113 protein-coding genes, 1 tRNA gene and 1 riboswitch (2 of these 115 running past the window's edge) are annotated in these 111,503 nt (G+C 63.9%); of the genes, 73 read left to right on the forward strand and 41 right to left on the reverse strand.

Annotation, left to right across the window (positions count from 1 at the left end; all coding sequences use genetic code 11):
- The 5 genes from glmM to folP all read left to right on the forward strand — a co-directional run.
- Window positions 1-1,272, forward strand: the 3' portion of a protein-coding gene (gene glmM / locus I6A82_RS07650; RefSeq protein WP_198094386.1) for a phosphoglucosamine mutase. 72 nt of this gene lie to the left of the window's left edge; the window shows 1,272 of its 1,344 coding nt (coding positions 73-1,344); its start codon lies off the left edge, out of view; it ends in the stop codon at window positions 1,270-1,272.
- A complete protein-coding gene (gene thiD, locus I6A82_RS07655; protein ID WP_332310945.1) occupies window positions 1,269-2,054 on the forward strand; it encodes a bifunctional hydroxymethylpyrimidine kinase/phosphomethylpyrimidine kinase in 786 nt (261 codons plus the stop codon). Before glmM ends, thiD begins: the two co-directional genes overlap by 4 nt.
- Window positions 2,051-2,662 (forward strand): ribonuclease HII, encoded by a 612-nt coding sequence (locus tag I6A82_RS07660; protein WP_232343346.1) that lies wholly within the window; start codon window positions 2,051-2,053, stop codon window positions 2,660-2,662. The genes thiD and I6A82_RS07660 overlap by 4 nt, the downstream gene beginning before the upstream one ends.
- 373 nt (window positions 2,663-3,035) lie before the next feature.
- Entirely contained in the window at window positions 3,036-4,175 is a 1,140-nt protein-coding gene (locus I6A82_RS07665) for a site-specific DNA-methyltransferase (protein WP_187335777.1), read from the forward strand.
- Between the two features lie 181 nt (window positions 4,176-4,356).
- Window positions 4,357-5,436: a dihydropteroate synthase gene (gene folP / locus I6A82_RS07670; RefSeq protein WP_198094387.1), complete on the forward strand. Its 1,080-nt coding sequence runs from the start codon at window positions 4,357-4,359 to the stop codon at window positions 5,434-5,436.
- A gap of 6 nt (window positions 5,437-5,442) precedes the next feature.
- Here folP and I6A82_RS07675 read toward each other — a convergent pair whose 3' ends face one another.
- The 5 genes from I6A82_RS07675 to I6A82_RS07695 all read right to left on the reverse strand — a co-directional run bounded on the left by I6A82_RS07675 (window position 5,443) and on the right by I6A82_RS07695 (window position 10,179).
- Window positions 5,443-6,096, reverse strand: coding sequence for a YceI family protein (locus I6A82_RS07675; protein ID WP_198094388.1), 654 nt, complete (start codon window positions 6,094-6,096; stop codon window positions 5,443-5,445).
- A gap of 112 nt (window positions 6,097-6,208) precedes the next feature.
- Window positions 6,209-7,123 (reverse strand): hypothetical protein, encoded by a 915-nt coding sequence (locus I6A82_RS07680; RefSeq protein WP_232343347.1) that lies wholly within the window; start codon window positions 7,121-7,123, stop codon window positions 6,209-6,211.
- A 276-nt stretch (window positions 7,124-7,399) separates the two neighbouring features.
- Entirely contained in the window at window positions 7,400-8,320 is a 921-nt protein-coding gene (locus I6A82_RS07685; protein WP_198094389.1) for a DUF4435 domain-containing protein, read from the reverse strand.
- Window position 8,321: 1 nt separating this feature from the next.
- Window positions 8,322-9,911, reverse strand: a complete 1,590-nt coding sequence (locus I6A82_RS07690) for an AAA family ATPase (RefSeq protein WP_232343354.1) — start codon at window positions 9,909-9,911, stop codon at window positions 8,322-8,324.
- Between the two features lie 97 nt (window positions 9,912-10,008).
- Entirely contained in the window at window positions 10,009-10,179 is a 171-nt protein-coding gene (locus tag I6A82_RS07695; RefSeq protein ID WP_198094391.1) for a hypothetical protein, read from the reverse strand.
- Window positions 10,180-10,320: 141 nt separating this feature from the next.
- On the opposite strand from I6A82_RS07695, the gene I6A82_RS07700 reads away from it, so the two are divergent.
- Window positions 10,321-10,917 carry a hypothetical protein gene (locus I6A82_RS07700; RefSeq protein WP_198094392.1) on the forward strand — a complete coding sequence of 199 codons (597 nt, stop codon included), beginning with the start codon at window positions 10,321-10,323 and terminating at the stop codon, window positions 10,915-10,917.
- Window positions 10,918-11,052: 135 nt separating this feature from the next.
- Here the strand turns inward: I6A82_RS07700 and I6A82_RS07705 are convergent, their stop codons facing one another.
- Window positions 11,053-12,516 (reverse strand): sigma-54-dependent transcriptional regulator, encoded by a 1,464-nt coding sequence (locus tag I6A82_RS07705; protein WP_198094393.1) that lies wholly within the window; start codon window positions 12,514-12,516, stop codon window positions 11,053-11,055.
- A 139-nt stretch (window positions 12,517-12,655) separates the two neighbouring features.
- Between I6A82_RS07705 and I6A82_RS07710 the strand changes: the two genes are divergently transcribed.
- The 6 genes from I6A82_RS07710 to I6A82_RS07735 all read left to right on the forward strand — a co-directional run bounded on the left by I6A82_RS07710 (window position 12,656) and on the right by I6A82_RS07735 (window position 17,362).
- Window positions 12,656-12,793, forward strand: a complete 138-nt coding sequence (locus I6A82_RS07710) for a hypothetical protein (RefSeq protein ID WP_187335784.1) — start codon at window positions 12,656-12,658, stop codon at window positions 12,791-12,793.
- Window positions 12,794-12,802: 9 nt separating this feature from the next.
- Complete coding sequence (locus tag I6A82_RS07715) at window positions 12,803-13,939, forward strand: Re/Si-specific NAD(P)(+) transhydrogenase subunit alpha (RefSeq protein ID WP_198094394.1); 1,137 nt, start codon at window positions 12,803-12,805, stop codon at window positions 13,937-13,939.
- Window positions 13,940-14,077: 138 nt separating this feature from the next.
- Window positions 14,078-14,677 (forward strand): fasciclin domain-containing protein, encoded by a 600-nt coding sequence (locus I6A82_RS07720; RefSeq protein ID WP_198094395.1) that lies wholly within the window; start codon window positions 14,078-14,080, stop codon window positions 14,675-14,677.
- 213 nt (window positions 14,678-14,890) lie between these two features.
- Window positions 14,891-15,175, forward strand: a complete 285-nt coding sequence (locus tag I6A82_RS07725) for an NAD(P) transhydrogenase subunit alpha (protein WP_187335787.1) — start codon at window positions 14,891-14,893, stop codon at window positions 15,173-15,175.
- Complete coding sequence (locus tag I6A82_RS07730; RefSeq protein WP_198094396.1) at window positions 15,175-16,629, forward strand: NAD(P)(+) transhydrogenase (Re/Si-specific) subunit beta; 1,455 nt, start codon at window positions 15,175-15,177, stop codon at window positions 16,627-16,629. Before I6A82_RS07725 ends, I6A82_RS07730 begins: the two co-directional genes overlap by 1 nt.
- 37 nt (window positions 16,630-16,666) lie before the next feature.
- The gene (locus I6A82_RS07735) at window positions 16,667-17,362 is read left to right on the forward strand and encodes an aspartate/glutamate racemase family protein (RefSeq protein ID WP_198094397.1); all 696 of its coding nucleotides are present in this window, start codon (window positions 16,667-16,669) and stop codon (window positions 17,360-17,362) included.
- 65 nt (window positions 17,363-17,427) lie between these two features.
- On the opposite strand, the gene I6A82_RS07740 is transcribed toward I6A82_RS07735, so the two are convergent.
- The 8 genes from I6A82_RS07740 to I6A82_RS07775 form a co-directional block, all read right to left on the reverse strand.
- Entirely contained in the window at window positions 17,428-17,847 is a 420-nt protein-coding gene (locus I6A82_RS07740; RefSeq protein WP_198094398.1) for a DUF2147 domain-containing protein, read from the reverse strand.
- Between the two features lie 135 nt (window positions 17,848-17,982).
- A complete protein-coding gene (locus I6A82_RS07745; RefSeq protein ID WP_187335791.1) occupies window positions 17,983-18,975 on the reverse strand; it encodes a type II secretion system F family protein in 993 nt (330 codons plus the stop codon).
- A 15-nt stretch (window positions 18,976-18,990) separates the two neighbouring features.
- Window positions 18,991-19,950: a type II secretion system F family protein gene (locus tag I6A82_RS07750; RefSeq protein ID WP_198094399.1), complete on the reverse strand. Its 960-nt coding sequence runs from the start codon at window positions 19,948-19,950 to the stop codon at window positions 18,991-18,993.
- A gap of 61 nt (window positions 19,951-20,011) precedes the next feature.
- Window positions 20,012-21,286 (reverse strand): AAA family ATPase, encoded by a 1,275-nt coding sequence (locus I6A82_RS07755; protein ID WP_198094400.1) that lies wholly within the window; start codon window positions 21,284-21,286, stop codon window positions 20,012-20,014.
- Entirely contained in the window at window positions 21,286-21,864 is a 579-nt protein-coding gene (locus tag I6A82_RS07760; protein WP_198094401.1) for a CpaD family pilus assembly protein, read from the reverse strand. Before I6A82_RS07760 ends, I6A82_RS07755 begins: the two co-directional genes overlap by 1 nt.
- Window positions 21,865-21,916: 52 nt before the next feature.
- Window positions 21,917-23,506: a type II and III secretion system protein family protein gene (locus I6A82_RS07765; RefSeq protein ID WP_198094402.1), complete on the reverse strand. Its 1,590-nt coding sequence runs from the start codon at window positions 23,504-23,506 to the stop codon at window positions 21,917-21,919.
- Window positions 23,507-23,510: 4 nt separating this feature from the next.
- Window positions 23,511-24,524, reverse strand: coding sequence for a Flp pilus assembly protein CpaB (gene cpaB / locus I6A82_RS07770; RefSeq protein ID WP_198094403.1), 1,014 nt, complete (start codon window positions 24,522-24,524; stop codon window positions 23,511-23,513).
- Window positions 24,525-24,571: 47 nt separating this feature from the next.
- Window positions 24,572-25,045 carry an A24 family peptidase gene (locus I6A82_RS07775; protein WP_198094404.1) on the reverse strand — a complete coding sequence of 158 codons (474 nt, stop codon included), beginning with the start codon at window positions 25,043-25,045 and terminating at the stop codon, window positions 24,572-24,574.
- Window positions 25,046-25,076: 31 nt separating this feature from the next.
- Here I6A82_RS07775 and I6A82_RS07780 point away from each other — a divergent pair, with 31 nt between their 5' ends.
- Window positions 25,077-26,012 (forward strand): alpha/beta fold hydrolase, encoded by a 936-nt coding sequence (locus I6A82_RS07780; RefSeq protein WP_198094405.1) that lies wholly within the window; start codon window positions 25,077-25,079, stop codon window positions 26,010-26,012.
- A complete protein-coding gene (locus I6A82_RS07785; protein WP_198094406.1) occupies window positions 26,009-27,097 on the forward strand; it encodes an NAD(P)/FAD-dependent oxidoreductase in 1,089 nt (362 codons plus the stop codon). Before I6A82_RS07780 ends, I6A82_RS07785 begins: the two co-directional genes overlap by 4 nt.
- Here I6A82_RS07785 and rnhA read toward each other — a convergent pair whose 3' ends face one another.
- The 3 genes from rnhA to ispH are packed head-to-tail and all read right to left on the reverse strand — an operon-like array spanning window position 27,098 to window position 29,524.
- Window positions 27,098-27,565 (reverse strand): ribonuclease HI, encoded by a 468-nt coding sequence (rnhA, locus tag I6A82_RS07790; RefSeq protein ID WP_187335800.1) that lies wholly within the window; start codon window positions 27,563-27,565, stop codon window positions 27,098-27,100.
- Window positions 27,562-28,563 (reverse strand): homoserine kinase, encoded by a 1,002-nt coding sequence (thrB, locus tag I6A82_RS07795; RefSeq protein ID WP_198094407.1) that lies wholly within the window; start codon window positions 28,561-28,563, stop codon window positions 27,562-27,564. The genes rnhA and thrB overlap by 4 nt, the downstream gene beginning before the upstream one ends.
- Before the next feature lie 4 nt (window positions 28,564-28,567).
- A complete protein-coding gene (gene ispH, locus I6A82_RS07800) occupies window positions 28,568-29,524 on the reverse strand; it encodes a 4-hydroxy-3-methylbut-2-enyl diphosphate reductase (protein WP_198094408.1) in 957 nt (318 codons plus the stop codon).
- 138 nt (window positions 29,525-29,662) lie between these two features.
- Between ispH and I6A82_RS07805 the strand changes: the two genes are divergently transcribed.
- The 10 genes from I6A82_RS07805 to tatC all read left to right on the forward strand — a co-directional run bounded on the left by I6A82_RS07805 (window position 29,663) and on the right by tatC (window position 38,274).
- Complete coding sequence (locus I6A82_RS07805) at window positions 29,663-30,307, forward strand: hypothetical protein (protein WP_198094409.1); 645 nt, start codon at window positions 29,663-29,665, stop codon at window positions 30,305-30,307.
- A gap of 33 nt (window positions 30,308-30,340) precedes the next feature.
- Complete coding sequence (locus I6A82_RS07810; protein WP_198094410.1) at window positions 30,341-31,804, forward strand: hypothetical protein; 1,464 nt, start codon at window positions 30,341-30,343, stop codon at window positions 31,802-31,804.
- Between the two features lie 20 nt (window positions 31,805-31,824).
- Window positions 31,825-33,552, forward strand: coding sequence for an arginine--tRNA ligase (gene argS / locus I6A82_RS07815; RefSeq protein WP_198094411.1), 1,728 nt, complete (start codon window positions 31,825-31,827; stop codon window positions 33,550-33,552).
- A gap of 40 nt (window positions 33,553-33,592) precedes the next feature.
- On the forward strand, window positions 33,593-34,252 hold the full coding sequence (locus tag I6A82_RS07820) for an SPOR domain-containing protein (protein WP_198094412.1): 660 nt from the start codon (window positions 33,593-33,595) through the stop codon (window positions 34,250-34,252).
- Between the two features lie 123 nt (window positions 34,253-34,375).
- Window positions 34,376-35,383: a beta-N-acetylhexosaminidase gene (gene nagZ, locus I6A82_RS07825; RefSeq protein ID WP_198094413.1), complete on the forward strand. Its 1,008-nt coding sequence runs from the start codon at window positions 34,376-34,378 to the stop codon at window positions 35,381-35,383.
- Window positions 35,380-36,147 (forward strand): segregation and condensation protein A, encoded by a 768-nt coding sequence (locus I6A82_RS07830; protein ID WP_198094414.1) that lies wholly within the window; start codon window positions 35,380-35,382, stop codon window positions 36,145-36,147. Before nagZ ends, I6A82_RS07830 begins: the two co-directional genes overlap by 4 nt.
- Complete coding sequence (gene scpB, locus I6A82_RS07835) at window positions 36,144-36,782, forward strand: SMC-Scp complex subunit ScpB (protein ID WP_198094415.1); 639 nt, start codon at window positions 36,144-36,146, stop codon at window positions 36,780-36,782. Before I6A82_RS07830 ends, scpB begins: the two co-directional genes overlap by 4 nt.
- 34 nt (window positions 36,783-36,816) lie before the next feature.
- Window positions 36,817-37,086: a twin-arginine translocase TatA/TatE family subunit gene (locus tag I6A82_RS07840; protein ID WP_198094416.1), complete on the forward strand. Its 270-nt coding sequence runs from the start codon at window positions 36,817-36,819 to the stop codon at window positions 37,084-37,086.
- Between the two features lie 25 nt (window positions 37,087-37,111).
- Window positions 37,112-37,495 carry a Sec-independent protein translocase protein TatB gene (gene tatB / locus I6A82_RS07845; protein ID WP_187335809.1) on the forward strand — a complete coding sequence of 128 codons (384 nt, stop codon included), beginning with the start codon at window positions 37,112-37,114 and terminating at the stop codon, window positions 37,493-37,495.
- A complete protein-coding gene (gene tatC, locus I6A82_RS07850; RefSeq protein ID WP_246449556.1) occupies window positions 37,492-38,274 on the forward strand; it encodes a twin-arginine translocase subunit TatC in 783 nt (260 codons plus the stop codon). The genes tatB and tatC overlap by 4 nt, the downstream gene beginning before the upstream one ends.
- Window positions 38,275-38,301: 27 nt before the next feature.
- On the opposite strand, the gene I6A82_RS07855 is transcribed toward tatC, so the two are convergent.
- Window positions 38,302-38,427: an entericidin A/B family lipoprotein gene (locus tag I6A82_RS07855; RefSeq protein ID WP_187335810.1), complete on the reverse strand. Its 126-nt coding sequence runs from the start codon at window positions 38,425-38,427 to the stop codon at window positions 38,302-38,304.
- Between the two features lie 68 nt (window positions 38,428-38,495).
- Window positions 38,496-38,630, reverse strand: a complete 135-nt coding sequence (locus I6A82_RS14640; RefSeq protein WP_269750372.1) for a hypothetical protein — start codon at window positions 38,628-38,630, stop codon at window positions 38,496-38,498.
- 85 nt (window positions 38,631-38,715) lie between these two features.
- Between I6A82_RS14640 and I6A82_RS07860 the strand changes: the two genes are divergently transcribed.
- The 28 genes from I6A82_RS07860 to I6A82_RS07995 all read left to right on the forward strand — a co-directional run bounded on the left by I6A82_RS07860 (window position 38,716) and on the right by I6A82_RS07995 (window position 68,985).
- Window positions 38,716-39,714 (forward strand): cysteine synthase A, encoded by a 999-nt coding sequence (locus I6A82_RS07860; protein WP_198094417.1) that lies wholly within the window; start codon window positions 38,716-38,718, stop codon window positions 39,712-39,714.
- Complete coding sequence (locus I6A82_RS07865; protein ID WP_198094418.1) at window positions 39,711-39,965, forward strand: hypothetical protein; 255 nt, start codon at window positions 39,711-39,713, stop codon at window positions 39,963-39,965. The genes I6A82_RS07860 and I6A82_RS07865 overlap by 4 nt, the downstream gene beginning before the upstream one ends.
- A gap of 4 nt (window positions 39,966-39,969) precedes the next feature.
- Window positions 39,970-40,719, forward strand: a complete 750-nt coding sequence (locus I6A82_RS07870) for a DUF4350 domain-containing protein (protein WP_198094419.1) — start codon at window positions 39,970-39,972, stop codon at window positions 40,717-40,719.
- Between the two features lie 331 nt (window positions 40,720-41,050).
- Window positions 41,051-41,542: a division/cell wall cluster transcriptional repressor MraZ gene (locus tag I6A82_RS07875; RefSeq protein ID WP_187335814.1), complete on the forward strand. Its 492-nt coding sequence runs from the start codon at window positions 41,051-41,053 to the stop codon at window positions 41,540-41,542.
- Window positions 41,539-42,489 (forward strand): 16S rRNA (cytosine(1402)-N(4))-methyltransferase RsmH, encoded by a 951-nt coding sequence (gene rsmH / locus I6A82_RS07880; RefSeq protein WP_198094420.1) that lies wholly within the window; start codon window positions 41,539-41,541, stop codon window positions 42,487-42,489. Before I6A82_RS07875 ends, rsmH begins: the two co-directional genes overlap by 4 nt.
- Window positions 42,486-43,100 carry a hypothetical protein gene (locus tag I6A82_RS07885; RefSeq protein ID WP_198094421.1) on the forward strand — a complete coding sequence of 205 codons (615 nt, stop codon included), beginning with the start codon at window positions 42,486-42,488 and terminating at the stop codon, window positions 43,098-43,100. Before rsmH ends, I6A82_RS07885 begins: the two co-directional genes overlap by 4 nt.
- Window positions 43,097-44,794 (forward strand): peptidoglycan D,D-transpeptidase FtsI family protein, encoded by a 1,698-nt coding sequence (locus I6A82_RS07890; protein WP_198094422.1) that lies wholly within the window; start codon window positions 43,097-43,099, stop codon window positions 44,792-44,794. Before I6A82_RS07885 ends, I6A82_RS07890 begins: the two co-directional genes overlap by 4 nt.
- Entirely contained in the window at window positions 44,794-46,221 is a 1,428-nt protein-coding gene (locus tag I6A82_RS07895; RefSeq protein ID WP_198094423.1) for a UDP-N-acetylmuramoyl-L-alanyl-D-glutamate--2,6-diaminopimelate ligase, read from the forward strand. The genes I6A82_RS07890 and I6A82_RS07895 overlap by 1 nt, the downstream gene beginning before the upstream one ends.
- Window positions 46,218-47,603 (forward strand): UDP-N-acetylmuramoyl-tripeptide--D-alanyl-D-alanine ligase, encoded by a 1,386-nt coding sequence (locus I6A82_RS07900; RefSeq protein WP_198094424.1) that lies wholly within the window; start codon window positions 46,218-46,220, stop codon window positions 47,601-47,603. Before I6A82_RS07895 ends, I6A82_RS07900 begins: the two co-directional genes overlap by 4 nt.
- A gap of 2 nt (window positions 47,604-47,605) precedes the next feature.
- Window positions 47,606-48,676: a phospho-N-acetylmuramoyl-pentapeptide-transferase gene (gene mraY / locus I6A82_RS07905; RefSeq protein ID WP_198094425.1), complete on the forward strand. Its 1,071-nt coding sequence runs from the start codon at window positions 47,606-47,608 to the stop codon at window positions 48,674-48,676.
- Entirely contained in the window at window positions 48,673-49,986 is a 1,314-nt protein-coding gene (murD, locus tag I6A82_RS07910; protein WP_198094426.1) for a UDP-N-acetylmuramoyl-L-alanine--D-glutamate ligase, read from the forward strand. Before mraY ends, murD begins: the two co-directional genes overlap by 4 nt.
- A 52-nt stretch (window positions 49,987-50,038) precedes the next feature.
- Window positions 50,039-51,202: an FtsW/RodA/SpoVE family cell cycle protein gene (locus I6A82_RS07915; RefSeq protein ID WP_232343583.1), complete on the forward strand. Its 1,164-nt coding sequence runs from the start codon at window positions 50,039-50,041 to the stop codon at window positions 51,200-51,202.
- Entirely contained in the window at window positions 51,199-52,383 is a 1,185-nt protein-coding gene (murG, locus tag I6A82_RS07920; RefSeq protein WP_198094427.1) for an undecaprenyldiphospho-muramoylpentapeptide beta-N-acetylglucosaminyltransferase, read from the forward strand. The genes I6A82_RS07915 and murG overlap by 4 nt, the downstream gene beginning before the upstream one ends.
- Window positions 52,383-53,813: a UDP-N-acetylmuramate--L-alanine ligase gene (murC, locus tag I6A82_RS07925; RefSeq protein ID WP_198094428.1), complete on the forward strand. Its 1,431-nt coding sequence runs from the start codon at window positions 52,383-52,385 to the stop codon at window positions 53,811-53,813. The genes murG and murC overlap by 1 nt, the downstream gene beginning before the upstream one ends.
- Entirely contained in the window at window positions 53,806-53,985 is a 180-nt protein-coding gene (locus I6A82_RS07930) for a hypothetical protein (RefSeq protein ID WP_198094429.1), read from the forward strand. Before murC ends, I6A82_RS07930 begins: the two co-directional genes overlap by 8 nt.
- The gene (gene murB / locus I6A82_RS07935) at window positions 53,982-54,878 is read left to right on the forward strand and encodes a UDP-N-acetylmuramate dehydrogenase (RefSeq protein ID WP_198094430.1); all 897 of its coding nucleotides are present in this window, start codon (window positions 53,982-53,984) and stop codon (window positions 54,876-54,878) included. The genes I6A82_RS07930 and murB overlap by 4 nt, the downstream gene beginning before the upstream one ends.
- A 123-nt stretch (window positions 54,879-55,001) precedes the next feature.
- Window positions 55,002-55,937 (forward strand): D-alanine--D-alanine ligase, encoded by a 936-nt coding sequence (locus I6A82_RS07940; protein WP_198094431.1) that lies wholly within the window; start codon window positions 55,002-55,004, stop codon window positions 55,935-55,937.
- On the forward strand, window positions 55,934-56,875 hold the full coding sequence (locus I6A82_RS07945) for a cell division protein FtsQ/DivIB (protein WP_187335828.1): 942 nt from the start codon (window positions 55,934-55,936) through the stop codon (window positions 56,873-56,875). The genes I6A82_RS07940 and I6A82_RS07945 overlap by 4 nt, the downstream gene beginning before the upstream one ends.
- Window positions 56,875-58,137 (forward strand): cell division protein FtsA, encoded by a 1,263-nt coding sequence (gene ftsA / locus I6A82_RS07950; RefSeq protein ID WP_198094432.1) that lies wholly within the window; start codon window positions 56,875-56,877, stop codon window positions 58,135-58,137. Before I6A82_RS07945 ends, ftsA begins: the two co-directional genes overlap by 1 nt.
- Window positions 58,138-58,263: 126 nt before the next feature.
- Entirely contained in the window at window positions 58,264-59,787 is a 1,524-nt protein-coding gene (ftsZ, locus tag I6A82_RS07955) for a cell division protein FtsZ (RefSeq protein ID WP_198094433.1), read from the forward strand.
- Window positions 59,788-59,904: 117 nt separating this feature from the next.
- Window positions 59,905-61,815, forward strand: coding sequence for a hypothetical protein (locus tag I6A82_RS07960; RefSeq protein ID WP_198094434.1), 1,911 nt, complete (start codon window positions 59,905-59,907; stop codon window positions 61,813-61,815).
- 5 nt (window positions 61,816-61,820) lie between these two features.
- Window positions 61,821-62,981: a deoxyguanosinetriphosphate triphosphohydrolase gene (locus I6A82_RS07965; protein ID WP_198094435.1), complete on the forward strand. Its 1,161-nt coding sequence runs from the start codon at window positions 61,821-61,823 to the stop codon at window positions 62,979-62,981.
- Between the two features lie 47 nt (window positions 62,982-63,028).
- Window positions 63,029-63,123, forward strand: a riboswitch (glycine riboswitch).
- Window positions 63,124-63,292: 169 nt separating this feature from the next.
- On the forward strand, window positions 63,293-64,483 hold the full coding sequence (gcvT, locus tag I6A82_RS07970; RefSeq protein WP_198094436.1) for a glycine cleavage system aminomethyltransferase GcvT: 1,191 nt from the start codon (window positions 63,293-63,295) through the stop codon (window positions 64,481-64,483).
- Between the two features lies 1 nt (window position 64,484).
- Window positions 64,485-64,856, forward strand: a complete 372-nt coding sequence (gene gcvH, locus I6A82_RS07975; RefSeq protein ID WP_187335833.1) for a glycine cleavage system protein GcvH — start codon at window positions 64,485-64,487, stop codon at window positions 64,854-64,856.
- A gap of 101 nt (window positions 64,857-64,957) precedes the next feature.
- Window positions 64,958-66,316 carry an aminomethyl-transferring glycine dehydrogenase subunit GcvPA gene (gene gcvPA, locus I6A82_RS07980; RefSeq protein WP_198094437.1) on the forward strand — a complete coding sequence of 453 codons (1,359 nt, stop codon included), beginning with the start codon at window positions 64,958-64,960 and terminating at the stop codon, window positions 66,314-66,316.
- On the forward strand, window positions 66,313-67,884 hold the full coding sequence (gcvPB, locus tag I6A82_RS07985; protein WP_198094438.1) for an aminomethyl-transferring glycine dehydrogenase subunit GcvPB: 1,572 nt from the start codon (window positions 66,313-66,315) through the stop codon (window positions 67,882-67,884). Before gcvPA ends, gcvPB begins: the two co-directional genes overlap by 4 nt.
- A gap of 1 nt (window position 67,885) precedes the next feature.
- Complete coding sequence (locus tag I6A82_RS07990) at window positions 67,886-68,347, forward strand: ABA4-like family protein (protein ID WP_198094439.1); 462 nt, start codon at window positions 67,886-67,888, stop codon at window positions 68,345-68,347.
- A gap of 17 nt (window positions 68,348-68,364) precedes the next feature.
- Window positions 68,365-68,985: a DUF938 domain-containing protein gene (locus I6A82_RS07995; protein ID WP_232343355.1), complete on the forward strand. Its 621-nt coding sequence runs from the start codon at window positions 68,365-68,367 to the stop codon at window positions 68,983-68,985.
- An 18-nt stretch (window positions 68,986-69,003) separates the two neighbouring features.
- Here the strand turns inward: I6A82_RS07995 and I6A82_RS08000 are convergent, their stop codons facing one another.
- Window positions 69,004-69,933, reverse strand: a complete 930-nt coding sequence (locus tag I6A82_RS08000) for a DMT family transporter (protein ID WP_332310946.1) — start codon at window positions 69,931-69,933, stop codon at window positions 69,004-69,006.
- 49 nt (window positions 69,934-69,982) lie between these two features.
- Here I6A82_RS08000 and I6A82_RS08005 point away from each other — a divergent pair, with 49 nt between their 5' ends.
- On the forward strand, window positions 69,983-70,207 hold the full coding sequence (locus I6A82_RS08005; RefSeq protein ID WP_187335837.1) for a hypothetical protein: 225 nt from the start codon (window positions 69,983-69,985) through the stop codon (window positions 70,205-70,207).
- A gap of 17 nt (window positions 70,208-70,224) precedes the next feature.
- On the opposite strand, the gene I6A82_RS08010 is transcribed toward I6A82_RS08005, so the two are convergent.
- Window positions 70,225-71,754: a CpaF family protein gene (locus I6A82_RS08010; RefSeq protein ID WP_187335838.1), complete on the reverse strand. Its 1,530-nt coding sequence runs from the start codon at window positions 71,752-71,754 to the stop codon at window positions 70,225-70,227.
- Window positions 71,755-71,871: 117 nt separating this feature from the next.
- Between I6A82_RS08010 and I6A82_RS08015 the strand changes: the two genes are divergently transcribed.
- A complete protein-coding gene (locus I6A82_RS08015; RefSeq protein ID WP_232343357.1) occupies window positions 71,872-72,813 on the forward strand; it encodes a DMT family transporter in 942 nt (313 codons plus the stop codon).
- Here I6A82_RS08015 and I6A82_RS08020 read toward each other — a convergent pair.
- From I6A82_RS08020 to I6A82_RS08050, 7 genes are all read right to left on the reverse strand, one after another.
- A complete protein-coding gene (locus I6A82_RS08020; RefSeq protein ID WP_198094441.1) occupies window positions 72,810-74,375 on the reverse strand; it encodes a glycosyltransferase family 39 protein in 1,566 nt (521 codons plus the stop codon). The genes I6A82_RS08015 and I6A82_RS08020 overlap by 4 nt on opposite strands.
- Before the next feature lie 87 nt (window positions 74,376-74,462).
- Window positions 74,463-74,726: an ATP synthase F1 subunit epsilon gene (locus tag I6A82_RS08025; protein ID WP_198094442.1), complete on the reverse strand. Its 264-nt coding sequence runs from the start codon at window positions 74,724-74,726 to the stop codon at window positions 74,463-74,465.
- Window positions 74,727-74,750: 24 nt separating this feature from the next.
- On the reverse strand, window positions 74,751-75,221 hold the full coding sequence (locus tag I6A82_RS08030; protein ID WP_198094443.1) for a hypothetical protein: 471 nt from the start codon (window positions 75,219-75,221) through the stop codon (window positions 74,751-74,753).
- A 6-nt stretch (window positions 75,222-75,227) separates the two neighbouring features.
- Entirely contained in the window at window positions 75,228-76,694 is a 1,467-nt protein-coding gene (gene atpD / locus I6A82_RS08035) for a F0F1 ATP synthase subunit beta (protein WP_187335842.1), read from the reverse strand.
- 22 nt (window positions 76,695-76,716) lie between these two features.
- Complete coding sequence (locus I6A82_RS08040) at window positions 76,717-77,610, reverse strand: F0F1 ATP synthase subunit gamma (RefSeq protein WP_198094444.1); 894 nt, start codon at window positions 77,608-77,610, stop codon at window positions 76,717-76,719.
- A gap of 98 nt (window positions 77,611-77,708) precedes the next feature.
- Window positions 77,709-79,238 (reverse strand): F0F1 ATP synthase subunit alpha, encoded by a 1,530-nt coding sequence (gene atpA / locus I6A82_RS08045; protein ID WP_198094445.1) that lies wholly within the window; start codon window positions 79,236-79,238, stop codon window positions 77,709-77,711.
- 12 nt (window positions 79,239-79,250) lie between these two features.
- On the reverse strand, window positions 79,251-79,805 hold the full coding sequence (locus I6A82_RS08050) for a F0F1 ATP synthase subunit delta (protein WP_198094446.1): 555 nt from the start codon (window positions 79,803-79,805) through the stop codon (window positions 79,251-79,253).
- Between the two features lie 255 nt (window positions 79,806-80,060).
- Between I6A82_RS08050 and I6A82_RS08055 the strand changes: the two genes are divergently transcribed.
- On the forward strand, window positions 80,061-81,098 hold the full coding sequence (locus tag I6A82_RS08055; protein ID WP_198095545.1) for a bifunctional transcriptional activator/DNA repair enzyme AdaA: 1,038 nt from the start codon (window positions 80,061-80,063) through the stop codon (window positions 81,096-81,098).
- Here I6A82_RS08055 and I6A82_RS08060 read toward each other — a convergent pair.
- From I6A82_RS08060 to I6A82_RS08070, 3 genes are all read right to left on the reverse strand, one after another.
- Window positions 81,095-82,630: a S1C family serine protease gene (locus I6A82_RS08060; RefSeq protein ID WP_198094447.1), complete on the reverse strand. Its 1,536-nt coding sequence runs from the start codon at window positions 82,628-82,630 to the stop codon at window positions 81,095-81,097. The genes I6A82_RS08055 and I6A82_RS08060 overlap by 4 nt on opposite strands.
- A 70-nt stretch (window positions 82,631-82,700) precedes the next feature.
- Entirely contained in the window at window positions 82,701-84,866 is a 2,166-nt protein-coding gene (locus tag I6A82_RS08065; protein WP_198094448.1) for a primosomal protein N', read from the reverse strand.
- A gap of 201 nt (window positions 84,867-85,067) precedes the next feature.
- Window positions 85,068-86,426: a GntP family permease gene (locus tag I6A82_RS08070; protein ID WP_198094449.1), complete on the reverse strand. Its 1,359-nt coding sequence runs from the start codon at window positions 86,424-86,426 to the stop codon at window positions 85,068-85,070.
- Between the two features lie 176 nt (window positions 86,427-86,602).
- Between I6A82_RS08070 and I6A82_RS08075 the strand changes: the two genes are divergently transcribed.
- The gene (locus I6A82_RS08075; RefSeq protein WP_232343362.1) at window positions 86,603-86,899 is read left to right on the forward strand and encodes a glycine zipper domain-containing protein; all 297 of its coding nucleotides are present in this window, start codon (window positions 86,603-86,605) and stop codon (window positions 86,897-86,899) included.
- Between the two features lie 86 nt (window positions 86,900-86,985).
- On the opposite strand, the gene I6A82_RS08080 is transcribed toward I6A82_RS08075, so the two are convergent.
- Together I6A82_RS08080 and I6A82_RS08085 are read right to left on the reverse strand one after the other, a co-directional pair.
- Window positions 86,986-87,459 carry a vgr related protein gene (locus tag I6A82_RS08080; RefSeq protein WP_198094450.1) on the reverse strand — a complete coding sequence of 158 codons (474 nt, stop codon included), beginning with the start codon at window positions 87,457-87,459 and terminating at the stop codon, window positions 86,986-86,988.
- Between the two features lie 10 nt (window positions 87,460-87,469).
- Window positions 87,470-88,045: a copper chaperone PCu(A)C gene (locus tag I6A82_RS08085; RefSeq protein WP_198094451.1), complete on the reverse strand. Its 576-nt coding sequence runs from the start codon at window positions 88,043-88,045 to the stop codon at window positions 87,470-87,472.
- A 181-nt stretch (window positions 88,046-88,226) separates the two neighbouring features.
- Here I6A82_RS08085 and dnaK point away from each other — a divergent pair, with 181 nt between their 5' ends.
- Both dnaK and dnaJ read left to right on the forward strand, forming a co-directional pair.
- Complete coding sequence (dnaK, locus tag I6A82_RS08090) at window positions 88,227-90,149, forward strand: molecular chaperone DnaK (RefSeq protein WP_198094452.1); 1,923 nt, start codon at window positions 88,227-88,229, stop codon at window positions 90,147-90,149.
- Window positions 90,150-90,279: 130 nt separating this feature from the next.
- A complete protein-coding gene (dnaJ, locus tag I6A82_RS08095) occupies window positions 90,280-91,416 on the forward strand; it encodes a molecular chaperone DnaJ (RefSeq protein ID WP_198094453.1) in 1,137 nt (378 codons plus the stop codon).
- A 126-nt stretch (window positions 91,417-91,542) separates the two neighbouring features.
- Here the strand turns inward: dnaJ and I6A82_RS08100 are convergent, their stop codons facing one another.
- Window positions 91,543-93,879 (reverse strand): patatin-like protein, encoded by a 2,337-nt coding sequence (locus tag I6A82_RS08100; RefSeq protein ID WP_198094454.1) that lies wholly within the window; start codon window positions 93,877-93,879, stop codon window positions 91,543-91,545.
- Between the two features lie 94 nt (window positions 93,880-93,973).
- Here I6A82_RS08100 and radA point away from each other — a divergent pair, with 94 nt between their 5' ends.
- From radA to I6A82_RS08120, 4 genes are all read left to right on the forward strand, one after another.
- Window positions 93,974-95,335 (forward strand): DNA repair protein RadA, encoded by a 1,362-nt coding sequence (gene radA / locus I6A82_RS08105; RefSeq protein WP_187335855.1) that lies wholly within the window; start codon window positions 93,974-93,976, stop codon window positions 95,333-95,335.
- Window positions 95,336-95,411: 76 nt separating this feature from the next.
- Window positions 95,412-95,924: a CvpA family protein gene (locus tag I6A82_RS08110; protein WP_198094455.1), complete on the forward strand. Its 513-nt coding sequence runs from the start codon at window positions 95,412-95,414 to the stop codon at window positions 95,922-95,924.
- A complete protein-coding gene (locus I6A82_RS08115) occupies window positions 95,921-96,352 on the forward strand; it encodes an iron-sulfur cluster assembly scaffold protein (RefSeq protein WP_198094456.1) in 432 nt (143 codons plus the stop codon). The genes I6A82_RS08110 and I6A82_RS08115 overlap by 4 nt, the downstream gene beginning before the upstream one ends.
- Window positions 96,349-98,130: a monovalent cation:proton antiporter-2 (CPA2) family protein gene (locus I6A82_RS08120; protein ID WP_198094457.1), complete on the forward strand. Its 1,782-nt coding sequence runs from the start codon at window positions 96,349-96,351 to the stop codon at window positions 98,128-98,130. Before I6A82_RS08115 ends, I6A82_RS08120 begins: the two co-directional genes overlap by 4 nt.
- A gap of 9 nt (window positions 98,131-98,139) precedes the next feature.
- Here the strand turns inward: I6A82_RS08120 and aroB are convergent, their stop codons facing one another.
- Window positions 98,140-99,246, reverse strand: a complete 1,107-nt coding sequence (gene aroB / locus I6A82_RS08125) for a 3-dehydroquinate synthase (RefSeq protein WP_198094458.1) — start codon at window positions 99,244-99,246, stop codon at window positions 98,140-98,142.
- A complete protein-coding gene (locus I6A82_RS08130; RefSeq protein ID WP_198094459.1) occupies window positions 99,243-99,806 on the reverse strand; it encodes a shikimate kinase in 564 nt (187 codons plus the stop codon). Before I6A82_RS08130 ends, aroB begins: the two co-directional genes overlap by 4 nt.
- A 54-nt stretch (window positions 99,807-99,860) precedes the next feature.
- On the opposite strand from I6A82_RS08130, the gene I6A82_RS08135 reads away from it, so the two are divergent.
- The 5 genes from I6A82_RS08135 (at window position 99,861) to I6A82_RS08155 (ending at window position 105,372) form a co-directional block, all read left to right on the forward strand.
- A complete protein-coding gene (locus I6A82_RS08135; protein ID WP_187335861.1) occupies window positions 99,861-100,028 on the forward strand; it encodes a hypothetical protein in 168 nt (55 codons plus the stop codon).
- Between the two features lie 3 nt (window positions 100,029-100,031).
- Complete coding sequence (locus I6A82_RS08140; protein WP_187335862.1) at window positions 100,032-101,879, forward strand: hypothetical protein; 1,848 nt, start codon at window positions 100,032-100,034, stop codon at window positions 101,877-101,879.
- On the forward strand, window positions 101,872-102,819 hold the full coding sequence (locus tag I6A82_RS08145) for a tyrosine recombinase (RefSeq protein ID WP_332310947.1): 948 nt from the start codon (window positions 101,872-101,874) through the stop codon (window positions 102,817-102,819). The genes I6A82_RS08140 and I6A82_RS08145 overlap by 8 nt, the downstream gene beginning before the upstream one ends.
- A 31-nt stretch (window positions 102,820-102,850) precedes the next feature.
- The gene (locus I6A82_RS08150) at window positions 102,851-103,798 is read left to right on the forward strand and encodes an acetyl-CoA carboxylase carboxyltransferase subunit alpha (RefSeq protein WP_198094460.1); all 948 of its coding nucleotides are present in this window, start codon (window positions 102,851-102,853) and stop codon (window positions 103,796-103,798) included.
- 77 nt (window positions 103,799-103,875) lie between these two features.
- Entirely contained in the window at window positions 103,876-105,372 is a 1,497-nt protein-coding gene (locus tag I6A82_RS08155) for a M48 family metalloprotease (RefSeq protein ID WP_198094461.1), read from the forward strand.
- A gap of 84 nt (window positions 105,373-105,456) precedes the next feature.
- Here the strand turns inward: I6A82_RS08155 and I6A82_RS08160 are convergent, their stop codons facing one another.
- Window positions 105,457-105,633 (reverse strand): Flp family type IVb pilin, encoded by a 177-nt coding sequence (locus I6A82_RS08160; protein WP_187335865.1) that lies wholly within the window; start codon window positions 105,631-105,633, stop codon window positions 105,457-105,459.
- Window positions 105,634-105,746: 113 nt separating this feature from the next.
- On the reverse strand, window positions 105,747-105,956 hold the full coding sequence (locus I6A82_RS08165) for a Flp family type IVb pilin (RefSeq protein ID WP_332310948.1): 210 nt from the start codon (window positions 105,954-105,956) through the stop codon (window positions 105,747-105,749).
- Between the two features lie 57 nt (window positions 105,957-106,013).
- On the opposite strand from I6A82_RS08165, the gene I6A82_RS08170 reads away from it, so the two are divergent.
- On the forward strand, window positions 106,014-106,439 hold the full coding sequence (locus I6A82_RS08170) for a (deoxy)nucleoside triphosphate pyrophosphohydrolase (protein ID WP_332310949.1): 426 nt from the start codon (window positions 106,014-106,016) through the stop codon (window positions 106,437-106,439).
- Here I6A82_RS08170 and I6A82_RS08175 read toward each other — a convergent pair.
- Complete coding sequence (locus tag I6A82_RS08175; protein WP_198094463.1) at window positions 106,401-107,261, reverse strand: methyltransferase domain-containing protein; 861 nt, start codon at window positions 107,259-107,261, stop codon at window positions 106,401-106,403. The genes I6A82_RS08170 and I6A82_RS08175 overlap by 39 nt on opposite strands.
- A 46-nt stretch (window positions 107,262-107,307) precedes the next feature.
- Between I6A82_RS08175 and I6A82_RS08180 the strand changes: the two genes are divergently transcribed.
- From I6A82_RS08180 to I6A82_RS08200, 5 genes are all read left to right on the forward strand, one after another.
- Window positions 107,308-108,030 carry a ComF family protein gene (locus tag I6A82_RS08180; RefSeq protein ID WP_198094464.1) on the forward strand — a complete coding sequence of 241 codons (723 nt, stop codon included), beginning with the start codon at window positions 107,308-107,310 and terminating at the stop codon, window positions 108,028-108,030.
- A gap of 45 nt (window positions 108,031-108,075) precedes the next feature.
- Window positions 108,076-108,333 (forward strand): glutaredoxin 3, encoded by a 258-nt coding sequence (gene grxC, locus I6A82_RS08185; RefSeq protein WP_198094465.1) that lies wholly within the window; start codon window positions 108,076-108,078, stop codon window positions 108,331-108,333.
- The gene (locus I6A82_RS08190; RefSeq protein ID WP_198094466.1) at window positions 108,333-109,154 is read left to right on the forward strand and encodes a carbon-nitrogen hydrolase family protein; all 822 of its coding nucleotides are present in this window, start codon (window positions 108,333-108,335) and stop codon (window positions 109,152-109,154) included. Before grxC ends, I6A82_RS08190 begins: the two co-directional genes overlap by 1 nt.
- Window positions 109,155-109,188: 34 nt before the next feature.
- Window positions 109,189-109,265: transfer RNA gene (locus tag I6A82_RS08195), tRNA-Arg, on the forward strand.
- 107 nt (window positions 109,266-109,372) lie between these two features.
- Window positions 109,373-109,651, forward strand: coding sequence for a hypothetical protein (locus I6A82_RS08200; RefSeq protein ID WP_187335872.1), 279 nt, complete (start codon window positions 109,373-109,375; stop codon window positions 109,649-109,651).
- A 110-nt stretch (window positions 109,652-109,761) separates the two neighbouring features.
- On the opposite strand, the gene I6A82_RS08205 is transcribed toward I6A82_RS08200, so the two are convergent.
- Together I6A82_RS08205 and I6A82_RS08210 are read right to left on the reverse strand one after the other, a co-directional pair.
- Window positions 109,762-110,553 carry an enoyl-CoA hydratase-related protein gene (locus tag I6A82_RS08205; RefSeq protein WP_198094467.1) on the reverse strand — a complete coding sequence of 264 codons (792 nt, stop codon included), beginning with the start codon at window positions 110,551-110,553 and terminating at the stop codon, window positions 109,762-109,764.
- A gap of 167 nt (window positions 110,554-110,720) precedes the next feature.
- Window positions 110,721-111,503, reverse strand: the 3' portion of a protein-coding gene (locus I6A82_RS08210) for a tyrosine recombinase XerC (RefSeq protein WP_198094468.1). It continues 96 nt past the right edge of the window; only the last 783 of its 879 coding nucleotides appear in the window; its start codon lies beyond the right edge, outside the window — the gene reads right to left on this strand; its stop codon occupies window positions 110,721-110,723.

A 111,503-nucleotide genomic window follows, 5' to 3' on the forward strand; every position in this document is an offset into this window, starting at 1 on the left:
GCGATGAAGGTGGGCCAGGCCGCTGGCACCCACTTCTTGCGCGGGGACCACAAGCACCGCGTGGTGATCGGCAAGGACACGCGCCTGTCCGGCTATATGATGGAAAACGCGCTCGTCGCGGGATTTACCAGCGTAGGCATGAACGTGGTGCAGTTCGGGCCGATCCCGACGCCCGCCGTCGCCATGCTGACGCAGGCGATGCGCGCGGATCTGGGCGTGATGATCTCCGCCAGTCACAACCCCTATGTCGATAATGGCATCAAGCTTTTCGGTCCCGACGGCTTCAAGCTTTCGGACGAGGATGAGGCCGCGATCGAGGCGCTCTTGGCGTCGAATGACATCTCGCTCGCCGATGCCACCGAAATCGGCCGGGCGCGCCGCGTGGAGGATGCGCGCGGACGGTATATCCATGCGGTCAAGTCCTCCTTCCCGCAGGATGTGCGCCTGGACGGACTGCATATCGTGGTCGATTGCGCGAACGGCGCAGCCTATCAGGTGGCCCCGTCCGCCTTCTGGGAACTTGGCGCGAAGGTCACCACCATCGGTGTCGATCCCAACGGCAAGAACATCAACGATGCCTGCGGCTCCACCCATATCGAGACGCTCCAGAGCACGGTGGTTGCCGCCGGGGCGGACATCGGCATCGCGCTGGACGGTGATGCGGACCGGCTGATCGTGGTCGACGAGAAGGGCCAGCAGGTCGATGGCGACCAGATCATGGCGCTGATCGGCCGCAGCTGGAGTCGCAACGGCCTGCTGCGCGGGGACGGCATCGTCGCCACGGTGATGAGCAATCTGGGCCTTGAACGCTTCCTTGCAAGCGAGGGGCTGGAGCTGCATCGTGCCAAGGTGGGCGATCGCCATGTGCTGGAAATGATGCGGCGCAAGGGCATGAATGTCGGCGGCGAACAGTCCGGCCATATGATCATGCTCGATCATGCGACGACGGGCGACGGCACCATCGCCGCGCTGCAGGTGCTGGCCGAACTGGTGAACAGCGGCAAACCGGCGAGCGAGCTGCTGCACCTGTTCGAACGGGTGCCCCAGCTCCTCAAGAATGTGCGCTACGGCGCGGACGCGAAGCCGCTGGAGGACAAGGCCGTGCAGCAGTGCATCGCCGATGCGGAAGGCGAGCTGAGCGGCAAGGGCCGCCTCGTCATCCGCAAATCGGGCACCGAACCGCTGATCCGCGTGATGGCGGAAGGCGATGACGAAGCGCAGGTCGAAGCGGTGGTGGACCGCATCTGCGAGGCGGTGCAGGCCGCGGCGTGAAGGATCTGCAAAGCTTCGGCCGCCCGGCGCGGATCCTGATTATCGCCGGTTCGGACAGCTCCGGCGGCGCGGGCGTTCAAGCGGATATCAAGACCGTCACCATGTTCGGCGGCCACGCGATGACGGCGATCACCGCGATCACCGCGCAGAATTCGCGCGGCGTTCACGGCGTGCACCCCGTGCCGACGCAAATGGTGCTCGATCAGATCGAGGCCTGCGTGAGTGATATTGGTGTGGACGCGGTGAAGATCGGTATGATCGGCAGCGCGGAAACGGCGCAGGCGGTGGCGGAGATGCTAACCGGCTTAGGCGAAAGCATTTCCATCGTGCTCGATCCCGTGATGGTCGCCAGCAGCGGTTCGGTGCTGGCGGACGAGGCCACTATTGCCGCGTTCGGATCGTTGATGGACGTCGCTACCTTGGTGACGCCGAACCTGCCAGAACTGGCCGCGCTAGGCGGGGAGGATGCGATCCTCCGCCATGGCACCGCTCTCCTGGTGAAGGGCGGGCATGCCGAGGGCGCCGAGATCACCGATCGGCTGATCGCCGCGGACGGCACCGAAACCCGCTGGACCGATGCGCGCATCGATACGCCGCATGATCACGGCACCGGCTGCACGCTCGCCAGCGCCATTGCCGCCGGGCTGGGGGAGGGCAGGGCGCTGCCCGATGCGATCGCCCGAGCCCGCGCCTTCGTGCGCGCAAGCCTTCGCGCCGCGCCCGACTTTGTGGCCGATAACGGGCCGATGGGGCAGCAGGCGGTGAAAGTAGAAGAGCTTTGAATGCCCCTTCTTCCATTGCACCCGCTTCCGTAGCAGGCGTGGACGAGGCGGGGCGCGGACCGCTCGCCGGCCCGGTGGTGGCCGCCGCCGTCATCCTGTGCGGCAAGGAAATCCGCGGCCTTGCCGACAGCAAGGTGCTGAGCGCAGCCCGGCGCGCACAGCTCGCTTCGCGCATTCAAGAGCGCTGCCAGTGGGGCATCGGCATCGCCAGCGTGGAGGAAATCGACGCGCTCAACATCTTTCAGGCGACCATGCTCGCCATGGCCCGCGCGGTCGAGGCGATGTGCGAACGGCATGGCTGCGATCCGGCGGAAGTGCTGGTGGACGGCAATCTTACCCCCGCAGGGCGCCGCGCGGAATGGCGCTGGCCCGCCCGCGCCGTAGTGGGCGGGGATCGGCTGGAACGCTGCATCTCCGCCGCCTCGATCATCGCCAAGGAGCATCGCGACGCGCTGATGCTGGAGGCCGCCGAAACCTGGCCGCATTATGCGTGGGACCGGAACAAGGGCTACGGCACCGCCGCGCATCTCGCGGCCCTGCGCGAACATGGCCCCAGCCCGCTGCACCGCCGCAGTTTTGCTCCGGTGGCGCAGCTTCTGCTGATCTAAACCCCCTCCCCTTGAGGGGGGAGGAGCGAGACTTGGGAGCTTGCTGCCTAGTCGCGGCGGTGGGGGCGGGGCGGATGCGCGTTAACGTCGGCGCCGCTGGGCTCCACCCTCCTCCAACGCCGCCTAACCAGCAAGCTGGTAAGGCTCCGTATCCTTCTCCCCTCGAGGGAGAAGGTTTTAGGAACAGCCGAGTCTTTTTGGCCACACCCCATATCTATACCCACAAGCTATCCACAGGCCCCATATGTCGTGGGGGACTCATTTCGTTCCCGCTCCGTTAACCATCGTTTCACGCTTCCAGCGCAGGGTTAAGCCGCTTGACCTAGCGCGCCGTCGGACTCAGTCTGGGGGCCGAAACAGGGAAGGGAGATCGATGGGGGTCATCGAAACCATCGCGCGTGCGCCGTCACGCAAGAAGACGAATATCGCGCCTCCGGCGGTGCTGCCGCTGGGGGAAATCCTGCGCGGCGACTGTATCGAGGCGATGCGCGCGCTGCCCGATGCCTGCGTGGACATGGTGTTCGCGGATCCGCCGTATAACCTCCAGCTCGGCGGCGATCTGCACCGTCCGGATGGCAGCCATGTCGATGCCGTGACGGATGACTGGGACAAGTTCGATACCTTCGCCGCCTATGACGCCTTCACGCGCGCCTGGCTGGCCGAGGCACGCCGCATTCTGAAGCCGTCCGGATCGCTCTGGGTGATCGGCAGCTATCACAACATCTTCCGCGTGGGCGCGGCGGTGCAGGATCTGGGCTACTGGATCCTGAACGATATCGTCTGGCGCAAGTCCAATCCCATGCCGAATTTCCGCGGCACCCGCTTCACCAACGCGCATGAGACGCTGATTTGGGCGGCGCATTCGGAAAAGGCGAAGTACACCTTCAACTACCGCGCGATGAAGACGCTGAATGATGAGCTTCAGATGCGCAGCGATTGGAGCTTCCCGATCTGCGGCGGGCAGGAGCGGCTCAAGAAGGACGGGCACAAGGCACACCCGACGCAAAAGCCCGAAGCGCTGCTCTATCGTCTGCTGCTCGCCACCACCAATCCCGGTGACATCGTGCTCGATCCCTTCTTCGGCACCGGCACCACCGGCGCGGTCGCCAAGCGGCTGGGCCGCCAGTGGATCGGCATCGAGCGGGAGGACGGCTATTGCGAAGTCGCGCTGGAACGCATCGAGGCGGCGCTGCCGCTGGATGAAAGCGCGCTCAAGACCATGCAGAGCCCGCGCCAGCAGCCCAAGGTGCCCTTCGGCACGCTGGTGGAAACCGGCTATCTCGCGCCCGGCGCGAAGCTGTGGTGCAAGAAGCGCAAGCTCACCGCCACGGTGCGCGCGGACGGATCGCTGGAGAATGCGGGCGAAACCGCGAGCCTGCACAAAATGGGCGCGGTGCTGCAAGGCGCGCCGAGCTGCAATGGCTGGACCTTCTGGCATTACGAGGCCGAAGACGGCGCGCTGAAGCCGGTCGACGCCCTGCGTCAGACCTATCTGCTGGCGACCGAGGCCTAACCCACCTGCCGCTTGCGGGAGGGGCCGGGGGTGGGCCGTGGACTACCCCCCATAATTGCGAGGAGCGTAGCGACGCGGCAATCCAGTGCGGATGCAGCGCTACAATGGCCCTGGATTGCTTCGCCTTCGGCTCGCAATGACGTAGGGCGCAACCAAAACCTGCATTCCCAAAAGGCCGCCCATGACCCTCTATCTTCGCCCCACTGCTTTCATCGACAGCCCGCAGCGCCATGACGGGGCAGGCGAGCGGCTGGCGGGGACGATGCTGTGGTTCGGCGCGGTCGAATGGATCGAGGACGGCACGCGCCGCATGGTCGCCGCCGCCGATGTGCCCGCGCAGATCGACGCGCTGTCCGGTGACCGCCAGGCCCGCGCGCGCACCATCTGGCGCAACCTCACCGGCCCACGTGCTGCCCTGACGCTGGGCGATCGCGTGCTGCGGCTCGATCAGCCGCATGTCATGGGCATCCTCAACATGACGCCCGACAGCTTTTCCGATGGCGGGCGCTTCACCGACGATCCCGCCGCCGCGGCGGAAGCGGGGGTGGCCATGGCGCAAGCCGGAGCTTCGCTGGTCGATGTCGGCGGGGAATCCACCCGCCCCGGCGCGCCCACCGTGTGGGAAGGCGACGAGATCGAGCGCGTCCGTCCGGTGGTGGAACGGCTCGCGCGCTCCGGCACGCCGGTGTCGATCGACACGCGCAAGGCCGCGGTGATGGAGGCTGCGCTGGCCGCCGGGGCACATCTGATCAACGATGTGTCCGCGCTGCTGCACGATCCGCGCGCGCTGGAGGTGGCGAAGGCGAGCAGCGTGCCGATCTGCATCATGCACGCGCCCAGCCAGGGCGCGAACCCGCATGAGGGTGCGGCCTATGTCGACGCGGCGCTGGACGTCTATGACTGGCTGGAACGCCGCATCGCCGCGCTGGTGGAGGCGGGGATCGACCGCGCACGCCTGATCGTCGATCCGGGCTTGGGCTTCGGCAAATCGGTGGCGGACAACGCCGCGCTCCTCAACAACCTGAGCCTTTATCACGGCCTCGGCTGCCCGCTATTGGTGGGCGCCAGCCGCAAGCGCATGATCGGCGCGCTCTCCAACGAGGCGCCCGCGGACAGGCGCCTCGGCGGATCGCTGTTCCTGACGACGAAGGCGATCGAGGCCGGCGCGCAGATCGTGCGCGTTCACGACGTCCCCGAAACGGTGCAGGCCGCCCGCGTCTGGCGGGGCCTGCGGGACGCAGCCCTCACCGCGCGGGCGTGAGGCGGGTCAGCCTGCCTTCTTCATGAACGCGGCCTCGATCTGCAGGTCCACATTGTCGCCGACCATCGGAATGCCGTAGCCCAGGCCGAAATCGCTGCGCTTGATCGATCCCGTGCCGCTGAAGCCCAGCGCCTCGCCGCCGCCCATCTGCTCGGGCAACTGGCCCGCGCCGTAAAAGCGCGCGTTCAGCGTCACCGGTTTGGTGATGCCGTTCAGCGTCAGATTGCCGGTGATGGTCGCGCTCTGGCGCTCCACCTTCACTGCGGTGGAGACGAAGCGGGCGTCCATCGGGTTCGCGCCGAAGAAATCGGGCTGCGCGCCGTCCTTGCCCGCACGCAACAGATGGTCGGTCAGCCCCTGGCTGGCGGTGACGACCTTCGCAATCGGGATGGTCACATCGACGGAGGCGGCAGACGGATTCTTCGGATCGAACATCAGCATGCCCGTCACATCGCCGAAGATGCCGGTATAGGGCGAAATCCCCATATGATCGAGCGTCCAGACCACCAGCGTATGCGCCGGGTCCGCCTCATAATGCCCGCCGCTGATGGCGGAAACATCCGGCGTTCCCGGCGGGGTGGCCTGATGCTGCGCCGGATCATGCGCGGCAACGGCGGTGGTGGAAAGCAAAGCAATGGCGGCGGCGTGAATAAGGCGCATGGGGACGAAAGCTCCGGTTGATAATGCGCCGCGATAGTGGCGTGCTTGCGATGGTTAGGCAAGGGATCGCGCACGTCCCGCCGCCCCCGCCTCCTTCACCGGGAATGCGGCCTCACTGGGAATAGATGATCCGGATGCGGACCCAGGCGCCCACCTGGCTCTGCCCGCCCACGCGCGGGGGGCGCACGCGGAATTGCCAGGCGGCGGCGAGTACGGCCTGCATGATGTTCGATCGCGCGGGCGACTGGTCCAGCCCGGTGCAGTCCTCCACCCGGAAATTCGCCACCGTACGGCACTCGATCGTCGCCCAGCCCGGCTCCGCTACGGTTGAGAGATAACCCTTCAGCTCCGCATCGGTCGGCTCGCGGTACCAGGCGGCGGCGTAGAGCGGCTGGCCGTTCTTGGCGGTGCCCACCCGCTCGGTATCGCCGCGCCGCGGGCCGCCGACCGGCCCCATCATCGGCTTGGGCGCGGCCGAGGCGGAGGGCGCGGGCTTTGACGGCATGTTGTTCAGATCCGCCGCCGCCATCTGGTTGGGCGATAGCGTGATCATCGCGGGCGCCTTCGTCACCTGCACCTGCGGCGGCGTGACCGCGGACGGCGGCGCGGCCTTGCTGGGCGGAACCGGAGGCGCGGGCCGGGCAGGGGCAGGCTCGCTGGGCGGGGGCGCGGCGTCGGGATCGGCCAGCGGCTCGTCCGCTGCGGTTTCGGGCGCGGGGCTCTCCGGCTCGGGCGCGGGCGGAGCGGCGATATCGAGCACGGTGGTCATGTCCGCCACCTTGCGCTGCGGCTCCATGACGCGCGGGCCGAAGGTGAGCAGCGCCAGCACCAGCAGCCCTTCGATCAGCAGCGTGAGCGCGATGCCGCCCGCCCGCTCCCCGAACCGCCCGCGCAGTCGGTCCATCCAGGACGGCTCCGGCGGCATATCGAATGCGGCGAGGGTGGAGGCATGGGGGGAGGAAGACGCCGCATCGGCGAAGGACGCTTCACGGGTGGGCGGCGTTTCGGCGGGGAGGAACTGGGTCAAAGAGCCTCGATCAACAACAAACAACCGCGCCCCCACGCAATGACATGGCGCGTGATAGGCGCGTGGGGGGAAGGAGGCAATGGGGGGTGGGCGGCAGCTTGTGAGCTTTGACCAGATTGGCAGGTCTCGGGTAGCAAAAATTTTGAAGCTGCCAGCAACCCGGACTTTGCAGTAACGGAAATAGAGCTGATGCGCAAAGCTCGGATCTTAAACTGTCTCAATAAACCCTTGAAGCTCGCGCAGATGTGTTCGTTAAAACGGGCTGTGCGGAATGTTTTAATGTAGCCGAGATCGGTAAAACTGTTGTAAAGAAGGAGTTGGTGGGGCGCGTCCACCCAATAATTCAAAAATTCTTCCATCCCTAAGCGAACTTGGTATGCGTATTGCGCGTCCGCCAGACTGCTTTCTTCTGACGTTCGCTTCTCCCAAAACAGCTAACAGAATTGCCTGAAAGAACCAGATTTCGTATTTGCCGCGAACCCAGAGCTTTGGCTCATCCGTGTTGAGAGCGCGTGTCCATTTCAAGATGGAAGCTAGGGGGGGCAAGCGACCATTAACAACCACTGCGCGCTTAAACCGCGCGAACCCTTCTTTCGTCACTGACGGAACCGTCCCGGACATCTCTACAATACCTCTTAGGCCCACAGTATTATTTAAATTCGGAGAAAGTCTGGCATCTTTTGATGCCAATATCCAGCCAGTTAGGGGTCGAAGTTCAGTATAAAAACCTGAGAAAGCACTCTTGAATGCGATTTCAATTCTTGCGAACTCTGGGTCAGCGACTGAAATTCGAACCACATCCGTCAACAGAATTTTCGCAGCTTCCCACGAGGAGATGTCGTTTTCGATGGAGTAGCCATCTGTTATATAGGTTGCATCATCAATGACAACCTGCGAGCCTAAGAAGTCATCGTAGTCGCGATCCACGAAAAAAAGGCATCCGGCTATATCGTATCCGTCGGCGACAATCGTGTCGCGAACTTCGATCACATTTCGCTTGCCGCCACAGTCGTAAATATGGAGAGGTTTCGTGCCAGTATGGCGGCGCGCCTCCGGCATGTAGAAAAGGCTATCTTCTTCTCCTTCAAAGAAGAAATGATAAGACTCCTGAGAGGGATCAAAAAGGATCCGAAACTGGTGGAGTGCAACGATGTCGGACTTCGCCTCCTCGGCGAGATAAACCGCATAATCGTCCATGTCAGACTGCCTTAGGTGAATTTACCGTTCGACGGCGCAAATCGACAGCTGCAGACTTTAGATGATTCTGGTAAATAAATGGACTGTGCGTAACTGACAATATAAAACTGCAGTGTGCAGATTCCAGAATGTCAGTGAGGAATCTCTTTTGCCAAGGGACTGAAAGGGATAGCTCTGGTTCATCTATGATTACAATCTGATCTTCGGCATCATCTAAATACAGGTGAGAGAATAGAGATACTACCTGCTTTTCACCTGACGAAAGCATGCTTAAATCAATTGGTCTGCCCCCATCATCAACGATGGTTACGGTGAACTTTGTATCATCATAGATCATGGCCTTTCCCGGCTTCAAATAGGCATTACAGACTTCGACGAATGCAGAAACCTCCGCCTCCTGTCGGGATATGTCTGCACTGGCACTCATTAACCTAGTGAAGTAATGCGCCAGATAAAGGTCATTTACTTCCATTTCAGCGCGTCTCTTGCCTTTCATGCTCAATATCTTTGCGCGGAGAAGATCCTTCTCTTCTGTGGAAAGAACCTGTTCACTGACTCTTCCTAGTATGACCGATAAACCGTCTTCATCCAGTCCGGCAATTTGCGCTGGCGAGTACTGATCGGCTGTTCCCTTGATTACATCTCTTAGGTAAAGGCCCGATAGATCGTTGAACTGTGACAGTGAGTAATCGCGCAAAAATCTGCTCTTGAGGTCAATATTCGATCGGACGTCTTCCATGCCAAAGCTGACCAGGTCAACATAATGCTTTGCAGATCTTGTAAAGCTAAATGGTCGTCCTGCGGACCGAAGGCGGTCCTCAAGATCGGGCATGATCTCCTTCAGATCTTTCTCAATTCTTCTATAGGTCGGAAGATATAGAGTTCTTCCGGGCAACTTAGCCGTGAGCTCTCGTTCAAGATTGACGCGAGGAGCGGAAAACAGGTCGTCATCCTCATAGCTCGTGAATCGGCGGAATATCGACATCTGAAGATGTCGGACCTCTTCCCTGGAGATCGCTAGGGACTCTGCGAACTTTTCACGTATGCGCGGCCCCATCTTTCTTGAAGAAACGAACTCTTCTAATAGGCCTTCCGCACGGAGCTTGTCCACGTAGACTGACATCCGCGAGGATGGGGGAAACTCTCGGAGCACTCGGTCAAGTTGCGAAAGCCCGGTGATGTCTGCTCGCGCTGCGCGAATCTCGGTGTCACCAAACCAGAGCGCGACCTCGGAAAAGTCGTACTCTGCTAAGCGGGACCATTGTCGGGAAACAAAGAAATAGAAGATGTTTGTAACGCTGCTTTTGCCAATGCCGTTCGGACCAACGAGGATCAGCGCGTTTCTGTCAATCGGCAGCGTAATGTCGCGATTGCCGAACAGTCCCTTAATTTCAAACTTACTAGGCTTTTGCATCCTAATCCTCAGGTCGAGAGCGGCATTCACAGAGGAACTATGATTGGCGTTCAATTGGGTATTGTTGCTATGCTCGATCGGGGTGTCTGAGCAAGAGCCTTTATCAAGGCGCCGATGGGAAGGGGCAGATTTATAAGTAACGACAACTTCGGGCTCAGGAGCAGCCTGATCGAGCAACTAGATTGAGGCGTCAAGCTGCCCTGATTGTCAACCGCCACGGCTCAACAAAACTTATAATATGAGGCCAGCCATCACCGGCCCCGCGCTTTTCTCATCAATGGTCGATGACGGTGCCGGCTACGGTGCCTGCGCCGCCGCCTACGGCTGCTCCGGTGGCGACGTCTCCGCCCGAGGCGGCGGCGATGCCGGCGCCTTTCAGCGTCGAGCAGGCGGAGAGCGATCCGGCGGTGGCCAGGATCAGGAGCGACACGCCAGTCTTTTTCATGGAAGACCATTCTGCTGGGCTTTGGGATGAAGCCTTCAAGCGCAAACGGGCGATATGTTTCCCGGCCCCACGAAAGTTGCGCGCGCATCGGCCTGCTTTTCAACGCTTCCAACGTAGGAACAAAGGTGAAACAAGCGGGGCATGTCCCGTACGCCGCGCCGTCATCGTCTGCCGCATGCCGCCGCCCGGTCGCGCTCTTTGGGGGAGCGGCAAGCGGTGGTGGCGGCGCCGATCGCGTTCGATCCGGTGCCGATGGCGCGGCGGCGGGCGGGGGGTTGGTCGGCGGATCGGCAGCGCGCCTTCATCGCGGCGTTGCAGCGCGGGGCGAGCGTGACGCTGGCGGCGCGGTCCGTCGGGCTGTCGCGGCAATCGGCGCTGGCGCTGCGTTCGCGCCCCGGTGGAGAGGGGTTTGCCGAGGCCTGGGATGTGGCGATCGCCATGGCGTGCGGCGATGCGGAGGAGATTTTGCGCGACATCGCCGTGCACGGGCACCGCGTGCCGCTGGTCCATCGCGGGCGGAGGCTGGGGGAAATGCGGCGGTTCGATACGCGGCTGCTGCTTCGGTTGCTTGCGGCGTCGGATCGGGTGGCGGATCGCTCTGTGGATCGGGCGGCGGCGGCGTCTGCCGCTGCGGCTCCGGCGCTGGTCGGCCCGGACGGGAGCGAAGCGTTGAGTGCGCGGGAGCTCGGCTTTTTGCGAACGGTTTTGCGCAAAAGCCGCGCGGGGCGACAAGCGTGACAGCTTTGGAGGGATCGGTGGCCGCGCTCAGGCCGCGGCGTTGTCGATGCCCCCGAGCGGCGGTCAGGCCGCGGCGTTGTCGATGCCCCCGAGCGGCTGTCAGGCCGCGGCGTTGTCGATGCCCCCGAGCGGCTGTCAGGCCGCGGCGTTGTCGATCCCTAAGTCGGCCAGCTTGCGGTAGAGCGTGGAGCGGCCAATGCCGAGGCGGCGGGCGACCTCCGTCATGCGTCCGCGATAGTGGCCGATGGCCAGGCGAATGACGTCCGCCTCGATCGCGTCGAGCGGGCGAAGGTTGCCGTCTGCCTCGTACAGCGTCACGCCGATGCCGTCGGCATGCTGGGTCGGCGGCGCGGTGGCGACGCCGCTGGCGCGCACCGCCTCGGCGATCAGCGGGAACTCGGCGGCGGTCAGCGCATCGCCCTCGCACAGCACGGAGGCGCGGAAGAGCACGTCCTGCAGCTGGCGGACGTTGCCGGGCCAGTCATATGCGCGCAGCAGGGCCAGCGCTTCGTCGGTGATGCCGAGGCTTCGGAGGCCCGGCTGGGTGGCGAGGCGGGCGAGGAAGTGGCGGGCCAGCGCGCTGAGGTCTCCGGTGCGTTCGCGCAGGGGTGGGATGGCGAGCTGCACCACGTTGATGCGGTAGAACAGGTCTTCGCGGAAGGTGCCGGCGGCCAGCATCGGCTCCAGCGGCTCGTCCGCGGCGGTGATGAGGCGCACGTCGATGCGGTAGCTGTGCGGGCTGCCGAGCGGCTGGATCTCGTTGTCGGTGACGAGGCGAACGAGCCGCACCTGCGTGGCGCTGGGCAGCTTGTCGATCTCGTCGATGAAGATGGTGCCGCCGTCCGCCTGCTGGAGAAGGCCGACGCGCCGGTCGAACGCCCCGGTGAAGGCGTTCTTCTCATGCCCGAACAGCACCGAATCGAGCAGGTTCTCTGCAATCGATCCGCAGGAGACCTTGAGCAGCGGCTGCTTGGCGCGCGGGGAGGCGGCGTGGATGGCGTCGGCCAGCGTCTCCTTGCCCACGCCGCTCTCGCCCTCGATGAAGACCGGCACTCGGCTGCGCGCGGCCTTGGCGGCGATGGCGAGCGCTGTGCGGAAGGCGGGGGCCGCGCCGATGATCTCCTCGAAGGCGAGTTCCTGCCCCAGCTTCTCGCTGAGCGGTTGCAGCTCGCCCGCTTGATTGGTGTTCTCCACTGCCTGATCGAGCGCGGTCATCAGCCGTTCGGGGGCGACGGGTTTGATCAGATAGTCGGACGCGCCCGCGCGCATGGCGGCGACGGCGCCCTCGGTGGAGCCTGAACTGGTGAGCAGCAGGATGGGGAGCGCGGGGCGGCGGGCCTTGAGTTCGGCGATCAGCTCTGCGCTGTCGGAGCCGGGAGCCCATTGGTCGAGCAGGATCGCGTCCAGCATCATGCCATCTTGCGTGCCCAGCATGGCGATCGCGGTCTCCGAATCGGGCGCGAACACCGTGCGCCAGCCGGCACGTGACGCGATCGCGGAAACGAGGCGGCGCTGTGCCGGTTCGTCGTCCACAAGCATGAGCAGGCGCACGCGCCCCTCCTCGATGGCCTCGAAAGCCCTGTGCTGGTCCACACCCATAACCAAGGCTGGTACAGCAAAGCGGTAAAGGCCGGATTAAGCAGGACCGGGGCCGATCGAAATGCAAGGGTGCTTGAGCCTTGCGGCGCTTCGCCCTAGGGAGGAAGAAACGCAACACCCCAGATCAAGAGGGCATATAATGGCTGGTGGCACCGAACATCCCAAGGTCGATATCAACAAGGCGTCGGAGAGCTATTCACGCTTCATCGGCATGACGAAGGTCGCCATGGCCGTTGTGGCTGTCGTCGTCGTTATCGTCATTCTGCTGATCAGCTGAGGCGAGGGCATGGGCTTCAAGATCGCCGTTCTGAAGGAAACCGCAGGCGGAGAACGGCGGGTCGCCGCCGTGCCGGAGACGGTGAAGAAGCTCTCAGCGCTGGGCGCCACCGTTGCGGTGGAACAGGGCGCGGGTGCGGGCGCGACGGTGAGCGATGAAGCCTATCGCGAAGCCGGGGCGGAAGTCGGCGATCGCGCCGCCGTCCTGAAGGACGCCGATCTGGTGTTTGCGGTGCAGGGGCCTGATGCCGCCGATCTGGCGGGTGCAAAAGACGGCGTGATGCTGGCCGCCGCGCTCGATCCGTTCGGCAATCGCGATCGGATCGATGGTTATGCGAGCGCCGATATCGATGCGCTGGCGATGGAGTTCATGCCGCGCATTACCCGCGCGCAGTCGATGGATATCCTGTCCTCTCAGTCGAACCTCAACGGCTACAAGGCGGTGCTGGACGCCGCGCACCATTATGGCCGTGCTTTTCCGATGATGATGACGGCAGCGGGCACGGTTTCTGCCGCGCGGGTTTTCGTGATGGGGGTCGGTGTTGCCGGGCTGCAGGCGATTGCAACGGCCAAGCGTCTGGGGGCGCAGGTCAGCGCCACCGATGTGCGCTCGGCCACCAAAGAGCAGATCAAGTCGCTCGGTGCCAAGCCGATCTTCGTCGAATCGGTGGAGGGGATCGAGGGGGAAGGCTCCGGTGGCTACGCGACCGAGATGTCCGAGGAATATAAGAAGGCGCAGGCCGAACTTGTTTCCGATCACATCGCCAAGCAGGATATCGTCATCACTACCGCGCTCATTCCGGGCCGGGCAGCGCCGCGCCTTATCAACGATGCACAGATCGCAAGCATGCGAGCCGGCAGCGTCATCGTGGACCTTGCCGCAGAGCAGGGGGGCAATGTGGAAGGCGCGGTTGCCGGAGAGGCAGTGGAGCGTCACGGCGTCACCATTCTGGGCGCCAAGGATATGGCGTCGACGATGGCGGCGGATACTTCCGCATTGTTCGCACGCAATCTCTACAATTTCGTCAACGCCTTCTGGGCGGACGATACGGACGCACCCGTTTTCCCGGACGATGATGAACTGGTGAAGGGTGTGCGCGTTACCAAAGACGGCAAGGTTGTTAGTGAGCGACTGCTCGCTGACTGAATGCGGGCCCATCTAGTTGTTACGTCGCGGCTAGGTAATTGATGCGGACCGAAAATATTTATTTTCAGCGGAGCCGTGCGGGGGTGGAGCGGCGTTATTCTGAGCGAGACTGAAACCAAAATCGCTCAGGAGATACTGATGAAAAAGACCATGGCTATTGCCGCAGCCGCACTCGCCGCCTCCCTCGCCGGTTGCCAGAATATGGGCATGATGGATGACGGGATGTCGACCACCGCCAGCGCGAGCGCCAACAGCACCGTGATGGTGGGTGGCGCTGCGATGTATCCCACCCGCAATATCATTCAGAACGCGGTCAACAGCAACGAGCACACCACGCTTGTCGCAGCTGTAAAAGCTGCCGGACTTGTCGATACCCTGTCCGGCCCTGGTCCGTTCACGGTCTTCGCGCCGACCAATGCCGCATTTGATGCGCTTCCCGCCGGTACGGTGGACAACCTTCTGATGCCTTCGAACAAGGCGAAGCTACAGAAGGTGCTTACCTATCATGTGGTGCCAGGTCGCATTACCGCAGCCGATATTGCCGCGAAGATCCGCGCAGGCGGCGGCACCGCCACCTATACGACCGTCGAGGGTGAGCCGCTCACCTTCCGCATGAACGGCAACGAAATTGTCGCGACCGGTGTAGGCGGCGGAACGGCGACCGTCACGCAGCCCGACGTGATGCAGTCCAACGGCGTGATCCATGTTGTGAACGGCGTGGTACTTCCGCGCATGTAGTTCCTTCTCCTTCGGGCGGTTGCCCCCTCCCGCCCGCTGGTGAGCGCATGGTCCACAGTGGATCGGGCGCTCTTTTTTTATGAGTATGGTTCAGCCCGCCACGGGGGGGGGGGGCATGGGGGCGGAGTTGGCGGCCACGCCGACACATGCCGCTCGACAGCGCCGGCGCGCTTTGCAACAAGGCATGAAGGGAAAGCATACAGCGGGGCAGTCATGGATTTTATTTCAATCCTCTCAATCTTCATATTGGCCTGTTTCGTGGGCTATTATGTCGTCTGGTCGGTTACGCCTGCACTGCATACGCCGCTCATGGCGGTGACGAATGCAATCTCCTCGGTCATCATTGTCGGCGCGCTCATCGCGAGCGCAGCCGCCGCCGTGCCGGGCGCGAAGTGGCTGGGCCTTGCCGCCGTCGTTCTCGCCAGTATCAATATCTTCGGCGGCTTCGCGGTCACCGAGCGCATGCTGGCCATGTATAAGAAGAAGGAGCGCAAATAATGAGCGCGCTTCTGGTTTCCGCATCCGCCGCGCATGGCTCCGTCAACCCATGGGTGGCGCTGGCCTATCTGGTCGCCGGGGTTTTCTTTATTCTGGCACTGCGGGGCCTAAGCTCTCCGGTCAGTGCACGGTCGGGCAATCGCTATGGCATGGCGGGCATGGCCATCGCTGTCGTAACGACGCTCGCGACCCATTTTAACGCCGATATCTGGGAGATCGCGATCGCGATCGCGATCGGCGCGGTTATCGGCATCGTGACCGCGCGGCGGATCGCCATGACCGCGATGCCGCAGCTCGTGGCCGCTTTCCACAGCCTAGTCGGCCTTGCCGCCGTGCTGGTTGCGGGCGCTGCGTTTCTGAATCCGGCCAGTTTTGGAATTATGGGCGCAGACGGCGCCATTCTGTCCGTCAGCCGCATCGAAATGGCGCTGGGTGCGGCGATCGGCGCAATCACCTTCTCCGGCTCGGTCATCGCCTTCCTGAAGCTGAACGGCAATATGTCCGGATCGCCGATCCTGCTACCTGCGCGGCACGTCATCAATCTGGGCGTGCTGATCGGCATCATCGTGCTCGTCGGCCTCTATGCAGCGGCACCGGGTATGGGGGCGGGCGAAGGCTTCTATTTCCCTGTCATCGTCATCCTGGCCTTTGCCATCGGCTTCCTGCTGATCATTCCGATCGGCGGAGCGGACATGCCGGTCGTCGTTTCGATGCTGAACAGCTATTCCGGCTGGGCCGCCGCGGCGATGGGCTTCACGCTCGGCAACAGCGCGATGATCATCACCGGCGCGCTGGTGGGCTCCTCCGGCGCGATCCTCAGCTACATCATGTGCCGCGCGATGAACCGAAGCTTCATCAGCGTAATTGCGGGCGGCTTCGGCGCGGAAACCGGCGGAGACAGCGGCGGCGGCGAGAAGATCGACCGGCCATGGAAGCGCGGCAGCGCAGACGATGCCGCCTTCCTGATGAAACAGGCCGAGAACGTCATCATCGTACCCGGTTACGGCATGGCCGTGGCACAGGCCCAGCATTCGCTGCGCGAAATGGCGGACATGCTGAAGGCCGAAGGGGTGAATGTGAAATATGCCATCCATCCCGTCGCCGGCCGCATGCCGGGCCATATGAACGTGTTGCTCGCCGAAGCGAACGTGCCCTATGACGAGGTGTTCGAACTGGAGGATATCAACAGCGAATTTAGCCAGGCCGATGTCGCCTTCGTGATCGGCGCGAACGACGTTACCAATCCGGCTGCGAAAACCGACAAGACCTCGCCTATCTACGGTATGCCCGTGCTCGATGTGGAAAAAGCGAAGACCGTCCTGTTCATCAAGCGATCGATGGGCGGCGTGGGCTATGCAGGGGTGGACAACGAAGTCTTCTATCGCGACAACACGATGATGTTGCTCTCCGACGCAAAGAAAATGTGCGAGGAGATCGTGAAGGCGCTCGACTGAAGAAGCGGGCGTTCAGGGTTAGGATACACAGATCAGAATGCGTAAGATTGGTCTCATCGGCGGGATGAGCTGGGTCTCGACCGAGCTTTATTATCGTCGTATCAACACCAAGGTCCAACAGGCGTGTGGCCATGATTTCTCCGCGCCGATGGTCATTGAAAGTCTTGATTTCAACGGCTTGATCCGCACGACCGACAAGCCGGCTTGGTCGGAAGCGGCGGAGATTATTTCATCCGCCGCCAAGCGGGTGGAGCAGGCCGGGGCCACGGCCATCCTGATCGCGGCCAACAGCATGCACAAGGTTTATGACGAGGTGGTCGATGCCGTCTCGATCCCGGTGCTGCACATCGCCGATGCAGTGGGCGCCAGGATGAAGGCGGACGGCGTCACCAGCGCCGCGCTGATCGGCACGCGCAATGTGATGACCGAACCCTGGTATCGCCAGCGCCTGATCGAGCACGGCGTCTCCCTGCTTCCGCCGGATATGGACCGGGTCGAGGAGTTGGACCGGATCATCTATGATGAGCTGATGAAGGGCATTGTCCGCCGCGATGCCGAGCGAACGCTCAAGACGTTCATCACCAATATCGACAAGACCGGCGTCAAGGCGGTGGTGCTGGGCTGCACCGAGCTAAATCTGATCGTCGATGTGAACGCCAACATCCTGCCGATCTACGACAGCACAACGATCCACGCGGATGCTGGCGTGGATTGGATTCTCGGCGCCGACTGAACCGGATCGGGCAGGCGGCGCCGCGTAGATTTCCTTCCCCTTTGTAGGGGAGAGGAGAGTGTGGTTCAGCCTGCGCGGTTCCAGGTCTGAGTCTTGCAGAACGGCCCGATGCAACCCTTAACCTGAAGCTGGCCCGCCGACTTGCGCTGCAGCAGCGAACGGTAGGTCTTGCCGGTCTTCGGATCGTAGATTTCGCCGCGCCATTCGTCGCCGTCCTCGCTGAAACCCGTCAGCACCGGCAAGCCCATAAGCTTGCGCGAGCGCAGCGATTTGTCGGGATTGTGAATGTCGCGCTGATCGAAGCCGCGCGGCGGGGTCTTCAGGAACTTGACGATCTTTCCGCACAGTTTCTGACCGCAAGGCGCGATTTCGACCACCGCGGCCTTGTCTTCGGTGACCCAGCGACCGGTGACCGGCTGCGCAGCGAATGCCGGCGCTGTGACGGCGACGAGGGCGGCAGCAGCGAAAGCCTTGATGGGTTTCACGGGCAAAATCTCCTAATGACTGTTTCCGCGATTATTGCGGATGCGCGATGTCTTAGGGCTGAACGGAGCGAACGGATAGCCGTTTCGCTCCGCCGCAGCATTTGCACTTTCCCTAATCCCCAAGGTTGGCAGCTGTCAGAGGCTGAAGGCGTCGGCGATCGAGCAAGCCGCCGGGCCCAGGATCACGATGAACAGCACCGGCAGAATGAACAGGATCAGCGGCACCGTCATGATCGCAGGAAGGCGCGCTGCCTTTTCCTCGGCGCGCATCATGCGCTCGTTGCGAAATTCGGCGGACAATACGCGCAAGGCCGAAGCGAGCGGCGTGCCGTATTTCTCGGTCTGGATCATGGTGGTGACCACGCCCCGGACCGCATCGAGATTGACGCGGTAGGCAAGGTTTTCAAACGCCATGCGCCGCTCGGTAAGGAAGCCGAGTTCGATTGCGGTCAGGGCGAATTCGTCGCCCAGTTCCGGATAACCCCGGCCCAGCTCACGCGCGACGCGGCCAAAGGCTGCATCGACCGTGAGGCCGGCTTCAGCGCAAATCACGAGCAGGTCGAGCGCGTCGGGCAGCCCCTTGCGGATCGCGTCGGAACGCTTGGTGATCGCGTTCTTCACGAAAATATCCGGTGCCTTGTAGCTTCCGATAAGCGCGAAGGCGAACGTGCCGAAACGCTTCAGCTCGGACCAGTCGCCCAATCCGCCGAACCCGTAAATGAACAGCGCCGCGCCGCCGCCGATCACGATGGGGAGCACCATGCGCGCGAAAATGACGGCCACGGCGAGTTCTTTGGAACGCCAGCCGGCCTGAGCCAGCTTCTGCTGGACCTCTTTCAGCTGGCTGTCCTGCAGCACTTGGAGGCGCGAAAGAATTGCGCGCATCTGATCGGTCGTCTCGTTCTTCTTCACGAGCGAGGCACGCTTCTTGGCGGTGGACGCCGTGATGCCTGCTTTCAGCTGCTCACGCCGTTCATTCAGCGCCTTGACGCGCTTGGCCATGGGATCGCTAACGGTAACGGCAGCGTAGATGGCCAGAAATACGGCAGCCGCCGCCACGCCCGCCAGAATGGTGGCGACGTAGAACACATCGATGCCGAGGAGCGTGGGGCCGCTATTGGGTTCCATGGATCGTCTGGCTCCTCAGATCTCGAAATTGACCATTTTGGCCATGATGAAGCCGCCGATCGACATCCAGATCAGGCCGCCCATACCGGCGATGATCAGCCGGTCCTCGCTGAAGAAGCCCGACAGATATTCCGGGTTCATCCAGTAGACGATACCGAACACGAAAAAGGGCAGGGATCCCACAATGTAGGCGGACGCCTTTGATTCGGAGCTCATCGCCTTGATCTTCAGTTTCATCTGCGCACGCTTGCGCAGCACATCGGCGAGATTGCCGAGCGTCTCCGCCAGATTGCCGCCGGTTTCGCGCTGGATAGCTAAGGTGATGACGAAGAACTGAAACTCCGCCGTGCCGAGCCGTTCCGCCACTTCCTGCAATGCATCTTCCATCGCATGCCCGATCTTGATTTTTTCCGTGACGCGCTTGAATTCTTCGCCCACCGGGCCGGGAACTTCCTTGGCGACAACTGCAAGGGTCTCGCCAATCGGAAGGCCTGATTTCAGGCCACGAACCAAAAGCTCGAGTGCATCGGGGAAGCGCGCGGTGAACTTGTTAATTCGCCGGGTAATCATCTTTCCGACCACCAGATGGGGCAGGCCGAAGCCGATGATGCCGCCTAGAAGAAGGCTGAAGATCAGCGGCGCGCCCTTGGCCATCAGCCCCAGAAAAACGAACGCGAACAGGCCACCGCAAATGGCCATATATTTCTGGATCGAGATGACCTTGCCGGTCTGTTGCAGCCGCAGGATCAGCTTTTCGGTCCGGCTGCCGCTTTTGGCATTGCGGGGCCGCTGGGCGGCAACCGCCTTGCGCATCTGCTTTTCGACCAGAGCAGCGTCGCTGTCGCTATGGCGCAGCTTCACGGCGGTAAGCCGCCGGCTGCTGGCCTTGCTGACATTCGGCCCGGCGAACGCCATCACCACCATGCCGAGCATGATCACCATCGTCGCGATGAACATCAGCATTTGTACGTTCATCGGACAAACTCCGCTTGCGCGTTAGATGGGTAAAGGCCGTTCGCTGACATTGCTGCGGCGATCAGGCCTTCGCCTTGGCTTTCGAAGGCAGCAGGGATGAGAAGGAGAAGCTGCTCTTGCCGGACTTCTTCGATTTGCCTGCTTCGGCACCATCGGTCTGCTCATCCTCTTCGGCCTGACCCACGATCATGTCGGCAATGCCCTTGATCGCAGCGGATGCCTTGCTGGAACGGACGGCCTCGACGATCGGCTTACCCAGCTTGGACGCCTGCGCGGCCGACTTGGGATCGGCTGGCACCATGAAATCGATCTTGTGCTCGATCGAGGACTCGAAATCCTTGCGACTGATCTCCAGCGCGGAGCTCTGCACCTTGTTGGCCACCAGGATCGGGCGGCTCTGCGGCGCATTTGCCTTCAGCCAGGCGAGCAGGCGGATGGTATCGCGCGCAGCCGCGAGCGACAGTTCGGTCACGATGACATGCACCTGCAGATCGTGCACTAGATGCGGATAGTTGATCAGCATATTGCGCGGCAGATCGATCACGGTCGCCTCGAACGCCCCGCGGAACTCCTCCTGCAACTGGAAGAAGGCGGTGCCGTCGGTCATGATCGGATTGCTGATCGGGGCCTCGGCGGAGAGCAGCGAAAGCTTGTCGTTTGCCTTGATCATAGCGCGTTCGATGAACAGCCCGTCGATACGGCTGGGATTGTCGATCGCGTCCGTCAGCCCTCGGCCAGGCTCCAGATCGAGAGACAGCGCACCGGTGCCGAAATGGACATCCAGGTCGAGAAGCGCGGTCAGACGGCCAAGACGGTCGCTCAAAAGCCAGGCGAGCGAAGTGGCAACGGTCGATGCGCCGACGCCGCCACGAACGCCGATAACGGCGGTGCTGATGTGGCTACGGATACCTCCGTCGTCCTCGGCCCTCGGTGCGTTCATCATCGCCTGCGCCTGCGCAATGGAATCGCGAAGGGCATCGGGGCCGAATGGCTTCAGCAGATAGTCGTGCAGACCGCTCACCATCAGATCACGGTAAAGACGCACATCGTTGATCTGGCCGACCGCGATCACCATCGTGCCGGGCTCGCACACTTCTGCCAGGCCGTTGATATCGTTCAGCGGATCTCCGGACTCGGACAGGTCGACCAGAAGAATGTTGGGGCTGGCCGAAACGGACAGCGACTGGATGGCATTGCGCAGCCCGCCTTTGCTGACCTTTTCCGGTGCCCAGCCCATGTCGTCGCAGACGGAGCGGACGATGTCATAGGTGTTCACATCGCAGACATACGCCTCGAACGGATCACGCGAGCCGCCGGCTTTCCAGGGTGCGTTCATCAGTTGTCTCCCGTTTCGCCGCTGCGATAGGCCTCGACAGGGCGAACGGCGCGGGTGCTGTCATGGCCGTGCGCATCCTGACCGCGGACCAGATCCTCCGGATCGGCGATCATCGCGGCGAGGTTGCTGTTCGTGGCGCAGCCATAATTGGTGTGATTGCCGCCGGTATAGTTCGCCTCGCTCTTCTTGCTCCAGTCGGGGCAGGAGGGAACGGACGCACGCGACCGCGTAAGCACGACGCGCACCGTCCCCGGCACGACGGCACCTGCGGTTACCGGTGCGGTATCAACAACCGCCACGTCGTAGTTGGCGGCGATGTTCGAGACCTCAGTCGCGGTGCCGGCATCGGCGAAGCCGCCGCCATAATCGATCGCGATACGATCCCCATAACCTGCGTCCAGGGCCGTCATCCATTCGCCCAGACGCTGACGTTCGCCCGGTGCCAGGCCGTTTGCGCCTGCGTTAAGGTCAATCGCGTAATTGGCACGCGTCACCACCGGCTGGTGAACCGAATACATCGTGCGATTGACGTGGCTGCCGGTACAACCCGCCAGCGACAGGCCGATAGCGGCGATCATAAGCTTTGCTGAAATATGCATGGAAGCTGACCTTTCTGGCTGTCGGGGCGCGTTAATAGCTGAAGCCGGGAGCGGCGGTGTCGTTGCTGGCGCGCGCGTTGGAGTTGGCCGGTGCAGCATTGCCGATTGCCGGACCCGCAGGCTCTTCCGGCGCGATCGTTGGCATCGGGCGGGTTCCGCCGCTGACACCGTCGCTCTGCCGGTTCAGAAGCAGCCTCTGGGCATCGTTCGGGCTCTGATAGCCATCGGTCGGCAGAACGATCTCGTTATCCGAAACAGGCTCCACCAGATAGGGCGTGACGATGATCATCAGCTCGGTTTCATTGCGCCGCCAGCCGTTCGATTTGAATAGATTGCCGAGGATCGGGATGTCGCCCGCCCCAGGCATCTTCTCGACAGAACTGGTCGATGCGTTGCTCAGAAGTCCTGCGATCATGAAGCTCTGGCCGGAGCCGAGTTCCACGGTCGTTTCCGCGCGCCGCGTGATCACCGCGGGAATTTCGGTTCCGCCGAAACGAACCGCGCCGACGCTGGAGATATCGGAGACTTCGGGGCGAACGCGCAGGGAGATGCGGCCATTGGCCAGCACTGTGGGCGTATATTGCAACTGCACGCCGTAATTGCGGAATTCGACCGTGGTGGCACCCAGGCCGTTTGCGATGGGGATCGGGAACTCACCGCCCGCCAGAAATTCCGCGGTTTCACCGGACACGGTCGTCAGATTTGGCTCCGCCAATGTGGAGATGAGACCTGCGGTTTCCGAAAGATCGAACGCGGCAGCCACGTCCAGACCGAACAGGCGCCCAGCAGCCTGAATGACGTTTGCGCCGCTTGGAATGTTGAACTTGTACTGCGTGCCGCTGGTCACGAACTGGCCGGTTGCCGGGTCGAAGGGCAGGCTGATGCTGCCCGGCGGCAGGCCGAATTGCGACGATGCGTCGAGCACCGGCAGGCCCTTGGTGGGCGTGCCCGAGATATTCACAAAGTCACGGCCGCGGGCGACACCGAACAGGAAGCCGCCGCTCGTGTCGCGCGTGGCCAGATTGCCGTTGATTTCCTTGGCGAGCGAACGGCTCACTTCGGCGATGCGCACGCGCAGGTTCACTTGCAACGGCGTCTTGGTGCGTACTCGGCTGATTACCTTGGTGCTGTCGCCGACGAACGCCTGGACGAGGCGCTCTGCCTCGGCTGCGTCCTCGGGATTGGCGACGGTGCCGGTCAGCAAGGTCACGCCGTTCAGGCTGTTGGTCCGCAAATTGGCCTCGGGCATGGCCAATGTAAGCATCTGATCGATCGTCTCGATATTGCGTCCCGTGCGGATAATTGCGCTGTAGACGGTCTTGCCCGCACCATTGGTAGCGTAGAAGGTGGTTTCGCCCGGCGCTTTACCAAACAGGTAAATCTGCCGCGGGTTGGTCACCTGCACATCGGCCACCGAAGGATCGGCGACGAAGACGTCGGTAATGCTGGAGGGCAAATTGATCTGCTCACCCCTGCCGACCGAGAGGGTGAGCGTGCGGCTGGGCCGATCGGTCTGCTGTGCAGCAGCCGGGGTGGCGGCGATCATCGCCGGGGCGATTGCCGAAGCCGCGGCCAGTGCGAACAACGCGGCTCCCGGCTTGATGCGAAGAAACTTCCTCATGACCCTATCTCCGGTCGAACGTAACGGTGGTGGAGTTATTGCCCCGGGCGACGTTCACGACGGGCCCTTTGGCTTCCTCCTCTGCCTTTTCCTCGATCGCCTTTTTCTCAGGCGCGGTCTGCGGCGGGATGCTGCGGCGCTGGAAGCGCGAGACGTCTCCGCCGGTCGAATAGCTGGATTTGCCGTCGATCGGTCGCTGGGCGAGACTGCGCAGCACGCGCTCCTCTTCCTCTGGATCGCTGGTGGCGGGCACCTTGATCGCGCCCGAAGCGATCGCTTCCTCCAGATCGGTGGAGCTGTCGGCGAGCGAGCGTAGCGACAGACTGATCGTGCCGATGGTCTGCGCCACGGTGATTTTTTCCGCGATCCGCGGCGTGGCTTCCAGCGTTACCAGTTGATAGCCGGTGGCTACGGTCTTGCCGCTCTCGTCCACCTGGGGCTCGGTACGCTGGTCGGTCGCCAGAACGCGCAGGTTGCGGATGATCGTTTCCGAAACCTTCAGCGGCTTGTTGGTCGAGTTCTCGACAGCAACGCCGTCCACATTCTGAGTCAGCACGAGATCGACCCGGTCTCCCGGAAAAACAAATCCTGCAACGCCGGTAAGGCCGGAAACCGGCACGGTGACGGCACGCATGCCGGGGCCGAGCGCGGCGGCAAGGAAGCCGCGATCGCCGGGGGAGACCAGCGCACCATGCGTCAGCGGTTCGCCCGCCGTAATGGCGTGGCGAACGACGGTGCCTTGCAATTTGGTGATATCGACGGCGCCCTCTGCACCTTCGATGAAATAGGCATCGGTCACCATTTCGGCGGGCCAGGGCTGATAGCGAAGGCTGTCCGCGGTAATGATTGTACCTACCGGAAGGCCGCGAGTGGCGACCAGAACCTTGGGCCCTGTCGGCTGCGCCGCGGCCTGGGTTTCAGGAGCCGCGGAACCCATGAACAGGCTGCGCGCCATGAACGCGGCGATGGCGGCGATGAACAGCGCCCCCACGAGCAGAATGAGTTTTCTCTTGTCCATGACGCCTGTTGTCTCCCTGAAGGCCCCTTTTGGTCAGCGTGGATCAATCAGCCATATTGGTTAAAATATCGTTCACCGCAGATGATGAGCCCGGCGATAGCAATCGCCACGCCATAGGGTATCTGGGCAAATCCCTGACGCTTCGCGAAGCGATGCTCCATCCAGAAAATTACGGTTACGATCGCGCCCAGAATTGCGGTGTAGAAAAGCATCCGCGTCGTGGTGGTCCAATCGAACCAGAGCGCCATGGCGGTGAACAGCTTCACGTCCCCGCCGCCCATCGCGCGCAGATAGAAGAACAGCGAAAACAGCAGGAACACGATCACGCCGGTGATCAGGTGCAGCGCCATGTCCGGCCAGACGGGTTCTCCGTTCGCGATCCACCATAATGGCGCGCCGATCGCGATCGGTAACACGATCTTGTTGTAGATCTTGCGATCCTTGATGTCGGTATAGACAGTCACCAGCAGCAAGATTGCCAAGGCGGCGAGCAGCCCGTAAGCGAAGGGGTTCCCAGTCATAGCCCCCTCGTTAACCAGCATTGCTTGCCAAATGGTAACCATAGACCGCAGAGCCATTCCGGACGCCGCCACGGAGAGCCACTGGCAAGCCGAAGACGGCTGGTCGATACGCCGGATCGACTGGCGCGCAGACGTGCCGAAAGGATCGATCCTGTTCCTTCCCGGACGCGGCGATATCTACGAGAAGTATCTCGAGACATTGCACGGCTTCTGGACAAACGGTTGGAATGTCACCGCCAGCGACTGGCGCGGGCAGGCCGGTTCGGGCCGTTTCTCCGAAGAACCCAATGTCGGCCACGTAGATGATTTCGCGACCTGGATCGCGGATCTGGCCTGGTTCTGGAAAAATTGGGCTGCGCAGACGCCTGGACCGCATATTCTGATGGGCCATAGCATGGGCGGCCATCTGGTCCTGCGGGCGTTGGCGGAACGGGCCGTCGATCCCGACGCTGCCATTCTGAGTGCGCCGATGCTGGGCATTCATGCGGGCGGCGTTCCCTATTGGGTGGGCCATGCTTATGCGCGGTTGATGACGCGGATCGGCAATCCGGCGCGGGCGGCTTGGAAGGATAGCGAGAAGCCGGGATCGCGCCCCAGCGAACGTCATAAGCTGCTGACCCATGACAAGGCGCGCTATGATGATGAGTCGGGCTGGTGGGCGCTTCGTCCCGAATTGAAAATGGGGCCGGCAAGTTGGGGCTGGGTTGAACGGGCGATGGATTCCATCCGCGGGCTGGAGCGAACGGGCACGTTGGAAGCGATCGACACCCCGATGCTGATCGTGGCGACAACGGCGGATCAGCTGGTGGACACCCGGCGGATCATAACCGATGCAAAACGTCTGCCCAATGTCGAATTGGTGCTGTACGGCGATGAGGCAGCGCACGAGCTTTTGCGTGAGGCCGATCCGGTGCGCGATCAGGTAATGGCAACCATCGGCGCGTTCCTGGAACGGCAGACGCAGTGAGCGATTTCGACATTGCGATCACTGGCGCCGGAATGGCGGGCGCCAGCCTTGCCGCCGCGCTCGCACCGCATCGCTCGGTCCTGCTGCTCGAGGGAGAGGACCAGGCGGGCTATCATAGCACCGGCAGGTCGGCCGCCTTCTGGGATGAGAGTTATGGTGGCCCAGGGGTGCAGCCGCTTACCAGCGCCTCTTTTCCCGCGCTTTCCGAAGGCGGGTTCCTGCGCCCGCGCGGCGCGCTGCATATTGCGCAAAGCGGTCAGCAGCAGGACGTGGCGGCAATGTTGGATGCCTTTGCAGATAGCCCGGTGCGCATGGAAGAACTCGATCGCGGCGGGATCGAAGAGCGGGTGCCCGGCATCCGTGCGGGCTGGGATCACGGGGTATGGGAGCCCGATTGCCGCGATATCGACGTGGGAAGCCTTCATGCGCATTATCTTTCGGCATCGGCGCGCGCAGGGGCCACGCTGCAGACTCGCGCATCGCTGCGTCAGGCCCAATGGTCAGGCGATGAGTGGCTCATCGAAACCGCGGCCGGCTCGTTTTCGGCGGCGCTGCTGGTCAACGCGGCTGGCGCGTGGGCGGATGCCGTAGCCCTAGCGAGCGGCGTGCGCCGTTGCGGTATTCGCCCTTTTCGCCGCTCGATCGCGCAGATCCGAACGCGCCCGGCGGCGAGCGCCGATCTTCCACTGATCCTCGGCCTAGACGGCAGTTTCTATTTCAAGCCGGACGCTGGCGGGCGTCTGTGGCTCAGCCCGCATGACGAGGTGCCGAGCGATCCCTGCGACGCTGCGCCTGAGGAAATCGCCATCGCGACCGCAATCGCGCGGTTCGAAGAGGTGGTCGATTGGACGGTCGAGACCGTGGAACGTCGCTGGGCGGGACTGCGCAGCTTTGCGCCCGATCGGCTGCCGGTCATCGGCCGCGCGCCGGACAATGATGCCTTTTTCTGGTTCGCCGGGCAGGGCGGTTTCGGCATACAGACCGCGCCGGCGGCGGCCGCGCTAGCCGCGTATCTTATTCTGGGATCGGGGAAAATGCCGGACGCAATAGAGCCGGCACGTTATTCGCCTGCGCGCTTCGCCTGATCAGTCTTCGGCGTCGTAATCGGGCGGGGGCGGTCCGGCGGCCTGTTCCGCTGCATCGCTCGCCAGACGGTCGACCCGCTCGTTCTCGGGATGGCCGGCATGGCCTTTTACCCACACCCATTCGATATGATGCTGCGCGCAAGCGTCGAGCAGTGCGCGCCACAGATCCTCGTTACGCACCGGCTTCTTCTGGCTGTTCTTCCAACCGTTTTTTTGCCAGCCGATCACCCAGCGGGTGATCCCGTCTAGAACATATTTGCTGTCGGTGGTCACAACGACATTGCACGGCTCGATCAGCAGCTTCAGCGCCTCGATCGCGGCGGTGAGCTCCATGCGATTGTTGGTGGTGTTCGCCTCGCCGCCTGAAAGTTCCTTCTCATGACCCTTGAAGCGCAGCAGCGCTCCCCAGCCGCCAGGCCCCGGATTGCCCTTGCACGCGCCGTCGGTGAAAATTTCGACCGTCTTCATGCCGGGCGTTCTCCTGAATTGCTGCGATGCGCGAACGGGTTGCCGCGCTCCCCGTCCATCACGGCGCGATAAAAGTCCAGCCGTCGCAGGAAGGCAAGAGGGTCCTTCCGGGTCACCAGCGCGTCCGGCGGGGTCGCGATCCAGTCGTAAGCGCGGGTAAGCAGGAAGCGCAGGCATGCGCCGCGCGCCAGCAAGGGCAGCGCCTGTTCCTCAGCTTCTGTAAGCCCGAAACCGGCGCGATAGGCGCAAACCAGCGCCTGCGAGACATCCTCGTCGAAGCCCGTGCCGTCCGGCTTAAAGCACCAGGCCGCATGCGTGACCGCCAGATCGTAAGCGCGGATATCCGTGCAGGCGAAGTAGAAATCGATAATTCCGGTGACCGCGCCGTCCAGCATCAGGACATTATCGGGAAAAAGATCGGCATGGATCGGTGCTGTTTCGAGCTGAAGCGGCCATTGCTCTTTAACCAGTTTCAGCTCCGCCTCGATCCGCGGCCCCAAATCGGGAGCGATCGCCCTCAGCCCGTCGCGGTCGCACCGGGCGGCGAGGGCCTGCCATCCTTCAGGCCCCAGGCTATTGGGTCGCTGGCCGTCAAAGTCCGCCCAAGCGGCATGCATCTGCGCCAGCGCCGTTCCGACGCTCGCCGCCTGGTCTGCATTGGGCCGCTCCGGCGATATGCCGTTCAGGAACGCGATGAGGCATGCGGGACGACCGGCCACTTCCTGCACCACGCGGCCCTCTTGATCTTCGATGAACGCAGGGACGGGCAGGCCGCGCGCGGCGAGATGGCCGACGAGATCGATAAAATAAGGCAGATCGCTTTCATCCACCCTGTTCTCGTAGAGCGTCAGGATGAATTGCGCGCTGGTGGTCTCGACGAGATAATTGCTGTTTTCCACCCCCTCGGCAATACCCTTGCAGGCACGCGGCGCGCCGACGTCATAACGCGCCAGCAGCCGGGCGAGCGCATCCGGCGAAACCTGCGTATAGACCGCCAAGACGTCAGGCCGCTTCCAGGCTCCGCGGAAGCTTGAAGACCATCCGCTCCTTGGCGCTTTCGATCACTTCCTCCTGAACGTCGAACCGCTCTGAAAGCTTATCGACAAGTTCGCGAACAAGCAGCTCGGGGGCCGAAGCGCCCGCGGTCAGGCCAAGGGTGCCAACGCCGTCCAGCCAGGTGAAGTCAATGTCATCGGCGCGCTGCACCAGCTTGGCGGGCGTTCCCTCGCGTTCGGCCACTTCCACCAGACGCACCGAATTGGAGCTATTGGTGGCCCCGATCACGAGCACGAGATCGCAGGATGAGGCGATTGCCTTGACGGCCTGCTGGCGGTTCGACGTCGCATAGCAGATATCCTCGCCGCGCGGCCCGACGATCGAGGGGAAGCGGCGCTGGAGGATGTCGGTGATCGCCCTGGTATCGTCCACGGAGAGCGTCGTCTGGGTTAGAAAAGCGAGATTGTCCGGCTCCGCAGGTTGCAGCGCTTCGGCATCCGCTTCCGTTTCAACCAGCGTCATGCACCCCTCCGGCACCTGACCGAAAGTGCCGATCACCTCCGGATGTCCGCGGTGGCCGATGAAGATGATATGCCGACCTGCATCGACCTGCCGCTCGGCCTGACGATGCACTTTTGAAACGAGCGGGCAGGTGGCATCGATATAGTCGAGCCCGCGCTCGGCTGCCTTGTGCGGGACGGCCTTCGGAACGCCGTGAGCGGAAAAGACCACCGGAACGCCGTCCGGTACGTCATCGACCGTCTCGACGAAAACCGCGCCCTTTTCCTTCAATGTATCCACGACATATTTGTTGTGGACGATCTCGTGACGGACATAGACCGGCCTGCCATAAATCTCGAGCGCACGCTCGACGATGGTGATGGCCCGGTCCACGCCGGCGCAAAAGCCGCGCGGCGCGGCGACAAGCAGGCGCAGCGGCAGGCGATCGGTGGTTTCGGGCATGGCGGGGATCCTCGGCTCATCGCAGGGCGTCCGGCCCGATGGGCCAGCACGGTTGCACCCTATATATTGCGGGGATAAGGCGGCGTGAACCCCGGAACGGCGCGAATCTTGTCCGCGCCGCCATGAAAGGATCGACCGTTGAAGAAATTCCTGTTCGCTGCCGCCGGCCTGGCTCTTGCGCTTGGCGGTTGCTCCAAAGAGGGCGATCTCGACCTTTCAAGCGGGGTTGGCGTCAATGTCGTGCGCTCCGGCTGCCCCATCGTCGGCGTGCCCGAGGGGCTGGGCGATATCACCACTTTCCGCAGCGCTGGATCGCAGAACTTTTCCGATCTGGACGTGGTGGCGGACATCACAAACGTGCGCGGAAGCTGCAATGAAAGCGGTGCGAAAATTTACAGCCAGGTGGATTTCGACGTGCAGGCGCGTCGCTACGATACCCGGCAGGCGCGCCAAGTGACGCTGCCCTATTTCTCCGTCATCACGCAGGGCGGTACCGCCGTCGTCGCCAAGCGCGTGGGTGAGGTAACGCTGAACTTTGCCGCTGGACAGGAACGCGCTTCTGCGAAAGCAAGCGCTGCCGGTTATATCGACCGCGCAGCTGCCACGCTGCCCGATGACATCCGCCGCCAGATCACGCGTGAGCGCAAGGCCGGCGATGCCGATGCGGCGCTCGATCCGCTGGCGCAGCCGGAAGTGCGCGCCGCAATCGCGCGGGCGACGTTCGAACATCTCGTCGGGTTCCAGCTGAGCCAGGATCAGCTGCGCTACAACGTCACGCGTTAAAGCCGCGCCGCGCCGGGAGGGAATGGGTCTGCCATGGGGGGGAAGGTTTGGCCGGTAGGCGGGCGCACCGCGCTGCTGCTCTTTGCATTTGTCTGGATAAGCTGCGGCTATTTCGGTTCCTGGGCCTTTAATCCCAACAACACCACCCGCCTGTTCGCAGCAGTATCGCTCGTTGAAGAAGGCGATGCGACGATCGACCAATATGCGGAACTTGCATCGGACCATGCGAAGTTCGGCGATCATTATTACACCGACAAGGCGCCCGGCATGACGCTGATGGCGGTACCGGCAGTCTGGCTGCTAGACCGGCTCACGGATGACGAGGCGGTGTTTCATTCGCCGAGCCTGGGGGACCGGGGCTTTGTTGATTATGTGGTGCTGCGCGTCTGGCTTTCCGCTTTTCTATCGTCAGGGCTGCTCGTCGCGCTTGGCGCTGTCGCGCTCTATTGGACGGGCGTTTCGCTGACGGGCAATCGCGGCGCTGCCATGTTCGGGGCGCTGTCCTATGCCATTGCCACGCCCACCTGGGGCTGGGCCACCACCATATTTGGCCATGCCGCAGTGGGCGCGCTGCTGCTGATCGGTCTGGCGGGACTGCGCTATATTGCGGTGAGCGGCCCCGATCAGGGGGTAAGGCCCGGGCGGCTCTTCACGGCAGCGGCAATTGCCGCCTTCGCGCTCGGCTGGGCGCTGGTGGTCGAGCATCAGTCCGTTTTCGGCGTGCTGGCACTGCTGCTCTATGGCCAATGGGAGACGCGCAGACTTCCGGCCGTGCTCAGATTGAAGCTGCTGGGCGTTGGCGTGGTCGCGGGTCTCGCCGCGTTGGCCCCGCTCGTCATCTACAACCTCATCGCCTTCGGGACGCCGTTCAAGGTAGGCTATGAGGGCGTGGAAGGGTTCGAAGGGATGCAGCAGGGTGTGATGGGGCTGACTTATCCCAAGGCCCATGTGATGTACGAAATCCTGTTCGGTGAGCGCCGCGGTATCCTGTGGCTTTCGCCCTTGCTCGTGCTGGCTCCGGTGGGTCTGTTCCGCATGATCGGCCGGGAGAATTTACGGGCCGCCGGCTGGCTGGCCATCGCGGGCACGGCCATCTATTTCCTGCTGAACGCGGCCTATGTCTACTGGACCGGCGGCAACAGCACCGGGCCCCGTCATGCAATGCCCGCCATGGCTTTTCTCGGGCTTGGCTTGACCGGATATTGGGCGCTGTGCCGCGGCCCGTTCTGGAAGACGCTGGGCGCAGCGCTGTTCGCGGTCAGCGCCGTTATCTCCTCGATGATCGCCGCCGCCAATGTGACCGCTTATGAAGGCGAAACGCAGGCGCTGAAGGTGGAGGTCTGGCAGCGTTTCATCGAAGGCAATATCCGCACCGTGCCGATGGAGTGGTTTGATTGGACCTGGATCCCATCGCTTACGCTCTATTGTGCGTTTGCGGGCGTTATGGCGCTGTTGATCTGGCTTTCGCTGCGCCGGGATGCCAAGGCGACCGCCTGAATTTTATCGCGAGTGAAGCCATGACGATTTTCGAAACCTATTCCGCACGCGTTGGCGAGGCGCTGGATGCGCTGAGCGCCGAGGGCGTGATCCCGGCCGATCTGCCGCGCGACAAGGTGGCGGTGGAGCCGCCGCGCGATCCCTCGCACGGGGACCTCGCCTGCAATGCCGCGATGGTGCTGGCAAAGCCCGCTGGTATGAAGCCACGCGATCTGGCTGAGAAGCTGGCAGAAAAATTGCGCGCCGCGGACGGCGTGGAATCGGTCGAGATCGCCGGCCCCGGTTTCCTCAACCTGCGCCTAAACGATAGCGTCTGGCTTGGCGAGCTGCGCGAGATTGCCTCGCGCGGGGACGATTATGGGCGTTCCGCAGCGGGCAAGGGCGTTACCGTCAATATCGAATATGTTTCCGCGAACCCGACCGGGCCGATGCATATGGGCCATTGCCGCGGCGCCGTGGTGGGTGATGCGCTGGCATCGGTGCTAGAAGCGGCGGGCCATAAGGTCATCCGCGAATATTATGTGAACGATGCCGGCGGCCAGGTCGATACGCTCGCCCGCTCCGCGCATCTGCGCTACCGCGAGGCGCTGGGCGAGGATATCGGCGCCATTCCCGAAGGCCTCTATCCGGGCGACTATCTGATCCCAACCGGCGAGCGGCTGGCGAAGGAATATGGCGACAAATATGTTGGCGCGCCGGAGAGCGAATGGCTGGTGCTGTTCCGCAAGGAAGCCGTCGCCGACATGATGGAGATGATCCGCGCCGACCTTGCCTTGCTCGGCATCCATCACGATCTGTTCTCATCGGAAGCGGCGCTGCACGAAGAGGGCAAGGCGGATGCCGCAGAGGCAGATTTGCGCGCCCGCGGCCTCGTCTATGACGGCGTGCTCGAGCAGCCCAAGGGCAAGACGGTGGAGGATTGGGAGCCGGTCGAGCTGCCCCTGTTCCGCTCTACCCAGTTCGGCGACGATCAGGATCGCCCGATCAAGAAATCCAATGGTGCCTGGACCTATTTCGGTGCCGACCTCGCTTATCACTATCAGAAGGCGCAGAGCGCCGATCAGCTGATCGACATCTGGGGCGCGGACCATGCCGGCACGGTCAAGCGCATCAAGGCCGCCGTCGCTGCGCTGACCGATGGCAAGACCGCGTTCGACGTGAAGCTGGTGCAGATGGTAAAGCTGCTGCGCGGCGGTGAGCCGGTGAAGATGTCCAAGCGATCGGGCAGCTTCGTGACGCTGGCCGAAGTGGTGGAAGAAGTCGGCAAGGATGTTGTGCGCTTCACCATGCTCACACGCAAAGCCGATGCCCAGATGGATTTCGACTTCCAGCAGGTTGTCGAGGCGTCGAAGGACAATCCGGTCTTTTACGTGCAATATGCCCATGCGCGCATCTGCTCCACCCTACGTAAGGCAGAGGCCGAGATGGGGGTGACGCCGTCCGACGCGCAGCTCGATCGGCTGGGCGAGGAAGAACAGGAGCTTATCAAGCTCGCCGCGCAATTCCCGCGCATTGTCGAGAGCGCAGCGGCAGCGCGCGAGCCGCACCGCATCGCCTTCTATCTCGGCGATCTGGCGGCGGCGTTCCACGCGTTCTGGAACCTCGGCAATGATCGTCCGGACAAGCGCATCATTATGACACAGGACGAAGAGACCACGGCGGCGAGGCTTTATCTCGCCGCACAAATCGGGCAAATTATCCGCAACGGGCTGGCTCTCATGGGGGTGGAAGCCGCGACGAGCATGTGAGCTGAATGCCTCCCATGCCCGTATATCGGGGACGAAAATAATGACCGACGACGTAAGGCGCGACCTGGATCTGGGCGAGGACGACAGCCTCCCCTGGCTGGAGACGGCGGACGATTACGACAAGCCGGACGGTCCTTCCACCGGCAAGGTCGTGCTGCTCGTAATCGCGGGCCTTGCGCTGATCGCGGTGATTTTCGGCGGTATTTTCGCCTTTCACAACAACAGTCAGGAACAGAGCGGCAATGGCGAACTGATCGCCGCGCAGGAGGGCGACTACAAGGTCGCGCCCGAGGACCCTCAGGGCAAGCAGTTCGAAGGGGAGGGCGATGCCGCCTTCGCCGCGAGCGAGGGCAAATCGCGCGAGAGCAACGCAATGCCTGCCAAGCCCGCGCCTCCTGAGCCGAAGGCCACACCGGCCGCTGCCGCTTCATCTGCCGCTGCAGGCGCCAACGCACCGGCTTCGGGCGGGGTGATGGTGCAGCTTGCCGCGCTGAACAGCGAGGCCGCGGCAGAGCAGCAGTGGAGCAAGCTGTCCGGCCAGTATGAATATCTGAAGGACATGCGCCACCGCGTCGTGAAGGCAGAGGTGGAGGGGCGCACGGTCTATCGCCTCAGTGCCGTCTCGTCCGACCGGGCCAATGCGAACAGCTTGTGCAATCGCATCAAGAGCGATGGCGGCAGTTGTCTGATCGCAGGCTGAGCGGGCCGGGAAGTCCACGGCTTTCCCGCCGTCCATCCACAGAGTTTTCCACCGCCCGCTTGCTCGCGATTCCGGCGCGGTCTAAGCTTACTGCCTGATGAGGCGAACCAGGTTCAGGACGGCATGCTAGCGGCGATTTTCGGACTATCCGGGCTGGAACTGACCGATGCGGAGCGCGGCTTTTTTCTCGAGGCGGATCCTGCCGGGTACATCCTGTTTGGCCGGAATTTCGAAAGCAAGGATCAGGTTCGCGCGCTGACCGATGGTTTGCGGGCTCTGCACGGCCGCGATGATGTGCCGATCATGGTCGATCAGGAGGGCGGCCGCGTTCAGCGGATGAAGCCGCCGGTCTGGCCGCAATTTCCCGCGGGCGCGCGCTTTGCGGAGCTTTACCGGCTGGCCCCCATTTCCGCCATGCAGGCCGCGCTGTTGAACGCGGAGGCGATCGGCGTTTCGCTGGCCGAAGTCGGCATCAATGTCGACTGCCTGCCGCTGCTCGATGTTCGCGCGCCGGGCGCCCACGATGTTATCGGTGACCGGGCACTGGGCGAAGAGCCAATGCAAGTGGCGGCGCTGGGCCGCGCTGTACTGGATGGACTGGCTGCCGCCGGGGTGGGCGGGATCGTGAAGCATATTCCCGGCCACGGCCGCGCCATGGCGGACAGCCACAAGTCGCTCCCCGTGGTAGACGCCAGCGCCGATGAACTGGAACGCGACATCGCGCCGTTCGCCGCGCTCTCGCACGCCACCATGGCGATGACCGCACATATCGTCTTCACGGCATGGGACGAGGACCGTCCCGCCACGCTTTCACCGACCGTGATCGAGGACATCATTCGCGGCAAGATCGGCTTCGATGGACTGCTGTTCAGCGATGATCTGGACATGGAAGCGCTTGACGGCAGCGTGCCGGAGCGCGCCGAAGCGGCGGTCGCCGCAGGGTGCGATATTGCGCTCAACTGCTGGGCGAAAATGGACGACATGACCGGCATTGCACAGCGCCTCGGTACGATGAAGCCCCAAACCAAGCGGCGTTACGAAGCTGCCTGTGCGGCCTTGAGTGACCCTGGCGGGCAGGGGCGGCTGGACGAACTCGTGGCCAAGCGCGACGAGCTGCTGGCGCTGGTGTGAGCGCGGACGCTCAAGACGGTTTCGAGGAAGCGGCCTATCGCGAACCGGAGCAGCTGACCCTCGACATCGATGGCTGGGAAGGGCCGCTCGACCTGCTGCTATCGCTCGCTCGCGGCCAAAAGGTCGATCTGCGGCAGATATCTATTCTGGAGCTGGCTGAGCAATATCTCGCCTTTATAGACCGCTCGCGCTCCCTGAAGCTCGAACTTGCCGCGGATTACCTGGTGATGGCCGCCTGGCTTGCCTTCCTCAAATCGGCGCTGCTCCTGCCGAAGGAGGAGCAGGCAGACCCGAGCCCCGAAGAGCTGGCGCTGCGCCTGCAATTGCGGCTCGAACGTCTCAATGCGATGCGCGAAGCCGGTGCCCGGTTGATGGCGCGGGACCGCGAGGGGCGCGATGTCTTTGCACGCGGAGCGCCGGAGGGGCTCCGGGTCATCCAGGAGCGCGCATGGGACTGCGATTATTTCACGCTGATCAACGCCTATGGTCAGTTACGCGCGCGCACCGAGCCGGCGCTCCACATCGTCAAGCGCCGCGCGGTGGTGACGCTGGAAGAGGCGATCGACAGGCTTTCGCGGTTGATCGGCCATGCCGTCGAATGGACGCGGATCGAGCATTTTCTGGCCAAGTCCGAAAATCCGGAGCTGCGCAAATCCTCGCTCGCATCCGGTTTCGTCGCCGCGCTGGAACTGGCCCGGCAGGGGCGTGTGGCGCTGGATCAGGAAGGCACCTTTGCGCCGCTGCGGCTGCGGAAGCGGACATGAGCGCCCCGGCCGACGACGTCCGCGCGGTGGAGGCCTGCCTGTTCGCGGCGGAAGACGCGATGACGGTGGAGCAAATCCGCGCTTATGTCGGCGAGACAATCGACATCGGGGCGGCGCTAGCCGCGCTTGAAGACCATTATCGTGGGCGGGGAATCGAGCTGGTGAAGCGCGGGCGTGCCTGGCGCTTTCAGACCGCGCCCGATCTGGGCAGAATGCTGCGGCGCGAACGCACACAGCTGCGGCGCCTCAGCCGAGCAGGCGTCGAGACGCTCGCCATTATCGCTTATCATGAGCCGGTCAGCCGCGCGGAGATCGAATCCATTCGCGGAGTCCAGATATCGAAGGGTACGCTGGACGTGCTGATGGAAGCGGGTTGGGTGCGCCCTGCCGGACGACGCGAGGTGCCGGGGCGGCCGCTGATCTATGCAACGACGCCGGAATTCCTGGTTCACTTCGGGCTGGAAAGTCGGCGCGATCTGCCCGGAATCGACGAATTAAAGGCGGCAGGGCTGCTCGATCCGGTCGACGAAGCCTTTGATGCACTGGAGGAAGAGGCCGAGGCGCGCGCGGACGCCGTTGATGAATCGGACGTGCCAAATGAGGATTGGGTGGCAAGCGGCCGCGGGAACGTTTAGATAGCGGGGGAAACAGGCCTTCGGAGATTCTGTAATGCAACCGAGTATCTGGCAACTTCTGATCGTCGCCGCACTGGTGCTCATCCTGTTCGGCCGCGGCCGCATTTCCGAGATGATGGGCGATGTCGGCAAGGGCATCAAGAGCTTCAAGAAAGGCATCACGGACGAGGATTCCGACCAGCGCGAGCGTGAACAAAGCCGCCGTGACCGTGCACCCGAGGAACCCCGCCGGATAGAAGGTGCGCCCATCGAGCCGCGTACGGATGCCGAGCGTGAGCGTGACCGGGATTATACCTCCAACTGATCGCGTCTGACGCGGCGGAGTATCGATGTTCGATCTCGGCATTTCCGAGATGGCGGTGATCGCGGTAATCGCCATCGTCGCCATCGGACCCAAGCAATTGCCGGATGCGCTGATGACCGCAGGCCGCTGGGTCGCGCGCATTCGCGGCGTGATGCGGCAAGTGCGCGAAGGCTTCGACGAAATGGTTCGCGAGGCCGAGCTCAAGGATCTCGAGAAAAAATGGGCGGACGAGAATGCCCGCATCATGCGCGAACACCCTGAAGGCGCGCTGACGCCGGAGCAGCAGCGCGGAGACGAGCCGCAGATGCGGCCCCTGCCGCCGCCCGAAGCGCCCGCAGCGACGTTCCCTCCGCCGGACGAGTCTGCGCCCGCACCTGCGGAGCCGGACCGCAAGGACGATAGCGCGTGAACGATATCGACGAGAGCACAGCGCCGCTGCTCGATCATCTTATCGAACTGCGTGGCCGCCTGATAAAGTGCATGATCGCGCTCGTGATCGGCTTCGCGATCGGCGCTTATTTCGCCGAAGATATCTTTGCGCTGCTTGTGCGGCCCCTGACGGATGCCTTTCCGCCGGGGCAAGGCAAGCTGATCTATACGAAGCTCTACGAAGCCTTTTTCGTTGAGATCAAGGTGGCGCTATTCACGGCCTTCCTGCTCGCCTTCCCGGTGATCGCGCTGCAGCTATGGCGCTTTGTCGCACCCGGTCTCTATGCGCGCGAAAAGAAGGCTTTTCTGCCATTTCTTTTCGCTTCACCGATCCTGTTCATTGCAGGCGCGTCGCTGGCTTATTTCATGGTCATGCCGCTCGCCTTTCAATTTTTCCTTGGATATGCGGGCAGTTCGGGCGGCCTCAATGTCGAGGCGCTTCCGGCGGTCGGCGATTATCTGGATCTGGTGATGCGCTTCGTGCTGGCCTTCGGCGTCGCGTTCCAGCTGCCGATCCTGCTACTGCTGCTACACCGTGCGGGACTGGTGACCCGCGAGCAGTTGATCGGCTTTCGCCGCTACATGCTGGTGATCAGCTTTCTGGTCGCGGCAATCCTGACGCCGCCCGACATCATCTCGCAATTCATGCTCGGTATCCCGCTCGTGCTTCTTTATGAAGGATCGCTGATCCTGATGCTGATTACGGACCGGAAGACGGCAAAAGAAAAGGCGACCGAAGACCTTCGATCGCCTCTATAAACCCGGATGGGCCTGGATGCGGAGCGATCAGTCGATCGCGTCTTCGCCAGCTTGGCCGACCGAACGAATGTCTTCGCCTGCGCCCTTGACGGTGTTGCACCCGGCAACAAGGAAGGTCGCTGCAACGAGGCTCGCCAAAACAATTTTACGCATGTTAATCCTCCAAACGCTGGACAAAAATGAGGCCCGGATGGCTGGGTTGGGAGGAGCGCATCCGGGCCTTAATACAGAACAGCGGCAAAGGGGGGGAGGGAGTTCCGCTGCTCTGTCCATCCAAACGGACGCTTGTCGAAAAGGGTTCCGAGAAAAATATCGGCAAGCGAAAAAAATGATAAGTTATTGATTTCGAAGGTCATTCTTCGTCAATCTTTTTGAACCGATCACGGGGTGCGCTGTTTCTCCGCTGTTGCCCAGCCCATCGCCAATATCTAGAATGGGTCGATGGAAACGCTTCACACTACATTGGACCTTATCGGTAATACGCCGCTCGTGCGCCTCAAGGGGCCGAGCAAGGCGGCGGGCTGCGACATTTTCGGCAAATGCGAATTCACCAACCCCGGCGCGTCGGTGAAGGATCGTGCGGCGCTTTATATCGTGCGCGATGCCGAGGAGCGCGGGGCGCTGAAACCGGGAGGGACGATTGTGGAAGGTACGGCGGGCAATACCGGCATCGGGCTTGCGCTGGTCGCCAACGCTCTGGGTTATCGCACGATCATCGTGATGCCGGAGACGCAGAGCCGGGAAAAGATGGACACGCTGCGCGCGCTGGGGGCGGAGTTGATCACCGTTCCCGCCGCTCCATTCTCCAACCCTGGCCACTTCGTGCACACCTCCCGCCGGATCGCGGAAGAGACCGAGAATGCGATCTGGGCGAACCAGTTCGACAATATCGCCAATCGCCGCGCGCATATCGAGACGACCGCGGAGGAAATCTGGGCGCAGATGGACGGGCGGGTCGACGGCTTCACCTGTGCGGCGGGCACTGGCGGCACCATCGCGGGCGTGGGCATGGGCCTGAAGCAGAAGAGTGAGGATGTCCAGATCACGCTGACCGATCCGCACGGTGCGGCGCTGTACGAATATTTCGCGCATGGTGAGCTGAAATCCGAAGGCAGTTCGGTCGCCGAAGGGATTGGCCAGGGGCGGATCACGGCCAATCTTGAAGGCGCGCCGATCGACGATCAGTTTCGCATCTCCGACGAAGAGGGGATGGAGTGGGTTCGCCGCCTCCTCGCCGAAGAAGGCCTGTGCCTTGGATTGTCGTCAGGCATCAATGTGGCCGGTGCTGTCGCGCTGGGCCGCAAACTGGGTTCAGGCAAGCGGATCGCGACGATCCTTTGCGACACCGGTTTTCGCTATCTCTCCACGCTCTACAACCCGGAGTGGATGCGCTCCAAAAATCTCGAACCGATGCCCTGGCAGGTTGAGGCGAGCCGGTGACCCAGCGGCGCGAGAATGTTCAGCGCTTGCAGATCGGCGTTCTCGGTCTGGTCGCGGTCATTCTGCTCGTCGGGCTGGCGGGGATTGCCAATGACCGCGCGAGCAACGAGGTGCCGGTAACCGAAGAGATCGCGGAAACCGGCTCTCCTGTTGCGGAGGCGGCCCCTAAAACCGAAGCGCCGAAGGAGCCGCTCGCTGAACTCGGGGCCGTTCCTGCGCCGGAGGAGACCTCCGTGGCCCAAGCGAAGTAGATTCGTGTCCATACGGTCGCTCGCCACGGCGTTTGGCGCGATTCTCATGCTGGCAGCGTGCGCCGCGGGAAAGCCGACGGGGCCGCGTGGCGATCTGATGCTGATGACCAGCCTGCCGCTACGCAGTGGAGAGGCGTCTATTCAGGAGCAACTGAGCGGAGGTGGTTCACCTGCACCTGCCTATGTCGATCTGCAGAGAAACTATGACATCCGGACGCTGGACGATCTGAACGGACTAAGACCAGAGGGTGCCAGAAGTGCCCCCACCGGCATTCTGCTGCTCGCACAGCCAAGGGCGCTCGATCCGGCGGAGCTGGTGGCGCTGGACGGTTGGCTGCGGGCAGGGGGCAAGGCGCTGATCCTCGCCGATCCCGCCTTGCATTGGGAGAGCCGCTTTCCGATCGGCGATGCACGCCGGCCATTGTTCACCTCGCTTCTGTCTCCGCTTTTTTCCCATTGGGGCATCGAGCTGGTGATGCCGATGGACCGGGCCGGTCAGGCACCGGCGCTGAACGTGCGGGGAGAGCGGATCGAGACCCGGTCGCCTGGGGCCTTTGCAGCGCTGGCGGATGTCCCCGACCCCGCGGCGAAATGCGCGATCGACACCACTCGGCTGATCGCCGACTGCGCCGTCGGCAAGGGCAGGGCGCTGCTGCTGGCAGATGCCGATGTGCTGCAACCGGGCCTGTGGGGGCGCGAGGGTAATGGCGCGCTGATCACAGGGCTTCTCGCCGAACTCGGTGGTGCTGAGTGACGAGCCGGCATCTTGGGCGCGTTCTGGGAAATTCTGGGACGACCGGGGATTCTGCGGGTGAAAATGTGGGTCTGATGCTGCAAATCCGGAACAGAAAAAGAACTTTCGGCCCATGCGACTGACGCCGAGAAAGTGAAAGCCTAGGATTTCCGCGCGCCGCCCGGACAATCCCATGGATATCCCCAAAATTCCCTTGTTGTCCCATGAAATCCCATGCTATGCCCGTGGGCAATCGGGGTGTCTGCTTTGCCGTTGCAAAGACCGACGTCGGAATTGCTGAATTCCGGCGCGGGACGCGTATTGCCCCGCGAAGAAAGGGGTTCGGCAAATCGTGGCAGGGGGGTTCGTATATGGCGGCTCGGGCCTGTCGACGATCGACGGCAAGGGCCGGTGCACGATCCCGTCCGAGCTGCGCTCGACCGTGGAAAGCAGCAGCGGCGGCAACGTCGTCTGCCTCGCCCGCCACCCTGAACTTCCCTGTCTGATGGGCTTCGGCACCACCGAGCGGGACCGTCTTGCAACCGATCTGGACAAGCAATGGGACTATGCGCAGCAGCGCGGCGAACAGTTCGACCGGCAGGCCGCCGGCGGACCGATCGCGTCCTCGCTCATGGAAGTGGGCTTCGAGGCGAGTGGCCGCTTCGTCATGCCGCCGATGCTGCGCTTCTTCGGCAAGCTGGACGGTCAGGCCTTTTTTCACGGCAACATCACGAATTTCTACATCTGGAACCCGTCGATCCTCATGGAACAGCAGACGGGCTTCGAAATGCAGAAGGAAATCGCGGAATATTTTCTGAGCGAAGCCGAAAGGAAGCGCAAATGAGCGCGCCCGAGGCCCCTCATATTCCCGTCCTTCTCGAAGAGGTCGTCCACGCCGCCGCCATCACCCCTGGCGCGCGCATCGTGGACGGCACATTCGGCGCCGGCGGCTATAGCTCCGCCTTCCTGGCCCAGGGGGCGAACGTTTATGCGTTCGATCGCGACCCCTCGGCAATCGCGCAGGGCGCCGGACTGGCGGGCGGGAGCAAGGGGCGTTTGCGCCTCTTCCCCGCCCGCTTTTCAGACATGGCTTCCGTTCTGAAAGCCGAAGGCATCGAGGCGGTGGACGCCGTGGTGCTCGACATCGGTGTTTCCTCGATGCAGCTGGACGAGGCGGCGCGTGGGTTTTCCTTCCGCGCCGATGGTCCGCTCGACATGCGCATGGGCCAGGATGGCCCCAGCGCCGCCGACTTCCTGAACGAAGCGGACGAGGAAGAAATTGCCGACGTCATTTATCTCTATGGCGAAGAACGCCGCTCGCGCCGGATCGCCAAGGCTATCGTCGCCGCGCGTCCGCTGACGCGCACCGGTGAGCTGGCGGCGATCGTGCGCAAGGCGCTCGGCCACCGCGAAGGCATGCCGAAGGACCCGGCGACCCGCACTTTTCAGGCCATTCGCATCCATGTGAACGCGGAACTGGACGAACTGCGCGAAGGCCTGGCCGCTGCAGAAAAGCTGCTGCGCCCCGGCGGCCGGCTTGTCGTGGTCAGTTTCCACAGTCTGGAGGACCGGATCGTGAAACAGTTCCTGCGCGTGCGCAGCGGGCAAGCGGGCGGTGGATCACGCCATCTGCCGCTTCAGGATAGCGGCCCTGCGCCCAGTTTCGCCCGTCCGTCCAAGGCGATCCGCGCGGGCGAGGACGAGCTCGATCGAAATCCGCGCGCCCGTTCGGCGGTGCTGCGCTGGGCGGAGCGGACCGACGCGTCGCCGTGGCAGGAGCAAGCGGCATGACCATGGGGCTCAAGAGAATGCAGGGTCTTGGCTGGGTGGCGCTGGTCTTCCTCGTTGCCATCTCGCTCTATCCGCTGTCGCTGAAGGTCGGCGCGATGCACGCCAAGCTGGTGCGCGCGGACCATCAGATCGTCGAGGCCCGGCGTGAGATCAGCTATCTTCAGGCGGAAATCCGCGCGCGCGCCAGCCTCGATCAGCTCGAAAAGTGGAACGATCTTCTCTACGGTTACGACGCGCCGCGCCCTGGCCAATATGTCGACGGCGTGCGCGAACTGGCCGATTTCAGCGGCGAGGACCTTGGCCCGCAGTCGCCCGTGATGGTGTCCGCCGCTTATGGCCTGGACGCCGCGCCGATCGGCACGGTCGGGAATGGCGGGCGTGTTTCGTCTGCGGAAGCCGATACGACGTCTGCTGCTCCGGTTGCCACGGCGGCGAATGACGCTGCCGTGGCCAAGGCGGGCAAGCCTGATGGATCGCCGGAAAATGCCGCGCCTAAGATGGCTGCTGCGGACCGCGCCAAGCGCGTGGCGCAGTTGGAAAACAGCCTGCTCGGCGCGTCCACCCTGCGCGATCTGCAAGCCCGCGCCGCTGCCGAGAAATCGAAACAATGACGGCGTTCGCCGCCACCAACCCCACGCGCATGCGGTTGGGCGAATATGGTGGCCATGTGGGCACGGCCACATACCAGCGGCTGATGATCCTGGCGCTGATCTTCACCGCTGCGGTGCTTCTGATCGTTCTGCGCCTTGGCAGCTTCGCGATCTTCGAAAATCAGAAGAGCTACAGCGCGATTTCCTCCGCCTACGTGCCCGAGCGCGGTGATATCGTGGACCGCAATGGCGTGCCGCTGGCGCGCACGATCGCGGCTTATGCCATCTGGGTGAAGCCGGATGAAATTCGCGGCGACAAGCGGCAGCTCGCCAATCAGTTGCAGGCCATTTTCCCCGATGAGCCCGCCGGTGAATTCTACGCCAAATTGACCGGCAAGCGCCCGACCTACCTGCGCCGGCGTGCCCTTCCGCGCGAAGTGAGCGAAGTGCATGCGCTGGGTGAAATCGGCATCGAATTCCCGCGCGAGCCAGAGCGTCTCTATCCCGAATATGATCTTGCAGCGCATGTGTTGGGCTTCACCGACATGAGCGGTCATGGCCGCATGGGCATGGAGCGGGTGCTTGAGGAGCGGCTGACGGACCCCAATCTGCGAGGCGAGCCTGTAGCGCTCTCGATCGACAGCCGGGTGCAGGGCGCGCTGCGCAACGAATTGATGCGCGCGATGACAAGCACGCATGCGATCGGCGCAGCGGGTGTGGTGCTGGACGCGAACACGGGTGAGATTGTCGCGCTGAGCTCACTGCCAAGCTTCAATCCCAATAAGCTGGATGCCGAGGGGGTGAAGAACCAGGCCAATGGCGTCACGCAGAGCGTTTATGAACTGGGATCCACTTTCAAACCGATCACGGTGGCCGCCGCGCTGGATGCCGGGACGGTGCGCGATCTCTCGCGGCGTTATGACGCCACTGCTCCGCTCAAGATCGCGGGCTTCAAGATCCATGACGATCACCCGATGGGCCGCTGGATCAACGTGCCCGAAGCGCTGGTGAACAGTTCCAACATCGTTACCGCGCGCATCGCAGATGATCTGGGGCGTGAGCGTATGGAAAAGACGCTGCGCAGCCTGGATTTCGACAAGCGCCCGGAAATCGAGATCGCCGAAAAGGGCCTGCCGATCTGGCCGAAGGATTGGGGCCGCCTCACCAACATGACCATCGGTTACGGCCACGGTATTGCGGTCACGCCGCTGCACCTCGCCACCGCTTACGCCTCGCTCGTCAATGGCGGTATCTATCGTCCGAGCACACTCTTGAAGGTGGACGCGGACAAGGAACCCAAGGGCCGGCGGGTATTCAGTGCGGCCACAAGTGCGCGGATGCGTCAGCTGCTGCGCATGATCGTGCTCGACGGCACCGGCCGCAACGCCGATGCCGAGGGATTCCGCATCGGCGGCAAGACCGGATCGGCCGAGAAGCCGCGTGCGGGTGGTTATGCGCATAATTCGCTCGTCTCGACCTTTGCGGCGGCCTTCCCCATGGACAACCCGCAATATGTTGTGGTTGTGTCGCTGGACGAGCCGCAGGGCACCGCCGCTACCTCGTTCCAGCGCACCGCGGGCTGGGTTGCGGCGCCGATCGTCAAGCGGCTGGTGCCGCGCATCGGCCCGATGCTCGGCGTGCTGCCCGATACGGGCCGTGACGTGGATGTGAGCGAACTGATGCCGCTGCTTTGGCGCAACGGCGGGGATCATTGATGCGCCTTGGCGATATACTGCAAAACCTTACCGGCGAAGATGCCCTGAAGCCCATCACCGGCTTCGCGATAGACCACCGCCAGATTGCCCCCGGCAATATCTTTGGGGCCTTCCAGGGTGCCAAGTTCAATGCCGAAGAGGTGGTCCCGCAGGCCATCGCCGCCGGCGCCATCGCCGTGGTGGCGCGCGAGGGGGTGAACGTGGACGGTGCGCACCTGATCGCGGACGCGGTGCCGCGCCGCCGGTTCGCGCAGATTGCCGCGCAATATTTCCGGCCGTTCCCACAGGCAACCGTCGCGGTCACCGGCACGAACGGAAAGACATCTACAGTTGAGCTGACGCGTCAGCTGTGGCGGCTTGCTGGGCAAAATGCGGCTTCGATCGGCACGCTTGGCATCACCACGGGCTCGGAGAATGTCCGTACCGGCCTGACCTCGCCCGATATCGTCACCTTCCTCTCCAACATGGCCGGGCTGGCGCGTGAAGGCGTGAGCCACGCCGCGTTTGAGGCATCGAGCCACGGGCTGGACCAGTATCGCAGCGAAGGACTGCCGATCCGCGCCGCCGCTTTCACCAATTTGAGCCGCGATCACCTCGATTATCATGACAGCATGGAGGCCTATTTCGAGGCGAAGATGCGTTTGTTCGACGAGGTGCTGGACGAAAACGGCACCGCCGTCATCTGGGCCGACGACGAATGGTCCGACGCGGTGTTCGACCGCGTGGCCAAGCGCTCGCTGCGCCGCATCACGGTCGGGCGGCGCGGGGAGGGTTTACGGCTGATCGCCCAGACGCCCACGCAGCTTGGCCAGCTGCTGGAAGTCGAGGCGCAGGGACGGCTCAAGAAAATCAACCTCCCGCTGATCGGTGCCTATCAGGCGAATAACGCGCTGACGGCTGCGGGTCTTGTCATCGCGACGGGCGGGGACTGGGATGATGTCAGCGAGCATCTCTCCCGCCTTCAGCCGGTGCGCGGCCGGTTGGAGCGCGCGGTGATCAGCCGAAGCGGCGCGCCTGTGTATATTGATTACGCCCATACGCCCGTTGCGCTGGTTGCTGCCTGCGAAGCGCTGCGTGCGCATTGCAAGGGGCGGCTCATCACCGTTTTCGGTGCGGGCGGGGACCGCGACATCGGCAAGCGCGCCGAGATGGGCGCAGCCGCCGCGCGTCTTTCGGATACGGTGATCGTTACTGATGACAATCCGCGCAGCGAAGATCCCGCTGCCATTCGCAAGGCGGTGCGCGATGGCGCTCCCGATGCGCAGGAGATCGGCGATCGGCGCGAAGCCATTGCCGCCGCGATCGCGATGGCGAAGCCGGACGATATCGTCCTCGTCGCCGGCAAGGGGCATGAGCAGGGCCAGATCGTCGGCGATCAGGTGCTGCCCTTCGACGATGTGCAGGTGGCACGGGAGGTTTCCGCATGAGCGCGCTCTGGACCGCCGATGAGATCGCACAGGCTACCGGCGGAACTGTGCATGGCGAGTTTCAGGCGAACGGCGTCGCCTTCGATTCGCGCGAAGTGGGGCCGGGCGATCTGTTTGTGGCGCTTTCCGGCGAAAGCACCGACGGCCACCGCTTCGTTGATGGCGCTTTCGCAAGCGGCGCCGCGGGCGCGATTACCGATCGCGCCGTCGATCATCCGCATGTTCTGGTAGGGGACACTGCTGAGGCGCTGCGCGCGCTGGCGCGGGCCTCGCGCGGGCGGACGGGCGCCAAGATTATCGGGGTCACCGGATCGGCAGGCAAGACCGGTACTAAGGAAATGTTGTTTCTCGGGCTCGATCGGGGCTCGCGCGGGCGCGCGCATCGCTCGCTGAAAAGCTATAACAACCATGTCGGTGTCCCGCTCAGCCTCGCGCGGATGCCGCGCGAGACCGCTTTCGGCATATTCGAAATGGGCATGAACCATGCCGGCGAACTGTCCGATTTGACTCGCCTCGTCCGGCCGGATGTCGCGATCGTGACCACCATTGCGCCCGCCCATGTCGAGTTTTTTCCGGATGAAGCGGCGATTGCCCGCGCGAAGTCCGAAATTTTCGAAGGCCTCGTGGAGGGCGGCACCGCCATCGTGCCGCGCGATAACCCCCATTACGAGTTGCTGCGCGATGCTGCATTGGAACATACCGACCGCGTGATCAGCTTCGGTTTCCACGAGGAGGCCGACGCGCGCGCCGTTGAGGCGCTGGACCGGCATGGCGGCTCGCTCGTAACCGCGCAGATCGGCGCGGCCATGCTGTGTTACCGAATTGCTCAACCCGGACGCCACATCGTCGCCAATTCGCTCGCCGTGCTGGCGGCGGTCGACGCGGTGGGCGGCGATCTCGCCTCGGCGGGGCTGGCGCTCGCCGAACTGCCCGGCCTTGCCGGACGCGGGGCGCGGCACCTGATCGAACATGTCGGCGGGCCGCTTCTGCTGATCGATGAGAGCTACAACGCCAACCCCGCTTCCATGAAAGCGGCGATTGCCGGGCTCGCCGCCGCACCGCACAGCCGCCGCGTCGCTGTGCTCGGGGCGATGAAGGAACTGGGCGAGAAATCCGACGGCTATCACGCCGATATCGCGCCGCTGCTGGCGGATGCGAAGGTGGACGAGGCGATCTTCGTCGGCCCGGAGTTCGAAAATCTGGTGGAAAAGCTGGGGAGCGGGCTTGAGGGTCCGGCCCGCTTCGCCCATTGCGGAACCGCGGACGAGGCGCTGGCCCTGCTCCGCGGGACAATCGAGGGCGGCGAAGCGGTGCTCGTCAAGGGCTCCAACTCCGTGGGGCTTTCGAAGCTGGTAAGCGCTCTCGTCGACGGAGAAGTTTGAGAATGTTCTACCTGCTCGCCGAATGGTTCGGGTTCGAAGGACCGTTCAACCTGCTGCGTTACCAGAGCGTGCGCTCCGGCGCGGCGGTGGCGACCGCCTTGTTTCTCGGCCTGATTATCGGTCCTCGCTTCATCCTCATGCTGCGTATGCGCCAGGGTAAGGGCCAGCCGATCCGCAGCGACGGCCCGCAGACGCATCTTGCTAAGGTCGGCACGCCGACGATGGGCGGGCTGCTAATTCTCATTTCGCTCGCCGTCGCAGTGCTGCTGTGGATGGACCCGCGCAACGTATATGTCTGGGCCTGCCTGTTCGTCACATTCGGCTTTGCGATCATCGGGTTTCTCGATGATTTCGACAAAGTGTCGAAGTCCAGCCACAAAGGTGTTCCTGGCCGTGTCCGCCTGCTTGCGGAGTTTGCCATTGCCGGCGTGGCCGCCTGGCTGATCACCGATCAGAACGGCACGCATCTGTATCTGCCCTTCCTCAGCGGCGTTTCGATCGATCTGGGCTGGTTCTACATCCTGTTCGCGATGTTCGTCATCGTGGGCGCTGGCAATGCGGTGAATTTGACCGACGGGCTCGACGGTCTTGCCACCATGCCCGTGGTAATCGCGGCGGTGACCTTCTTCATCATCGTGTACCTCGTCGGCAACGCGATCTACGCCAATTACCTCGGCATCCCCCACGTGCCTGGCGCTGGCGAACTGACCATCCTGTGCGGCGCGATCATCGGATCGGGGCTCGCCTTCCTCTGGTATAATGCGCCGCCAGCAGCCGTTTTCATGGGCGATACCGGCAGCCTCGCGCTCGGCGGAGCGCTAGGCGCGCTGGCCGTTTCCACCCATCATGAAATCGTGCTGGGTGTCGTCGGCGGGCTGTTCGTGATCGAGGCGCTGTCCGTCATCATCCAGGTTTTCTTCTTCAAGCGCACAGGCAAGCGCGTCTTCAAGATGGCGCCGATCCACCATCATTTCGAGCAGCTTGGCTGGGCCGAGCCGACCGTTGTGATCCGCTTCTGGATCATCAGCCTCGTGCTCGCGCTCGCCGGTCTGTCCACGCTCAAGCTCAGATGATCGTCAGCCCCGCCTTCGCCGACAAGCATTATGCGCTGCTCGGCCTGGCTCGGTCCGGGCAGGCGACGCTTGATGCGCTGGTGGCCAGCGGTGCGAAGGTCACCGCTTGGGACGGCCAGCCCGAACCGCGCGCCCGCGCCGAGGGCAAGGCGGAAATCGCCGATCTGCTGGAGGCCGATCTGTCGCAGTTCGATGCGATCATCCTCTCGCCCGGCGTTCCGCTGAACACCAGTCCGATCGCCGAGCGCGCGCGCGCTGCCAATTTGCCCATCATCGGCGATGTCGAGCTGTTCGCGCAGGCCCGCGCCGCGCTGCCGCCGCACAAGGTCGTCGGCATTACCGGCACCAACGGCAAGTCGACCACCACGGCGCTGATCGCCCATATCCTGAAGACCGCAGGCCGTCCCAGCCTGATGGCCGGCAATATCGGCCTGCCGATCCTCTCGCGCGATCCGCTGGAGCCGAATGAGACCGGCGAGGGCGTCTATGTGCTGGAGCTGTCTAGCTATCAGATCGATCTGACGGAAAGCCTCGCCTGCGATATCGCGGTGCTGCTCAACATCACGCCCGATCATCTCGACCGCTACGAGAACTTTGAAGCCTATGCCGCGTCCAAGGCGCGGCTTTTCGAGATGCAGCATGGGAAGGGCGAGGCGGTGATCGGCATCGGCGATACGCCGTCCGCGCTGATCGCCCGTGGGCTTAAACGTCCCTCCCGGCAGATCACCAAGATCGCGCCGGGTGTGTGCATGGACCAATCCCGCTGGCCTTCGCTGCAGGGCCCGCACAATGCGCAGAACGCGCTCGCCGCTATCGCGGCCTGCGAGGCGCTCGGCGTGTCGCAGCAGGCGATCGACGCAGGCCTCGAAAGCTTCAGCGGTTTGCCGCACCGGCTGGAACGCCTCGGCACGTTCAACGGGGTCGCTTTCGTGAACGACAGCAAGGCGACGAACCCCGCCTCTGCCGCTCCGGCGCTCGCCGCGTTCGATCGCATCCGCTGGATCGTCGGAGGCCTGCCTAAGGACGACAGTCTCGACGAATGCGCGCCCAATTTCGGCCATGTCGTCAAGGCCTACACCATCGGCGACGCCGGGCCCACCTATGCCCGCCAGCTCGCCGAGCATATGGAAGTGGACGAGAGCGAAATGCTGGCCACCGCCGTGCGCCGCGCCGTGCGCGATGCGCAGCCGGGCGATACAGTACTGCTTTCGCCCGCCTGCGCCAGTTTCGATCAGTTCCGCGATTTCGAGGCGCGGGGCGAATGCTTTCGCGAGGCGGTGTCGATCTATGCCGGAGGCGCGCATGGCTGAACATGGTCCGCGCCATCTGGCCGGCGCGATCGCGGCGCGCGGGCGTGAAACAATGGAAAACCGGCTCGGCCGCGCCGACCGTTCGGCCATCGGCATCTGGTTTTGGGAGCTGGACCGCGTGCTGCTGGGCCTTATCGTGGTGCTTGTCGCCATCGGGCTGCTCGCGGTGGCCGCAGCTTCGCCGGCCACCGCGCAGCGTCTGTCGACCAGCAGCGTGACACTCGATCCGCTATATTTCTTCTATCGCCAGTTGATGTGGGTCAGCGTTTCGGTCCCGATCATGCTGCTCGTTTCGATGCTGCCGAAGGACGAAGCGCGGCGTTTCGCGATCGTGTCCTTCGCGATCTTCCTTGCGCTTCTCATCCTCGTGCCCGTCTTCGGGAGCGAAGTGAACGGATCGAAGCGCTGGATCGGCCCCGGCTTCGCCAACGTTCAGCCGAGCGAGTTTCTGAAGCCCTTCTACGCGGTCACGATGGCCTGGATCCTCAGCTGGAAGGGCAAAGAACCGAACATTCCCGTGGTTCCGCTGTCGCTCGGCATCACCGGGCTGATAGCGGTGTTGCTGATGAACCAGCCGGACCTTGGCCAGACGATTATCTTCTGTGGCATCTGGTTCACGCTCATGCTGGTCGGCGGACTATCGGTGCGCTTGCTCGCGGCGCTGGTGATCGGCGGGATCGCGTTGATGCTCGCGGCCTACGTCTTCTATCCGGTGGCAACGCAGCGGATCGATACCTGGCTATTCGGCGGAGAGACCAACAACCAGATCATGCTGGCCTACAAGACCATTACGGCAGGCGGGCTAATCGGGGTCGGCCCCGGGCTGGGATCGGCCAAATTCCATCTGCCCGAAGCGCATACCGACTATATCTTCTCGGTGATCGGAGAGGAGTTCGGCGTGCTCGCCTGCATCGTCATCGCGCTGACCTTCCTTGCCATCATCATCCGGGTGCTGGTGCGCCTGCTGGACGAAGAGGACCGGTTCACGATCCTCGCCGCGACCGGGCTCGTCGCGCAATTTGGCGGGCAGGCGCTGATCAACATGGCGGTGAACCTGCAGCTTTTCCCGTCCAAGGGCATGACGCTGCCGTTCATCAGCTATGGCGGCTCCTCGCTGATCGCGATCGGCATCGGCATGGGGCTGCTGCTGGCCTTCACGAAGCGAAACCCGTATCTTGACCGCTCCCGCTATATCATGAAGGGCGCTGGCGGATGAGCATCACCAAGCATTTCGTCCTCGCTGCCGGCGGTACCGGCGGCCACATGGTCCCCGCGCATGCTCTGGCGCGAGAGCTGGAACAGCGCGGCCACCGGGTGGCGCTGATCACCGACGCGCGTGGTGCCAAGATCCCCGGCATCTTCGAGGATGCCGAGGTGCATGTGCTGCCCGCCGGGCGCCTCACCAAAAACCCGATGAGCTGGCCCGGCGCGATGAAGGCGATCCTGCAGGGCCGGGCGATGGCGCGGCAGCTTTATTCCACTTTCCGCCCGACCAGCGTCGTCGGCTTCGGCGGCTATCCGGCGTTTCCGGCGCTGCTCGGTGCGTTCGCGGACGATATCCCGACGGTGATCCACGAACAGAATGCCGTGCTGGGCCGCGTCAACCGGCTTGCCGCGCGCAAGGTCAACGCGATCGCCACCAGCTATCCGGAGATCAAGCGCCTGCCGGACAGTCAGAGGGACAAGGTCCATCTGATCGGCAATCCCGTGCGGGAGGAAGTGCTCGCGATCCGCGAGGAGCCGTTCCCGCCCTTGTTCGAAGACGGCATCTTCCGCGTGCTCGTGACGGGTGGCAGTCAGGGCGCGACGGTGCTGAGCGAAGTGGTGCCAAAGGCACTTGCCATGCTGCCGCCGCAGCTGCGCCGCCGCCTTCAGGTGACGCAGCAGTGCCGTGCCGAGGATATCGAGCGGGTGCGCGCCGCCTATGCCGAAAACGAAATTCCTGCCGAACTGGCCACCTATCTGCCCGATCTGCCCGAACGGCTTGGCTGGGCGCATCTCGTGATTGGGCGCGCAGGTGCCTCGACCATCGCGGAACTGACCGCTGCGGGTCGCCCGGCGATCCTGGTGCCATTGCCGATCGCAACCGATGATCACCAGACCTATAATGTCCGCGAGATGGTGGAGGCGGGCGGCGCGCGTGCGATTCAGCAGCCGCGTTTCACGGCCAAGGAAGTGGCGAAGCAAATCCAGAAGATGGCGCTGAAACCCGGCAGCCTGGAAAACGCCGCCAAGGCTGCGCGCAGCTGCGGCCGACCCAAAGCGGTGCAGGAGCTTGCCGATCTTGTCGAAAGCTTCGGCGGCGCTCCGCTGGTCGAGCCGATGACCGTGAAAGCCGCCGCTCCGGCGCGCGGTGGCACTGTGGCCGGGCCCGCTTTTGCAAAGGATGCCGGTTGATGCGCGAAGTTCCGAAAGACATCGGCACCGTCCATTTCGTCGGCATTGGCGGCATCGGCATGTCCGGCATTGCCGAGGTGATGAGCGATCTGGGCTATAGCGTGCAGGGCTCCGACATGGCCGAAGGCTCTACGGTGAAACGTCTGCGCTCGATCGGGATTCCGGTGTCGATCGGACATGAGCCCGAAAATGTCGCGAATGCTTCCGTCGTCGTTACGTCGACCGCGGTGAAGCGCGACAATCCGGAAGTGAAAGCCGCGCTCGATGCGCGCATCCCCGTGGTCCGCCGCGCGGAGATGCTGGCAGAGCTGATGCGGCTTAAATATTGCGTCGCGGTGGCCGGTACGCACGGCAAGACCACCACCACCTCGCTCGTTGCCTGCTTGCTCGATGCCGGCGGGATCGATCCGACGGTGATCAACGGCGGCATCATCAACCGCTATGGCTCCAACGCGCGCATCGGCAGCGGGGACTGGATGGTGGTGGAGGCCGATGAGAGCGACGGCAGCTTCCTGCGGCTCGATGGCACCTATTCTATCGTCACCAATATCGATCCCGAACATTTGGATCACTATGGCGATTTCGACGCGATCAAGGCGGCTTTCGTCGAGTTTATCGAGAATGTGCCGTTCTACGGCGCGGCGATCCTGTGCGTGGATCATGACGAAGTGCAGGCGCTGCTGCCCAAGATCCGTGACCGCCGCACGGTAACCTACGGTTTCAGCGCGCAGGCCGATGTGCGTGGCGAGAATGTGCGCCCCTATCCCGGCGGCAACCTGTTCGACATCGCGATCCGGGCGCGTGATGGATCGGTGCGACACATCGCCGATATCGACTTGCCGATGGCCGGGCGCCACAATGTTCAGAACGCGCTCGCCGCGATCGCCGTGGCGCTGCAAATGGGCATGGACGATGCGGCCATTGCGGCAGGGTTCAGCAATTTCGGCGGCGTGCGCAGGCGCTTCACCAAGGTGGGAACCGTGGAGATGAAGGGCGGCAACGTCATCGTGATCGACGATTACGGCCACCATCCCGTCGAGATCCGCGCTGTGCTCAATGCCGCGCGCGAGGGCGCTTCGGGCCGCGTGATCGCGGTGATGCAGCCGCATCGCTTCACCCGTCTGCGCGATCATATGGAGGCCTTCCAATCGAGCTTCAACGATGCCGATATGGTGATGGTCACGCCCGTCTACACCGCCAATGAAGCGCCGATCGAGGGGGTGGATTCCGCAGCGCTAGTCTCCGGCATCCGCGACCGCGGGCATCGCGATGCGCAGTTGGTGGAGGACGAAACCAAGCTGGCAGCGGAACTCAGCAAGGTCGTGCAGCCCAATGATATGATCGTGTGCCTGGGCGCCGGCGACATCACCGTCTGGGCGGCCGAACTGGCCGCTGCGATCTCCGACCGGCTGGAGCGCGCCGATGTTTGAGATGATGGAACTGGGCATCGAAATGCAGAAAGCAGTGCGCGAGGTGCAACTGAAGCAGCTCGACGCGGCAAGCGAAGCACTGGATGCGATGCAGCGCGGTGCGGCGGAAACGATGCAGCGGCAGGCGCGGGCGTGGAACCGCTGGCGTCGTTTCTGGGGCGGGGGCGAATGAGCACCGCCAGCATGCCCCGGCTCGACGGCAAGCTGACCGAGAAGGGCAGCCTGGCCGATTTCATCTGGTTCCGCACCGGCGGCCCGGCCGACTGGCTGGCGCGTCCGGAAAACGTGGAGGATCTGGCGCGTTTCCTGTCCGCGCTGGACCCGGTGATGCCGGTGATGCCGGTGGGTGTCGGATCGAACCTGATCGTGCGCGACGGCGGGGTACCCGGCGTGGTCGTGCGGCTTCCCAAGGCGATGGGGAAGATCGCGATCGAGGGCGAAACGCGGGTACGTGCGGGCGCGGCGGCGATGGGCATCACCGTGGCCAGCGCGGCGCGCGATGCGGGGATTGCGGGCCTGGAATTCCTGCGCGGCATTCCCGGCACGGCGGGCGGCGCGGTACGGATGAATGCGGGCGCCTATGGCCGCGAATGCGCCGATATCCTGATCGAGGCGACCGTGGTGCGGCGCGACGGCGCGGTCGAAGTCTGGCCTGCCAAGCGGTTCGAGTACAGCTATCGCCACAGCGCGCTGCCCGAGGGTGCGATCGTGGTCGAAGCGCTGTTCCAGGGCGTTCCCGGCGATCCCGAATCGATCGGTGCGGAGATGGACCGGATCGCCGAAGAGCGCGAGGCATCGCAGCCGCTGCGCAGCCGCACCGGCGGCTCCACCTTCAAGAACCCGCCCGGCGAAAAAGCCTGGGCGCTGGTCGATAAAGCGGGCTGCCGTGGCCTCATGATCGGCGATGCGCAAGTGAGCGAGAAGCACACCAATTTCCTCCTCAACACCGGCGAGGCGACAAGCGCGGACATCGAGGCGCTGGGCGAGGAGGTGCGCGCGCGCGTGAAGGCGGACAGCGGCATCGAACTGGAATGGGAAATCCAGCGCGTGGGGCGGAAGGGATGAATCTCCCGATATCCGATCCTGTATCCGATCGTCCTGAGCTTGTCGAAGGACCGTATTTCTCTTCCGCACCCATCGCAAAAAAGAACAGGGCTTCGACAAGCTCAGCTCGTACGGAATATTTTGATGTCTGATCGTAAACTCCACGTCGCCGTACTGATGGGCGGTTGGTCCGCCGAACGTGAGGTGTCGCTGATGAGCGGCAAGGGCGTGGCGGACGCGCTGGAATCGCGCGGGCACACCGTCACGCGGATCGATATGGACCGCAATGTTGCCGCGGTGATCGCCGAGACGCAGCCCGATGTGGTGTTCAACGCGCTACACGGCACGCCGGGCGAAGACGGCCGCGTGCAAGGCATGCTCGATCTGATGCAGGTCTCTTATACGCATAGCGGCATGACCACCTCGGTCATCGCGATCGACAAGCAGCTCACCAAAAACGAACTGCTGCCGCACGGCATCCCCATGCCCGAAGGCCGGATCGTCGACAGCGAAAGCCTGTATTCCGGCGATCCCTTTGCCCGGCCCTATGTGCTGAAGCCGGTAAACGAAGGCAGCTCGGTCGGTGTCGCCATCGTCCGCGAAGCCGGCAATTATGGCAATCCCATCGGCCGCGATGTGAAGGGCCCGTGGCAGGAGTTCGATCAACTCCTCGCCGAACCGTTCATCAAGGGACGCGAGCTGACGACGGCAGTGGTCGGCGGGGAGCCGTTAATGGTGACCGAACTCGTCACATCGAGCGGCTTCTACGATTACGACGCGAAATATACCGAAGGCGTCACGCGCCACATCTGCCCCGCCGAAATCCCTCAGGATATTGCGGAGTACTGCAAGGAACTGGCGCTCAAGGCGCATCAGATTCTCGGCTGCAAGGGTCCCTCGCGCTCTGACTTCCGCTGGGATGACGAGCTGGGCCGCGATGGTCTGTTCCTGCTGGAAGTGAACACTCAGCCCGGCATGACACCGCTCAGCCTGGTGCCCGAACAGGCCAAGGCTGCGGGTATCGACTATGCCGAGCTGGTGGAGCGCATCGTACGCGAGGCGCTGGAGCAGGCTCCATGACACGCGCCGCCACCAAGGCCAGCATCAAGCGCGGGTCCAGGCCGGTCAAGGCGCGCAAGAAGCAGTCCAGCCGCAAGGTAAAGCGCGTCTCCGCGCTGGACCGGATGATCAAGCTGCTGCCCTTCACGCAGGAGCAAATGCAGCGGGCGCTCACATGGGCGATCGTGGCGCTGACCGCCATCGCGCTGATCGTGGCGGCCAATCTCAGCGGTTTCAGCGCACAGGTCTACCAGCAATATGCCCATATGGCGGCGAAGGCCGGGTTCGAGGTCAAGAATGTCGAGGTAAGCGGCATCCGCCGGGTCGACGAGCTCAAGGTCTATGACATCGTACTGGCGCAGAAGGACCGTGCGATGCCGCTGGTCGACGTCGGTGAGATCCGGCGCGATCTAATGCAGAATGGCTGGATCGGAGAGGCGCGGGTATCGCGGCGTTTGCCGGACACGCTGGTGGTGGACCTTAGCGAACGCAGCCCCGCCGCTGTCTGGAAAAATGGCGATCGGCTGGCGCTTATCGATGCGCAGGGCCATGTGCTGGAGCCGATCGTGCCGGAGCACAAGCCGAACCTGCCGATGCTGATCGGTCCGGACGCCAATCTGAAAGCGGTCGCACTATCGAAGTTGCTCGATGCCGCGCCGGCTCTGAAACCCCAAATTGCCGGGGCCGAATGGATCGGCAACCGCCGCTGGAACCTTCAGTTCAAGACCGGTGAAACGCTTGCGCTGCCCGAGGGACGGGACGTTTCGGCCGGGGCGCTGGTGAAGTTCGCCAAGATGGACGGTAAGAACCGCCTGCTCGGCAGCCGCTTTACCTATTTCGATTTTCGCGACCCGACCAAGGGCTATATGCGGTTGAAGTCCGGCGATGATCTCTCCGAAGACGCGGTCACGGGCAAGGCGGGGCAGGGGGAAGCCTCCGGCGAAGGGGAGAATGGCTGATGCCCGCGCCTAAGGTGGAGCGGCTGATTACCGCGCTCGATATCGGATCGTCCAAGATTTCCGCCCTCATTGCCGGGGTGACAGAAGAAGGCAAACTCACCGTTCTCGGCACCGGCCAGCGCGAAAGCCGCGGCGTGAAGCGCGGATACGTTACCGACGTTCAAGCCGCCGAACTCGCCGTGCGCACCGCGGTGGAACAGGCGGAGCGCATGGCCGGCATCAATATCGACCGTGTCCATGTTGCCTTCAGTGCGGGCGGATTGACAAGCCGCGTCACGACCATGGAGGTCGATCTGTCCGGCCACCGCGTTGCGCAGGAGCATGTCGATTATCTGCTGGCGAGCGGCCAGCAGGGCATCGACCCGGAAGGCAAGTTGATCTTGCATGCGCAGCCCGCGCTCTACACGCTGGACGGGGTGGAGGGCATCCGCAATCCAAAGGGGCTGCACGCCGATCAGCTGAGCGTGGATATCCACGTTCTGCTCGGCGATCCGGCGCCGGTCCGCAATATCGACATGACGGTGCGCGCCGCGCATCTGGAAGTGGATGCGGTGGTGGCGGCGCCGATTGCTGCGGGCATGGCCTGCCTGACCGAGGAAGAGCGCGAACTGGGCGTTGCGCTGGTGGAGCTCGGTGCGTCGGTCACCAATGTTGCGCTGTTTGCGGGCGGCATGCTGGTCGATCTCGCCACCATTCCCTTCGGCGCGGCCGACATTACCGACGATATCGCCAGCGCCTTTGGTATCCGCCGGATGCAGGCCGAGCGGATGAAATGCTTTCACGGCTCCGCGCTCACCAACCCGCGCGACAATCATGATGTGATCGATGTCGATCGCGGCCACAACGAAGAGGAGCCGGCAGAGGGCGGGCGCGTCACCAAGGCGCAGCTGAACAGTGTCATCCGGCAGCGACTCGACCATCTGATCGGCGAGATACGCGGCGCGCTGAAGGATCTCGGCTTCTCCGGCCCGGTTGGACGTCAAGTGGTGCTGACCGGCGGCGGCGCGGAACTGAAGGGAATTGCGGACTATGCGCAATCGGCTCTGGGGCGCACCGTGCGCATCGGCAAGCCTGCCGGACTTCGCGGCCTGCCGGAGGCGCATGCCGGCCCCGCCTTCGGAACGCTGGCGGGCCTTATCCTTTACGCAAAGAACGAGCCGCTGGATTTGCGCTCGCTAAGCACGATGACGCAGCAAAGCTATCGGCAGGCATCGCCTGGTCTGGTCCAGCGTCTTGTCCACGCATTTCGAGCGAATTTCTAACCTTATGTTGCCGCGCAGACCTTTATCCGCCTCGACAAGCTTAATAAGGGGATGCGAGCGCACGGCTTTTATGCCAAGTAACAGCAATGTCATGACAGGGCCGATCGGCCGAGGGGACCTTAAACGATGAGTATCAATATCGGACCGCCCTCCGTGGACGAATTGAAGCCGAAAATTGCCGTGATCGGCGTGGGCGGCGCAGGCGGCAATGCGATCGCGAACATGATCGCCGCCAATGTCGAAGGCGTCGATTTCGTCGTCGCCAACACCGACGCACAGGCGCTGAACAGCTCGGTGGCCGAACATCGCATCCAGCTGGGCCCGGACATCACGCAGGGTCTTGGTGCCGGTTCGCGCCCCGAAGTCGGCCGCGCTGCCGCCGAAGAGACGCTGGACCAGGTCAAGTCCGCGCTGGAAGGCGCGCATATGTGCTTCATCGCCGCCGGTATGGGCGGCGGTACCGGTACCGGCGCCGCACCGGTGATCGCGCAGGCCGCGCGTGAAATGAACATCCTGACCGTCGGCGTTGTCACGAAGCCCTTCACCTTCGAAGGCACGCGCCGCATGCGCTCGGCCGATGCGGGGATCGAGGAGCTGCAAAAGAATGTCGATACGCTGATCGTCATTCCGAACCAGAACCTGTTCCTGGTCGCCAACCCGAACACCACGTTCAAGGAAGCCTTCCTGCTGGCCGACGAAGTGCTGCAGCAAGGTGTGCGCGGGATTACCGATCTCATGGTCATGCCCGGCCTCATCAACCTCGACTTTGCCGATGTTCGCTCGGTGATGCACGAGATGGGCAAGGCGATGATGGGCACCGGCGAAGCAGAGGGCGATGGCCGTGCGCTGGAAGCAGCGGAAAAGGCGATCGCCAATCCACTGCTCGACGGTGTGTCGATGCAAGGTGCCAAGGGCGTCATCGTTTCCATCACGGGCGGCGAGGATATGCGCCTCATGGAAGTGGACGAGGCCGCGAACCACATTCGCGAGCTGGTCGATCCGGATGCGAACATCATCTGGGGTTCGGCATTCAACGAAAATCTGGACGGCAAAATTCGCGTGTCCGTGGTAGCCACCGGCATCGACAGCGAGGGCAGCAACGCCGCGCCGAGCCGCAGCTTCGCCTTCCCGAACTCGCGTCCCGCCCAGGCGGCGGCTCCTGAACGGACCGAAGCGCCTGAACCGGCTGCCGAAGAACCTGCTCCGCGCAAGGACGTTTTTGCGGATGTGCCGCAGCCGCAGGCAGAAGCGCCGAAGGCGGAAGAGCCGCTCGACCTGTCTTCCGATCAGCAGGCAGATGAGCCCGTGGCGGAAGAGCCCACTCCTGCGCCCGAAGCCAAGCCGATCTTCGGCCGCCGCGAAGAGCCGAAGGCAGTAGAAGACACGCTCGAACTGAGCGGTGGTACTGCACCGGAAGCCGAGAAGGACGAGGAAGCTGCGCCGAAGCCTGTGCTGCGTCCCGGTGGCAGCGATGCGCCTGCGCGCCCGGCACCGCGCATCGGTAGCGGTGGCGGCGGTACGCTTTTCGAACGGATGTCCAACCTCTCGCGTGGTCTGGGCAAGGAAGAAGATTCGCAGGAATCGGACGGCGATGACGGTGATCCGCTGAATATTCCACGGTTCCTGGGGCGCCAGAACAACCAGCGCTGATACCGAATGGTGGCGGAGGCAATCTGGGTTGCGGTTCAACCGGCGCCTCCGTCGCCTCGCCGCCTTGCGGGGCCGGATGATTTGCATGCCGGCCCCGAACACGCGATATAGCATCACATGAAAGCACTCTGGATTTCCGCGGCGATGGCTCTGCTCGCCGTGTCCGCTCCTGCCGCCGCACAGGATTATGGTGATGATCAGGCGGCCGCCACCGAACTGCGTAATGCGATCGAGCGGCTGGCACGCTCGCCCACCGACGGGGATGCGCTTCTCGATGCGGGCAATGCCGCGCTGATCCTGCGCGATTATGACAGCGCGCTGCGTTTCTTTTCGCGGGCCGAGGCGATCCAGCCTTCGAGCGGGCGGGTGAAGGCCGGGCTCGCCACTGCGCAGCTCTACAACGAAAACCCGGTGGAGGCGCTGAAGCTCTACGATCAGGCAATCGCACTCGGCATATCGGAACGCTCGATCGCGGCGGACCGTGGCCTGGCCATGGATCTCGTCGGCAACAACGCGCAGGCGCAGGCCGAATATGCGCTCGGGTCCACGGCGATCAGCACCGATAATCTGATCATTCGGCAGGCGGTATCGTTCGGCCTGTCCGGCGATCAGAAGCGCGCCGAAGCCTTGCTCAACCCGCTCTTGTCGCAAAACAACCCGCTCGCCTGGCGCGCGCGAGCCTTCATCCTGGCGTCCAATGGCGATGTGTCGGAAGCAACCCGGATCGTGCGCGGATTTCTCGATGCCCGCTCGACCGCGGCCATGCAGTCCTATCTCGAACGCATGCCGCAGCTTACCCGCGCGCAGCAGGCGGCGGTGATCCATTACGGGCATTTTCCCGCCGACGCGCAGGTGGGCCGGGACAGCGCGGCGGTGCGTGCAATCGCCTCCGCCAACAGCGCAGCGCGTCCCGGCGCGGCGACGCAGGACAGCGGGCTCATCCCGTCCGGTGAGCCTTTGGGCCGACGCACCCGCACGCGCGCAGAGGCATCGGTACCGGCCAAGCCCACGCGTGCGGAACGCCGTGCTGCCGCGCAGGCCCAGCGCCAGGCAGCACGTACGGCCCGCGCTGCCACCGCGCCGCGCGAATTGCCGGCGGTTGCGACGCGCACTGCTGCGCCGGCGCAGGCCCGGACTGCCAATGCAGCGCCCGCGCCCAGCGAGCAATCGGCCGTTTCCGCGGAAACTTCCATGGCTGCGCAGACCAGCACGGCGGGCGAGCTTCCCGCAATTTCTCAGCCCGTCGCGACCAGCGCGGCGGCTGCGACGCCGCCACCTGCCGGCGAGGTACAGACCGCGGAGGTTGGGCCTGGCTTCGAAGCGCTCGGTAATCCAGAAGGACTGGCGGAATGGAACGCCCAGCAGAGCGCTCCTGCTGCCGCGACTGCGCAGCCCACGGTTGTCGCATCGATCGATAGCAATGAACCGGCCTCCGCGCCGCAGGCCGCTGTCGCCGAGACGGCAGGCAGCCGCGAAAGCCTGAACGCCATCGTTCGCGCCATCGATATTCCGGCACAGGAGCGGACGCGCAACGTCTTCGCAGACGATCTTGCGCGCTTGGAGCAGTACAAGAATGCCAAGCCGCTCGGCCCCGCGCCGACCGAGAGCAAGGCGGCTGAACCGTCACCTTTTGCCAGCCTCAAGAAGATCCCCGAGGGTGCCAAGCCTCTGGACGCGGCGGACAAGAAGGCCGCCAACAAGGTGGAGAAACCGGCTGCCTCCTCGACCAAATCGGCAGAGAAGAAGCCGGCGGCGAAGGAAGAGCCTGCGCGCAACTGGGTGCAGATCGCCACGGGCGCCAGCGGCGCGATGAAAGGCGAATATCGCCGCCTGTCGCGCGGCAAGACCGAACTGTTCAAAGGGCAGAAGGGTTGGACGTCTCCGTTCAAGACACAGGAGCGCCTTCTCGTCGGACCATTCGATTCGATCGGCGCTGCACGCGACTGGCTGAAGAAATTCCAGGACGCCGGCGGCGACGGTTTTGCATGGAACAGCGGGGCGGGAACCGCCGTCACGCCGCTGCCCTGACGATTATGACCGGGGCGAGCTATGCCAGCGATCCGGCGGCCAGCCGTGGGCGCCTTCATGCCGAAGAAGGCGGGCTGCTGCGCGGCCCGCGCGATCCGTTCCAGCGAGACCGCGATCGGATCATCCACTCGATCGCCTTCCGCCGCCTGCGCCACAAAACGCAGGTGTTCGTATCACCCGATGGCGATCATTTCCGCGTTCGGCTCACCCACAGCCTGGAGGTGGCGCAGATCGGGCGAACCATCGCCCGCGCGCTGGGGCTGAACGAAGATCTGACCGAAGCGCTCTGTCTTGCTCATGATATCGGCCATCCGCCCTTCGGACACGTAGGGGAGGATGCGCTGCAGGCGGCGCTCGAAGGGCATGGCGGGTTCGATCACAACGCGCACACCATCCGTGTACTGACCGAGCTCGAATCTCCTTATCCGCGCTGGAACGGCCTCAATCTCGGCTGGGAGTTGCTGGAAGGTCTGGCCAAGCATAACGGCCCGGTGGCGCAGCCGAGCTGGGCGCTGGCGCAGGCGAATGCGGCGTTCGACCTTGAACTGGATCGCTGGCCCTCGCTGGAAGCGCAGGTGGCGGCGATTGCGGACGATATCGCTTATGACAATCACGACATCGACGACGGCATCCGCGCCGGCATTCTGTCGGTCGAGCAGCTGACCGAGCTGCCTTTCGTCGCGCAGCGCTGGGCCGCCATTCAGGAAAAGTTCGCGGACGTTCCGGCCGATCGCCTCGTCTCCGAACTCGTTCGCCAGCAGATCGGTGCGATGGTGAACGACGTGATCGAGCGTGCCCGCGCCAATATCGCCGCTGAGCGGATCGAAAGCGTGGCCGATGTGCGCGGCGCGGGCAGGGTGCTCGCGGAATTCTCCCCCGCAATGACCGAGCGGGAGCGGACGCTGAAGAAGTTCATGTACGCCAATCTCTACCATCACCGGACGCAATTGCGTGCGGCGGAGGCGGCGCGGCGCATCGTGGCCGATCTGTTCGCAGCATACCGTGCCGATCCGTCGCTGATGACGGGCGGCTGGGCGGAGAGTGTTCCGGCGGAAGAGCCCGAGCGCAGCCGGCACATCGCCGATTATCTGGCGGGTATGACCGACCGCTTCGCCGAGACCCAGGCCCTGCGCATATATGGGGATAAGCCGCGCGGGGCCGATTGACTCCGCGCGCTGCATGCGTCACTCCGCGCTTGCTACCGCTTTCAGCGGACGTCGCTACGGGAGAGCACCGGCCATCACGGCTCGGTCACCGAAGGAGCAACCGCCCCGGAATCTCTCAGGTCAGTCGGACCGTAGCGATGGATCAGGCACTCTGGAAAGCGCACGCTCCCTATGGGGCGCGCCACCGAAGGGGTAAGCGTGGACAGGCAAAGGCCGCCCGCGAAAGCTCTCAGGTTCCGTGACAGAGGGGGTAGGTGGGTGCGCCGTCATCGGCGATCCGTCTGCATTCGACCCCTTGGAAGGAGCCGGCGATGAGCGAAGAACAGGACGATATCGAACAGCCCGAAGAGCCGCAGACGCTGCCGCTCGATGCCTGGCATCGCGCCGCGGGCGGGCGGATGGTGCCGTTCGCCGGCTATCACATGCCGGTGCAATATGAAGGCATCATGGCCGAACATCTGTGGACGCGCGAGAGCGCGGGATTGTTCGACGTCAGCCATATGGGGCAGGTGCTTCTGACCGGCGAGGACGTGGCGGGCGCGCTCGAAAAGCTGTTACCCGGCGATCTGCACGGCCTGAAGGCGGGCCGCATGCGCTACTCGCTGCTGCTAGCCGAAGATGGCGGCATCCTGGACGATCTGATGGTCACCCGGCTGCCCTCCGCCGAGGCGTTCGGCGGCGAAGGAGGCAACAGCGAACCGAATGGCGGCGAGGCTTTTTACATCGTCGTCAACGGCGCGGTGAAATATGACGATATCGGCTTCATGCGCGAGCATCTGCCCGATGAAGTGACGATCAATCATCTGGAAGATCACGCGTTGCTGGCGCTGCAGGGCCCGGCAGCCGGCGAGGCGCTGGCGGAAATTCTGAGCGGTACCGATCAGCTTTATTTCATGCAGGCAGCTGCGTTCGACTGGGATGGCGTGCCGCTGTGGATCAGCCGTTCGGGCTATACCGGTGAGGATGGTTTCGAGATCAGCCTACCCGCAAGCGAAGCCGAGCGCTTCGCGTCGGCGCTGACCGCACTGGATCAGGTGAAACCTGTCGGTCTCGGCGCGCGCGATTCGCTGCGGCTCGAGGCGGGTTTGCCGCTTTACGGACATGACCTGACGCCCGAGACCACCCCGATGGCGGGCGATCTTGGTTTTGCGCTGTCCAAGCGGCGGCGCGAAGAGGGCGGTTTCCACGGCGCCGAACGCGTGCTCGGTGAACATCGCGACGGCCCGGCCACCAAGCGCGTCGGCATTCGCGTCGAAGGGCGCCAGCCGGTGCGCGAGGGCGCCGAGGTGGTGGACGCAGACGGCACGGTCGTCGGTCATGTAACCAGCGGCGGACATGCCCCGACGCTCGGCACGCCGATCGCGATGGCTATGGTGCCCGCGGCGCTGGCTGAGCCGGAAACGCGCATCATTATTCGCCAGCGCGGCAAGGATTTCACGGGCACGGTTGCCAAAATGCCCTTCGTCCCCCAGCGCTATCGCCGACCATCGAAAGGGAGCTGAGATGAAACGTTACTTTACCGAAGATCATGAGTGGATCGCCGTCGAAGGCGACGAGGCGACGGTCGGCATCACCGATTATGCGCAGCAGCAGCTGGGCGATGTGGTGTTCGTCGAAGTGCCGGACAGCGGCGCGATGCTGAAAAAGGGCAATGACGCCGCCGTGGTCGAATCGGTGAAGGCGGCGTCCGATGTCTATGCGCCTGTGAGCTGCGAAGTGCTGGAAGGCAATGACGCGTTGGGCGATGAGCCGGGGCTCGTCAACTCGGACCCGGAGGGCGAGGGCTGGTTTTTCAAGCTGCGCTTGGAGAACAAGGATGAACTGGACGACCTGATGGATGAGGCTGCGTACAAGGAATATGTCGCAGGCCTCTAGAATTTAACGAAAACCGAAGTCCTGAGTTTGTCGACCGGCGTTTTTCGAACACGAGAGACGGCATTCGACAAGTTCGGGGCTCACGGGCTTTGGGAGCATTCATGCGCTATCTTCCGCAAACCGATCATGACCGCGAAGCCATGCTGGCCCGTATCGGCGCCAGCTCGATTGACGACCTGTTCGTTGACGTGCCCGAGGAGGCAAGGCTCGACGGGCCGATCCAGGACCTGCCGATGCACGCCAGCGAAATGGCAGTGGAGCGGCATATGTCGCGGCTAGCGGCGCAGAATCTGGCGGCGGGCAGCGGCCCGTTCTTCTTGGGCGCGGGCGCCTATTGCCATCATGTTCCTGCCAGCGTCGATCATCTGATTCAGCGCGGCGAGTTCCTGACAGCCTATACGCCCTATCAGCCCGAAATCGCGCAGGGCACGCTGCAGGTCCTGTTCGAATTCCAGACGCAAGTTGCCCGCCTGTTCGGCATGGATGTGGCCAACGCCTCGATGTACGACGGCTCGACCGCCTGCTGGGAAGCGATCACCATGGCGCGGCGCGTCACCAAGCGCGCCACTGCGCTGGTAAGCAGCGGCGTCCATCCGCATTATGTCTCGGTCGCCAAGACCATGGCGCGCTTTACCAAGGACAAGATCGTCTACCGTGCGCCGGAACTGGAAGCCGGCACCGACTGGGCCGAGCTGGCCGAGCAGGTGGACGGCGATACCAATTGCGTGGTCGTGCAATATCCCGACATCCTCGGCCGGATCGAGGACATGCGCGCGCTCGCGAAAAAATGCGCCGAGCACAAAGCGCTGCTGATCGCGGTCGTGACCGAGCCGGTCGCGATGGGCGCGGTCGTATCGCCCGGTGAAATGGGCGCCGACATCGTCGTGGGCGAGGGGCAGTCGATCGGCGTCGGCCTGCAATTCGGCGGTCCCTATGTCGGCCTGTTCGCCTGTAAGCAGAAATATGTGCGCCAGATGCCTGGACGCCTGTGCGGCGAGACGGTGGACGCAGACGGCAAGCGCGGCTTCGTGCTGACGTTGTCCACGCGCGAACAGCATATCCGCCGCGAGAAGGCGACGAGCAATATCTGCACGAATTCAGGGCTTTGCGCTCTGGCCTTCTCAATCCACATGACGTTGCTGGGCGAAAAAGGCATCCGCCAGATTGCTGCGATCAATCATGAAAAGGCGGTGATCTGCGCCAACCGGCTTGCCAAAATCCCTGGTGTCCGTGTGGTCAACAATCTGTTTTTCAATGAGTTCGCAATCGAACTTCCTAAAGACTCGCGTGAGATCGTGCGCGATCTGGCGGACCAGGGCGTGCTCGCGGGCGTATCGCTGAGCCGCCTTTATGCGGATGAGCCGGGCCTCTCCAAAGGGTTGCTCGTCGCGGTTACCGAGATGGTGGACGAAGAGGATATCGAGGCGCTGGCCAAGGCGCTGGAAGGAGCACTGGCATGAGCATGAACAAGCAGGGCCGCCAGACGCAGCCGCGTGATGGCGCCGCCTCCAATCCGCATCCCACCGCCACCGGCAACCGTGCGCTGATGCTGGAAGAGCCGCTGATCTTCGAAATCGGCGACAGCGAGCGGACCGGCGTCGATTGGCCTGCCGATTGCTGGGGCGAATCGCGCCTGGGTGATCTGGCGCGCAAGGAGCCGTTCGACCTGCCCGGCCTCTCCGAACCGGAGACGATCCGCCACTACACCCGGCTTAGCCGTCAGAATTACGGCATCGATCTGGGCCTCTTCCCGCTCGGCAGCTGCACGATGAAGCACAATCCGCGGCTCAACGAGAAGGTCGCACGGCTGCCCGGTTTTGCGGATATCCATCCGCTGCAGCCGGTGGCCAGCGTGCAGGGCGCGCTCGGCGTTATTCACGAGCTTGCCGACTGGCTGAAGAAACTGACCGGCATGCCCGCCGTCGCGATGAGCCCCAAAGCGGGCGCGCATGGCGAGCTGTGCGGCATTCTTGCGATCCGTGCAGCGCTCGAAAAGCGCGGCGATGCGCGCGAGGTTATCCTGGTTCCAGAGAGCGCGCACGGCACCAATCCCGCCACCGCCGCCTTCGCCGGCTATGCGGTGGAAGATATTCCGGCGACCGAGGACGGCCGTGTCGATTTCGATGCGCTGGTCGAACGGCTCGGCCCGGACGTTGCGGGCGTCATGATTACCAACCCCAACACCTGCGGCCTGTTCGAGCGCGACATGAAGCGCATTTCGGATGCGGTCCACGCGACGGGCGGCTTCGTCTATTGCGACGGCGCCAACTTCAACGCCATCGTCGGGCGCGTGCGTCCGGGCGATCTCGGCATCGACGCGATGCACATCAATCTGCACAAAACCTTCTCCACGCCCCATGGCGGCGGCGGTCCAGGTTCTGGCCCTGTCGTGTTCTCTGAAGCGCTGGCGCCGTTCGCGCCGTTGCCTTTCGTCGAGCAGGCGAAGGACGGCAGTTTCCGCTTGGTCGAGGAGGAAACCGCCGAGGATCATCACGCCGATAGCTTCGGCCGGATGACGGCATTTCACGGTCAGATGGGCATGTTCACCCGCGCGCTTGCCTACATCATGAGCCACGGTGCGGACGGCCTGCGCCAGGTTTCCGAGGATGCGGTATTGAACGCCAACTATGTTCTGCGGTCGATGGAAGACATGCTCGAAGCGCCGTTCGCGAAGAGCGGCCCGTGCATGCACGAGGCGCTGTTCAGCGACAAGGGCGTGGCCGAGGGCTTCTCCACCGTCGACATCGCCAAGGCGCTGATCGACGAGGGTTTCCACCCGATGACCATGTATTTCCCACTGGTGGTCCACGGCGCGATGCTGATCGAGCCGACCGAGACCGAGAGCAAGGCCGGGCTGGACGAGTTCCTCCATGCCCTCCGTTCGGTGGTGGAACGGGCGAAGGCGGGCGACGAAAGCCTGCACGGCGCGCCCTATCATGCGCCGCGCAGCCGCCTCGACGAGACCATGGCGGCGCGTAAGCCCGTGCTGACCTATGAGAAGCCGGAAGAGGCGATCGCGGCGGAATGATATGAGCTGGGAGACGCTCTTCTCGCTCACCAATATCCTTGCGCTGGGCGGCTGGGCATTGCTCATCTTCGTGCCGCGCGCGCCGCTGACCTTTTCCGCGATTACCTATCTGGGCGTCGGTCTGCTCTGCCTGATCTACGTCGTCGGTCTGGGCGGCCTTTTGAGCGGGCTGATCGATCCGGGCGGTCCAAATGTGCCGCTGACCGACTATAGCGTTGCGGGCCTGCAGGCGGCGATGTTCAAGAATCCGGGCGGCACGGTGATCGGCTGGACGCATTATCTCGCGTTCGATCTGTTCATCGGCATGTGGATTGCGCGCGACGCCGATGCGAAGGGCTTCGGCCGGATCTGGCAGGCGCCGATTCTGCTGCTCACCTTTCTGGCCGGCCCGCTGGGGCTGCTGATCTGGCTGGCGCTGCGTGAACCGGCCGCGCGCAGGGCCCAGCCGAGGGCCAAGAAATGAGTGGCCCGGAGCCGTGGATGCCCGAACCGGGCGAGGCGCAGGGCAAACAACATGCGCCCGCCACGCTGCGCAACCGCGCCGCGATTGCCGAGCTGCTGGCCGAATGGCTGCCGGAAACCGGCCGCGTGCTGGAAGTGGCCAGCGGATCGGGCGAGCATATCGTCTATTTCGCCAGCCATTTTCCAGCGCTGCGCTGGCAACCGAGCGATCCCGAACCTGCGGCGCAGCGCTCGATCGCCGCCTGGACAGGCGAGGCGCGACTGGCGAATGTCGAGCCGCCGATCGCGCTCGATGCGCGCGCCGAGCATTGGGATGTCGCCCGCATCGATGCCGTCCTCTGCATCAACATGGTCCATATCAGCCCATGGGAAGCGACCGAGGGCCTATTCGCGGGTGCCGGGCGCCTGCTGCCGCCAGCCGCTCCCTTGATCCTCTACGGTCCGTTTCTGGAAGCCGACGTCGAAACGGCGGACAGCAATCTGTCCTTCGACGCCTCACTCAAGGCTCGCGATCCGCGCTGGGGCCTGCGCGATCTGGGCGAGATAACCGCGCTGGCACAGCAGTACGGATTTGAGAGGCCAGACCGTCGCGCGATGCCTGCCAACAATTTAATGCTGCGGTTCGTGCGGGAAGCTTAGACCCCCGCGCGTTCGCGATCAGCGCACCGGCGGCCGGATCGCCGCAGCGCGGCGTGCCAGTCGGTGTTCGCGCCAGACGATATAAATCCCGCTCGCGATAATCAGCGGAGCGCCGAACCATGTGGCCGTGGCGGGGATTTCTGCGAACAGCCAATAGCCGTAGAGTGCGGACCAGATGAGGCCGGTATAGTCCATCGGCAGCACGATCGCGACGGGCGCCATTCGCAGCGCACCGGTCAGGCAAAGCTGACCGATCGCGCCGAGCAGGCCGATCCCGGCAATGATCGCCCAGGTCAGCGGATCGTGAACCGTTCCGATGAACAGCATGGCGATGCCCAGCGGCAGAAGCGATGTCAGGCTGAACCAGAACACGATGGTCAGCGTCGGCTCCGTCCGGCCGAGCTGCCGGATCTGGATCGTCACCGCCGCCGTCATCAGCGCGCCGAATACTCCGGCCGCCACGCCCAGAGCAGGAAGCGCGCCGCCGCCGGGCTGCACCACGATCAACACGCCGATGAACCCGACGACCACCGCGCTCCAGCGGTGGCGGCCGGTCGGCTCTTTGAGCACCAGCGCGGCGAGAACGGTGGTAAGGATCGGCACGGCGAAGAAGATCGTCGTCGCCTCGGCCAGCGGCAGCAGCGTCATGGTCCAGAAATTCAGGCTCATGGCGGCGATACCGAGCAGCATCCGCACGCCGTGGCCCAGTGGCCGATGGGTGCGCAGGCTGCTCCAGCGGCCGCTGCGGGCCAGCATCAGCAGGATGGCCGGCACCGCAAACAGCTGCCGATAGAACACGCTTTCGAAAATACTCACGCCGCGCGTCTGGGCCAGCTTTACCAGCGCCAGCATGGCAGAAATCGCGGCCATCGAGACCAGCCGCAGCGCCGCCCCGGCGATCGCGCGCTGTTCGGGCTGCTGGTCGGTGAGGGATGAGGGCGCGGTCACCTCGCCGCCCTAGAGCAGGCTCGGCTTCGATCAAACCTTGAAACCGGCCATGCCATCCGCATCTGTACCGCCGATGGAGCTATTCAGCTGGAACCCTTGGGCGCTGGTCGCCGCAATCGCGCTCGGTCTGTTACTGATTTCGATCGTGGGCGATCATCGGCGTCGGAAGCGCCGCGATTTCAACCGACCGGGCTTCATGCCCTGGCCGTTTATCACGGTGATGAGCGGGATCGTGTTTCTGTTCGGTACCGCGCTGGCAATCAAACTCGGCTGAAAGGAGTTGGAGCCGGTCTAGAGGCAGGCTTCCAGATAGGGCTGGTCGAACCCGAACTGCTTGGCCTTGTCCAGCGTATAGGGACGAAGGCCCGAACTGGCATATTCGCCCACGATCATACCTTCGGCATCCTCGTCCAGATAGTTGAACTTGAACAGATCCTGCGTCACGATGACGTCGCCTTCCATGCCGATCACCTCCGTGATCTGCGTGGTGCGGCGGCTGCCGTCGCGAAGGCGCTTCACCTGCACGATCAAATCGACCGATTCGGCGATCTGGCGGCTGATCGCCTCTTTCGGAATCTTGATGTCGCCCATCAGGATCATGTTCTCCATACGCGCCAGGCATTCGCGCGGGGAGTTGGCGTGGAGCGTACACATGGAGCCATCATGACCCGTGTTCATGGCGGCGAGCAGATCGAAGCACTCGCTGCCGCGAATTTCGCCCAGAATGATACGATCAGGGCGCATACGCAGCGCGTTCTTGACGAGATCGCCGATCGTGATGGCACCGTCGCCTTCCAGGTTCGGCGGACGGGTTTCGAGCGGCAGCCAGTGCGGCTGCTGCAGGCGAAGTTCGGCTGCGTCCTCGATCGTCAATACGCGCTCGCCGGGATCGATCATCTTGGACAGGGCGTTCAGCATCGTCGTTTTACCGGAGCCGGTACCGCCGGAAATCACCACGTTCATGCGGCTGGCGCCCGCGATCTTGAGCGCGGTGCACATCTTCTCGTTCATCGATCCGTAGCCCTTCAGCATATCGAGCGTGATCGGCTTTTCGGAAAATTTACGAATGGAGATGGCGGTGCCGCGAAGGCTCAGCGGCGGCACGATGACGTTGACGCGGCTGCCGTCCTTGAGGCGCGCGTCGGCCAGCGGCGTGGTCTGGTCAACGCGGCGGCCGACCTGGTTCACGATGCGCTGCGCGATCTGGAAAAGATGCTCCTCATCGCGGAACTGGGTGGGGGCGAGGGTAAGCTTGCCCTTCTTTTCGATGTAGGTCTGGAACGGGCCGTTCACCATGATGTCCGATACATCCGGATCGGACAGAAGCTCTTCCAGCGGACCGAAGCCCAGAAGCTCATCGACCAGCACCTTTTCCAGCGCGAACTGTTCACGCCGGTTCAGCGTGAGCTTCAGTTCGGCCAGCACCTCCAGGATGATCGGCCGGAATTCCTCGGTCAGCTCTTCCTTGTTGAGCGTAGAGGCGGCTTCCGGATCGACGCGTTCAAGAAGGCGCGGCAGCACCTGTTCCTTGATGCGGTGAACCGACGCTTCGAAGCCTTCGCCCTGTTTGCCGGTTTCGGAAACCGAGGTGGCCCGCTCGGTGAGCCGGTTCATGGCATCCATCGATGCGGTAGGCGGCGAGGTGCCGATATCCAGCGAATCGAGCGGCGGGAACTGTTCCCCACCCACAGGGGGCGCAGGCGGCGGGGGCGGCGGGGCATCAGTCCCGCGCGGGTGCGGTGCGCCGCCGCTCATCGGCCGTGCTACGCCGAAGCTGGGTCGCCCTCCGGAGGGGCCATTGCGTTTGCCGAAAGCGCTCATCGATCAATGCTCGGATATTGCGTCATGGATGACGGGAGCTAAGCGAAAAGGGTAAACAAATCCGAAAGCATATCGCGCTTTGCCAAGTCGATCCGCGCGTTCTAAAGCGCCGCGGTCATGACATCAGGATCATCCGGAAACCGCGACGATGCGCGCGCAGGCATGCTGTTCGCGCTCGTCGGATTCGCGAGTCTTTCTATCGGCGACGGCATAATCAAGTCGATCGCCGGGGAATGGCCGGGGACGGCCGTGGCCGCGCTGCGTTACAGCTTCGGTGCGATCGGTCTCGCGACAATTCTGTTCATGAAGGAGGGGCGCGCAGGATTTCGGCTGCCAATGTGGAAGGCGCAGGTCGCGCGCGGCTTCTTCGTGGCGATGGCAACGGTCTGCTTCTTCTCCGCCATCTTTCTCATGCCGCTGGCCGAAGCGACAGCAATTCAGTTCACCAGCCCCATGCTGACGGGCCTGCTTTCCGCCCTGTTGCTGAAGGAACGGGCTTCGAAACGGATCTGGATTGCCACTGTGGTGGCCTTTGCCGGCGTGCTGGTGGTGCTACGCCCCAATATCGCGCTGCTTGGCTGGGCGGCGCTGCTACCGCTCGGATCGGCCTTGGGCATGGCCTTCCTGATGATTTTTAACCGGAAGGTTTCAAACAGCGGTTCGGGTTTGTTGATGCAAGTGCTGGTGGCGGGGTTTGCCGCACCGTTCCTGATCCTGGCGGCCACCATCGGCCATTTCAGCGGCTTCGCGCCGCTGCAGGTCGGCTGGCCCGAAACGAGCGTGATCGCGCGCTGCGCCTTTGTCGCCGTGACGGCCAGCACCGCTCACTGGATCGTCTACACTGCGACCACCAAGGCTTCTGCGGCGACAATCGCGCCGATGGTGTATGTGCAGCTCATCATGGCGCTGGGCATCGGGATGATCTTCTACGGCGATTTTCCCGATGCGGTTTCGATCGCGGGGTCGGCGCTTATCGTGGCGGCCGGCCTGTGGCTCTGGCGCCAGCGCCAGATCAAGCCGCGCCGCGAAGTCCCGCCGATGGAAGGGACGCCAGATTAGCGTTGGCCGTCGACAAGGTCCCGGCGCGCATAGACCCTGATTACCCGCCAGCCGTGCCGCCGCCGCCCGATCATCCGGTAGTCGCTGCGCAGCGCAGTATCGAGCGCGCGCACATTCGCCTCGTTCAGGATCGGCACCACCTTTTTCTCCGCCGTGACGATGGCACCGGGGCGGCTGTTCAGGACGCGCTGCATCTCGGCAGCCGCGTCGATGCCAAGGCCGGTGCGTTCGACATCGTTGGAAAGATGGTCGGGGTAGACGTAGCTGGTGGGCAGGCAACTGTTCGACGTCAGATAGAGCGCTGACGGGCCATCGAAGACATACAGGCAATCGCGGCTAGGGCTGACATAGGGACGGATCATCGCGGTCAGATTAGCAATCGAAGCTTTGCGATCTGCGGTGTGCGACCAGGACGGCGTATCGCTGATCCAGAGCGGCCAGATCGTCAGCAGAAGCACGGCAAGGATGCCCGTCGCGGTGCTCCTGAGCAACGGCACCATCAGGACCGACAGCGTCAGGATGACGGGCATGAAATAGTACCAGTAGAAATTGCTGATCATGAGAAAGCCAGCGGCCGTGGCGATCGCCCAGCCGAGGAGGAACGGGGCATCGCGTCCGGCGACACCGCGCTCGCTTGCTAGCTTCACGAAGCCCAGAATGCCGCAGACAATCAGCGGCAGCCCTGCGATCAGAATGTAGGTTAGATTGTCGCTGACATGGTCCGACACCAGTGCTCCGCGGTCGAAAACCGACAGGAAGTTGGCGTAGAAGAAGGCATCGAAATGTCCGATCGCGAGATAATAGAGGCTGACGCCGATGGTCGGGAGCAGAGCGATCGCGACATAGGCGGCGCCAATGCCCAGCAGCTCCATCAAGGTCCGTTCACGGCGCAGGACCCAAAGGAAATAGCAGCCGAAAAATATGCCTTCCGGTAGCACGATATATTTGATCTGGATGGCAATACCCATCAGCACCATGGCTGCCGCGCCGTTTCGAATGCGGGCCTGAACATGGCTCTCATTTCCGGAGTGGAGTGCCAGAAAGGCGCAAAGGGCCGTCAGCAGATTGTAGAAGATGGCGGACTGTCCGCCGCCGCCGTTGAACGGCTCCTGCCAGATCACATAGAAAAGGGCCGGAAGCACTGCCGTCCAGCGCCCAACATAGCGGCAGCCTATTTTCCAGATGACCCAAGCGGTTGCCGCGGCGAAAAGCGCTGCCAGCACAAGGTAATCAACGAACAGGTCGCCCGGCCAAGCGGCTGCGAAGGCGTATATCAGGAACAGCCCGATCGGTTTGCGATCCCAGATGTCCACATAGGCAATGTCGCCATGGAGCAGACGCTCGCCGACCAGCAGATAGAAAGGCTCGTCGAAATCGACATCGGGATTGCCGAACTGCGATGCCCGGAAAGCCAGCGTGAACAACAGGATGAGAAGAAGCGGAGCGACGTCTAGCAGAGCACGGCCGGAAAGGCCGGTTTGCCAAGGCTTCTGCCGAGGAGCGTCCTCGATACCGACCGATCGGCCCGGAGCCTGAATATTCCCGGTGCTGGTTGTTTGCACAAAGACCTCCTCCATCGAGGATGGCTTTGAGCAAGTTATGCCTAATTTCGGATTAAGAGACCTGCATAGGCAGACAGGAACGGCGCTTTATTCGCCCGCCTTCTCCGCAAGTACCGTCAGGCCCTTATCGTTCACTTCGGCAAAACCACCTTCGATGCGAATCTTTTCCGGGGCGGCGCCTTCGGACTTGTAAATCGAGAGATCGCCGTCGCGGACCGTGGACATGAAGGGCGAGTGGCCGGCGAGGACGCCGAAATCGCCCTCGGCGCCGGGGACCACGACCATGTGCACATCGTCGGAGCGCACCAGCTTCTCGGGCGTCACGAGTTCGAAATGAAGGGTGCTGGCCATGGTTCAGTCTTCCGCGTGGTGGATTTAAGCGTCTGCCCGGCTGATATCGCCGCGCGGCTGCCCGTCCAAGTTAAAAAACAGGATGGCGGTGATCATGCCGCCGATGAAGTAGCCTGCCATCCAGAGAACGTCCGACCAGACATCGTGATAGCGAACCGTCTGCCCCGCCGCGAACTGCATGAAGGCGATGGCCACCATCGAGATCAGGAAGGGGATGAGCAGCCCGCGGCGTCCGCGCAGCATCAGCACCATCGATCCGAAATTCACCGCCACGAACGGAAAAGCGATGGCGTAAAGCCACCAGCCCGTGGATGGCTGGTTGAAGACCGCTGCCGCAAGATCGGCAAAGCCCGCGTCGAACAGCCGCCAGCTTTCGATCCGGTAGTGGTGAATCTCGAAAGCGGAGATGAGCAGGAAGTCCGCAATCCCCAGCCAAAGCAGCCGCTTCAGCCAGATGTCGGCGCGCCGATCGTTTGTCGATGAGCGCGCCGCCATGAGCGATCAGGCCTCTTCGGCGAGCTTCTTGCCCTTTTCAATCGCCTCTTCGATGCCGCCGACCATGTAGAAGGCGCTTTCGGGCAGATGGTCATATTCGCCGTCGACCACCGCCTTGAAGCTCTTGATGGTGTCTTCGAGCTGCACGAACTTGCCCGGGATGTTGGTAAACACCTCGGCCACGTGGAAGGGCTGCGAGAGGAAGCGCTGGATCTTCCGCGCGCGGGCCACCGTCAGCTTATCCTCTTCGGACAGTTCGTCCATGCCGAGGATGGCGATGATGTCCTGCAGGCTCTTATACTTCTGCAGCGTTTCCTGCACGGCGCGGGCGGTCTCGTAATGCTCCTGGCCCACGACGCGCGGCTCGAGCACGCGGCTGGTGGAATCGAGCGGATCGACCGCCGGATAGATGCCGAGTTCGGAGATCGCGCGGTTGAGCACGGTCGTCGCGTCCAAGTGGGCGAAGGAGGTGGCCGGCGCCGGATCGGTAAGGTCGTCGGCGGGCACGTAAATGGCCTGCACCGAGGTGATCGAGCCCTTGTTGGTGGAGGTGATGCGCTCCTGCAGCTGGCCCATGTCGGTGGACAGGGTGGGCTGATAGCCCACGGCCGAGGGAATGCGACCGAGCAGCGCCGACACTTCCGAACCCGCCTGAGTAAAGCGGAAGATGTTATCGACGAAGAACAGCACGTCCTGGCCCTCCTGATCGCGGAAATATTCCGCGATGGTGAGGCCGGACAGCGCCACGCGGGCACGCGCGCCCGGGGGCTCGTTCATCTGGCCGTAGACCAGCGCCACTTTGGAGCCCTCGGAAATCGCTTCGCCCGCCTCGTTCTTGGCGATGACGTTAGCGTCGAGAAATTCGTGATAGAGATCGTTACCCTCGCGGGTACGCTCGCCCACTCCGGCGAACACGGAGGTGCCGCCATGGCCCTTCGCGATGTTGTTGATCAGCTCCTGAATGAGCACGGTCTTGCCGACGCCCGCGCCGCCGAACAAGCCGATCTTGCCGCCCTTCGCATAAGGGGCGAGAAGGTCGATCACCTTGATGCCGGTGACCAGAATGTCGCTCTCGGTCGACTGGTCGATGAATTCCGGTGCTTCGGCGTGGATCGGCGCGGTGGCCTTCGCGTTGATCGGACCGCGCTCGTCGATCGGCTCGCCGACGACGTTCATGATGCGGCCGAGCGTTTCCGGGCCGACGGGCATACGGATCTGCGAGCCGGTGTCGGTCACATTCTGGCCGCGGGTAAGGCCATCGGTGCCGTCCATCGCAATGCAGCGCACGGTGTTCTCACCGAGATGCTGGGCGACTTCGAGGACGAGGCGCTTGCCGTTGTTATCGGTTTCGAGCGCGTTCAGGATCTCCGGCAGTTCATTGTCGAACTGCACGTCGACGACGGCGCCGATCACCTGGCTGATGCGGCCGACATTGTTGGTCGTCGCGGGTTTTTCTTGAAGCTGGGTAGCCATATCCGGTCCTATCTGCCTGGCGTTACAGCGCTTCTGCGCCAGAAATAATTTCAACAAGTTCGGTAGTGATCGCTGCCTGACGGCTGCGGTTATACTGGATGGTGAGGTTGTCGATCAACTCGCCCGCATTGCGCGTCGCATTGTCCATCGCGGTCATCGAGGCGCCCTGTTCGGAAGCCATGTTTTCCAGAAGCGCGGTGAAGATCTGCGTCGTCAGGTTCTTCGGCAGCAGATCGGCAAGGATCGCTTCCTCATCCGGCTCATACTCCACCGAAGCGGGCGGAGCATTGTCTGCGGCCTCCCGGGCGGCGGCGCTCTCGTCGATCTTCACCGGGATGATCTGCTGGCGGGTCGGCTCCTGCGTCAGCGCGGACCTGAACTTGGAATAGAACAGATGCGCGACGTCGAACGTGCCGGCCTCCAGCATATCGGTAAGGTCCTGCGAAATCTCGCGCGCCTCATCGAAGCCGGGTTCCTTCACCTCGGTCGTGTCGTAATATTTCTCGGTCTGGCCGGGGTGAAAGCGGTTGATCGCGCTGCGGCCCTTGCGACCGGCGAGATAGAAAATGACGGTCTTGCCGTCCTTTTCCAGCTGTCGAGCGTAAGTGCGCGCTTCCTTCACGATGTTCGCGTTGAACGCGCCTGCAAGACCGCGGTCGGATGTCAGGACAACCAGCAGGTGCACTTGATCCTTGCCCGTGCCGATAAGCAGCTTGGGCGAGCGGTTATTGGGCGTAATCCGCGAGGCGAGCGAGGAAACCACTGCTTCCATGCGCTCGGCATAGGGGCGCGCGGCTTCCGCCGCAGCCTGTGCCTTGCGCAGTTTCGCCGCGGCGACCATCTGCTTGGCCTTGGTGATCTTCTGGGTCGATTTGACCGAGGAGATGCGGCCTTTAAGTTCTTTGAGGCTTGCCATTTACCCTATCACCAATCCCGTAAATGCTGAGCTTGTCGAAGCATGACTCTCGTTGCAGAGGCGCCCTTCGACAGGCTCAGGGCTACGGTTCACGATCCTTAAGCGAAGCTCTTGCCAAAGCTGTCGAGCGCGTCCTTCAGCTTGCCCTTGACCTCATCGCCGAGGTCCTTGGTCTCGCGGATAGTGTCCAGGATGTCCTGATGCTCGGCGCGCATGTAGCTGAGCAGCGAGCTTTCATAATAGGACACCTGATCCACATCGACGCTGTCGATATAACCGTTGGTGCCGGCAAAGATCACCACCGTCTGCTCCTCGAAGGGGAGGGGGCTGAACTGGGGCTGCTTCAGCAGCTGCGTCAGGCGTGCGCCGCGGTTGAGGAGGCGCTGCGTGGAGGCATCGAGGTCCGAACCGAACTGGGCGAAGGCCTCCATCTCGCGGTACTGGGCAAGCTCCAGCTTGATCGAGCCGGACACCTTCTTCATCGCCTTGGTCTGTGCGGCGCCGCCGACGCGGCTCACCGACAGGCCGACGTTGATGGCCGGACGGATGCCCTGATAGAACAGGTTCGTTTCCAGGAAGATCTGGCCGTCGGTGATCGAGATCACGTTGGTCGGGATGTAGGCGGACACGTCGCCGGCCTGCGTCTCGATGATCGGCAGGGCGGTGAGCGACCCGGCGCCGTTTGCCTCGTTCATCTTCGCCGCGCGCTCTAGCAGGCGGCTGTGGAGATAGAACACGTCGCCCGGATAGGCTTCGCGGCCCGGCGGGCGGCGCAGCAGCAGCGACATCTGGCGATAGGCGACGGCCTGCTTGGACAGATCGTCATACACGATCACGGCGTGCATGCCGTTGTCGCGGAAATATTCGCCCATCGTCACGCCGGTATAGGGCGCGAGATACTGCAGCGGGGCAGGCTCCGACGCGGTCGCGGCGACCACGATCGAATATTCCATCGCGCCATTCTCTTCGAGCTGGCGGACGATCTGCGCGACGGTGGAGCGCTTCTGGCCGATCGCGACGTAGATGCAGTAGAGCTTCTTGCTCTCGTCATCGCCCGCATTGGCGTGCTTCTGGTTGATGAAGGTGTCGATCGCGACGGCGGACTTGCCGGTCTGACGGTCGCCGATAATCAGCTCACGCTGGCCGCGGCCGACGGGAACGAGCGCGTCGATGGCCTTGAGGCCGGTCTGCACGGGCTCGTGCACCGACTTGCGCGGGATGATGCCCGGCGCCTTCTGTTCCACGCGCATGCGCTTTTCGGCCTGGATCGGGCCCTTGCCGTCGATCGGGTTACCGAGGCCGTCGACCACGCGGCCGAGTAGGCCCTTGCCCACCGGAACGTCCACGATGGTGCCGGTCCGCTTGACCTGATCGCCTTCCTTAATGTGCGTATCGGACCCGAAGATCACGACACCGACATTGTCGGCTTCGAGGTTCAGCGCCATGCCCTGGATGTTGCCGGGGAATTCCACCATCTCGCCGGCCTGCACCTGGTCGAGACCGTGCACGCGGGCGATACCGTCACCGACGGACAGCACGGTGCCGACTTCGGAGACTTCGGCTTCATTACCGAAATTGGCGATCTGGTCCTTGATGACCTTCGAGATTTCTGCGGCGCGGATGTCCATGGATTGAGCCTTTTAGCCTTTCATCGCACTGGCGAGCGTGTTGAGACGGGTCTTGATACTGCTGTCGATCATGCGGCTGCCGATCTTGACGACCAGACCGCCCAGGATCGACGGATCGATACGGGACTGGATATTGACGTCGCGGCCGACGCGGGTGCGCAGCTGCTTGCGCAGCGCCTCCATCTGGTCGTCGGTGAGGGCGTGGGCGCTTACGACCTCGGCGGTGACTTCGCCGCGATGGGCGGCGACCAGCGTATCGAAATCGCGCGCGACCTGCTTCAGCTTGGCGAGGCGGCGATTTTCCGACAGCACGCCGATAAAATTGCGCGTCAGCTGATCGACGCCGAGCTGATCGGCCACGGCAAGCACGGCGCGCTCGGCCTGCTCGCGCGAAAATTCCGGGCTCGTCGTCACCGTCTTGAACTCGGGAACCTCGTCGAGCGCCTGCTTGAGCGAGGCGAGCGAGCGCTCCACCGATTCGATCTGTCCGCGATCACGCGCCAGCTCGAACAGGGCGGTGGCGTAACGTCCCGCCAAGCTAGCCGAAATGCCGCTGGATGTCTCCACGCGCGAATGTCCTTCCACTTTAAGAATCTCCGCATGGTCATGAAAGACCATGGGGCACCGGGCCGGGGGGCCGGCCTGACGATCTTGGGGGCGCGGTTAGCATCGGCCTTCCCCCTTGGCAAGGTCAGGGGACGGCAATCGCGGCAAGGGATTACAATGCGATGGTCGAAAGATAGTGGAGCAGCGCCCCGGCTCCAAGGTTCGAGCGCAAGTTTCGGGATGCCAAGCCATGGCGAACCCTTCACATTGCGCGCCATGACTTGCGGCGATTCGAACCTGGATGACGCGGCGGCCTGGGCGGCGGTGCAAAGGCGTGACCGGACGATGGACGGACGTTTCGTCACCGGTGTGCATTCGACGGGAATATATTGCCGCCCAAGCTGCGGCGCGAAAACCCCCGCGCGGCGCAATGTGCGCTTCTATGCGGATGGCACGGCGGCGCGCGAGGCCGGTTTGCGTCCGTGCAAACGGTGCCTGCCGGATGACGTTGCGCGCGACGCGGCTGCCATTACGGCCGCGCTGGCGCGAATCCGTAGCGGATGCGAATCGGTCTCACTCGCCGATCTTGCAGAAAGCACCGGCTATTCGCCCAGCCACTTTCAGCGCATCTTCAAACGGCAGGTGGGGCTCTCCCCGGCAGCTTATGGCCGGGCGCTGCGGATGGAGCGGGCGCAGGATGCCTTGACGGCTTCGCGCAATGTGACCGGCGCGCTTTATGATGCGGGGTTCAACGCCCCGTCGCGATTCTACGAACAGGCCGGCGGGAGAATGGGCATGGCACCTTCGATCTGGAACGATGGCGGGCGAGGTGTGACGCTGCGCTGGGCGGTGGTGGAAACCAGTCTTGGTGCTATGCTCGTCGCCGCCACGGACAAGGGTGTGTGCCGCCTGTCCTTCGACGAAGGGCCGGACGAGCTCGAACGGCGCTTCCCCCAAGCTACGCTAGAGCAGGGCGGGGAGGGCTTCGCGGCGCTTCTGCAGGACGTCGTCGATGCGGTCGAGACGCCCGGCGAGTTCGCGCATATCCCGCTCGACGTGAAGGGCACCGCCTTTCAGGAGGCTTGCTGGGAGGCCCTGCGCGCCATTCCGCCCGGTGAGACGCGCAGCTATTCGGACATCGCCGCTGCGGCGGGCAATCCCAAGGCGGTGCGCGCCGCGGGCTCCGCTAATGCGAACAACCATGTCGCCGTGCTGATCCCCTGCCACCGCGTGATCCGCAGCGACGGATCGCTGGGCGGCTATGCTTATGGCCTGGACGTCAAACGCAAACTGCTGGAGCGCGAACGCTCCTAACCCTCAGCCTTGCTGCATTGGTAAACCAGCATTTCATTCGGTTGCGGCGGCAGCACCTGCTCGATCGCGCTCTGCATGGCGCGCAGCCGCGTCTGCGCGTCCGCGCCCGCATCGCAGCTCGGCACATCATATTGCTGCCGCACCGAGCGCGCTTTGGTCATCGCGTCGAGCCCCAGCAGGAACCGTTCGACCCGATACTCGCCGGTCGCAGGATCGAAGCTGTTCTTCGAAACGCTGCTGTCGATATTGGGCACGAAGATACGGGTATAGATGCTGCCGTCCTTTCCATATTGCGTGCGCCCATTGACGCAGCCGTCCGCCTGCCAATCGAGCGGCACTTCGTTCTCGCCTGATACCGTCACCCGGCTTCGCTCGGGCTGCAAAGTGCACATCAGCTTGCCGGTCGGCGCGGCGGCAGAGTTGGTGGCGGCCTTCGGCGGCACGATCTTGGGCAGGTCGATGCGGTCCTCGATGTCGCCCATGCTCGGCCGGGCGAGGTAGACCAGCACCGCGCCCAGCATCAGCGCTGCACCCGCCGCTGCGCCGCCGATGGCCGGATATTTCTGCCCGCGCGTGAAGAAGAGGCCGCCCGCGCCCGCGCCGATAACGGCCAGCGCCAGCAGCAGTCCGGCAATCGCCATTCCGTCCTCGCGTTCCGCGATTACTGACAGTTCCGCCTTGCGCCGCGCCGCTGCCTCGGCCTTGGCGCGCATTTCCGACGTCTGCCGTTCCTCGGCTGCGATCCGCGCCCGGGCGGCCGCCTGGCGTTCTTCCTCGGCGGCGGTCATCTCGGCGACCGAGCGGCAGGGCGCGGCATTGGTCTGGAACTGGACGCCCGCCTTGCGCAGAAAGCCCATGATTTCGCGTGCCGAAACGGCGAAGAAAAACTCCGCATCATTGCCGTCACTGACCGAGCCGAAGCTGTTGATCCCGATCACGCGCCCGCAGGCATCGACCAGCGGGCCGCCGCTATTGCCTGCTCCGATGGGTGCGGTGTGCAGGATGGTGTCGAACTGCTTGGCCGATCGCCCGCCCGACACGGTGCCGCGCGTTTTCACGGCCGCCTGCGGGCGGATGATATCTTCCACCTGCAGGCCCTGGGCCTGATCCACATTGCTGGGGTAGCCGATGGCGATGGCGTCCATTCCATCGGACGGAGCGCCGGCATAGATGGTGTCCGGCGTTACCCGCGCCCCGTCCGCCAAGCGCAGCAGCGCCAGATCGTTGCCGGGGCTGTAGGCGACCACCTTGGCCCCGTAGCTCTTCGAACCCTCGGACGGCACCACGCCGATGACGATGGAGCCGTCCCCCTGCGCAGGCTCCACCACATGCGCATTGGTCAGGATCAGATCGGGCGCCACCGCGACGCCTGATCCATGGCCGACATAAAAGACCTGGCCCCCGTCGCGTGCCACCAGCACCACGCGCACAACCCCCCGGCTCGCCGCCGCAATATCCGCTGGATCGGCGGCGGCGGGAGAGGGGGCAAGCGCAGCAAAGGTCAGCGCGATCAGAAGCATGAATTGGCGCATATTGTCCTTCCGGGCGGTGGGCGGCTCGCTATAGAATTGCGCGGGCCGCACGCTCAAGAGCAGATGCCGCTCACAGAAAACTGTACGGATCGACGTCGACCGTGACGCGAACGCCGCGGGGCCAGTCTAGCTTGCCGAGCCATTCGCGCATCGCCTCTTGCAGCGGCGCGGAGCGGCGGGCGTGGACGAGGAGGCGCTGGCGGTGGCGGCCGCGCAGCATGGCGAGCGGCGCGGGGGCGGGGCCGTAGACGATGGCGTCTTCCATCTGCGGCGCGCTCGCCTTGATGATGCGCGCAGTCTCGGCAGCCTCCGATTGATCCTCGGACGAGACGATGATTGCGGCGAGGCGGCCGAAAGGCGGGGCACCGGCATGGCGCCGGGCTTCGGTCTCGGCATCGTAAAAGGCGTCGCGCTCGCCGGCGACCAGTGCCTCGATCACGGCATGGCCGGGGCTGCGTGTCTGGATGACGACTTTGCCAGGCTTTTCGGCGCGCCCTGCGCGGCCCGCCACCTGCGCGATCTGTTGAAAGGTTCGCTCGGCGGCGCGCAGGTCTCCGCCCTCCAGCCCCAGATCGGCGTCGATCACGCCGACCAATGTGAGGTTGGGGAAGTGATATCCTTTCGTCACCAGCTGCGTGCCGACGATGATGTCGATCGCGCCCGCTTCCACGCGCGCCACGAATTCGGCGGCGTGGGCGGGGTTGGAGATGGTGTCCGACGTGGCGACCACCGTGCGCGCCTCGGGGAACAGCTTCTGCACTTCCTCGCAGATCCGCTCCACGCCGGGGCCGCAGGCGACGAGGCTGTCGGCTTCGCCGCATTCCGGGCATTTTTCGGGGATTTTCTCCAGATGCCCGCAATGGTGGCAGGCGAGGCGGCGCATCAGGCGATGCTCGACCATCCAGCTGGTGCAGTTGGGGCACTGGATGCGGTGCCCGCAATGACGGCAGAGCGTGAGCGGCGCATAGCCGCGGCGGTTGAGGAACAGGAGGGACTGCTCGCCGCGTTCCAGCCGCTCCTCGATCGCGCGGACCAGGCTCGGCGCGATCCAATGGCCGCGCTCGGGCGGGTCTTCCAGCAGATCGAGCGCGTGGATATCCGGCATCCGCGCCGCGCCGTAGCGCGAGGGAATGACGAGCTGCTCATAACGGCCGATTTCCGCCATGTGCCGCGATTCCAGCGCGGGTGTGGCCGAGGCGAGAACCACCGGCAGGCTTTCCATCAGGCCGCGCATTACCGCGACGTCGCGCGCATGATAGCGCACGCCGTCCTCCTGCTTGAAGCTGGTTTCATGCGCTTCGTCCACGATGATGCAGGCGAGATCGGCGAAGGGCAGGAACAAAGCGGAGCGCGCACCGACCACCACCTTCGCCTCGCCGCTGGCGATGCCGCGCCAGGTGCGGCGGCGCTCGGTAGAGCGTAGCGAGCTGTGCCAAAGCGCAGGCTCTGCCCCGAAGCGGGCACGGAAGCGTTTGAGAAAGGCTTGGGTGAGCGCGATTTCCGGCAGCAGGACGAGCGATTGGCGGCCCGTGCGCAGCGCCGCGGCGACCGCTTCAAAATAGACTTCCGTCTTGCCGGAGCCGGTGACGCCGTCGAGCAGGATGGGGGCAAAGGCGCGGGTGTTCACGGCCTCGCGCAGACGATCGGACGCGGCCTCCTGCTGCTCGGTCAAGTCGACCTGCGCAAAATTGGGATCGAGCGGGGGGAAGGGCGCATCGCCGCTCACCTCCACCGCCTCGAACGACCCGGCCTTGACGAGGCCGCGGATCACGGCGTCGGTGACGCCCGCCTTGGCCGCAAGCTCGCGCACCAGGCCCTGCTCGCCTTCCAGCTTTTCCAGCGCCTGCTCCCGCTGCGCTGTCATGCGCGGCGGGGCGATGCCGGTGTCGCGATATTCGATCACGGTGCCACCGGGGCCGAGCGCGCTGGAGCTGGGCAGGATCATGCGCAGCACCGCGGCGAGGGGCGCGAGATAATAGTCCGCCGTCCATTCGGCGAGACGGCGCAATTCCGGCTTGATCGGCGGGGCGTCGAGAACACCCAGGATATTGCGCAGGCGGTTGTCGCCCACTTCCTCGACATCGAACTTCTCTTCCTCCCACACCACGCCGACGAGTTGGCGGGGGCCGAGCGGCACGGAGACGATCGAGCCGTGCTCGACATCCATCTCGCGCGGAATGCGGTAATCGAGCGGGCCGACGGCGGCGGTGCGCAGGAGGACGCGGGCGCGGTTCATGCGTGCCGCGCCATATCTACGGAACGCACAGATGGCGTCTCGGAGAGCGATTTCGAAAGGTCACACATGGCGCGGGAACGGGGTCTCGCAATTTGGCCGAAGCGTGCCCCTTCATCGACGAACGGAGCGGCGGTTCTGGTCGGGGATCGGCTGCGCACGGCTTCAGTATAGGGGCGGCCGATCCGGTAGGACAGGGTGCCTTCAGAAAATCGTGAACAGGGCGATCGCCACGATGGTGCCGATGATCGGCACCAGCAGCGTCGTCATTGCCACCGCGGGATAGGCGCGGGCGTGCGTTTCGCCGCACACCGCGCGGATGGTGGTGACGACATAGCCATTGTGCGGCAGGCTATCGAGCGCGCCGCTGGCGATGGCGACGACGCGGTGGAGCTCGGCCGGATTGGCGCCCTCCGCCAGATAATGCGGCGCGATGAGCGGCAGCGCGATCGACTGGCCGCCGCTTGCCGAGCCGGTGAGCCCGGCGATGACGGTCACGGCGATGGCCGCGCCGATCAGCGGATCGCCAGGCAGGGACTGGACCGCGCCAAGCGCCTGCTGGAAGGCGGGGGTAAGCTGCGCCACCGTGCCGAAGCCGACCACCGCGCAGGTATTGGTGATCGCCACCACCGCGCCCGTCGCTCCGATCGAAAAGGCGGTCGGCAGGCGCTCGCGCGACCGGAGACCGATCAGCGCGGCGACAATGATGCCGGAGCCGAGCGCGACCACCAGCGCCCATTTGCCAAGGCTTTCGGGGGGCAGGATATTGGAAAGAGCGCCAAGATATTCCGGATACTGAAAGATCAGAAAGACCGAGAAGACGGTGACGAGCGGCAGAAGCGCGGCCCACCAGCGCGGCAGCTCGGAAGGATTGCGCGTATCGTCGTCCACTCCCTTGCGCGGTTCGAAATGTTCGCCCTTGGCCACCGCCCGCGCGATCATGCGTGACAGGAGGAAATAGCCGAGGCTCGCCATCAGGATCGCGACGATCAGGCTGACGCCAGCCCCTGCCCAGGCGGTGGTGCCGAGATATTGCATCGGGATGAGGTTCTGGATTTCCGGGCTGCCCGCGCTGGTCATCGTGAAGGTGACCGATCCGAAGGCGAGTGCTCCGGGGATGAAGCGGTGCGGCAGATCGGCACTGCGGAACAGCTGCACGGCCAGCGGATAGACCGCGAAGGCCACGATGAAGACGCTGACGCCGCCATAGGTAAGGATCGCGGTGGCGAGCACCACGGCAGCGAGGGCGAAGCGGGGCCCCAAGGCTTTCGTGACGGCGTGCGCGATGCTGGCGGCGGCGCCGGTGCGGCCCATCACCTCCCCGAAGATCGCGCCGAGCAGGAAGATGAAGAACCAGTCCGCGAAGAAGCCGACGAAGCCGTCCATATAGCTGGTCGCGAAATTGGGTGCGCCCTCTGCGGCGAGTGGGGGCAGCCAGGCGATGCCCGAAGTCAGCGCGACCACTGCGGCGGCGACGGGCCCAGCGATCAAAATATTCACGCCGCGGATCGTCATCCAGATGAGCAGCGCAAGGGCGCCGATGAGGCCGATGGCGCTGATCATGACAGAAGTCTCCTCTCCTGGCGGACGCTCTGGCAGGGCGGGGAAGGTCGGTGCAACCGAAAATGCGAGCAACGGCGCTCGGCTCGCACGCTCCGACGGATCGTTACGGAACCGACAGCCCGGACGTGGGTTCGCCAATCGTTACGCAATTTACCAACACGCCGGAGTATCGACTTATGTTCACCATTAAAAAAGCGCTTCTTCCCGCCGCCGTCGTCATGGCGATGCCGCTTGCGGGCTGTGCCGACAATTATCTCGCCGAGGGCGCGGGTGCAGGCGGCCTGCTCGGCGCAGGCGTTGCTGCCGCTACCGGCGGTGACGTAGCAACAGGCGCAGCAGTCGGCGCCGCCGCCGGTGCTGCCGCAGGGTATTTCATCGACAAGAACGACGGTTGTGACGGCTATGACCGCCGCGGTCGCCTCGACGACGATTGCTACGGCACCTACGGCTACCCGGCCCGCCGCCCCTACTGATCGGGCGAGCGAACCGACGCTTTAAAGGGGCGTGCTGCTACCCGCAGTGCGCCCTTTTCGATTGCGAAACGCGGTGGACGTCCGGATCAGCCGCTGCGGAATGGCAGTATCCCGTCATACTGGCTGAGGGGCGGGGCACCTGGGACCTTTTGTCCTGCGCGCAGCAGGAAGATGTGGCGCACTATCTCCGCCTGTTGTTCCAGGCCGTAGCGCTTCAGCGTCCAGCCCGGTTTCAGGCTGTAATCATAGCGGCAGAAGGGGTGGCGCTTGAGCGGCAAGCAGATGCCCTGCTGGTGCTGCCAGACATGCGTCATCTCATGGATGAAGAGGCCCTGCCGGTGTAGGGCGCTTTTGCAGAAATCGTCGCAGAACAGCGCCGCGCCGGGATGAAACCAGAGATGGCCGTCCGGCGCCATCGTCGTATTCCGGGGCTGAAACGGAAACCATTTGCGGTGATGGACGCGCACCGGATCATAGTCGATCGCATCGCCGAAGACCGAGCGGCAGAGCGCACGCTCCCCATCCGTCAGCGGACGGCCGGAGGGATGGGGGCCGAACAAGCCTTGCCGCTTATTGCGCCGCTGGGGTCTGCGTCTGCACCGGCCGCGGCGTGCCGTCCGGCGTCGGCAGCGGCTGTGTGTCCGGCGTGGTGCTGCCCATATCCATAGTGCCGTGATCCATCGCATTCATTCCGCTGGCCGCCTTTCCGTCCATCTCCTGGATCGGCGCGGTTACCGCGATCCGCTCTCCATTGCCGAAGACGAAGGTGAAATCCATTTCGTGCAGGCGGCGGGCGGGCAGGTTCACGCCATAGACCATCACATGCTTGCCGCCGGGCTTGAATTCTACATCCGTCTTGGCGGGGATCGGCACGCGCAGGATAGGCTCCATCTTGGTGACGTTCGTCTGGGGATCGCGCACCGTTTCATGCATCGAAAGGCGCACCGCAGACGGGCTCAGCACGTCTTCCAGCGTGGTCGGTTCCGGCCCGCCGCTGACCGTGAAGTAGAGCGCGCTGGGTGCCTGATCGTTGGGGTTCAGCCGCACATAGGCATCGTTCACCGCGAGCAAGGGCCCCTGCCCGCAGGAAGCGAGCGCCATCAGCGCGGCGAGGGGGGCAAAGGCGGTGACGGCGCGGCGCAGCATGGAAATATCCTTCGGGCAAATGGCATGTTTCGGGACGGGTGCGGTCCTCGCAAAACCTAATGGCGCGCCCGCCTTGTGCCAAGCGATTTGGCACCTATATCGCCCACATATTCGGATCGGTTCGATGCCGTAACGGGTCGGATCGAATGAAACCAACTGTCGAAGTTTTCGAGGGAAAGAAATGGCAAAAGTAATCGGTATCGACCTGGGCACGACGAATAGCTGCGTTGCTGTAATGGACGGCGGCAAGCCCAAGGTGATCGAGAATGCGGAAGGCGCGCGCACGACGCCGTCGATCGTGGCATTCGCCAAGGATAATGAACGTCTCGTCGGCCAGCCGGCCAAGCGCCAGGCCGTCACCAACCCGGACAAGACGCTGTTCGCGATCAAGCGCCTGATCGGCCGCCGGTTCGACGATCCGCTGACCAAGAAGGACATGGAGCTGGTCCCCTATGACATCGTCAAGGGTCCGAACGGCGATGCCTGGGTCGAAGCGGGCGGCGAAAAGTACAGCCCGAGCCAGGTGTCCGCCTTCATCCTGCAGAAGATGAAGGAAACTGCCGAGAGCTATCTGGGTGAAAAGGTGGAGCAGGCCGTTATCACCGTGCCCGCGTACTTCAACGACGCTCAGCGCCAGGCGACCAAGGACGCCGGCAAGATCGCAGGCCTCGAAGTTCTGCGCATCATCAACGAGCCGACTGCGGCTGCGCTGGCCTACGGCCTCGACAAGGAAGAGAACAAGACCATCGCGGTCTATGACCTTGGCGGCGGTACGTTCGACATTTCCATCCTGGAAGTCGGCGACGGCGTGTTCGAGGTGAAGTCCACGAACGGCGACACCTTCCTGGGCGGCGAAGACTTCGACTCCAAGATCGTCGAGTTCCTCGCGGACGAATTCAAGAAGGCCGAAGGCATCGATCTTCGCGGCGACAAGCTGGCGCTGCAGCGCCTCAAGGAAGCCGCCGAGAAAGCCAAGATCGAGCTTTCCAGCGCGCAGACCACCGAAGTGAACCTGCCCTTCATCACCGCGGACCAGAACGGTCCGAAGCACCTCGTGAAGACGATCAGCCGTTCGGACCTCGAAAAGATGGTCGACGATCTGATTCAGCGTACGCTGGAGCCGTGCAAGAAGGCGCTGAAGGACGCCGGTGTCGACAAGGGCGGCATCGATGAAGTCGTGATGGTCGGCGGCATGACCCGCATGCCCAAGGTGCGTAAGGTCGTCGAAGATTTCTTCGGCAAGGAACCGCACACCGGCGTGAATCCGGACGAAGTCGTTGCCATGGGCGCGGCGATCCAGGCCGGCGTATTGCAGGGCGATGTGAAGGACGTGCTCCTGCTCGACGTTACCCCGCTATCGCTGGGCATCGAAACGCTGGGCGGCGTGTTCACCCGCATGATCGATCGCAACACCACGATCCCGACCAAGAAGAGCCAGGTCTATTCCACCGCCGATGACAATCAGAACGCGGTGACCATCCGGGTCTTCCAGGGTGAGCGTGAGATGGCGGCCGACAACAAGATGCTCGGCCAGTTCGATCTCGTCGGCATTCCGCCGGCACCGCGCGGCGTTCCGCAGATCGAGGTGACGTTCGATATCGACGCGAACGGCATCGTGAACGTGTCCGCCAAGGACAAGGGCACGGGCAAGGAACAGCAGATCAAGATCCAGGCATCGGGCGGTCTGTCCGACGCGGATATCGATCAGATGGTCCAGGACGCCGAGAAGTTCGCCGAAGAGGACAAGAAGCGCCGTGAAGGTGCCGAGGCGAAGAACAACGCCGAAAGCCTTGTCCACACCACCGAGAAGCAGCTCGAGGAAAATGGCGACAAGGTCGACGCTTCGCTGAAGAGCGAAATCGAAGGCCTGATTGCCGAGACCAAGACGGCGATCGAAGGCGGCGATCCGGATGCCATGAAGACCAAGTCCGAAGCGCTGGCGCAGGCCGCGATGAAGATGGGTCAGGCGATCTACGAGAAGCAGCAGGCCGATGGCGGTGACGCGGCATCCGATGCCGGCGCGGCAACCGGTGAAGCATCCGGCGGCGACGAAGATGTTGTCGACGCCGAATTCTCCGAGGTCGACGAAGACACGAAGGGCTGATCAGCAGCCCGATGACCAAGCACCGTAGTCCTGAGCTTGTCGAAGGACGCGTCTCGATGGAGGGACGCCCTTCGACAGGCTCAGGGCTTCGGCTATTTACGTTTACCGAATTTGAGGCTGGGGCCATTTCATGACCACCACCGTCGATTATTATGAGCGGCTAGGCGTCTCGAAGACTGCCGACGGCGCGACAATCAAGTCTGCCTATCGCAAGCTTGCCATGCAGCATCACCCCGATCGCAATCCGGGCGATGCCGATGCCGAAGCGCGGTTCAAGGCGTGCAGCGAAGCCTATGAGTGCCTGAAGGATCCGCAGAAGCGCGCGGCCTATGACCGCTATGGGCATGAAGCCTATACCAATGCCGCGCAGGGCGGCGGCGGACATGCCGGCGCGGGCGCGCAAGGGTTCGGCGATTTCGCCGATATTTTCGAAAGCATGTTCGGCGATGCCTTTGGTGGCGGCGGTGCGCGCGGACGGCGCGGGCCTGCGCGCGGCGCGGACCTTCGCTACGATATCGAGATCAGCCTGGAAGAGGCTTATCATGGCCACGAAACCCAAGTTCAGATCGAGGTTTCCGAACATTGCGAGGATTGCTCCGGCACTGGCGCAGCGCCCGGCACGGAAATGCGCGGCTGCAATCTATGCAACGGGCACGGCAAGGTGCGCGCGCAGCAGGGCTTTTTCGTGGTCGAGCGGACCTGCCCGAATTGTCAGGGCCGCGGTCAGGTGATCGAAACGCCGTGCCGCAGCTGCCGAGGCGAGGGCCGCGTGGACGTGGCCAAAACGCTCGACGTGTCGATCCCGCCCGGCGTCGACAACGGCACGCGGATCCGCCTGTCTGGCAAGGGCGAGGCGGGGCCGAACGGCGCGGCGCATGGCGATCTTTATATCTTCGTCCATGTGCGCCAGCATGCGATCTTCCAGCGTGAGGGCACCACGCTATTCGCACGGGTGCCGGTCAGCTTTACGACCGCCGCACTCGGCGGTTCGATCGATCTGCCGGGCCTCGATGGCGAACAGCATTCGATCCGTATTCCCGACGGCATCCAGTCCGGCAAACAGCTGCGCAAGCGCGGCGCGGGCATGCCGGTGCTGCAGGGCCGCGGGCACGGCGATCTGGTGGTAGAAATTGCGGTGGAAACGCCGACCAAACTGTCCTCGCGCCAGAAGGAAATCCTGCGCGAATTTCGCGAGACCGAAACCGGCGAGGAATGCCCCGAGTCGCAGGGCTTTTTCGGCAAACTTCGCACGATGTTCGCAGAGTGAAGGGCCTCTCCCCTTGGGAGAGGCTACGAGACTTGGCTGCGCAGCAGCCTAGTCGCAGTCGGTGAGGGCGATCTGCAGCTTGCCCTCACCTAGCTTCGCTACCTCTCCCGGTGGGAAGGGTAGCGATCAATCGATCCGCTCTAACTCCTCGCGCAGCGATGCGATCAACGGCTTGACGCTCGTCAGCCGCGCCTCCTCCTCGTCCAGCACAGCGGCGAAGGCCCGCTTTTTAAAGCCGCGAATTTCGTCAAAGCTCGGACGGTCGCCGACCGCGATCGAACTCAGCAGGATATCGATCATCCGTTCGGCGCTGTCGAGGCGACCCCATAGATAATCGTTCTCGCGATAGGCGCGGCTGAAGAACGCACCGAACAGGTTGAACTCGATGCCCTTCAACTTTGCGCGCGTGCCGCCCTGGCGCAGCGTGGCGGCATCGTCTGGCGCGATGCGATCCACCTTGATCGGATCGAACTCGCCCAGACCTTCGCCTTCCAGCAGCGGCAAGGTGGCGATATCGAGCAGCGGAAAGCCCAGATAGGCGAGCAGCATGCTGCGCTGCGCCTCGGCCGGCAGCTTCTCCAGCCCGCGGATGAACAGCGTTTCGGCCTCTTCGTCGACCGCAGGCAGATCGCGCCGCCGCGCCAATTCGTCGAGCAGCGCGGCGGGGTCCTGCGCGGCGGCTTCCGCCACCTCCGCGAAATCGTCGCCCAGAAAGTCGCTCGTTTCGCGGTCGAGATAGAGGGCGAGCCCGTCGAAAATGGCTTCTTCCATGGCGTCCAGCGCATCGCGTCCGGCGAGCGCAGGCATCTCCACCTCTTCGCTGAAGTGGCGCGCCAGATACCTTGCTCGCCGGATGCGGAAACGCAGATCGTGCGACCGGAAAAAGGCGATCGCTTCCGGATTGGCATTCATTTTCTTGGCATCGGACATATGGCCAAGCCCGCGCTGGTCGAGTTCGCGGTGCAAAGCGCGGCGCACGTCGGAGAAGAAGCTGACATCTGCATCCGGACAAGTGCGGCGCAGCGTTGCGACGATATCGTCGACGATGCCGTTCAATTTCAGATAGCCATAAGCGGCATAGCTATACCCGGCGGAATTGGCCGCCCGCTCCAGCGCCCTGTCGCGCCAGCTGGCGAGGCGTCGCGGTGTCGGGCGCGACAGGAAGAAGGTGCGTCCGAACATGGTTTCGACCGATCGTTCGATGTCGGTGCGCAGGCTGCGCGCTATGGTGCGCATCCGCTCGATCCTCTCCGAACGCCGCTCGATCGCCTCCAGACTATCGCGGATCGGCTGTTCGCGTGGAATGCTGGAGCTGGCACCCAGGATGGTGGTGAACCAGCCCGGCACGCCGCTGCGCGCGGCCTCCTTCGCCTCGTCGCGGACCTCGCCGGTCAGATATACGTCGGGGATGGGATCGATATAAACGAAGCGCCGGTCCACCTCGCGCCGGGCCGGACGGTTCCTCAGCGCGCTGGCCGCCTGCGCGAACGGGGCATTGGCGAGCACCGAACCGTCGACCAGCGGCGTATCCTCCGCCCTGCCCGCGGCGAATTGTTTGGGCAGGATGCGTTCCAGAAAAGCCTCGCGCCCCTTCCATTCCATCTTCCGCTGCGCAAGCACGGTATCGATCTCGCGCGTTGTGAAGGCCGGGAAGGCACCGGGAAAGCTGGCGGTGGCGCGCGCGGCGAAAACCAGCTCGGCGGCGGGCCCCAGGCTCATGTCGCGGCCCTTGCGGCTATCGAACGAGATGGTGAGCCGATGTTCGGTTTCGGTCACCTCGTCCGGGCTGTTGATCTTCAGATTTTCGCGATGGCCGTAGAAATCGGTAACGGTTACGAACAGGTCCAGCGGCTGGCTTGCGGGCAGCAGGCGTGGGCCGGTGCTTGTCGCGCTCATCGTTGCATGGGCATCAAACAGAAGATGCGTGAATTCATGCCCGCCGAAGGGCGGCGCGAACCAGCGCGCGCGCACGAAGCGGGACAGTTTGGCGGAAATCTCCGCGCGCGCTTCGGCCGAAACGGTCTTCTCGATCGCCGCGGCCTTCTTGCGCAACAAGCCCCAAGCCACCGGTTCGGCCCAGATCTTCGAGAAGCGGTTGACGGGCCGTGCGTCCTGCGAGAGCAGCCGGTCCACATCGGCCACTTCCAGCCACATATCGGTGAGCGGGTCTAGCGAGCGGCCGGTGACGATCGCCTCTGCCAGAAAGATCCCGTTGATCCCGCCCGCGCTGGCCCCGGCGATGATGTCCGTCAGGATGCGCAGGCGCAGCCCCGCCTTTTCCTCGATCGCCAGCAGAAGATCGCGATAGACCCGCTCAACCCCTTCGGCTTCATGCACTTCGTCCGTATGCGATCGGCTGGCGCGCAGGAGGCGCCAGACCTCCTTCAGGCTGCCGTGCATGTAAATCGCCAGACTGACCCCGCCATAGCAGATGAGCGCCAGCCGCAGTTCCTTCTCCCGCATGGGGGAAGGATTAGGGAAAGCGGGGGAAGGGGGCAAGCGGGATAGGTTGCATATCCATTATTGCGTTCCCGATCCGTTCTGTTAGGCAGCCGCCATGGCCAAACCCAAGAAACGTTATGTCTGCCAGGCCTGCGGCTCGGTTCAGCCGCGCTGGCAGGGGCAGTGCCCCGATTGCAAGGAATGGAACAGCCTCGTCGAGGAAGCGGGCGAGACGGTGTTCGCGCAAAAGCACGATCTGCAGCGCGGCGGACGGCGGGTGGACCTGTCTCCGCTCGATAGCGATGTACCGCTGCCCGCGCGTGTCAGCACGGGGATCGCGGAGTTCGATCTGGCGCTTGGCGGCGGGATCGTGGCCGGATCCGCGGTGCTTTTGGGCGGCGACCCCGGCATCGGCAAATCGACGCTGCTTCTACAGGCGGCGGCGCGGCTCGCTTATTCGGGACTGTCGGTCGCCTATATTTCGGGCGAGGAAGCGGCGGATCAGGTGCGCCTGCGCGCGCGGCGGCTGGGGCTTGGCAAGGCGCCGGTGCAGCTCGCCTCGGCCACCTCGGTGCGCGATATTTTGACGACGCTGGGCGAGGGTGAGCCGCCTGCGCTGCTCATCATCGATTCGATCCAGACCATGCATTCGGATCTGATCGAAGGCGCGCCGGGCACGGTCAGCCAGGTGCGCGCCAGCGCGCAGGAGCTGATCCGCTTCGCCAAGACGCGCGGCACCGCGCTGTTCCTGGTCGGTCATGTTACCAAGGACGGCAATATCGCCGGGCCCCGCGTGCTCGAACATATGGTCGATTGCGTGCTGAGCTTCGAAGGGGAACGCAGCCACCAGTACCGCATCCTGCGCGCCATCAAGAACCGCTTTGGCGGCACCGATGAGATCGGCGTGTTCGCGATGGAGGAAGAGGGCTTGAGCGAGGTCGCCAACCCGAGCGCGCTGTTCCTGACGGACCGCAGCGAAGCGCTGACCGGCGCCACCGTATTTCCGGCGCTGGAAGGCACGCGTCCTGTGCTCGTCGAAATTCAGGCGCTCACCGTGCGCCTGTCGAGCGGCGCGACCCCGCGCCGGTCCGTCGTGGGCTGGGACAGTGGGCGGCTTGCAATGATCCTGGCCGTGCTGGAAGCGCGCTGCGGCCTCAGTTTTTCCACCGCTGAGGTCTATCTTAACATCGCGGGCGGATATCGCATTTCCGATCCGGCAGCGGACCTTGCGGTGGCCGCGGCGCTGGTGTCCGCCCTGTCGGAGCGGCCATTGCCGGGTGGTGCGGTGCTGTTCGGCGAAGTCTCGCTTTCGGGTGAACTGCGCCCTGTCGCGCATGGGGCGCTGCGCCTGCGCGAGGCGGCAAAGCTGGGTTTCGATGAGGCCATGGTGCCCGCTTCGCTCAAGGACAAGGGGCAGGGGTTGAAGCTTTCGGGCTTTGCAACCTTGGGTAAGCTGGTGGCGCATATGCTCGGCTAGGAAATCTGGCGCGCCGCGGCCTTTTCAGGGTTTGCGGCGCTTCCCCCACTCCGTAAAATCGCCTAATCGGCACGCCATGACCGCTTTCGACATCATTGTGCTTATGCTGCTCGGCGGCGGAGCCGTGCTGGGGTTCTTGCGGGGCTTCGTGCAGGAGGTGATTTCACTGATCGCCTGGGTCGCGATTATCTTCGCGGTGCGGTTCCTGCATGCGCCCCTCACCGGCTATTTGATCGAACCGATCGGGACGGAGGCGGGGGCGGCAACGCTGGCTTTCGTAGCGCTCGTGATTGTCGTTTATGCGGGCGGCAAGGGGATTGCGCGCGCCATGGGCAAGCGTATGCGCAAATCGACGCTCGGCCCGGTCGACCGGGTGCTCGGCTTCGGTTTCGGCGCGGTGAAGGGGCTGATCCTGGCGGCCTTGATGTTCCTGCTCCTCATTTTCCTCTTTGAGACGTTCATGGGCGTCGGCGCCACGCGGCCCGATTGGCTGACCCGTTCGCGCACCTATCCGCTGATGAACGCCACCGGCGCAGCGCTGAGCGAATATGTGCCACGGCCCACCCGCGACAGCGAGGTTCCGGAATGAGCGCGAGCGCTCTCTACAATCGCGATATCCTTCGCCTCGCCGCATCGCTGGAAGAGGGCGCGGCCCTGCCCCCGCCCGCCAGCCATGCGGAGCGCCGCTCACCCACCTGCGGCAGCCGCGTGACGCTCTGGGTGAAGCGTGACGGGCAGGGGCGCATCGAGCAGCTGAGCGCGGACATCGCCTCCTGCGCTTTGGGTCAAGCTTCGGCGGCGATGCTGCTGCGCGACGCCGCGGGTATGGACCGCGCCGCCGTCTCCGCCGCGCGCGATGCCTGGGCGGATCATCTGGCCGGCAAGGGCGATGTGCCTGCGTTCGCCGATGCAGCGCTGCTGACGCCGGCGCGCGACTATCCCGCGCGGCACCCCGCCATCCTGCTTCCCTGGGACGCGCTGCTGGCGGCCCTCGATCAATCGGAAACCGCCGCATGAACGAACATCACATGGCCGGTGATGCCATGTTGAGCGGTGTCTTCCTGCTCGGCGCGGCGCTGGTCTTCGTCCTGCTTTTCCGCCGCCTCGGCCTTGGCGCCGTGCTCGGCTATCTGGTCGGCGGCATATTGATCGGGCCGCAGGTGCTCGGCCTTGTCGGCGATGCGAACACGATACTGGGCTTTGCCGAAATCGGCATTATCCTCCTGCTATTCCTCGTCGGCCTTGAACTGTCGCCCAGCCGCCTCTGGCGCATGCGGCGGGATATCTTCGCATTGGGCGCGGCGCAGGTGGTGCTGTGCGGCCTTGCCCTGTTCGCGTTGATCCTGGCGCTGATGGGCTTCACCTGGCAGGCGGCGCTGGTGATCGGCTTGCCGCTCGGCCTCAGTTCCACCGCGCAGGTTTTGCCGCTGTTGCAATCGCAGGGCCGCCTGAAGACAGAGTTCGGCCAGAAGAGCTTTTCCATCCTGCTGTTTCAGGATCTGTCGATCGTGCCCTTGCTCACGATCGTCGCCGCGCTGTCGCGCGCGCCGGTGGAAGCGGGAACGCCGCAGGGCTTCCAGCTGGTGCTGAATGCGGCGATCGGCATTGCGGTGCTGATTGCGGCGGGCAAATATGTGCTCAATCCGCTGCTGGCTTTGGTCGGGCGCGTATCGGAGCGCGAGTTGTTCGTGATCGTGGGATTGTTCGCGGTCTGCGCCAGCGCGGCTCTAATGGAATATCTGGGCCTGTCGCCCGCGCTCGGCGCATTCATCGCGGGCGTGATGCTGGCCGAATCGCCTTACCGGCATGAGCTGGAGGCGGATGTCGATCCGTTCCGTTCCATCCTGCTCGGCCTGTTCTTCCTGGCCGTCGGTATGATGCTGGACTTGGGCGTCGTGGCCGCCAATCCGCTGCTGATCATCGGGCTCGCCGCCGCGCTCGTCGCGGTCAAGGCTGTCGTGATCTACACCCTCGCGCGGCTGTTCGGGCTCGACAATTCGCCCGCCGTCATCATGGCGCTGCTGCTTAGCCAGGGCGGCGAATTCGGTTTCGTGCTCTTCAGTGCGGCGGAAGGGGCGCTACTGATCGACCCCGCCGCCTCCAGCCTGTTCGGCGCTGTCGTAACGCTGTCGATGGCGACGACGCCCTTTCTGATGCTGATCGCCGGTCGTCTCGCGCGGCGCCGGACCGAGAGCGAGGCGGAACTCGACGATCCCGAAGCCTCGCCCGTCACCTCGGTCATCGTCGTAGGCCATGGCCGCTTCGGGCAGACCACGTCGCAAATCATCCAGGCTTCGGGCCGGGAGGTGACGCTGATCGATATCAAACCGGACGTCATCAACCTGTCGAACGAGTTTGGGCGCAAGGTCTTCTATGGAGACGGCACCCGCGTCGATCTATTGCGGCGTGCGGGCGCGGCGGAAGCCAGCGCGATCCTGTTCTGCATGGACGACCGCGAGTTGGATGCCGATGCGCTGGTCCCGATTCAGGAAACCTTCCCGAAGACCAAGCTCTTCGTGCGCGCTTATGATCGGCGTCAATCGTTGGCGCTGCAGCCCGCGAAGGGCGTCAAAATCCGGCGCGAAGTGCTCGAATCGGCGATCTGCTTGGCCCGCGATACATTGGAGGCGCTGGACTGCGACGAAGCGAAGATCGAGCGCGTGGTCGACGAATATCGCCGCCGCGATCTGGAGCGGATGCGGCTGCAGCGCGAAGCCGGCGACCTGCATGCCGGATCGAGCATGAGCTTCGGCGGTGAGGATTCGGAGGATTTCGACCCGCTCGCTACCGAATAAGCGGGGTCCTCATAGGGCGCGCTCTTCGTTCAGAAACGCGGCGACGTCCGTCAGCTCGACATCTTTTGCCAACCAGGTTTTGCCGATCCCGCGCGCCAGCAGGAAGGGCAGGGTGCCGCCGGCCATCTTCTTGTCATGGCGCATGTGATCGACCAACTGCGCGCCGTCGCAATCGACACCCGCTTGCCGCAAGGTGACGGGAAGGCCGCTGGCCGAAAGCAGGGCGGCGGCGCGCTCGGCGTCCTCGGGGGGGCATTCGCCCCGGCGCGCCGAATAGCGGAAGGCGAGCGCCATGCCGCAGGCTACACCTTCGCCGTGAAACAGGCGGTCGGAGAAGCCGGTTTCGGCCTCCAGGGCATGGCCGATGGTGTGGCCGAGATTGAGGAGTGCGCGCGTGCCCGTCATCTCGCGCTCGTCGGCGGCGACGATGCGCGCCTTGGACCGCACCGAACGCTCGATCGCCTCGGACCGCACCGCAAGGTCGCCGGCGAAGAAGTGCGCCCCGTTGGCCTCGCACCAGGCAAAGAAATCGGGATCGTCGATCAGGCCATATTTCACCACCTCGGCCCAGCCCGCCGCAAGCTGGCGCTGCGGGAGGGTGGCGAGAAGTTCCGGATCGATCAGAACGAAGCCGGGCTGATGGAAGGCGCCGACGAGGTTCTTGCCTGCGCCGGTGTTGATCGCGGTTTTGCCGCCCACGCTGCTGTCCACCTGCGCAAGAAGCGTTGTCGGGATCTGCACAAAGCCGCAGCCGCGCTTGGCGATGGCGGCCGCAAAGCCGGTGAGATCGCCCACGACCCCGCCGCCGAGCGCCAGAATATGATCACCGCGCTCCACTCCCCGATCCAGTAGCCAGTCGGTCAGCTGCTCAAGCCAGTTCCAGCTCTTCGCTTGCTCGCCCTGCGGCACGATAAAGGCTTCCAGCACGATACCGGCATCGGAAAGCTGCTCCCGCAAGGGCTCCAGCCAATGCGCGGCCACGCCCTCATCGGTGACGCCGAGCAGCCGGCCCGCGCGCGCAAATCCTCGCAAATGCTCCGCAATCTGCCCGAACGCGCCCGGCGCGATCAGGATGTCATAAGGGGCACCGGCAAGATCGACGGGGACGCGGGTCATGAGGGAAGGGCTTTCAGGATGGCGTTGACCGTGCGCTCATGCGGGCCGTTGTCGCTGGCGATGCGCAGCGAAGCGCGGGCATAATGGACACGGCGTTCGGCCATCAGTTCGGTCAGCACGGTTTCGGGGTCGCGGTCTTTCAATAGGGGCCGGGTGTCGCGCCGCGCGACCCGTTCCACCAGCGTGGCGATGGGCGCATCGAGCCAGATGGAGATCGCCTGATCCAGGATCAGATCGCGCGTTTCTTCCTGGCAGAAAGCTCCGCCGCCGGTGGCGATGACGATTCGCTCCCGCTCGATCAGGCGCGCGATGACGCGCCGTTCGCCGTCCCGAAAATAGGGCTCGCCGAATTGAGCAAAGATTTCGGAGACGCTCATATTGGCCGCTTCCTCGATCTCCTCATCGGCATCGGCGAAGGCATAACCGATTCGGTTGGCGAGCCGCCGGCCGATGGTGGACTTGCCCACGCCCATCATGCCGACCAGCACGATCGGGCGGCGATCCATGGCCAGCGATCTACGGGCAAGGCCGGAGGAGAGAGAGGCGTTCTTCGAAAGCATTGCGGTTCCGGCTATAGATCGGCTAGGCGCACGGCAAAGCTTTTTGGGATCATTATGCAATATCGAAGCAGACGCGAACGCGCCGCCGGCCGCGCAAAACTCCTCGCAATCCTGGCGGTGCTGGTGGTGATCGGGATCCTCGTCTGGTTCTGGTCGATGGGCGGCGAGCAGCCGGTTACCACGATCACTGAACCGGTGACGCCCGCGCAGCCCGCCGGCTGATCCATGCGGAAAGCGGCGCTCTGGACGGCCCTGGTCACGGCGACCGGCATGGGCGCGATCGCGCTTTCGACGGTGCCTGCCGTCGGACAGCAGCAGGGGCCGGAATCGCTGCTTCCGCCGGGCTTCGGATCACCTCCGCCGCCGCCCGCGCCGACACCGGCAACACCCGCACCACCGGCCCCCAGCCGCCCGGCGCAGTCCGGCACACCGCTGCCGCCGCCACCTCCGGCCCCGCCGCCGCCATCCGCTCAACCTCTCGAGCCCGCGGCGCCCGCTCCCAGCCAGCCCGCACCTTCCGAAGATGAGGAAGTGGAGGATGCCGAAGAGCTGGTCATCAAGTTCGACGTTCCCCCGGCAGAACGCCGCTCGCTTGGCCAGATCGGTTTCCTGACCGAGGCGGAAGGTGGCCTTGCCGCGAACGCCTTCGGTAATACCGGTGGTGTGTTTCTGGACGGGCTGGTTCGCCGGACGCGCGGACCGCTGCTGTCGCGCTGGGGCACGATCATGGCGCGCCGCGCGCTGATCAGCCGCACCGATACGCCGCGCAATGTGAACGGCGCGGACTGGGTGGCCTCACGCGCATGGCTGCTCCTGCGCATGGGCGAAACCGTGGGCGCCCGCACGCTGATCGAGCAGGTCGACAATGCCGACTATACCGATCGGCTCTATCAGGTGGCGATGCCGGTGTTCATGGCTTCGGCCGATCCGGCGGGGCTCTGCCCGATCGCCGATTCGGCTGCGCAGGCGCTGAAGAGCAAGGAATGGCGCACTGCGCGCGCGATCTGCGCCGGGCTGGCGGGCGATCAGGGCCGTGCCAGCGCGCTGCTGACGGAGGTTCGCCGTCGCGGCTGGGCGAGCGGTATCGACTATCTGCTGGCAACCAAGATTATCGGCGCCGGCTTCAACGGCCGCCGCGCGGTGACCATCCAGTGGGATGAGGTGCAGGGCCTCAACGCCTGGCGCTACGGCCTAGCCGTCGCCACGGGCGTGGAGCCGCCGTCTACCATGTACAATGGCTATGGCCGCCAGGTGGCCGGTTGGCGTGTGCTTTCCGCCGCGCTGCCTTTGGCCTCGCGCATCCAGGCGTCCGATCACGCCGCCGCGCTCGGCACGCTCAGCAATGCCGCGATGGTCGATCTGTATTCGCAGGCCCTTGGCGATGATGAAGTGGGCGACGATGTGGCCGCGCGCGTCTCGCGCCTCGAAAGCGCCTATGCCGGGCGCACCGAGAAGACGCGGATGGACGCGCTGCGCGATATCTGGGGCCGGGGCGAAGGCGATGTCGGCTATTCGATGCTGGTGCTCACCGCCCGCGCTTCCGCGCTGATCCGGCCCACCGACGAATTGTCCGCGGATGCCGATCGGCTGATTGCCGCGATGATGACCGCCGGGCTGGATACGCAGGCGGTCCGCTGGAGCGGGCAGGTGGGCGAGGGCAGCCTTGGCTGGGCGCTGCTGGCCGTCGGCGCGCCGCAATCGCCATTCGGCGTCGATGCGGGAGCGATCGAAAGCTTCGGTGGCAATTATAGCGAGAATGACGGCGCGAAGGCGAAGCTTCTGGCCGCCGGACTGGCGGGGCTCGGGCGTCTTTCGCAGGCCGAACAGAATGACGTGGCCCAGCGGCTCGATATCCAGCTGAACGCCGCGAACAATTGGAGCCGGGCGATCGATGCGGCTGCGGTGCGGGGTGAGCCGGGCACGGTGGCACTACTCGCCGCGGCGGGCCTGCAGGGTCCGGGTTGGAGCGTGATGCCCGCCTTCCAGCTATATCATATCGTCGCGGCGCTGCGGCAGGTGGGGATGGAGGCCGAGGCGCGCATGATCGCCGCCGAAGCCGTAACCCGTGCCTGAGGGGTCGGACCGGCCGAGCAGCACAGGCGCAGACCGCCGATCGATAGACGCATTCCTCGCCATGCTGGCGGCGGAACGCGGGCTCTCGCGCAACAGCATCGCCGCTTATGAAAGCGACCTCAGGCAGACGTCCGAATTGCTCGGCGGCGCGCTTGCTGCAGCGGACGAGGATGCGCTCGGCACGCTGGCTGGCGAATGGCGGGATCTTGCCGCCTCCACGGTGGCGCGCAAATGCGCGGCGCTGCGCAATTATTACGGTTTCCTTCTGGACGAGGGCCTGCGCGCCGACGATCCCTCTAGCGCGCTGCCCCGGCCCGCCTTGCAGCGCCCGCTGCCGAAGCTGCTGAGCCTTGAGGAGATCGACAGGCTGTTCGCGCTTGCCGAAGAACGGGCCGAGGCACCGGGTGCGCCCGCCGCCGCGCTGCGCGATCTGGCGCTTCTGGAACTGCTCTACGGGTCGGGCCTGCGCGCCACCGAACTGGTATCGCTGCCGCGCCGGGCGGTGGTGAGCGATCAGCCCTTCCTGATTCTGAAGGGCAAGGGCGGCAAGGAGCGGCTGGTGCCGCTGTCGGACCGCGCACGGCTGGTGACGGCGCGCTGGCGCGAATGCGTTGAGGAGGGGCAGCCCTGGCTCTTCCCGTCCTCTGCCGGGCATATCAGCCGCATCCGCCTGTTTCAGATCGTGCGTGCGCTGGCGGGCAAGGCGGGGATCGACCCTGCGCGCGTCAGTCCCCATGTTCTGCGCCATGCCTTTGCAACCCACCTGCTGGCGGGCGGGGCGGACCTCCGGGCGTTGCAGACCATGCTCGGGCATGCCGACATCTCGACCACGCAGATCTATACGCATGTCGAGGCCAGCCGCCTTGTCGCGCTGGTGAACGAGCGTCATCCGCTTGCGCAGATGAGCCGGACGGGCCCTCAAGCGTCCTCGCCAGATTGACCATCCGCGCGCCAGCGACTAACCGCCAGCCATGACGAGCTATCTGGAATTCGAGAAACCGATCGCAGAACTGGAGACGCGGATCGCCGCGCTCCGCGACAGCGCGACCGACGGCGAGATCGACATCGACGCCGAAGTCGGCCGGCTTCAGGAGAAAGTCGATCGGCAATTGCGCAATGTTTACGGCAAGCTGACGCCCTGGCAGAAAACGATGGTCGCGCGCCATCCCGAGCGTCCGCATTTCAAGCATTATGTCGCCGGTCTCTTCGATGAGTTCGTGCCGCTGTCGGGCGACCGCGCGTTTGCCGACGATCAGGCGATCCAGGGCGGCTTCGCGCGCAAGGGAGACCGCCGCGTCGTCGTGATCGGCCACGAAAAGGGCGACGACACGCAGTCCCGCCTCAAGCACAATTTCGGCATGGGCAAGCCGGAGGGGTATCGCAAGGCGATCCGCCTGATGGACCTGGCCGATCGTTTCGGCCTGCCGGTCGTCACCCTGATCGACACCGCAGGCGCGTTTCCCGGCATTCAGGCCGAGGAGCGCGGCCAGGCCGAGGCGATCGCCCGTTCCACCGAGCGATGCCTGCGCCTTGGCGTGCCGATGGTCGCCGCGGTGATGGGTGAGGGCGGCTCGGGCGGCGCGGTGGCGCTGGCCGCGGCGGACCGCGTCCTCATGATGGAGCATGCGGTCTATTCGGTGATCTCGCCCGAAGGCTGCGCTTCCATCTTGTGGCGCACCGGCGACAAGGCGGACGAGGCCGCTGCGGCGATGCGCATTACGGCGGGCGATCTCAAGGAACTCGGCGTGGTCGACGAGGTGATCAAGGAGCCGCTGGGCGGCGCCCACCGCGACCATGAGGCAGCGATCGCGACGATCAGCAGTTCGATCTTCGGCGCGCTCGACATGCTGGACGGCACCAAGCCGTTCGACTTGCGTGAGCGCCGTCAGGAGAAATATCTGCGCATGGGAATGGTCTGACAGCAGGCCGTTTCGGCTAGGGAACGTTTTCCGCCGCCGCGCCGTTCACCTCCTCAATAACAACAGAGGAGGAAACGATGCGTTTTAATCGTGGAGTATTGGCGGCGGGTGTTGCCGCGCTCGGTTTGGCATCCTGCACCAGCGCCGGATATAACGATCCGCTCACCGCAGGGGAAACGTTCCAATCGAAGCCGGTGACGCCGCAGGCGCGCCAGCAGGGCCAGCAGGCCTATAGCGAAATCGTCGAGGAATTCGGCGGGCTCTACACGCAGGGCAATGAGGCGAATTATGTTGAGCGGGTTGGCCGCAAGATCGCCGTCCAATCCGGCCTCGCCAACAGCGAGAGCGCCTACACGATTTCGCTCCTGAACTCGCCCGTCAACAACGCCTTCGCGACGCCCGGCGGTTATGTCTACATCACGCGCCAGCTCGTCGCGCTCGCCAATGATGAGGCGGAGATGGCAGGCGTGCTGGGTCACGAAGTCGGCCATGTCGCCGCCGATCATTCCGGCCAGCGTCAGAGCGCGCAGACGAAAGCGGGCCTCTTCGGCGTCGCCGGTCAGATCCTGGGCGGCCTGCTGGGCGATCGGACGGGCCTTCTCGGCTCGCTCGGCGGCGCTATCCAGAACTATGCGCCCGCCGTCGCGCAGCTTTACACGCTCAGCTATTCGCGCGGACAGGAAGAGCAGGCGGATGATCTGGGCATTCGTTATCTTTCGAAAGCGGGATATGATCCGATGGCGCTATCGGACATGCTGGCCTCGCTTGCGATGCAGACGGCGGTGGATCAGCGTGCGTCCGGGCAGGACGGACGTGCAATGCCCGAATGGGCGAGCACGCACCCCGATCCGGCGCGCCGCGTAGCGCGTGCCGCGCAGATCGCGCAGACCTATGCGCCCGGCGGCATCCGCAACCGCGCACAGCATCTGGCGACCATCGACGGCATTCTCTATGGCGACGATCCCAAAAACGGCGTGATCGAGGGCAACACGTTCCTGCATCCCGAGCTGGGGCTGCGCTTTTCCGTGCCGCAGGGCTACGGCATGACGAACGGCGCGCAGGCGGTGACCATTCAGGGCGGCACCGGGCAGGCGCAGTTCAGCATGGGATCGTTCAACGGCAACCTGCAGAGCTATATTAGCGACGTGTTCCGCTCCGTGGCGGGCCAGACGCAGCTTCAAGTTGGGCAGCTTCAGCGGACCACCGTGAACGGTATTCCGGCGGCCTATCAGACCGCGCGGGCCAATACCCAGAATGGGCAGGTGGACGTCACTGTTTTCGCCTATGAATTTTCGGGCAGCCGCGCCTATCATTTCGTGACGCTGACGCCCGCCGGGCAGAACCCGTTCGGCACCATGTTCCAGAGCATGTCGCGCCTGAGTTCTGCAGAGGCGGCGCGGATCAAGCCGCGGCGGATCGATATCGTGAGCGCGCAGAGCGGCGATACGGTGGCCAGTCTGGCACGGCGGATGGCCTATGACCGGCTGCAGACCGAGCGCTTCATGGCGCTGAACGGCCTGAGCGGCAATGCGGGCCTGCAGGCGGGGCAGCAGTACAAGATCGTCGTCTACTGATTTCAGCAAGACGGGAAATGTACAAAGAAAAGGGCGGCGGCACCCTTCCGTGCCGCCGCCCTTTTAAATTCAAGCTGCGAACGCTTACTTGCTGTTGGCGTTGCTCAGCGAATTGTTCACCTTGTTGAAGGTGTTGGTGAGGTTGCCACCGAGCGCCGACATCGCGGCAATCGCGGCCACTGCGATCAGAGCTGCGATCAGGCCATATTCGATGGCGGTTGCACCGTCTTCATTTTCGAAAATCTGATAAAAGGTTTTCACGTCTGGTCTCCTTGCATTGCGCTTCATTCACCCCGTCGAACTGTCCCTGACGGCTAACGTCCAACATTGGTCAGCCTATCGCTAAAGCTCTTAGAAAAGATTAACGGCGGCTTTTACTTCGTTGCGTCCACGACATTAGTGCTCACGGAGTTCCACATCTGAATGGTGGTTCCGCTCATCGACGAAAGCGCACCGATCATGGCAATCACTACAAGTGCCGCGATCAGTCCGTATTCGACGGCCGTGGCCCCGTCCTGCTCATGTAGAATGCGATGGATCCATTGTTTCATCGATCGCATTTCCCATTTGCTGGATGTCGTCACGTGCGATGCTGCTTTTCGCCGATCGGCGTAAACAAGCTTTTAATTCGGAAGGTTAACGTGGCAATTTCCCCGACAGTGCTACCCGTCGTAGCAGCGACACTGATCGATGACGGTGGCCGCGTGCTTCTTCAGAAACGCCCGGAAAACCGCATGCATGGCGGACTTTGGGAGTTTCCGGGCGGCAAGGTGGAGCCATGTGAAAAGGCTGCCGACGCTTTGGCGCGGGAGCTGGAAGAAGAACTCGGCATTACGCTCGATCCCGGCGCGATTGCCCCTGTTGGCTTTGCCGACGCACCGCTGGAGCCGCGCAATCTGATTCTGTTGCTCTACGCCTGCACCGCGTGGGAGGGCGCACCGCACCCGCGCGAAGAGGGCGCTGCAATCGGCTGGTTTGCGCCTGCAACCGTCGCGGAGCTCGATCTCGCGCCGGCGGATCGGCAGCTTCTACCCGCCTTGATCCGCTTTCTTGCCGCCGGAGCGTAGCGCGTCGGCCAGGGAAACGCTGGCGCTGCCCCGGCGCGCGGGCTTGGCCTGATCGGGGGAGGGAGCCCATCCGCTCAGCGAAATCAGCTCCAGCCGCTCGGACAGTTTGCCGTCGGCCTCCACCATGCCGGCCCATGCCTCGAACAGCCGCGCGAGGCCGGCCTTGCCGATGGAAGCGCGTGGCCCCGCCAGCGCATTGCCCGTGCCGGCCTCGCGCAGATCGTTGATCAGGCGCAGCGGATCGCCATAGCGCAGCGTCAACCGGTCGCCATCGGCCACCGGCATCGCGAAGCCTGCGCGCGACAGCAGGTCCCCGGTGGACCGCACGTCGATCTGCGGATGGATGTGCGCGGCGGTGCGGTCCCCATCGGCGGCGATCATGCAGCGTTTGAGTGCCGGAAGGCTGCCCGCGCCGAACATGGTTCCCAGAAACAGGCCGTCGGGTTTCAGCGACCGGCGAATCTGGATAAGCGCGCCGGGCAGATCGTTCACGCTATCGAGCGTGCCTGCCGATATGATGAGATCGAAGCTTGCCGGTTCAAAGGGCAGCGCATCTTCGGTGCACAGCTCTGCGCCATCCTGCGCTTCCGCCTCGCTCAGCGCTGCATGTCTTATCGCAGCCTCGGCAGGGAGCGCCAGTTTCTCGCGAAACCGCGCGACGGGGCCGAGCAGCAGGATATCGCGAAATTCCCGCGACACCGCGGACAGGCGTTCACCCAGATCGTCTGCCATCCATTCTAGGAAGAGGGAGGGGGCACCGGCGGAGCGGCCACGCAGCGCGCGGCGGCGGCGGTAATCGAAAATATCGGGAGCGCTGGCCATGCCTTCCCTCTTGCCGTGATGCGTCCGCCGGGACAAGCTTCGCACCATGCTGGCTGTCCCGCAACCGCTGCGCCAGGCGCTTGATTTCGTGCTGCCGCCGCGCTGTCCCGGATGCGGCTGCGTCCAGGCCGATGCGGCGGCCTTTTGCCTTGATTGCTGGTGTCAGCTGAAGTTTTTGGCACCGCCGTGGTGCCACTGCTGCGGCCTGCCGTTCGAACATGAGGTGCCGGGCGAGCCATTATGCGGTGCCTGTCTGGCGGCTCCGCCCCGCTTCGATTTCCTGCGATCCGCCGTCGCCTATGGCGGCATTGCGACCGATCTGGTGCTGAAGCTCAAATATTCGCGCGGACTGGGGGCGGCGACCATGATGGCGGGTCACATGGCCCGCCTTCTCCCCGATCCGCCCGACGACATGCTTGTGACGCCGGTGCCGCTGCACTGGAGCCGGCTGGCCGCGCGCACCTATAATCAGTCGGTGCTCATCGGCCGCGCGCTGGCAAGACGTATCGACCGGCCCTTCCACCCCGATCTCATCCGGCGAAAGCGCCGCACGCCGCCCTTGCGCGGCCTGGGGGCAAAGGCCCGCGCACGCACGATACAGGGCGCGTTCGGCATCACGCAGCGGCAACGCAGGGTAATCGAGGGGCGCGCCGTGCTGATCGTCGATGATGTGCATACCAGCGGCGCCACCAGCGCGGCCTGCGCAGCCATCCTGAAGCGCAGCGGAGCTTCCTGGGTGGGCGTGGTCACCTGGGCCCGGGTGCTGTGAACGAATTTCCTGCACCTTCGTGCGAAGTCTGCTAGGCTTGCGGCCATGAAAAGCGTTGAAATCTACACCAAGTTCACCTGCGGCTACTGCCACCGCGCCAAAGCTCTCCTGAACGACAAGGGCGTTGCTTTTGAGGAGCATGATATCACCATGGGCGGTCCGCAGCGCGAGGAGATGATCCAGCGTGCCGGCGGGCGCACCACGGTGCCGCAGATCTTCATTGGCGGCGATCATATCGGCGGTAGCGATGATCTCGCCGCGCTGGAACGTGAGGGCAAGCTCGACGCGCTTCTGGCGGACTGATGCGTCTCGCCTTGCTCCAGATGACGAGCGGCATTGCCGCCGCCGACAATGCTCGCGTGATCGCCGATGCGATGGACGAGGCGGCGGATGGCGGCGCGCAGGTGCTGCTGACACCGGAAATGGCGTTGCTGCTCGATCGGGACAGGGAACGTGCGGGTGTGCGTGCCGAGAATGACTATCCGGAGATCGCGAAACTGCGCGAGAAAGCGCGCGCGCTCGGCATATGGCTGCATCTGGGTCTGCCGGTGGCACAGGGTGACAAACGCCGCAATCGTACCCTCGTGATCGCTCCCGATGGCACCATTGCGGCGCGATACGACAAGATCCATCTGTTCGACGTCGATCTTTCCACCGGCGAAAGCTGGCGCGAATCGCGCGTTTACGAAGGAGGGGAGGGACCGGTGCTGGCGCAGACGGCGGATGTGCCGACGGGCCTGTCGATCTGTTACGACATTCGCTTTCCCGCGCTGTACCGCGCGCTGGCCGAGGACGGCGCGCAGTTGCTCGCTATTCCGGCGGCCTTCACCGTGCCGACGGGCCGCGCGCATTGGCATGTGCTGGCCCGTGCCCGCGCAATCGAAACCGGATGCTTCGTCGCCGCGCCCGCGCAGGTCGCCCGGCACGAAGACGGCCGCGAAACCTTTGGCCACAGCCTGGTCGTCGACCCCTGGGGCCATGTGCTGCTGGATATGGAAGAGCGCTCCGGCGTCGGCTTCGCGGACATCGACCTCGCCGCCGTCGAACGCGTGCGCACGCAAGTGCCAGCGCTCGCCAATGCCCGTCCGATCGGCGAAGTCCGCGCAACTGCGCAGACGAATTGACCCCTTGCACCCCCGCCCGTAAAAGACCCGCCGGGCGCCCGTAGCTCAGTCGGATAGAGCATCAGATTCCTAATCTGGGGGCCACAGGTTCGAATCCTGTCGGGCGCACCACATTCGTGGCTTGGCGTACATCACGTACGTGTTGTTCTTGCCCGTGACGGCCCGTTGCTGATAGGGCGCGCCGAACTTAACGATTTTAAATCAAACAGGAAAAACTAATGAAGAAATTCATCGCAGCCGCCTCCGTGACCGCGCTTATGGCCCTTGCCGCATGCAATGGTGCGAACGAAGAGCAGGCCGAGCAGCAGGATGATGTGACCGAAGCGCAGGGCGAAGTCATGGACGCGCAGGCGGGTGTTGCCGAAGCCAAGGCCGATCTGGCCGAGGAAAAGGCTGATATGGCGACCGATCAGGTCGGTGAAGCCCAGATGAACCAGACGTCTGACGCGATGGAGCAGAAGGCCGAGAAGCTGGAAGATACCGCGGACGGCATCTGATCGTCATCGGCTCAGAATGACCGGGTGATCCAGAGTATCGCCCTGAAAGGCCCGCAAGCTTTTTGCGGGCCTTTCTTTTTTCACTAAGATGGTACCCTTGCCGCAGCGGGTCAGCGGCCTTTGAATTCCGGCTTGCGCTTCTGCATGAAAGCTACGGCGCCTTCGCGAAAATCTTCGGTATCCCCGCAGATTTTCTGCGCCTCGGCCTCTGCCGCCATGGCATCGGTAAGGGTCATGTCCTGCGCCTTGCGAACCAGCTTGCGGATCTGGCCCATCGCGACCGTCGGTCCGGAGGCAAGGCGTGATGCGAGCGCCTGGGCTTCCTCGAGCACCTTGGTGTCGTCGACGCATCGATTGATCATGCCCAGTTCCAGCGCGCGGACCGCTGCAATACGCTCGCCCAGCAGCATCGCTTCCATCGCGGCGGGGATGCCGATCGCTTTAGGAATGATCCAGGTCGCGCCGCCGTCCGGCACCAGCCCGATATTGACGAACGCTTGCAGGAAATAGGCCGATCGCCCGGCGACGATAAGATCGCCGGCAAGCGCCAGGCTGCACCCGATACCGGCGGCAGCGCCGTTGACCGCGGTGACGACCGGGATATCCAGCTCGGCAAGGGCAAGCATGCACGGATTGAAATGTTCCTGCAGCGAGCGGCGCGAGGCATCGCCCGGCGATCCGCCGTCGAAGGTCCGCCCGGCAAGATCCGCTCCGGCGCAAAAACCGCGCCCTTCGCCGGTGATGACGAGCGCGCGCGCACCGCCGGGAACAAGCTGCGTCAGCGCATCGCGAAATTCATCGAACGAAGCAGGCGTGACCGCGTTCAGCCGGTCCGGCCGGTTCAGCGTCAGGGTGGCAACGCCCTCCTCAATGACGAGCTTGATGGATTCATATTCCGGCATCGATCTCTCCTGGGCTTTGCTGCGCTTCCACCCGGTCTGTGGAAAGGCGGGCCGGATTGCAAGAGCGCGCCGCCACGCCTCGCATGCTGCGGCAGATTTGGCCCCCAGCGCGATCCGCTTCTCCATATTTGCGGCCAAGACCGCCGCCCGTCTTGTGCGTGACGCCCTCAGGCGCGCGGGTGGGCGTGCCGATAGATATCGAGCAGATGCGCCGCATCGACCGCGGTGTAGATCTGCGTCGAACTCAAGCTGGCATGGCCGAGCAGTTCCTGCAGCGAGCGCAGGTCCGCGCCGCCCGCCAGCAGATGCGTCGCGAAACTGTGGCGCAGCGCGTGCGGGGTCAGCCGCTCGGACAGGCCAAGGCGACGGCGCGCCTGAAGCACCGCATGGCGCATAGCTGCGGGCTTCATCGGTCCGCCGCGCGGCCCGCGAAACAGCGCCTCGTCCCTGGCGGCGGGGAAGGGCGTGGTTTCGGCATAATTCGCAATCGCCTCGCGCACCGCGGGGAGCAGCGGCACGATCCGCGTTTTTCCACGCTTGCCGGTAACGCGCAGTGTCTCGCCGAGCGGAAGATCGCCGCCGGTGAGCGACAGCGCCTCCGATATGCGCAGACCGCAGCCATAAAGAAGCAGCAGCACGGCCCAGTCCCGTGCCGCGATCCATGGCTCGCGCGCCGCCTCCACCATGTCGGTGCCCAGCGCCATGATGTCGTCCGGGCTGGCCGGGCGCGGCACGGTGCGCGCCGCTTTGGGCGCGCGGATGCGCGGAAGGGCGGCCTGATCTCCGCCGCAATATTTCAGGAAGGCACGCACTGCCGAAAGTTCACGCGCGGCCGACCGATTGCCGATCCCGTCGCTACGGCGATCTGCAAGAAAGTTTCTGAGGTCCGGCGCAGAAAGCATCGCAATATCTTGCTTTGAAGCGCTGCCGTCCAGATGCTCCATCAGTCG

The sequence above is a fragment of the Novosphingopyxis sp. YJ-S2-01 genome (genome assembly GCF_016093175.1).
In the GTDB taxonomy this organism is placed as follows: Bacteria; Pseudomonadota; Alphaproteobacteria; order Sphingomonadales; family Sphingomonadaceae; genus Novosphingopyxis; species Novosphingopyxis iocasae.

What these genes read in the sequence shown, in the direction of transcription:
- I6A82_RS08075 (WP_232343362.1), top strand. Translation starts at nt 86,603, where the DNA reads ATGTTCACCATTAAAAAAGCGCTTCTTCCCGCCGCCGTCGTCATGGCG.
- I6A82_RS07860 (WP_198094417.1), top strand. Translation starts at nt 38,716, where the DNA reads ATGGAAACGCTTCACACTACATTGGACCTTATCGGTAATACGCCGCTC.
- I6A82_RS07945 (WP_187335828.1), top strand. Translation starts at nt 55,934, where the DNA reads ATGACACGCGCCGCCACCAAGGCCAGCATCAAGCGCGGGTCCAGGCCG.
- I6A82_RS07725 (WP_187335787.1), top strand. Translation starts at nt 14,891, where the DNA reads ATGGATTTTATTTCAATCCTCTCAATCTTCATATTGGCCTGTTTCGTG.
- I6A82_RS08085 (WP_198094451.1), bottom strand. Translation starts at nt 88,045, where the DNA reads ATGCTGCGCCGCGCCGTCACCGCCTTTGCCCCCCTCGCCGCGCTGATG.
- I6A82_RS07760 (WP_198094401.1), bottom strand. Translation starts at nt 21,864, where the DNA reads ATGATCGCCGCTATCGGCCTGTCGCTGGCGGGTTGTACCGGCAGCCAC.
- I6A82_RS08200 (WP_187335872.1), top strand. Translation starts at nt 109,373, where the DNA reads ATGAAGAAATTCATCGCAGCCGCCTCCGTGACCGCGCTTATGGCCCTT.
- I6A82_RS07960 (WP_198094434.1), top strand. Translation starts at nt 59,905, where the DNA reads ATGAAAGCACTCTGGATTTCCGCGGCGATGGCTCTGCTCGCCGTGTCC.
- nagZ (WP_198094413.1), top strand. Translation starts at nt 34,376, where the DNA reads ATGCTAGCGGCGATTTTCGGACTATCCGGGCTGGAACTGACCGATGCG.
- gcvT (WP_198094436.1), top strand. Translation starts at nt 63,293, where the DNA reads ATGAGCGAAGAACAGGACGATATCGAACAGCCCGAAGAGCCGCAGACG.
- I6A82_RS08110 (WP_198094455.1), top strand. Translation starts at nt 95,412, where the DNA reads ATGACCGCTTTCGACATCATTGTGCTTATGCTGCTCGGCGGCGGAGCC.
- atpD (WP_187335842.1), bottom strand. Translation starts at nt 76,694, where the DNA reads ATGGCTACCCAGCTTCAAGAAAAACCCGCGACGACCAACAATGTCGGC.
- I6A82_RS08025 (WP_198094442.1), bottom strand. Translation starts at nt 74,726, where the DNA reads ATGGCCAGCACCCTTCATTTCGAACTCGTGACGCCCGAGAAGCTGGTG.
- I6A82_RS08070 (WP_198094449.1), bottom strand. Translation starts at nt 86,426, where the DNA reads ATGATCAGCGCCATCGGCCTCATCGGCGCCCTTGCGCTGCTCATCTGG.
- I6A82_RS07820 (WP_198094412.1), top strand. Translation starts at nt 33,593, where the DNA reads ATGACCGACGACGTAAGGCGCGACCTGGATCTGGGCGAGGACGACAGC.
- dnaJ (WP_198094453.1), top strand. Translation starts at nt 90,280, where the DNA reads ATGACCACCACCGTCGATTATTATGAGCGGCTAGGCGTCTCGAAGACT.
- I6A82_RS08155 (WP_198094461.1), top strand. Translation starts at nt 103,876, where the DNA reads ATGCGTTTTAATCGTGGAGTATTGGCGGCGGGTGTTGCCGCGCTCGGT.
- I6A82_RS07775 (WP_198094404.1), bottom strand. Translation starts at nt 25,045, where the DNA reads ATGACTGGGAACCCCTTCGCTTACGGGCTGCTCGCCGCCTTGGCAATC.
- I6A82_RS08060 (WP_198094447.1), bottom strand. Translation starts at nt 82,630, where the DNA reads ATGCGCCAATTCATGCTTCTGATCGCGCTGACCTTTGCTGCGCTTGCC.
- scpB (WP_198094415.1), top strand. Translation starts at nt 36,144, where the DNA reads ATGAGCGCCCCGGCCGACGACGTCCGCGCGGTGGAGGCCTGCCTGTTC.
- I6A82_RS08015 (WP_232343357.1), top strand. Translation starts at nt 71,872, where the DNA reads ATGACATCAGGATCATCCGGAAACCGCGACGATGCGCGCGCAGGCATG.
- I6A82_RS08120 (WP_198094457.1), top strand. Translation starts at nt 96,349, where the DNA reads ATGAACGAACATCACATGGCCGGTGATGCCATGTTGAGCGGTGTCTTC.
- I6A82_RS07900 (WP_198094424.1), top strand. Translation starts at nt 46,218, where the DNA reads ATGAGCGCGCTCTGGACCGCCGATGAGATCGCACAGGCTACCGGCGGA.
- I6A82_RS07755 (WP_198094400.1), bottom strand. Translation starts at nt 21,286, where the DNA reads ATGAACGCACCCTGGAAAGCCGGCGGCTCGCGTGATCCGTTCGAGGCG.
- I6A82_RS08040 (WP_198094444.1), bottom strand. Translation starts at nt 77,610, where the DNA reads ATGGCAAGCCTCAAAGAACTTAAAGGCCGCATCTCCTCGGTCAAATCG.
- I6A82_RS07885 (WP_198094421.1), top strand. Translation starts at nt 42,486, where the DNA reads ATGACCATGGGGCTCAAGAGAATGCAGGGTCTTGGCTGGGTGGCGCTG.
- I6A82_RS08065 (WP_198094448.1), bottom strand. Translation starts at nt 84,866, where the DNA reads ATGAACCGCGCCCGCGTCCTCCTGCGCACCGCCGCCGTCGGCCCGCTC.
- murB (WP_198094430.1), top strand. Translation starts at nt 53,982, where the DNA reads ATGAGCACCGCCAGCATGCCCCGGCTCGACGGCAAGCTGACCGAGAAG.
- cpaB (WP_198094403.1), bottom strand. Translation starts at nt 24,524, where the DNA reads ATGGACAAGAGAAAACTCATTCTGCTCGTGGGGGCGCTGTTCATCGCC.
- I6A82_RS08150 (WP_198094460.1), top strand. Translation starts at nt 102,851, where the DNA reads ATGACGAGCTATCTGGAATTCGAGAAACCGATCGCAGAACTGGAGACG.
- I6A82_RS08055 (WP_198095545.1), top strand. Translation starts at nt 80,061, where the DNA reads ATGACTTGCGGCGATTCGAACCTGGATGACGCGGCGGCCTGGGCGGCG.
- I6A82_RS08175 (WP_198094463.1), bottom strand. Translation starts at nt 107,261, where the DNA reads ATGGCCAGCGCTCCCGATATTTTCGATTACCGCCGCCGCCGCGCGCTG.
- I6A82_RS07995 (WP_232343355.1), top strand. Translation starts at nt 68,365, where the DNA reads ATGCCCGAACCGGGCGAGGCGCAGGGCAAACAACATGCGCCCGCCACG.
- I6A82_RS07750 (WP_198094399.1), bottom strand. Translation starts at nt 19,950, where the DNA reads ATGAACGTACAAATGCTGATGTTCATCGCGACGATGGTGATCATGCTC.
- I6A82_RS07685 (WP_198094389.1), bottom strand. Translation starts at nt 8,320, where the DNA reads ATGGACGATTATGCGGTTTATCTCGCCGAGGAGGCGAAGTCCGACATC.
- I6A82_RS07895 (WP_198094423.1), top strand. Translation starts at nt 44,794, where the DNA reads ATGCGCCTTGGCGATATACTGCAAAACCTTACCGGCGAAGATGCCCTG.
- I6A82_RS07930 (WP_198094429.1), top strand. Translation starts at nt 53,806, where the DNA reads ATGTTTGAGATGATGGAACTGGGCATCGAAATGCAGAAAGCAGTGCGC.
- ftsA (WP_198094432.1), top strand. Translation starts at nt 56,875, where the DNA reads ATGCCCGCGCCTAAGGTGGAGCGGCTGATTACCGCGCTCGATATCGGA.
- tatB (WP_187335809.1), top strand. Translation starts at nt 37,112, where the DNA reads ATGTTCGATCTCGGCATTTCCGAGATGGCGGTGATCGCGGTAATCGCC.
- I6A82_RS07700 (WP_198094392.1), top strand. Translation starts at nt 10,321, where the DNA reads ATGTCCCGTACGCCGCGCCGTCATCGTCTGCCGCATGCCGCCGCCCGG.
- I6A82_RS07695 (WP_198094391.1), bottom strand. Translation starts at nt 10,179, where the DNA reads ATGAAAAAGACTGGCGTGTCGCTCCTGATCCTGGCCACCGCCGGATCG.
- I6A82_RS14640 (WP_269750372.1), bottom strand. Translation starts at nt 38,630, where the DNA reads ATGACCTTCGAAATCAATAACTTATCATTTTTTTCGCTTGCCGATATT.
- gcvPA (WP_198094437.1), top strand. Translation starts at nt 64,958, where the DNA reads ATGCGCTATCTTCCGCAAACCGATCATGACCGCGAAGCCATGCTGGCC.
- I6A82_RS07940 (WP_198094431.1), top strand. Translation starts at nt 55,002, where the DNA reads ATGTCTGATCGTAAACTCCACGTCGCCGTACTGATGGGCGGTTGGTCC.
- argS (WP_198094411.1), top strand. Translation starts at nt 31,825, where the DNA reads ATGACGATTTTCGAAACCTATTCCGCACGCGTTGGCGAGGCGCTGGAT.
- rnhA (WP_187335800.1), bottom strand. Translation starts at nt 27,565, where the DNA reads ATGAAGACGGTCGAAATTTTCACCGACGGCGCGTGCAAGGGCAATCCG.
- murC (WP_198094428.1), top strand. Translation starts at nt 52,383, where the DNA reads ATGCGCGAAGTTCCGAAAGACATCGGCACCGTCCATTTCGTCGGCATT.
- I6A82_RS08130 (WP_198094459.1), bottom strand. Translation starts at nt 99,806, where the DNA reads ATGCTTTCGAAGAACGCCTCTCTCTCCTCCGGCCTTGCCCGTAGATCG.
- gcvH (WP_187335833.1), top strand. Translation starts at nt 64,485, where the DNA reads ATGAAACGTTACTTTACCGAAGATCATGAGTGGATCGCCGTCGAAGGC.
- I6A82_RS07705 (WP_198094393.1), bottom strand. Translation starts at nt 12,516, where the DNA reads ATGGGTGTGGACCAGCACAGGGCTTTCGAGGCCATCGAGGAGGGGCGC.
- I6A82_RS07715 (WP_198094394.1), top strand. Translation starts at nt 12,803, where the DNA reads ATGGGCTTCAAGATCGCCGTTCTGAAGGAAACCGCAGGCGGAGAACGG.
- I6A82_RS07735 (WP_198094397.1), top strand. Translation starts at nt 16,667, where the DNA reads ATGCGTAAGATTGGTCTCATCGGCGGGATGAGCTGGGTCTCGACCGAG.
- I6A82_RS07810 (WP_198094410.1), top strand. Translation starts at nt 30,341, where the DNA reads ATGGGGGGGAAGGTTTGGCCGGTAGGCGGGCGCACCGCGCTGCTGCTC.
- I6A82_RS07745 (WP_187335791.1), bottom strand. Translation starts at nt 18,975, where the DNA reads ATGGAACCCAATAGCGGCCCCACGCTCCTCGGCATCGATGTGTTCTAC.
- I6A82_RS07915 (WP_232343583.1), top strand. Translation starts at nt 50,039, where the DNA reads ATGGAAAACCGGCTCGGCCGCGCCGACCGTTCGGCCATCGGCATCTGG.
- I6A82_RS08005 (WP_187335837.1), top strand. Translation starts at nt 69,983, where the DNA reads ATGCCATCCGCATCTGTACCGCCGATGGAGCTATTCAGCTGGAACCCT.
- I6A82_RS07665 (WP_187335777.1), top strand. Translation starts at nt 3,036, where the DNA reads ATGGGGGTCATCGAAACCATCGCGCGTGCGCCGTCACGCAAGAAGACG.
- I6A82_RS08135 (WP_187335861.1), top strand. Translation starts at nt 99,861, where the DNA reads ATGCAATATCGAAGCAGACGCGAACGCGCCGCCGGCCGCGCAAAACTC.
- radA (WP_187335855.1), top strand. Translation starts at nt 93,974, where the DNA reads ATGGCCAAACCCAAGAAACGTTATGTCTGCCAGGCCTGCGGCTCGGTT.
- I6A82_RS07720 (WP_198094395.1), top strand. Translation starts at nt 14,078, where the DNA reads ATGAAAAAGACCATGGCTATTGCCGCAGCCGCACTCGCCGCCTCCCTC.
- I6A82_RS07855 (WP_187335810.1), bottom strand. Translation starts at nt 38,427, where the DNA reads ATGCGTAAAATTGTTTTGGCGAGCCTCGTTGCAGCGACCTTCCTTGTT.
- I6A82_RS08115 (WP_198094456.1), top strand. Translation starts at nt 95,921, where the DNA reads ATGAGCGCGAGCGCTCTCTACAATCGCGATATCCTTCGCCTCGCCGCA.
- I6A82_RS07965 (WP_198094435.1), top strand. Translation starts at nt 61,821, where the DNA reads ATGACCGGGGCGAGCTATGCCAGCGATCCGGCGGCCAGCCGTGGGCGC.
- murD (WP_198094426.1), top strand. Translation starts at nt 48,673, where the DNA reads ATGATCGTCAGCCCCGCCTTCGCCGACAAGCATTATGCGCTGCTCGGC.
- I6A82_RS07765 (WP_198094402.1), bottom strand. Translation starts at nt 23,506, where the DNA reads ATGAGGAAGTTTCTTCGCATCAAGCCGGGAGCCGCGTTGTTCGCACTG.
- mraY (WP_198094425.1), top strand. Translation starts at nt 47,606, where the DNA reads ATGTTCTACCTGCTCGCCGAATGGTTCGGGTTCGAAGGACCGTTCAAC.
- I6A82_RS08030 (WP_198094443.1), bottom strand. Translation starts at nt 75,221, where the DNA reads ATGGCGGCGCGCTCATCGACAAACGATCGGCGCGCCGACATCTGGCTG.
- I6A82_RS08205 (WP_198094467.1), bottom strand. Translation starts at nt 110,553, where the DNA reads ATGCCGGAATATGAATCCATCAAGCTCGTCATTGAGGAGGGCGTTGCC.
- I6A82_RS07780 (WP_198094405.1), top strand. Translation starts at nt 25,077, where the DNA reads ATGGTAACCATAGACCGCAGAGCCATTCCGGACGCCGCCACGGAGAGC.
- atpA (WP_198094445.1), bottom strand. Translation starts at nt 79,238, where the DNA reads ATGGACATCCGCGCCGCAGAAATCTCGAAGGTCATCAAGGACCAGATC.
- ispH (WP_198094408.1), bottom strand. Translation starts at nt 29,524, where the DNA reads ATGCCCGAAACCACCGATCGCCTGCCGCTGCGCCTGCTTGTCGCCGCG.
- I6A82_RS07890 (WP_198094422.1), top strand. Translation starts at nt 43,097, where the DNA reads ATGACGGCGTTCGCCGCCACCAACCCCACGCGCATGCGGTTGGGCGAA.
- I6A82_RS07840 (WP_198094416.1), top strand. Translation starts at nt 36,817, where the DNA reads ATGCAACCGAGTATCTGGCAACTTCTGATCGTCGCCGCACTGGTGCTC.
- ftsZ (WP_198094433.1), top strand. Translation starts at nt 58,264, where the DNA reads ATGAGTATCAATATCGGACCGCCCTCCGTGGACGAATTGAAGCCGAAA.
- I6A82_RS08190 (WP_198094466.1), top strand. Translation starts at nt 108,333, where the DNA reads ATGCGTCTCGCCTTGCTCCAGATGACGAGCGGCATTGCCGCCGCCGAC.
- I6A82_RS07710 (WP_187335784.1), top strand. Translation starts at nt 12,656, where the DNA reads ATGGCTGGTGGCACCGAACATCCCAAGGTCGATATCAACAAGGCGTCG.
- I6A82_RS08010 (WP_187335838.1), bottom strand. Translation starts at nt 71,754, where the DNA reads ATGAGCGCTTTCGGCAAACGCAATGGCCCCTCCGGAGGGCGACCCAGC.
- aroB (WP_198094458.1), bottom strand. Translation starts at nt 99,246, where the DNA reads ATGACCCGCGTCCCCGTCGATCTTGCCGGTGCCCCTTATGACATCCTG.
- I6A82_RS07990 (WP_198094439.1), top strand. Translation starts at nt 67,886, where the DNA reads ATGAGCTGGGAGACGCTCTTCTCGCTCACCAATATCCTTGCGCTGGGC.
- grxC (WP_198094465.1), top strand. Translation starts at nt 108,076, where the DNA reads ATGAAAAGCGTTGAAATCTACACCAAGTTCACCTGCGGCTACTGCCAC.
- dnaK (WP_198094452.1), top strand. Translation starts at nt 88,227, where the DNA reads ATGGCAAAAGTAATCGGTATCGACCTGGGCACGACGAATAGCTGCGTT.
- gcvPB (WP_198094438.1), top strand. Translation starts at nt 66,313, where the DNA reads ATGAGCATGAACAAGCAGGGCCGCCAGACGCAGCCGCGTGATGGCGCC.
- rsmH (WP_198094420.1), top strand. Translation starts at nt 41,539, where the DNA reads ATGAGCGCGCCCGAGGCCCCTCATATTCCCGTCCTTCTCGAAGAGGTC.
- I6A82_RS08180 (WP_198094464.1), top strand. Translation starts at nt 107,308, where the DNA reads ATGCTGGCTGTCCCGCAACCGCTGCGCCAGGCGCTTGATTTCGTGCTG.
- I6A82_RS08100 (WP_198094454.1), bottom strand. Translation starts at nt 93,879, where the DNA reads ATGCGGGAGAAGGAACTGCGGCTGGCGCTCATCTGCTATGGCGGGGTC.
- murG (WP_198094427.1), top strand. Translation starts at nt 51,199, where the DNA reads ATGAGCATCACCAAGCATTTCGTCCTCGCTGCCGGCGGTACCGGCGGC.
- I6A82_RS07675 (WP_198094388.1), bottom strand. Translation starts at nt 6,096, where the DNA reads ATGCGCCTTATTCACGCCGCCGCCATTGCTTTGCTTTCCACCACCGCC.
- I6A82_RS08140 (WP_187335862.1), top strand. Translation starts at nt 100,032, where the DNA reads ATGCGGAAAGCGGCGCTCTGGACGGCCCTGGTCACGGCGACCGGCATG.
- I6A82_RS07730 (WP_198094396.1), top strand. Translation starts at nt 15,175, where the DNA reads ATGAGCGCGCTTCTGGTTTCCGCATCCGCCGCGCATGGCTCCGTCAAC.
- folP (WP_198094387.1), top strand. Translation starts at nt 4,357, where the DNA reads ATGACCCTCTATCTTCGCCCCACTGCTTTCATCGACAGCCCGCAGCGC.